At 61.1% G+C, this 111,187-nt stretch carries 111 protein-coding genes (1 of these 111 cut by a window edge); 62 read left to right on the top strand and 49 right to left on the bottom strand.

The features are described from left to right. From lysS to B348_RS01000000130245, 6 genes are all read left to right on the top strand, one after another. Window positions 1-1,466, top strand: partial view of a lysine--tRNA ligase gene (gene lysS, locus B348_RS0122680; protein ID WP_017738328.1) — the 3' portion only. Its footprint begins 37 nt before the window's first position; 1,466 of the gene's 1,503 nt are visible here — the last part of the coding sequence; its start codon lies off the left edge, out of view; it ends in the stop codon at window positions 1,464-1,466. Between the two features lie 178 nt (window positions 1,467-1,644). After that, window positions 1,645-2,361 (top strand): TetR/AcrR family transcriptional regulator, encoded by a 717-nt coding sequence (locus B348_RS0122675; RefSeq protein ID WP_026136994.1) that lies wholly within the window; start codon window positions 1,645-1,647, stop codon window positions 2,359-2,361. A 43-nt stretch (window positions 2,362-2,404) separates the two neighbouring features. Further along, window positions 2,405-3,682, top strand: coding sequence for a flavohemoglobin expression-modulating QEGLA motif protein (locus tag B348_RS0122670; RefSeq protein ID WP_017738326.1), 1,278 nt, complete (start codon window positions 2,405-2,407; stop codon window positions 3,680-3,682). Between the two features lie 213 nt (window positions 3,683-3,895). After that, a complete protein-coding gene (locus B348_RS0122665) occupies window positions 3,896-4,801 on the top strand; it encodes an alpha/beta hydrolase (RefSeq protein ID WP_017738325.1) in 906 nt (301 codons plus the stop codon). Next, entirely contained in the window at window positions 4,798-5,124 is a 327-nt protein-coding gene (locus B348_RS0122660) for a hypothetical protein (protein ID WP_017738324.1), read from the top strand. The genes B348_RS0122665 and B348_RS0122660 overlap by 4 nt, the downstream gene beginning before the upstream one ends. 99 nt (window positions 5,125-5,223) lie before the next feature. After that, window positions 5,224-5,481, top strand: coding sequence for a hypothetical protein (locus B348_RS01000000130245; protein WP_017738323.1), 258 nt, complete (start codon window positions 5,224-5,226; stop codon window positions 5,479-5,481). Between the two features lie 47 nt (window positions 5,482-5,528). Here the strand turns inward: B348_RS01000000130245 and B348_RS0122650 are convergent, their stop codons facing one another. The 3 genes from B348_RS0122650 to B348_RS0122640 all read right to left on the bottom strand — a co-directional run bounded on the left by B348_RS0122650 (window position 5,529) and on the right by B348_RS0122640 (window position 7,411). After that, window positions 5,529-6,314, bottom strand: coding sequence for an OmpA family protein (locus B348_RS0122650; RefSeq protein ID WP_017738322.1), 786 nt, complete (start codon window positions 6,312-6,314; stop codon window positions 5,529-5,531). Between the two features lie 56 nt (window positions 6,315-6,370). After that, entirely contained in the window at window positions 6,371-6,796 is a 426-nt protein-coding gene (locus B348_RS0122645; RefSeq protein ID WP_017738321.1) for a DUF4398 domain-containing protein, read from the bottom strand. 270 nt (window positions 6,797-7,066) lie between these two features. After that, window positions 7,067-7,411: a hypothetical protein gene (locus B348_RS0122640; protein WP_017738320.1), complete on the bottom strand. Its 345-nt coding sequence runs from the start codon at window positions 7,409-7,411 to the stop codon at window positions 7,067-7,069. Between the two features lie 183 nt (window positions 7,412-7,594). Between B348_RS0122640 and ppc the strand changes: the two genes are divergently transcribed. The 6 genes from ppc to B348_RS0122610 all read left to right on the top strand — a co-directional run bounded on the left by ppc (window position 7,595) and on the right by B348_RS0122610 (window position 14,092). Next, entirely contained in the window at window positions 7,595-10,222 is a 2,628-nt protein-coding gene (gene ppc / locus B348_RS0122635) for a phosphoenolpyruvate carboxylase (RefSeq protein ID WP_017738319.1), read from the top strand. A 279-nt stretch (window positions 10,223-10,501) separates the two neighbouring features. Then, window positions 10,502-11,149 (top strand): adenylate kinase, encoded by a 648-nt coding sequence (gene adk / locus B348_RS0122630; protein ID WP_017738318.1) that lies wholly within the window; start codon window positions 10,502-10,504, stop codon window positions 11,147-11,149. Window positions 11,150-11,239: 90 nt separating this feature from the next. Further along, window positions 11,240-11,926, top strand: a complete 687-nt coding sequence (gene tsaB, locus B348_RS0122625) for a tRNA (adenosine(37)-N6)-threonylcarbamoyltransferase complex dimerization subunit type 1 TsaB (protein WP_017738317.1) — start codon at window positions 11,240-11,242, stop codon at window positions 11,924-11,926. A gap of 160 nt (window positions 11,927-12,086) precedes the next feature. Then, a complete protein-coding gene (locus B348_RS0122620; protein ID WP_017738316.1) occupies window positions 12,087-12,377 on the top strand; it encodes a hypothetical protein in 291 nt (96 codons plus the stop codon). Further along, window positions 12,377-13,237, top strand: a complete 861-nt coding sequence (locus B348_RS0122615; protein WP_017738315.1) for a DUF72 domain-containing protein — start codon at window positions 12,377-12,379, stop codon at window positions 13,235-13,237. The genes B348_RS0122620 and B348_RS0122615 overlap by 1 nt, the downstream gene beginning before the upstream one ends. Before the next feature lie 27 nt (window positions 13,238-13,264). Beyond that, window positions 13,265-14,092 (top strand): isocitrate lyase/phosphoenolpyruvate mutase family protein, encoded by an 828-nt coding sequence (locus B348_RS0122610; protein WP_017738314.1) that lies wholly within the window; start codon window positions 13,265-13,267, stop codon window positions 14,090-14,092. A 1-nt stretch (window position 14,093) separates the two neighbouring features. Here B348_RS0122610 and B348_RS0122605 read toward each other — a convergent pair whose 3' ends face one another. After that, window positions 14,094-14,714 (bottom strand): hypothetical protein, encoded by a 621-nt coding sequence (locus B348_RS0122605; RefSeq protein WP_017738313.1) that lies wholly within the window; start codon window positions 14,712-14,714, stop codon window positions 14,094-14,096. 96 nt (window positions 14,715-14,810) lie between these two features. On the opposite strand from B348_RS0122605, the gene B348_RS0122600 reads away from it, so the two are divergent. After that, the gene (locus B348_RS0122600) at window positions 14,811-15,593 is read left to right on the top strand and encodes a class I SAM-dependent methyltransferase (protein ID WP_017738312.1); all 783 of its coding nucleotides are present in this window, start codon (window positions 14,811-14,813) and stop codon (window positions 15,591-15,593) included. Between the two features lie 123 nt (window positions 15,594-15,716). Here the strand turns inward: B348_RS0122600 and B348_RS0122595 are convergent, their stop codons facing one another. Continuing rightward, window positions 15,717-16,352 (bottom strand): TetR/AcrR family transcriptional regulator, encoded by a 636-nt coding sequence (locus B348_RS0122595; protein ID WP_026136993.1) that lies wholly within the window; start codon window positions 16,350-16,352, stop codon window positions 15,717-15,719. A gap of 93 nt (window positions 16,353-16,445) precedes the next feature. On the opposite strand from B348_RS0122595, the gene B348_RS0122585 reads away from it, so the two are divergent. The 4 genes from B348_RS0122585 to B348_RS0122565 all read left to right on the top strand — a co-directional run bounded on the left by B348_RS0122585 (window position 16,446) and on the right by B348_RS0122565 (window position 21,589). Beyond that, window positions 16,446-17,546 carry an efflux RND transporter periplasmic adaptor subunit gene (locus B348_RS0122585; RefSeq protein ID WP_017738310.1) on the top strand — a complete coding sequence of 367 codons (1,101 nt, stop codon included), beginning with the start codon at window positions 16,446-16,448 and terminating at the stop codon, window positions 17,544-17,546. Window positions 17,547-17,552: 6 nt separating this feature from the next. After that, window positions 17,553-20,618, top strand: coding sequence for an efflux RND transporter permease subunit (locus B348_RS0122580; protein ID WP_017738309.1), 3,066 nt, complete (start codon window positions 17,553-17,555; stop codon window positions 20,616-20,618). 2 nt (window positions 20,619-20,620) lie between these two features. Beyond that, window positions 20,621-21,214 carry a LysE family translocator gene (locus tag B348_RS0122575; RefSeq protein ID WP_017738308.1) on the top strand — a complete coding sequence of 198 codons (594 nt, stop codon included), beginning with the start codon at window positions 20,621-20,623 and terminating at the stop codon, window positions 21,212-21,214. A gap of 171 nt (window positions 21,215-21,385) precedes the next feature. Then, window positions 21,386-21,589 carry a hypothetical protein gene (locus B348_RS0122565; protein ID WP_017738306.1) on the top strand — a complete coding sequence of 68 codons (204 nt, stop codon included), beginning with the start codon at window positions 21,386-21,388 and terminating at the stop codon, window positions 21,587-21,589. A gap of 80 nt (window positions 21,590-21,669) precedes the next feature. On the opposite strand, the gene B348_RS0122560 is transcribed toward B348_RS0122565, so the two are convergent. The 3 genes from B348_RS0122560 to plsB are packed head-to-tail and all read right to left on the bottom strand — an operon-like array spanning window position 21,670 to window position 25,345. After that, window positions 21,670-22,359: a DUF4197 domain-containing protein gene (locus B348_RS0122560; RefSeq protein ID WP_017738305.1), complete on the bottom strand. Its 690-nt coding sequence runs from the start codon at window positions 22,357-22,359 to the stop codon at window positions 21,670-21,672. A gap of 22 nt (window positions 22,360-22,381) precedes the next feature. Beyond that, window positions 22,382-22,783 carry a YbaY family lipoprotein gene (locus B348_RS0122555; RefSeq protein ID WP_017738304.1) on the bottom strand — a complete coding sequence of 134 codons (402 nt, stop codon included), beginning with the start codon at window positions 22,781-22,783 and terminating at the stop codon, window positions 22,382-22,384. A gap of 51 nt (window positions 22,784-22,834) precedes the next feature. Beyond that, window positions 22,835-25,345, bottom strand: coding sequence for a glycerol-3-phosphate 1-O-acyltransferase PlsB (gene plsB, locus B348_RS0122550; protein WP_017738303.1), 2,511 nt, complete (start codon window positions 25,343-25,345; stop codon window positions 22,835-22,837). Between the two features lie 181 nt (window positions 25,346-25,526). On the opposite strand from plsB, the gene B348_RS0122545 reads away from it, so the two are divergent. Further along, window positions 25,527-25,736, top strand: coding sequence for a cold-shock protein (locus tag B348_RS0122545; RefSeq protein WP_017738302.1), 210 nt, complete (start codon window positions 25,527-25,529; stop codon window positions 25,734-25,736). Between the two features lie 157 nt (window positions 25,737-25,893). Here the strand turns inward: B348_RS0122545 and B348_RS0122540 are convergent, their stop codons facing one another. From B348_RS0122540 to B348_RS0122505, 8 genes are all read right to left on the bottom strand, one after another. Beyond that, window positions 25,894-26,628 carry an amino acid ABC transporter ATP-binding protein gene (locus B348_RS0122540; RefSeq protein WP_017738301.1) on the bottom strand — a complete coding sequence of 245 codons (735 nt, stop codon included), beginning with the start codon at window positions 26,626-26,628 and terminating at the stop codon, window positions 25,894-25,896. After that, window positions 26,625-27,296, bottom strand: a complete 672-nt coding sequence (locus B348_RS0122535; RefSeq protein WP_017738300.1) for an amino acid ABC transporter permease — start codon at window positions 27,294-27,296, stop codon at window positions 26,625-26,627. The genes B348_RS0122540 and B348_RS0122535 overlap by 4 nt, the downstream gene beginning before the upstream one ends. Further along, window positions 27,296-28,042, bottom strand: coding sequence for an amino acid ABC transporter permease (locus B348_RS0122530; RefSeq protein WP_017738299.1), 747 nt, complete (start codon window positions 28,040-28,042; stop codon window positions 27,296-27,298). The genes B348_RS0122535 and B348_RS0122530 overlap by 1 nt, the downstream gene beginning before the upstream one ends. Window positions 28,043-28,235: 193 nt before the next feature. Continuing rightward, window positions 28,236-29,162, bottom strand: a complete 927-nt coding sequence (locus tag B348_RS0122525; RefSeq protein WP_010212760.1) for a glutamate/aspartate ABC transporter substrate-binding protein — start codon at window positions 29,160-29,162, stop codon at window positions 28,236-28,238. Between the two features lie 311 nt (window positions 29,163-29,473). Then, the gene (glpD, locus tag B348_RS0122520) at window positions 29,474-31,012 is read right to left on the bottom strand and encodes a glycerol-3-phosphate dehydrogenase (protein WP_017738298.1); all 1,539 of its coding nucleotides are present in this window, start codon (window positions 31,010-31,012) and stop codon (window positions 29,474-29,476) included. Between the two features lie 303 nt (window positions 31,013-31,315). Continuing rightward, window positions 31,316-32,071: a DeoR/GlpR family transcriptional regulator gene (locus B348_RS0122515; RefSeq protein ID WP_017738297.1), complete on the bottom strand. Its 756-nt coding sequence runs from the start codon at window positions 32,069-32,071 to the stop codon at window positions 31,316-31,318. An 83-nt stretch (window positions 32,072-32,154) separates the two neighbouring features. Next, window positions 32,155-33,660, bottom strand: a complete 1,506-nt coding sequence (gene glpK, locus B348_RS0122510) for a glycerol kinase GlpK (RefSeq protein ID WP_017738296.1) — start codon at window positions 33,658-33,660, stop codon at window positions 32,155-32,157. A gap of 78 nt (window positions 33,661-33,738) precedes the next feature. Then, complete coding sequence (locus B348_RS0122505) at window positions 33,739-34,593, bottom strand: MIP/aquaporin family protein (RefSeq protein ID WP_026136992.1); 855 nt, start codon at window positions 34,591-34,593, stop codon at window positions 33,739-33,741. A gap of 326 nt (window positions 34,594-34,919) precedes the next feature. On the opposite strand from B348_RS0122505, the gene ybaK reads away from it, so the two are divergent. Next, window positions 34,920-35,390, top strand: coding sequence for a Cys-tRNA(Pro) deacylase (gene ybaK / locus B348_RS0122500; RefSeq protein WP_017738294.1), 471 nt, complete (start codon window positions 34,920-34,922; stop codon window positions 35,388-35,390). A 137-nt stretch (window positions 35,391-35,527) separates the two neighbouring features. On the opposite strand, the gene B348_RS0122495 is transcribed toward ybaK, so the two are convergent. After that, on the bottom strand, window positions 35,528-36,637 hold the full coding sequence (locus tag B348_RS0122495) for an ABC transporter ATP-binding protein (protein ID WP_017738293.1): 1,110 nt from the start codon (window positions 36,635-36,637) through the stop codon (window positions 35,528-35,530). Beyond that, window positions 36,634-37,554 (bottom strand): ornithine carbamoyltransferase, encoded by a 921-nt coding sequence (gene argF / locus B348_RS0122490; RefSeq protein WP_026136991.1) that lies wholly within the window; start codon window positions 37,552-37,554, stop codon window positions 36,634-36,636. The genes B348_RS0122495 and argF overlap by 4 nt, the downstream gene beginning before the upstream one ends. 435 nt (window positions 37,555-37,989) lie before the next feature. Between argF and B348_RS0122480 the strand changes: the two genes are divergently transcribed. Beyond that, window positions 37,990-40,098: a molybdopterin oxidoreductase family protein gene (locus tag B348_RS0122480; RefSeq protein WP_017738290.1), complete on the top strand. Its 2,109-nt coding sequence runs from the start codon at window positions 37,990-37,992 to the stop codon at window positions 40,096-40,098. 77 nt (window positions 40,099-40,175) lie between these two features. Next, window positions 40,176-40,514, top strand: a complete 339-nt coding sequence (gene grxD / locus B348_RS0122475; RefSeq protein ID WP_017738289.1) for a Grx4 family monothiol glutaredoxin — start codon at window positions 40,176-40,178, stop codon at window positions 40,512-40,514. A 69-nt stretch (window positions 40,515-40,583) separates the two neighbouring features. Here grxD and bfr read toward each other — a convergent pair whose 3' ends face one another. Together bfr and B348_RS0122465 are read right to left on the bottom strand one after the other, a co-directional pair. Then, complete coding sequence (bfr, locus tag B348_RS0122470) at window positions 40,584-41,054, bottom strand: bacterioferritin (RefSeq protein WP_017738288.1); 471 nt, start codon at window positions 41,052-41,054, stop codon at window positions 40,584-40,586. 201 nt (window positions 41,055-41,255) lie between these two features. Next, window positions 41,256-41,474, bottom strand: a complete 219-nt coding sequence (locus tag B348_RS0122465; RefSeq protein WP_003208706.1) for a bacterioferritin-associated ferredoxin — start codon at window positions 41,472-41,474, stop codon at window positions 41,256-41,258. Window positions 41,475-41,716: 242 nt separating this feature from the next. Between B348_RS0122465 and B348_RS0122460 the strand changes: the two genes are divergently transcribed. After that, window positions 41,717-42,319, top strand: coding sequence for a peroxiredoxin (locus B348_RS0122460; protein ID WP_003172097.1), 603 nt, complete (start codon window positions 41,717-41,719; stop codon window positions 42,317-42,319). Between the two features lie 65 nt (window positions 42,320-42,384). On the opposite strand, the gene rnt is transcribed toward B348_RS0122460, so the two are convergent. Then, a complete protein-coding gene (gene rnt / locus B348_RS0122455; protein ID WP_017738287.1) occupies window positions 42,385-43,056 on the bottom strand; it encodes a ribonuclease T in 672 nt (223 codons plus the stop codon). Beyond that, window positions 43,053-44,099, bottom strand: a complete 1,047-nt coding sequence (gene pyrC, locus B348_RS0122450) for a dihydroorotase (RefSeq protein ID WP_017738286.1) — start codon at window positions 44,097-44,099, stop codon at window positions 43,053-43,055. Before pyrC ends, rnt begins: the two co-directional genes overlap by 4 nt. A gap of 156 nt (window positions 44,100-44,255) precedes the next feature. Between pyrC and B348_RS0122445 the strand changes: the two genes are divergently transcribed. The 3 genes from B348_RS0122445 to B348_RS0122435 all read left to right on the top strand — a co-directional run bounded on the left by B348_RS0122445 (window position 44,256) and on the right by B348_RS0122435 (window position 47,778). After that, entirely contained in the window at window positions 44,256-45,164 is a 909-nt protein-coding gene (locus B348_RS0122445) for an OmpA family protein (RefSeq protein ID WP_017738285.1), read from the top strand. Window positions 45,165-45,293: 129 nt separating this feature from the next. Continuing rightward, window positions 45,294-46,511, top strand: a complete 1,218-nt coding sequence (locus B348_RS0122440) for an argininosuccinate synthase (protein WP_017738284.1) — start codon at window positions 45,294-45,296, stop codon at window positions 46,509-46,511. A 634-nt stretch (window positions 46,512-47,145) separates the two neighbouring features. Beyond that, window positions 47,146-47,778 (top strand): response regulator transcription factor, encoded by a 633-nt coding sequence (locus B348_RS0122435; protein WP_017738283.1) that lies wholly within the window; start codon window positions 47,146-47,148, stop codon window positions 47,776-47,778. A gap of 92 nt (window positions 47,779-47,870) precedes the next feature. Here the strand turns inward: B348_RS0122435 and B348_RS0122430 are convergent, their stop codons facing one another. From B348_RS0122430 to metG, 4 genes are all read right to left on the bottom strand, one after another. Then, the gene (locus B348_RS0122430) at window positions 47,871-48,053 is read right to left on the bottom strand and encodes a PA3496 family putative envelope integrity protein (protein ID WP_017738282.1); all 183 of its coding nucleotides are present in this window, start codon (window positions 48,051-48,053) and stop codon (window positions 47,871-47,873) included. 106 nt (window positions 48,054-48,159) lie between these two features. Beyond that, window positions 48,160-48,798, bottom strand: coding sequence for an endonuclease III (gene nth, locus B348_RS0122425; RefSeq protein WP_017738281.1), 639 nt, complete (start codon window positions 48,796-48,798; stop codon window positions 48,160-48,162). Between the two features lie 93 nt (window positions 48,799-48,891). Further along, window positions 48,892-50,085 carry an electron transport complex subunit RsxB gene (rsxB, locus tag B348_RS0122420; RefSeq protein ID WP_256204492.1) on the bottom strand — a complete coding sequence of 398 codons (1,194 nt, stop codon included), beginning with the start codon at window positions 50,083-50,085 and terminating at the stop codon, window positions 48,892-48,894. An 83-nt stretch (window positions 50,086-50,168) separates the two neighbouring features. Next, entirely contained in the window at window positions 50,169-52,220 is a 2,052-nt protein-coding gene (gene metG, locus B348_RS0122415) for a methionine--tRNA ligase (protein WP_017738279.1), read from the bottom strand. Window positions 52,221-52,392: 172 nt separating this feature from the next. On the opposite strand from metG, the gene apbC reads away from it, so the two are divergent. Next, window positions 52,393-53,487, top strand: a complete 1,095-nt coding sequence (gene apbC / locus B348_RS0122405; protein ID WP_017738277.1) for an iron-sulfur cluster carrier protein ApbC — start codon at window positions 52,393-52,395, stop codon at window positions 53,485-53,487. Window positions 53,488-53,973: 486 nt separating this feature from the next. On the opposite strand, the gene fdxA is transcribed toward apbC, so the two are convergent. Together fdxA and mutS are read right to left on the bottom strand one after the other, a co-directional pair. Continuing rightward, window positions 53,974-54,297 carry a ferredoxin FdxA gene (fdxA, locus tag B348_RS0122400; RefSeq protein ID WP_017738276.1) on the bottom strand — a complete coding sequence of 108 codons (324 nt, stop codon included), beginning with the start codon at window positions 54,295-54,297 and terminating at the stop codon, window positions 53,974-53,976. A gap of 143 nt (window positions 54,298-54,440) precedes the next feature. After that, window positions 54,441-57,032 carry a DNA mismatch repair protein MutS gene (gene mutS / locus B348_RS0122395; RefSeq protein WP_026136990.1) on the bottom strand — a complete coding sequence of 864 codons (2,592 nt, stop codon included), beginning with the start codon at window positions 57,030-57,032 and terminating at the stop codon, window positions 54,441-54,443. A gap of 198 nt (window positions 57,033-57,230) precedes the next feature. Between mutS and B348_RS0122390 the strand changes: the two genes are divergently transcribed. The 21 genes from B348_RS0122390 to recX all read left to right on the top strand — a co-directional run bounded on the left by B348_RS0122390 (window position 57,231) and on the right by recX (window position 72,151). Continuing rightward, window positions 57,231-57,965 (top strand): XRE family transcriptional regulator, encoded by a 735-nt coding sequence (locus tag B348_RS0122390; protein ID WP_026136989.1) that lies wholly within the window; start codon window positions 57,231-57,233, stop codon window positions 57,963-57,965. A 595-nt stretch (window positions 57,966-58,560) separates the two neighbouring features. Then, on the top strand, window positions 58,561-58,890 hold the full coding sequence (locus B348_RS0122380) for a phage holin family protein (protein WP_017738272.1): 330 nt from the start codon (window positions 58,561-58,563) through the stop codon (window positions 58,888-58,890). 21 nt (window positions 58,891-58,911) lie between these two features. Then, the gene (locus B348_RS0122375; RefSeq protein ID WP_017738271.1) at window positions 58,912-59,427 is read left to right on the top strand and encodes a hypothetical protein; all 516 of its coding nucleotides are present in this window, start codon (window positions 58,912-58,914) and stop codon (window positions 59,425-59,427) included. A gap of 3 nt (window positions 59,428-59,430) precedes the next feature. Continuing rightward, entirely contained in the window at window positions 59,431-60,042 is a 612-nt protein-coding gene (locus B348_RS0122370) for a phage baseplate assembly protein V (protein WP_017738270.1), read from the top strand. A 9-nt stretch (window positions 60,043-60,051) separates the two neighbouring features. After that, window positions 60,052-60,384, top strand: a complete 333-nt coding sequence (locus B348_RS0122365; RefSeq protein WP_017738269.1) for a phage baseplate protein — start codon at window positions 60,052-60,054, stop codon at window positions 60,382-60,384. Next, a complete protein-coding gene (locus tag B348_RS0122360) occupies window positions 60,381-61,376 on the top strand; it encodes a baseplate J/gp47 family protein (RefSeq protein ID WP_017738268.1) in 996 nt (331 codons plus the stop codon). Before B348_RS0122365 ends, B348_RS0122360 begins: the two co-directional genes overlap by 4 nt. Further along, window positions 61,373-62,002, top strand: coding sequence for a phage tail protein I (locus B348_RS0122355; protein ID WP_017738267.1), 630 nt, complete (start codon window positions 61,373-61,375; stop codon window positions 62,000-62,002). Before B348_RS0122360 ends, B348_RS0122355 begins: the two co-directional genes overlap by 4 nt. Further along, on the top strand, window positions 62,003-63,445 hold the full coding sequence (locus tag B348_RS1000000130535; RefSeq protein ID WP_017738266.1) for a phage tail protein: 1,443 nt from the start codon (window positions 62,003-62,005) through the stop codon (window positions 63,443-63,445). It begins immediately after the preceding gene. A gap of 9 nt (window positions 63,446-63,454) precedes the next feature. Further along, window positions 63,455-63,847, top strand: coding sequence for a phage tail assembly chaperone (locus tag B348_RS1000000131205; protein ID WP_026136988.1), 393 nt, complete (start codon window positions 63,455-63,457; stop codon window positions 63,845-63,847). Window positions 63,848-63,928: 81 nt separating this feature from the next. Next, entirely contained in the window at window positions 63,929-64,120 is a 192-nt protein-coding gene (locus B348_RS0122340) for a hypothetical protein (RefSeq protein WP_017738263.1), read from the top strand. Between the two features lie 2 nt (window positions 64,121-64,122). After that, entirely contained in the window at window positions 64,123-65,289 is a 1,167-nt protein-coding gene (locus tag B348_RS0122335) for a tail protein (protein WP_017738262.1), read from the top strand. Beyond that, on the top strand, window positions 65,289-65,795 hold the full coding sequence (locus B348_RS0122330; protein WP_017738261.1) for a phage major tail tube protein: 507 nt from the start codon (window positions 65,289-65,291) through the stop codon (window positions 65,793-65,795). The genes B348_RS0122335 and B348_RS0122330 overlap by 1 nt, the downstream gene beginning before the upstream one ends. A 152-nt stretch (window positions 65,796-65,947) precedes the next feature. Then, a complete protein-coding gene (locus B348_RS0122325) occupies window positions 65,948-66,520 on the top strand; it encodes a phage tail assembly protein (protein WP_017738260.1) in 573 nt (190 codons plus the stop codon). A 128-nt stretch (window positions 66,521-66,648) separates the two neighbouring features. Further along, the gene (locus B348_RS0122315) at window positions 66,649-67,755 is read left to right on the top strand and encodes a hypothetical protein (protein ID WP_017738258.1); all 1,107 of its coding nucleotides are present in this window, start codon (window positions 66,649-66,651) and stop codon (window positions 67,753-67,755) included. Continuing rightward, window positions 67,755-68,138: a phage tail protein gene (locus tag B348_RS0122310; RefSeq protein WP_017738257.1), complete on the top strand. Its 384-nt coding sequence runs from the start codon at window positions 67,755-67,757 to the stop codon at window positions 68,136-68,138. The genes B348_RS0122315 and B348_RS0122310 overlap by 1 nt, the downstream gene beginning before the upstream one ends. Then, entirely contained in the window at window positions 68,131-68,343 is a 213-nt protein-coding gene (locus B348_RS0122305) for a tail protein X (protein ID WP_017738256.1), read from the top strand. The genes B348_RS0122310 and B348_RS0122305 overlap by 8 nt, the downstream gene beginning before the upstream one ends. Window positions 68,344-68,352: 9 nt before the next feature. Beyond that, on the top strand, window positions 68,353-69,363 hold the full coding sequence (locus B348_RS0122300) for a contractile injection system protein, VgrG/Pvc8 family (protein WP_017738255.1): 1,011 nt from the start codon (window positions 68,353-68,355) through the stop codon (window positions 69,361-69,363). 21 nt (window positions 69,364-69,384) lie between these two features. Further along, on the top strand, window positions 69,385-69,942 hold the full coding sequence (locus B348_RS0122295) for a glycoside hydrolase family 19 protein (protein WP_017738254.1): 558 nt from the start codon (window positions 69,385-69,387) through the stop codon (window positions 69,940-69,942). Between the two features lie 89 nt (window positions 69,943-70,031). Further along, entirely contained in the window at window positions 70,032-70,532 is a 501-nt protein-coding gene (locus tag B348_RS0122290; protein WP_017738253.1) for a CinA family protein, read from the top strand. An 84-nt stretch (window positions 70,533-70,616) separates the two neighbouring features. Further along, the gene (gene recA, locus B348_RS0122285; protein ID WP_017738252.1) at window positions 70,617-71,675 is read left to right on the top strand and encodes a recombinase RecA; all 1,059 of its coding nucleotides are present in this window, start codon (window positions 70,617-70,619) and stop codon (window positions 71,673-71,675) included. Window positions 71,676-71,683: 8 nt separating this feature from the next. After that, a complete protein-coding gene (recX, locus tag B348_RS0122280) occupies window positions 71,684-72,151 on the top strand; it encodes a recombination regulator RecX (RefSeq protein ID WP_026136987.1) in 468 nt (155 codons plus the stop codon). Between the two features lie 61 nt (window positions 72,152-72,212). Here the strand turns inward: recX and B348_RS0122275 are convergent, their stop codons facing one another. Together B348_RS0122275 and B348_RS0122270 are read right to left on the bottom strand one after the other, a co-directional pair. Next, entirely contained in the window at window positions 72,213-73,325 is a 1,113-nt protein-coding gene (locus B348_RS0122275) for a TIGR00730 family Rossman fold protein (RefSeq protein WP_017738250.1), read from the bottom strand. Window positions 73,326-73,615: 290 nt separating this feature from the next. Continuing rightward, window positions 73,616-74,053 carry a PA3611 family quorum-sensing-regulated virulence factor gene (locus B348_RS0122270; RefSeq protein WP_017738249.1) on the bottom strand — a complete coding sequence of 146 codons (438 nt, stop codon included), beginning with the start codon at window positions 74,051-74,053 and terminating at the stop codon, window positions 73,616-73,618. 180 nt (window positions 74,054-74,233) lie between these two features. On the opposite strand from B348_RS0122270, the gene B348_RS0122265 reads away from it, so the two are divergent. The 3 genes from B348_RS0122265 to B348_RS0122255 all read left to right on the top strand — a co-directional run bounded on the left by B348_RS0122265 (window position 74,234) and on the right by B348_RS0122255 (window position 76,293). Continuing rightward, window positions 74,234-74,953: a tRNA-uridine aminocarboxypropyltransferase gene (locus B348_RS0122265; protein ID WP_026136986.1), complete on the top strand. Its 720-nt coding sequence runs from the start codon at window positions 74,234-74,236 to the stop codon at window positions 74,951-74,953. Between the two features lie 251 nt (window positions 74,954-75,204). Then, on the top strand, window positions 75,205-75,855 hold the full coding sequence (gene erdR / locus B348_RS0122260; RefSeq protein ID WP_017738247.1) for a response regulator transcription factor ErdR: 651 nt from the start codon (window positions 75,205-75,207) through the stop codon (window positions 75,853-75,855). Window positions 75,856-75,930: 75 nt separating this feature from the next. Beyond that, the gene (locus tag B348_RS0122255; protein ID WP_003189051.1) at window positions 75,931-76,293 is read left to right on the top strand and encodes a diacylglycerol kinase; all 363 of its coding nucleotides are present in this window, start codon (window positions 75,931-75,933) and stop codon (window positions 76,291-76,293) included. A gap of 3 nt (window positions 76,294-76,296) precedes the next feature. On the opposite strand, the gene B348_RS0122250 is transcribed toward B348_RS0122255, so the two are convergent. Beyond that, window positions 76,297-77,223 (bottom strand): LysR family transcriptional regulator, encoded by a 927-nt coding sequence (locus B348_RS0122250; RefSeq protein WP_017738246.1) that lies wholly within the window; start codon window positions 77,221-77,223, stop codon window positions 76,297-76,299. A gap of 125 nt (window positions 77,224-77,348) precedes the next feature. On the opposite strand from B348_RS0122250, the gene fpr reads away from it, so the two are divergent. Further along, window positions 77,349-78,128, top strand: coding sequence for a ferredoxin-NADP reductase (gene fpr / locus B348_RS0122245; protein ID WP_003172178.1), 780 nt, complete (start codon window positions 77,349-77,351; stop codon window positions 78,126-78,128). 151 nt (window positions 78,129-78,279) lie between these two features. Here the strand turns inward: fpr and tsaA are convergent, their stop codons facing one another. The 7 genes from tsaA to B348_RS0122210 all read right to left on the bottom strand — a co-directional run bounded on the left by tsaA (window position 78,280) and on the right by B348_RS0122210 (window position 83,127). Continuing rightward, window positions 78,280-78,975, bottom strand: a complete 696-nt coding sequence (gene tsaA / locus B348_RS0122240; protein WP_017738245.1) for a tRNA (N6-threonylcarbamoyladenosine(37)-N6)-methyltransferase TrmO — start codon at window positions 78,973-78,975, stop codon at window positions 78,280-78,282. A gap of 69 nt (window positions 78,976-79,044) precedes the next feature. Next, the gene (locus B348_RS0122235) at window positions 79,045-79,506 is read right to left on the bottom strand and encodes a DUF1456 family protein (RefSeq protein WP_017529765.1); all 462 of its coding nucleotides are present in this window, start codon (window positions 79,504-79,506) and stop codon (window positions 79,045-79,047) included. A gap of 70 nt (window positions 79,507-79,576) precedes the next feature. Beyond that, window positions 79,577-80,287, bottom strand: coding sequence for an rRNA pseudouridine synthase (locus B348_RS0122230; protein WP_017738244.1), 711 nt, complete (start codon window positions 80,285-80,287; stop codon window positions 79,577-79,579). 156 nt (window positions 80,288-80,443) lie between these two features. Continuing rightward, entirely contained in the window at window positions 80,444-80,941 is a 498-nt protein-coding gene (locus tag B348_RS0122225; RefSeq protein ID WP_017738243.1) for a GNAT family N-acetyltransferase, read from the bottom strand. 107 nt (window positions 80,942-81,048) lie between these two features. Continuing rightward, window positions 81,049-82,389, bottom strand: a complete 1,341-nt coding sequence (rimO, locus tag B348_RS0122220; protein WP_003231334.1) for a 30S ribosomal protein S12 methylthiotransferase RimO — start codon at window positions 82,387-82,389, stop codon at window positions 81,049-81,051. Between the two features lie 167 nt (window positions 82,390-82,556). After that, window positions 82,557-82,871, bottom strand: a complete 315-nt coding sequence (locus B348_RS01000000130225; protein ID WP_032865070.1) for a type II toxin-antitoxin system YafQ family toxin — start codon at window positions 82,869-82,871, stop codon at window positions 82,557-82,559. After that, window positions 82,807-83,127 (bottom strand): type II toxin-antitoxin system RelB/DinJ family antitoxin, encoded by a 321-nt coding sequence (locus tag B348_RS0122210; protein ID WP_017738241.1) that lies wholly within the window; start codon window positions 83,125-83,127, stop codon window positions 82,807-82,809. Before B348_RS0122210 ends, B348_RS01000000130225 begins: the two co-directional genes overlap by 65 nt. 387 nt (window positions 83,128-83,514) lie before the next feature. On the opposite strand from B348_RS0122210, the gene B348_RS0122205 reads away from it, so the two are divergent. Together B348_RS0122205 and B348_RS0122200 are read left to right on the top strand one after the other, a co-directional pair. Then, complete coding sequence (locus tag B348_RS0122205; RefSeq protein ID WP_017738240.1) at window positions 83,515-85,416, top strand: potassium transporter Kup; 1,902 nt, start codon at window positions 83,515-83,517, stop codon at window positions 85,414-85,416. Between the two features lie 126 nt (window positions 85,417-85,542). Then, entirely contained in the window at window positions 85,543-86,649 is a 1,107-nt protein-coding gene (locus B348_RS0122200; RefSeq protein ID WP_017738239.1) for an NADH:flavin oxidoreductase/NADH oxidase, read from the top strand. 41 nt (window positions 86,650-86,690) lie between these two features. On the opposite strand, the gene B348_RS0122195 is transcribed toward B348_RS0122200, so the two are convergent. Together B348_RS0122195 and B348_RS0122190 are read right to left on the bottom strand one after the other, a co-directional pair. Beyond that, on the bottom strand, window positions 86,691-87,860 hold the full coding sequence (locus B348_RS0122195; RefSeq protein ID WP_017738238.1) for a DUF418 domain-containing protein: 1,170 nt from the start codon (window positions 87,858-87,860) through the stop codon (window positions 86,691-86,693). A gap of 2 nt (window positions 87,861-87,862) precedes the next feature. After that, the gene (locus tag B348_RS0122190; RefSeq protein WP_017738237.1) at window positions 87,863-88,474 is read right to left on the bottom strand and encodes a TetR/AcrR family transcriptional regulator; all 612 of its coding nucleotides are present in this window, start codon (window positions 88,472-88,474) and stop codon (window positions 87,863-87,865) included. 242 nt (window positions 88,475-88,716) lie between these two features. Between B348_RS0122190 and B348_RS0122185 the strand changes: the two genes are divergently transcribed. Beyond that, window positions 88,717-88,902 carry a hypothetical protein gene (locus B348_RS0122185; RefSeq protein ID WP_017738236.1) on the top strand — a complete coding sequence of 62 codons (186 nt, stop codon included), beginning with the start codon at window positions 88,717-88,719 and terminating at the stop codon, window positions 88,900-88,902. Between the two features lie 59 nt (window positions 88,903-88,961). Here B348_RS0122185 and B348_RS0122180 read toward each other — a convergent pair whose 3' ends face one another. The 9 genes from B348_RS0122180 to B348_RS0122140 all read right to left on the bottom strand — a co-directional run bounded on the left by B348_RS0122180 (window position 88,962) and on the right by B348_RS0122140 (window position 101,219). Continuing rightward, the gene (locus B348_RS0122180) at window positions 88,962-90,587 is read right to left on the bottom strand and encodes a glucan biosynthesis protein D (RefSeq protein WP_026136984.1); all 1,626 of its coding nucleotides are present in this window, start codon (window positions 90,585-90,587) and stop codon (window positions 88,962-88,964) included. Between the two features lie 284 nt (window positions 90,588-90,871). Further along, complete coding sequence (locus B348_RS0122175; RefSeq protein WP_017738234.1) at window positions 90,872-92,734, bottom strand: FAD/NAD(P)-binding protein; 1,863 nt, start codon at window positions 92,732-92,734, stop codon at window positions 90,872-90,874. Window positions 92,735-92,906: 172 nt separating this feature from the next. After that, complete coding sequence (locus B348_RS0122170) at window positions 92,907-94,331, bottom strand: gamma-aminobutyraldehyde dehydrogenase (protein WP_017738233.1); 1,425 nt, start codon at window positions 94,329-94,331, stop codon at window positions 92,907-92,909. A 149-nt stretch (window positions 94,332-94,480) separates the two neighbouring features. Continuing rightward, window positions 94,481-95,290, bottom strand: a complete 810-nt coding sequence (locus B348_RS0122165; RefSeq protein WP_025856826.1) for an ABC transporter permease — start codon at window positions 95,288-95,290, stop codon at window positions 94,481-94,483. Next, a complete protein-coding gene (locus B348_RS0122160) occupies window positions 95,280-96,209 on the bottom strand; it encodes an ABC transporter permease (protein WP_017738231.1) in 930 nt (309 codons plus the stop codon). The genes B348_RS0122165 and B348_RS0122160 overlap by 11 nt, the downstream gene beginning before the upstream one ends. Window position 96,210: 1 nt before the next feature. After that, entirely contained in the window at window positions 96,211-97,245 is a 1,035-nt protein-coding gene (locus B348_RS0122155; protein ID WP_017738230.1) for an ABC transporter ATP-binding protein, read from the bottom strand. Window positions 97,246-97,491: 246 nt separating this feature from the next. After that, a complete protein-coding gene (ydcS, locus tag B348_RS0122150) occupies window positions 97,492-98,643 on the bottom strand; it encodes a putative ABC transporter substrate-binding protein YdcS (RefSeq protein ID WP_017738229.1) in 1,152 nt (383 codons plus the stop codon). A 74-nt stretch (window positions 98,644-98,717) separates the two neighbouring features. Beyond that, entirely contained in the window at window positions 98,718-100,175 is a 1,458-nt protein-coding gene (locus tag B348_RS0122145) for a gamma-aminobutyraldehyde dehydrogenase (RefSeq protein WP_017738228.1), read from the bottom strand. 132 nt (window positions 100,176-100,307) lie between these two features. Beyond that, window positions 100,308-101,219 (bottom strand): LysR family transcriptional regulator, encoded by a 912-nt coding sequence (locus tag B348_RS0122140; protein WP_012722545.1) that lies wholly within the window; start codon window positions 101,217-101,219, stop codon window positions 100,308-100,310. A 168-nt stretch (window positions 101,220-101,387) separates the two neighbouring features. Between B348_RS0122140 and B348_RS0122135 the strand changes: the two genes are divergently transcribed. The 8 genes from B348_RS0122135 (at window position 101,388) to B348_RS0122100 (ending at window position 110,794) form a co-directional block, all read left to right on the top strand. Then, on the top strand, window positions 101,388-102,095 hold the full coding sequence (locus tag B348_RS0122135) for a tellurite resistance TerB family protein (RefSeq protein WP_017738227.1): 708 nt from the start codon (window positions 101,388-101,390) through the stop codon (window positions 102,093-102,095). Between the two features lie 265 nt (window positions 102,096-102,360). Further along, the gene (locus B348_RS0122130) at window positions 102,361-103,983 is read left to right on the top strand and encodes a methyl-accepting chemotaxis protein (RefSeq protein ID WP_017738226.1); all 1,623 of its coding nucleotides are present in this window, start codon (window positions 102,361-102,363) and stop codon (window positions 103,981-103,983) included. After that, window positions 103,983-104,495 carry a chemotaxis protein CheW gene (locus B348_RS0122125; RefSeq protein WP_017738225.1) on the top strand — a complete coding sequence of 171 codons (513 nt, stop codon included), beginning with the start codon at window positions 103,983-103,985 and terminating at the stop codon, window positions 104,493-104,495. The genes B348_RS0122130 and B348_RS0122125 overlap by 1 nt, the downstream gene beginning before the upstream one ends. After that, window positions 104,492-105,751, top strand: a complete 1,260-nt coding sequence (locus B348_RS0122120; RefSeq protein WP_017738224.1) for a protein-glutamate O-methyltransferase CheR — start codon at window positions 104,492-104,494, stop codon at window positions 105,749-105,751. Before B348_RS0122125 ends, B348_RS0122120 begins: the two co-directional genes overlap by 4 nt. Next, on the top strand, window positions 105,748-106,449 hold the full coding sequence (locus B348_RS0122115) for a chemotaxis protein CheW (RefSeq protein WP_017738223.1): 702 nt from the start codon (window positions 105,748-105,750) through the stop codon (window positions 106,447-106,449). Before B348_RS0122120 ends, B348_RS0122115 begins: the two co-directional genes overlap by 4 nt. Further along, on the top strand, window positions 106,446-108,734 hold the full coding sequence (locus B348_RS0122110) for a hybrid sensor histidine kinase/response regulator (RefSeq protein ID WP_017738222.1): 2,289 nt from the start codon (window positions 106,446-106,448) through the stop codon (window positions 108,732-108,734). The genes B348_RS0122115 and B348_RS0122110 overlap by 4 nt, the downstream gene beginning before the upstream one ends. Next, window positions 108,731-109,741 carry a chemotaxis response regulator protein-glutamate methylesterase gene (locus tag B348_RS0122105; protein WP_017738221.1) on the top strand — a complete coding sequence of 337 codons (1,011 nt, stop codon included), beginning with the start codon at window positions 108,731-108,733 and terminating at the stop codon, window positions 109,739-109,741. The genes B348_RS0122110 and B348_RS0122105 overlap by 4 nt, the downstream gene beginning before the upstream one ends. Before the next feature lie 51 nt (window positions 109,742-109,792). After that, a complete protein-coding gene (locus B348_RS0122100) occupies window positions 109,793-110,794 on the top strand; it encodes a diguanylate cyclase (protein WP_017738220.1) in 1,002 nt (333 codons plus the stop codon). Window positions 110,795-111,187: the final 393 nt, after the last annotated feature.

Genomic DNA, 111,187 nt, shown 5'->3' with positions numbered 1-111,187 from the left:
AGGAAGAAAACTCCCTGATCGCCCTGCGCAAGGAAAAGCTTGCTGCCGAGCGCGCCAAGGGCAATGCCTTCCCCAACGACTTCCGTCGCGAAAACTACTGCGATGCGTTGCAGAAGCAATACGCCGACAAGACCAAGGAAGAGCTGGCAGAGGCTGCAATCCCGGTCAAGGTGGCTGGTCGCATCATGCTCAACCGTGGCTCGTTCATGGTGATCCAGGACATGACCGGGCGCATCCAGGTCTACGTCAACCGTAAAACCCTGTCGGAAGAAACCCTGGCCGCGGTGAAAACCTGGGACATGGGCGACATCATTGCTGCCGAAGGCACCCTGGCCCGTTCGGGCAAGGGCGACCTGTACGTTGAAATGACCAACGTGCGCCTGCTGACCAAATCCCTGCGCCCACTGCCCGACAAGCACCACGGCCTGACTGACACAGAACAACGCTACCGCCAGCGCTACGTTGACCTGATCGTCAACGAAGACGTGCGCCACACCTTCCGTGTGCGTTCGCAAGTGATCGCGCACATCCGCAGCTTCCTGATGGCGCGTGACTTCCTCGAAGTCGAAACGCCGATGCTGCAAACCATCCCCGGCGGTGCCGCGGCCAAGCCGTTCGAAACCCACCACAACGCGCTGGACATGGAAATGTTCCTGCGTATCGCGCCGGAGCTGTACCTCAAGCGCCTCGTTGTCGGCGGCTTCGAGAAAGTGTTCGAGATCAACCGCAACTTCCGTAACGAAGGCGTTTCGACCCGTCACAACCCAGAATTCACCATGTTGGAGTTCTACCAGGCCTACGCCGACTACGAAGACAACATGGACCTCACCGAAGAACTGTTCCGCGAGCTGGCGCAGCTGGTCCTGGGCAGCACCGACGTGCCGTACGGCGACAAGGTGTTCCACTTCGGCGAGCCGTTCGTGCGCCTGTCGGTGTTCGATTCGATCCTCAAGTACAACCCTGAGCTGACCGCTGACGACCTGACCGACATCGACAAGGCCCGCGCCATCGCCAAGAAAGCCGGGGCCAAGGTGCTCGGCTTCGAAGGCCTGGGCAAGCTGCAGGTGATGATTTTCGAAGAGCTGGTGGAGCACAAGCTGGAACAGCCGCACTTCATTACCCAGTACCCGTTCGAAGTGTCGCCGCTGGCCCGTCGCAACGATGACAACCCGAACGTCACTGACCGTTTCGAACTGTTCATCGGCGGTCGCGAAATCGCCAACGCCTACTCCGAGTTGAACGACGCGGAAGACCAGGCCGAGCGCTTCATGGCCCAGGTGGCCGACAAGGACGCCGGCGACGACGAAGCCATGCACTACGACGCCGACTTCGTCCGCGCCCTGGAATACGGCATGCCGCCGACCGCGGGTGAAGGTATCGGCATCGACCGCCTGGTGATGTTGTTGACCAACTCGCCGTCGATCCGCGACGTGATCTTGTTCCCGCACATGCGGCCACAAGCGTAAGCGTAGCGAAATCCGAAGCCGCCTTTTATAAGGCGGCTTTTTTATGCGGCATAAATAAGCGTCAAGCAAACAGCGCCAAGGGATCGTTCCCACGCTCTGCATGGGATGATCGTTCCCACGCTCCGCGTGGGAATGCCTCCCCTGACGCTCCGCGTCACCTTTCAAAGGAAGATCTGTGGTGAACCGCGTTATGGCTCAAGAAGGCGCCGCCGGCATTGCTGCTGCCGTGGCGGAAAGTGTCCAGTACCAGGGCCGCAAGGCCAGTCGCCGGGGCAGCGAGCAGCGCCGGCAAGATATTCTCGATGCGGCCATGCGCATCGTCGTGCGGGACGGCGTACGTGGCGTACGCCATCGCGCGGTGGCAGCGGAGGCGGGCGTGCCGCTGTCGGCCACCACCTACTATTTCAAGGATATCGATGACCTGCTCACCGATACCTTCGCCCAATACGTCGAACGCAGTGCGGCGTTCATGGGCAAGCTGTGGGTGCGCAACGAAGGCTTGCTGCGGGAGATGGTCGCTTATGGCGATGGCAGCCCGCAGTCGCGCTCGCAACTGGCCGATGACATCGCCCGGCTGACGGCCGACTACGTGATGCGCCAACTGACCAACCGCCGTGAACACCTGATGGCCGAGCAGGCGTTTCGCCAGGAAGCCTTGTTGAACCCGCGTCTGGCCGAACTGGTGCGCTCCCACCAGCAGATCCTGTTGCAGGGCACCGGGCAGTTTTTCCAGGTGCTGGGTTCGCGCGAGCCGCAGCAGGACGCCAAGGTGTTGACGGCCATCATCGGTCGGATGGAGTATCAGGGCCTGCTCGGCAGCGCAGACAGCCTGACCGGTGAAGAGATGCTTGAAATCCTCAAGCGCTACATGCATTTGGTGTTGGCGTCGGTCTGACGTAGGCTGCTGGGGCACATAACGTTTAAAGAGGAAGTTCCAGGTGGACGATTACCAGCAGACGATACGCACCTTGTCTGATCGCATTGTGCTGGCGCAAACACCGATTCGCGTCCTCGACGCCGTGAAGTGGGACGACAGCATTCGCCAGGGTTTCCTCAAGGCCAAGGGCAAGGAAATGCCGGCCGTCAGCCGTGACTATTACCTCAACCGACCGCTGTCGTTCGATTCCAGCGCGGTCAAGCTGGAGTTCCAGAACATCGAGCGCGACATCACCCGGCGCCTCGGCCAGTTCAGCCCGGTGGGGCAGATCATGCGTCGCATGTGCCGCGAATACCGCATGGTGGTACGCATGCTCGAAGCGCGGGGCACCGAAGACTTCGGCCTGATCTCCCAGGAACTCTACGGCGCCGCCTCCGATGCGTTCCACGCCGGCGACCCGACCCTCGCCGACCTCGGCCTGATGCTCTCCGACTACCTGAACAATATCGACGGCCGTGGCGACCTGAAGGACGAGGCCAAGACCCTCACCGCCAAGGACGCCGTCGCCCTGCTGCAAACCCGCCTGAACAAGGTGTTTGGCGAGGCCGAGGAAACCATCCGCGTGTTCGAGTCCGACGGTATCGTCGCCGACGCGGCGGCGGGTGCCGACTACATCAAGATCCGCGCCGACGCGATGTTCAACGACCGCGACGTGCGCGCCCTGGAAGTCCATGAAGGCCTGGTGCACGTCGGCACCACCCTCAACGGCCAGAACCAGCCGATCTGCACCTTCCTGTCCAAGGGCCCGCCGTCGTCCACCGTGACCCAGGAAGGCCTGGCGATCCTGATGGAGATCATCACCTTCGCCTCCTACCCCAGCCGCTTGCGCAAGTTGACCAACCGCACCCGTGCCATCCATATGGTGGAGGAGGGCGCCGACTTCCTGCAGGTGTTCGAGTTCTTCCGTGAGCAAGGCTTTGAAATGGCCGAAAGCTACGGCAACGCCAGTCGCGTATTCCGTGGCTCGGTGCCGACGGGTCTGCCGTTTACCAAGGATCTGTCCTACCTCAAGGGCTTTATCATGGTCTACAACTATATCCAGCTGGCCGTGCGCAAAGGCAAGCTGGAACAAGTGCCGCTGCTGTTCTGCGGCAAGACCACCCTGGAAGACATGCGCACCCTGCGCCAATTGGTGGACGAAGGTTTGGTGGTGCCGCCGAAGTATTTGCCGGAGCAGTTCCGCGACATGAACGCGCTGGCGGCGTGGATGTGCTTCTCCAACTTCCTCAACCACTTGAGCCTGGATCGGATCGAGGCGGATTACTCGAATATCCTCTGACGGATGTTCCTGAAGAAACCGGATCAAAAAATGTGGGAGCTGGCTTGCCTGCGATAGCGGTGTATCAGTCACAGCTGTTTCAACTGAAGATTGCTATCGCAGGCAAGCCAACTCCCACAGTTGATCTCATTTGTTCTTGAGAGAACGATCGTTCCCACGCTCTGCGTGGGAATGCAGCCCTTGGCGCTCTGAGCCACCTGGAGGCTTCAACGGATGAGAATCCTCGGCATTCTGTGCCTGCTACTGACATTGAGCGGCTGCAGCTCCCTGCTGTTCTACCCCGAGCCCGGCCTGCCGTTCACGCCGGAAAAAGCCCGGCTGGCTTACCGTGACATCACCCTCACCACCGCCGACGGGGTAAAACTCCACGCCTGGTGGCTGCCCGCCAAACCCGGCGTGCCGGTCAAGGGCACCGTGCTGCATCTGCATGGCAACGGCGGCAACCTGGCCTGGCATCTGGGCGGTAGCTGGTGGTTGCCAGAGCAGGGTTATCAGGTGTTGCTGCTGGACTATCGCGGTTATGGCCTGTCCGAAGGCAAGCCGTCGCTGCCGGCGGTTTACCAAGACATCGACGCCGCCTTCAGCTGGCTCGACAAGGCGCCCGAAACCCAACACCAACCCTTGATCGTCCTCGGCCAAAGCCTCGGCGGTGCGCTGGCGGTGCATTACCTGGCGGCCCACCCGGAGCGTCAGCCGCAACTCAAGGCGCTGGTCCTGGATGGCGTGCCCGCCAGTTATCGTGACGTAGGACAATTCGCCCTGAGCACCTCCTGGTTAACATGGCCGTTGCAGGTGCCTTTGTCGTGGCTGGTGCCGGACGCCGACAGTGCAATCCAGGCCATGCCGAAGCTGACCGGCGTGCCGAAACTGCTGTTCCACAGCCTGGATGACCCGATTGTGCCGGTGGCCAACGTTTTGCGCCTGTATCAAGCGGCGCCACCGCCGAGGGTGTTGCAACTGACCCGTGGCGGCCACGTGCAGACCTTTGCCGACAAGACCTGGCAAACCGTGATGCTGCGCTATCTGGACGACCCCCAGCACTTCAACGGCCTGCGTCGCCTGGGCGAAATCCCGAATTATCCCCTTCCCAAAGTTGATTCATCAGAGAGCCCGCAATGAGCGAAGAACGCAACATGATCCCGCTGATCCTCACCGGCATCGGCACCATTATCGGCACCGTCGGCTGCCTGTGGTTCTACGGTTACCTGCACTTCGCCAAGCCCGAAGATGCGCTGCTGCTCAGCGACTTCACCATGCTCAAGACCGTGCCGGGGGAGGATTACAAGATTTCCCTGACGCCGGCCGCACAAGTGGCGCAGTGCGTGGATGGCGTGCTGGTGATGTTCGATACCGAGCAGAAAGGTCTCAGTGGCGTGCTGGTGAACAACAAGAAGCAGGCAGTGCGCTGCATGGGTCAGGAAACGCCGCAATTGCAGCAGTAACCCGACCGGAAGGAACCATATTCTGTACGAGACCACTGATGGGTGTGTCGGCAAAGTTGAGACACAACCTACCCAATTGTGAACGTATGGAGTGTGAATATGCTTTCAGGTATCAGCGGCATGGGCGGCAATATGGTCGGCAGCATGGACCAGATAGGTGGCCAGCAAGGGCAAGTGGACAAGGAGATGTTGAAAAAACTGCTGGAGGAGTTGATGGCCAGCGTAGGCGGCGCTCAAGGTGGCAGCGGTGCCGGTGGTGCGGGTGGTGGTACTTCTGGAGGCGACCCTCAAGCCCAGGCACAAGGCCCGCAAATCCAGATGCCTGAACCAAACCAGGGCGCTGTCAACTTTGGCTAAATAGAAAAAACCCGCCGGATCAGGCGGGTTTTTTTTACAGCGCTCGATCAGTTAGCGACGGCGGACCGTGGCTTGACCGGCTGGTTGTCGTTGGAAATGGTCACTTCAACCCGGCGATTCATGGCACGGCCCGACACGCTGCCATTGTCGGCCACCGGGTATTCCTTGCCGTAACCCTGGGTCACGATGCGCGAAATATCCACGCCCTGTTGTGCCAGTGCACGTTGTACCGAAGCCGCGCGGCGCTCGGACAGGCTCTGGTTGTACGCATCCGAACCGGTGCTGTCGGTGTAGCCTTCGACGATCACTTTACGGTCCGGGTTGTCGCGCAGGAACTGCGCCAGCTTGGTGATATTCACCAGGCCGCTGGATTTCAGGTCGGACTTGTTGGTGGCGAACAGCACGTCACCAAAGGTCACCAGCGTACCGCGATCGGTTTGCTTGGCGTTCAGGCTGTCTTGCAGTTGCTTGATCTGTGCGTCACGGGCTTCCAGCAGGGCGCGGGCACGGTCGTCGCCGGCGTTTTTCAGCTTGGCTTCGGATTCGCGCAGGACGATGGTGTCCTTGGCCACTTCAACGCGCTGGTTGGTCAGGTAGGCCAACTGGTCGACCTTCTTCTGGTCTTCCTTGTCGCGGTAGGCCTTGTCGGCCTTGTCCAGCCATTCGCTGGCGTCCTTGGTTTCCAGCGCCGCGAGCTTGGTGGCTTGCGGGTTGGTTTGCAGGGCCGAGAAGTTGGTCCGTGCGTTTTCCAGGTTCGCGTTCGGCGGGGTGGAGCAGGCCGCCAGGGCAACGCTCATCGCCAGCAGGGCAGGGATCATCAATTGTTTACGCATAGTCGTGTCGTCCTTTCAATTCGATATCGGGTGCAATGCAATCGGGTGGCGGCGGCTTATGGCTGTTTGATCACAGCCGGGCGCATGCCTTCCTGACGCAGCTCCTGAACAGCTTTCTGGGAGTCCTTCACAGCCTGCTCAGCCTTGGCGGCCTGGGCTTTGCGCTCGGCTACGCGAGCGTCCCATTCAGCTTGTTCGGCCAGGCGACGGGCTTCATCGTAGTTCTTGTCGTGCATGGCGATTTCGGCTTGCTTGAGCTTGTCCTGGGCCGACTTCATTTCCACGGCGGCGTACTCGGTACCGCCGGCGCTGACCGCGCTGTTCACGGCAGACTGGGTCACCGCATATTGCTCGGTCGGCGGGTTGCCGGCGCAGCCCGCAAGAACGAAGCTGGTACCGATTGCCAGCGCGGCCAATTTAAGCCCGCGCAGGTGGTTAAACGAGGATTTGGCAGTGCTGGTCTTCATCGTCTTCAACTCCATTGGATAACTCCTGAAAAACTTAAAATCCATCCTGGGAGGTCGGTTGCGGGCCCGGCGGGTAAGGCACGTGACGCCTGTTCAAACGGCCGTTCCAAGTGATGGCTTACTGGCTGTGACCGGAGGCTTTTTTGAATAGTTCAGAGAAGATGGCGATTTGCCTAAAAAAATATCTGACTGATCGGTCAGCGAAAAAACTTGGAACTTCTGCGTTGCGCAGGGGTACGCCGGGCCTGCGAGAGGCCCGGAATACAAGGGGTTTACCGCAAGGTGTCAGTGTTTCTGTTCGTCGGCACCCGCTGACAAATCATGCAGATAGCGGCGCGACAGCGTGAGGAAGCGCGGAGTAGGGCCGACGTCTTCGTACAACGGGTCGCCCTCTTCATCGGTGGCAATCACCTGCTGGCCCTTGATGTAGGGAAAGCTCGCTTCCAGCTCTTCAAGGGCGGCGCCGATCAGTTCGCCGAGCAGTTCTTCAGGGTGGCGCTTGGGGTACATCTCGGCGATGGCCGCCAGCCGTGCGGCGGCCTCCATATCCAGATGGATCGCATACTCGGTCTTGGTCAAACGACCCTTGGCGTTCTCTTCCCAATGCTGGGCCAGTTCTCGAATTTTCATGGCAACCTCAATAAAGCCCGCGATAGCAGGCGGTGATGAGCGACCAGCCGCGCGCGTGGATAAACGCGCCGACTCAATGTTGAGACTAGCTGCATCCCACAAGGTTTAAAGTCTTGTCAGAAACCGATGCTGGCGGCACTCTGGCAGACCTGCGCGTCCCGGATTCCTGCTGGAGATTGGCTGATGAGTGATATCGATGCACGCTTGCGTGAGGACGTTCACCTGCTGGGTGAACTGTTGGGCAACACCATTCGAGAGCAGTATGGCGACGGTTTTCTCGACAAGATCGAGCAGATCCGCAAAGGCGCCAAGGCCGACCGGCGTGGCGCCGGCGATGAGCTGAGTGCCAGCCTCAACCCGTTGCAGGAAGACGAGCTGCTGCCGGTGGCCCGTGCTTTCAACCAGTTCCTCAACCTGGCCAATATCGCCGAGCAGTACCAACTGATCCACCGGCGCGATGAGTCGCAGCCGGCGCCGTTCGAAGCCCGCGTGCTGCCCGAGCTGCTGGCGCGCCTGCAAAGCGAAGGCCATAGCAATGAATCCCTGGCCCGCCAGCTGGCGCGGCTGGAGATCGAGCTGGTGCTCACCGCCCACCCCACCGAGGTGGCGCGCCGCACCCTGATCCAGAAATACGATGCGATTGCCGCGCAACTGGCGCTGCAGGATCACCGCGACCTCACCACGGCCGAGCGCCAGCAGATCCGCGAGCGCCTGCAACGGCTGATCGCCGAGGCCTGGCACACCGAAGAAATTCGTCGTGTGCGCCCCACACCGGTCGACGAGGCCAAATGGGGCTTCGCGGTGATCGAACATTCGCTGTGGCATGCCATCCCCAATTACCTGCGCAAGGCCGACCAGGCGCTGCACGCCGCCACCGGCCTGCGCCTGCCCCTGGAAGCCGCGCCGATTCACTTTGCGTCCTGGATGGGCGGCGACCGCGACGGCAACCCGAATGTCACCGCGCCGGTGACCCGCGAAGTGCTGCTGCTGGCACGCTGGATGGCGGCCGACCTGTACCTGCGCGACATCGACCACCTGGCCTCGGAGCTGTCGATGCAGCAGGCCAGCCCGGCGTTGCAGGCCAAGGTCAGTGACAGTGTCGAACCTTATCGCGCGTTGCTTAAACAGCTGCGCGAACGCCTGCGTGCGACGCGGCAATGGGCCCACACGTCGCTGACTGCGCCGACCCCCGCACCGGTCGAGGTCCTGCAAAACAACCGTGACCTGCTCGACCCGCTGGAGCTGTGCTACCAGTCGCTGCACGAATGCGGCATGGGCGTGATCGCCGACGGCCCGCTGCTCGATTGCCTGCGTCGCGCCGTTACCTTTGGCTTGTTCCTGGTGCGCCTGGATGTGCGCCAGGACTCCAGTCGCCATTCGGCGGCCATGACCGAAATCACCGATTACCTTGGCCTGGGCCGTTATGAGGACTGGGACGAAGACGCGCGCATCAGCTTCCTGACAGAGGAGCTGAGTAACCGTCGACCGTTGCTGCCGGGCTATTTCAAACCGTCGGCGGACACCGCCGAAGTCTTGAATACCTGTAAGGAAATTGCCGCCGCGCCTGCTGCTTCGTTGGGCTCCTATGTCATCTCCATGGCCGGCGCTGCGTCGGACGTGCTCGCCGTGCAACTGCTGCTCAAGGAGTCGGGCGTGCAGCGGCCGATGCGTGTGGTGCCGCTGTTCGAAACCCTGGCCGACCTGGATAACGCCGGCCCGGTGATCGAGCGGCTGTTGCTGCTGCCGGGCTATCGCGCGCGGCTGCAAGGCCCGCAGGAAGTGATGATCGGCTACTCCGACTCGGCCAAGGACGCCGGCACCACCGCCGCCGCCTGGGCGCAATACCGCGCCCAGGAGCGCCTGGTGGACATCTGCCGCGAGCAGCAGGTGGAACTGCTGTTGTTCCACGGTCGCGGTGGCACCGTGGGGCGTGGCGGCGGCCCGGCCCACGCGGCGATCCTGTCACAGCCGCCGGGCTCGGTGGCGGGGCGCTTCCGCACCACCGAACAAGGCGAGATGATCCGCTTCAAGTTCGGCCTGCCGGACATCGCCGAGCAAAACCTCAATCTCTACCTGGCGGCGGTGCTGGAGGCGACGTTGCTGCCACCGCCGCCACCGGAACCGGCGTGGCGCCATTTGATGGACGAATTGGCGGCAGACGGCGTCAGCGCCTACCGCGCCGTGGTGCGGGAAAATCCGCAGTTCGTCGAGTACTTCCGCCAGTCCACCCCGGAGCAGGAGCTGGGTCGTTTGCCCCTGGGCAGTCGCCCGGCCAAGCGCCGTGCGGGGGGCATTGAAAGCCTGCGCGCGATCCCGTGGATCTTCGGCTGGACCCAGACCCGCCTGATGCTGCCCGCCTGGCTCGGCTGGGAAGCCGCGTTGAGCAAGGCGCTGGAGCGTGGCGAAGGTGAGTTGCTGGGGCAGATGCGCGAGCAGTGGCCGTTCTTCCGCACCCGCATCGACATGCTGGAAATGGTGTTGGCCAAGGCCGATGCGGACATCGCCCGGCTGTATGACGAGCGCCTGGTGCAGCCTGACCTGCTGCCATTGGGTGCGCACTTACGCGACCTATTGTCGCAGGCGTGCAGCGTGGTGCTTGGCCTGACTGGCCAGTCGCAACTGCTGGCCCACAGTCCCGACACCCTGGAGTTTATCCGCCTGCGCAACACCTACCTCGACCCCTTGCACCTGTTGCAGGCCGAGTTGCTGGCGCGTTCGCGCCAGCGGGAAGCGGCACAGGACAGCCCTCTGGAACAGGCGCTGCTGGTGTCCGTGGCCGGTATTGCCGCCGGTTTGCGCAACACCGGCTGAGGTTTTCCAAGTGTTCTCAACGGCTTGCAGATAAACCACGACGGCCGCCCGCAAATGGGCGGTCGGCGTTTGTGGCGGCAGGTTGCACTCAGGCACACCCTACCTATGACGCATGCCCTGCGCGGGTTCCTGCGACTTTTGGCGGCTTGTATGGTGACGGCGCGCTGTGTATCTTGATCAGCCTTTGGCCGTTTGGGCGGCCCGAATCCTATTTTTACGCGATTGGCCCCACGCGGCGAATCCGAGCATCATCTCTATAAAAAATTGAGGAGCACATCAATGCGCGTCATTCTGCTGGGAGCTCCCGGGGCCGGTAAAGGTACTCAGGCAAAGTTCATCACTGAAAAATTCGGCATTCCACAAATCTCCACCGGCGACATGCTGCGTGCAGCGGTCAAGGCCGGCACCGAGCTGGGCCTGATCGCCAAGAGCGTGATGGACAGCGGTGGCCTGGTATCCGATGACTTGATCATCAACCTGGTCAAGGAACGCATCAGCCAGGAAGACTGCAAGAACGGCTTCCTGTTCGACGGCTTCCCACGCACCATTCCCCAGGCTGAAGCCCTGGTGAAGGCGGGCGTCGAGCTGGACGCAGTGGTTGAAATCGCGGTTGAAGACGAAGAAATCGTCCAGCGTATTGCCGGCCGTCGCGTTCACGAAGCCTCGGGCCGCGTGTACCACACGATCTACAACCCGCCAAAGGTTGAAGGCAAGGACGATGTGACCGGCGAAGAGCTGGTGCAGCGCAAAGACGACACCGAAGAAACCGTGCGTCATCGCCTGTCGGTCTACCACTCCCAGACCAAGCCGCTGGTGGATTTCTACCAGAAGCTGTCGGCTGCCCAAGGCAAGCCGAAGTACAGCCACATCCCAGGTGTTGGCTCGGTCGAGGCGATCACGGCCAAAGTGCTGCAAGCACTGAGCTGATCCCTCGATTTGCTTCACCTATAACGGCCCGCTTGCGGGCCGTTGTTGTTTATACTGGCGCACTTTTTTTCGACTTGGACACCCACACCGATGAGCACCCTGCTGGCCCTGGACACCGCGACTGAAGCTTGCTCCGTTGCCCTGCTGCACGATGGCAAGGTTACGAGCCACTACGAGGTGATCCCGCGCCTGCATGCGCAGAAGCTGTTGCCGATGATCAAGCAACTGCTGGAAGACGCCGGCACCACCCTGTCTGCCGTCGATGCCATCGCCTTCGGCCGTGGCCCCGGCGCGTTTACCGGTGTGCGCATTGCCATTGGCGTGGTGCAGGGCCTGGCGTTTGCCCTGGAGCGCCCGGTGTTGCCGGTGTCCAACCTCGCCGTGCTGGCCCAGCGCGCCTTGCGCGAGCATGGTGCCCGGCAGGTGGCCGCGGCCATCGATGCGCGCATGGACGAAGTCTATTGGGGCTGCTACCGCGAGACAGCGGGGGAGATGCGCCTGGTGGGCGTTGAAGCCGTGCAGCCACCAGAGGCGTCGGTATTGCCGCAGGATGCCAGCGGTGACTGGTTCGGTGCGGGCACCGGCTGGGGTTATGGCGAGCGCATCGGTGTGCAGTTGGTGGGCCAGGATGCGGCCATGTTGCCTCACGCCGAAGACCTGCTGACCTTGGCACGCTTTGCTTTCGAGCGTGGCGAAGGGATTCCCGCCGACCAGGCGGCGCCGGTTTACCTGCGCGATAAGGTTGCGCAGACCAAGGCCGAACGCGGGATTATTTGACGTCAAAAGTGTGGGCATTTTCCGGCGAAAATCGCCAATCGTCAGAATTTTCCCCGGCTTTTAAACCTTTTTCAAATTATGTGTTCTAGTTATCACCAGAGCATTTGCGCGCTACGGATTGCGCCACTAAAATGCCATTACTGATAGCGAGTTCGCGCCCATGCGTATTGATGGCTTTTCCTCACAGTCCTACCCAATCAAGCGCAAGCCGCGTAAGGCCAATGCGACGGTGGACGACGCTGTCGAGGATTCGCCGGACTTCATCGAAGTCCAGGCCGATGCGCAGGCCAACGCCCAAGCCCGCATCAGCGGTCTTCCCGCCCGTCAGCAAGACATGGTCTTCCCCCGCTCCATGAGCAAAAGCGTTGCCACCGCCCTGGCCAGCTACCTGACCACCGCCGGCTTTGTCGAATGGGATATGGAAGTGCTGGGTCTCGACATCCACATCTGATGCGCCTGCCTTATTTCATCGGTTGCCCGTCCTGGAGTGAAAACGCCTGGCGCGAGTACCTGTACCCGGCCGATGCGCGTTCCAGCGATTACCTTGCCCTCTATTCCCAGGTCTTCAACGCCGTTGAAGGCAACACCACGTTTTATGCGCGACCCTCAGCCGCGACGGTGCAGCGCTGGGCCGAGGTCATGCCCGAGGATTTTCGCTTCACGGCGAAATTCCCGGGTGATATCAGCCATGGCGGCGACTTGCGTGAGCAATTGCCGGCCGCGGAAAGCTTTGTCGGCTTGATGAGCCCGCTGGGTGAGCGTGTGTCGCCGATGTGGCTGCAATTGTCGGCGACTTTCTCACCGCAGCGGCTCGCCGAGTTGGCCGGGTTTATCGACGGCCTGGAGCGCCCGCTGGCGGTGGAAGTGCGCCATCCCGAGTTCTTCGCCAAGGGCGACGCCGAGCGCATGCTCAACCGGCTATTGCGTGATCGGGGCGTTGAGCGCATCTGCCTGGACCCGCGGGCGCTGTTCAGTTGCACGTCGACCTCGGCAGCAGTGCTGCATGCCCAGGCGAAAAAACCCAAGGTGCCGCCACGTCCGGCCGCGCTGACGCTGTTTCCCCAGGTGCGATTTATCGGCCATCCCGAGCTGGAAGCCAACGATCCGTTCCTGGTCCCGTGGGTCGCCAAAGTCGCCGACTGGATCGAAGAGGGCCGCACGCCCTACGTGTTCCTGCACACCTCGGACAATCGCCTGGCAGCGCAACTGGCCCTGCGCTTCCATGATCAACTGATGGCACGCCTGCCCGGATTACCGCCGCTGCCGACCCTGAATCGAGCGCCCGCTGTGGAACAACTGGGGTTACTCTAAGGCTCCTTTTTTCGCCAGGAGCCAGACATGGATGCCCAAACCCTTCGCGCCGAAACCTTCAAGGCCCTGCATGAGCGTAATCGTGCCTTCGTGATGCCCAACCCGTGGGATGCCGGCTCCGCGATCATGCTCGCCAGCCTCGGCTTTGAAGCCCTGGCCACCACCAGTGCCGGCTATGCATTCAGCCTTGGTCGGCCGGATGCGGAAGGCGCGTTGTCCCTGGACGACACCTTGAGCAATGCCAGCGCCATCGTGCAGGCGACCGCGTTACCGGTGGCGGCGGACCTGGAAAACGGTTTCAGCGACACCCCCGAAGGCTGCGCCCAGACCATCCTGCGCGCGGCGGCCAGCGGTATCGTCGGTGGCTCCATCGAAGATGCCACGGGCATCGCGGTTGACCCGATCTATCCCTTCGACTTGTCAGTAGAGCGCGTGGAAGCCGCCGTTGCCGCTGCCCGCAGCCTGCCGTTCCCCTTCACCCTGACCGCCCGCGCAGAAAACCTCCTGCATGGCCGCCTGGATTTGCCTGACACCATCCGCCGCCTGCAAGCCTACGCCGAAGCCGGCGCCGACGTGCTCTACGCGCCGGCCTTGCGCAGTGCCGAGGAAGTGCTGGCGGTGGTCAAGGCCGTCGCGCCCAAGCCGGTGAATGTGTTGATGTCCGGCGGTTTGAACCTGAGCGTCGCGCAGTTGAGCGAGATGGGCGTGCGACGCATCAGCGTCGGCTCAGCCATGGCCTTGGCGGCGTATGGCGAGTTCTATCGGGCTGCGCAGGAGGTGTATGAGTTGGGCACGTTTACCTTCACCGAACGCAAGATGCCGTTCAGCCAGGCCAACGCCTTCTTCAAAGGCTGAATCAGGCGGCCAGGCGCAGGTTCTGCGTGACCAGCGGGCGCGCCCAGTAGTAGTCGAAGTCCAGGGCCTTCTGTTGCGCCACCAGCTCGTCGTCCGGGTACGGCGTGGCGGCAGGTGGCAGCAGGTCCAGTTCGAACTCGGCGATAGGCAGGTGCAGCGGGCGCGGTGCGGGCGCCGGGCCGGGCTCTGGCAACGGTTGGCCGGCCGTCAGTACGAGGGGGCGGACCCAGCCGCTGTCGAAATTCTGCTCGCGCTGTTGGGCGACGATTTCGTCGTCCGGGAACGGTGTGGCGGCCGGCGGCAGCAATTCGGTCTCGAACTCGGCAATCGGCAGGAACAGCGGTTCAGGTGGGGCGATCTCGGTGTCTTTCACGTCGCACTCACGCTGGGTGAGGATCTGTGACAGCAGGTCGGCGCCAGCGCGCGGTTCAACTTCCGGGTCCAGCGGCTCCGGCGCCTGGGCGGCGAGCGCGTCCGGCGTGGCGCCGAGCTGCTCGGCCAACGCCCGGGCGAAGAAGTCCTGCCACACATGACTCACCCCGGCCAGCGCTTGGGTGTTGCGCAGGCCGTAGTGGTTGTGGGTCGGCAGTACACCGATGGTTTGGGGAAGAATGTCTGACATTTTTCTCGGTCGACGCTCAGCTCTGGCAAAATACCTGACTGTTGGTTTTATCGGCCGTTGTTTGCCGATCCTTAATATTTTTGAGCGTAGCGATTGATGAGCGAACAACCAGCGGCCAGCCGCATCCGGGTCGAGGCGTTGGCCGAGGGTTTCCAGGCCCTGGCCGAACAGTGGGCGGCCCGGCTTGACCTGCCTTTGCAACTGGCCGATGCGGATTTTTCCCTGCAAGTCGGCGAGCAAGGCCTACAGCTGCAACAGCTCGGGCCCGACGCGCCGGGGGCGGTGCGCGTGGACTTCGTCGAAGGCGGCGCCGCGCACCGGCGTTTATACGGCGGCGGCAGCGGGCAGATGATTGCCAAGGCCGTGGGCATCGCCCAAGGCGTGCGGCCACGGGTGCTGGACGCCACGGCGGGGCTGGGCAAGGACGCGTTCGTGCTGGCCAGCCTGGGCTGCGAAATGAGCCTGATCGAGCGCCAGCCGCTGATCGGCGCCTTGCTCGAAGACGGCCTGGCCCGCGGTGCGGATGATTTTGAAGTGGCGCCGATCGTGGCGCGCATGAAACTGCTCAAGGGCAATTCCATCGACGTGATGCGCAACTGGGAGGGCGAGCCGCCGCAGGTGATCTACCTCGATCCGATGTTTCCGCACCGTGAGAAAACGGCCCTGGTGAAGAAGGAAATGCGCCTGTTCCGGCCGTTGGTCGGGGATGACCCGGATGCCCCGGCCCTGCTCGCTGCGGCGTTGGCCCTGGCCAGCCACCGGGTGGTGGTGAAGCGGCCGCGCAAGGCGCCGTGCATCGAGGGGCCCAAGCCGAGCCATGCGTTGGATGGTAAATCCAGCCGGTATGACATTTATCCGAAGAAGGCGCTCAAGGGCTGAGTTTTTCAGTGGCCTTCAGGGCCTCATCGCAGGCAAGCCAGCTCCCACACTTGAAAGTATTCACAAATCAACATGTGGGAGCTGGCTTGCCTGCGATAGCGCCAGCCCAGACAACACAAGGCCTCAGGCCCGATAAGCGCGCATAAACAACCCCACCACATCCTGCACATGCGCCTCGGCGGCTTCCTCGCTCAACGGCCCGCCACAGCCATACAGCAAGCAGAAATTCGCCGTGCCCTTGAGCAGGCAAAAGAAGTGCTCGGCCGCCGTAAACGGTTTGTCGATGCTCAGCGCACCGCTCTGGTCGATCTTGCTCAACAGGCGCTCCATGCCTTGCAGCATGCGCATCGGCCCCGCCTCGAAAAAGATCTGCGAGAGTTTCACGTCCTGATTGCCGGTGGTCATCATCAGGCGATGCAGGTTCACCGATTCCTCGCTGTTGATCAGCCGATGGAACCCCCGCGCGATATTCAGCAACACCGTCTCCACGGGCATGTCGGCGGGCAGCTCGAAGTACATCACCGGCAGTTGTTCCTCGCACGTCGCCACCACGGCGGCGGTGAACAAGGTCTCTTTGTCGGTGAAGTGGCTGTAGACGGTCAGCTTCGACACGCCGGCTTCCAGTGCTACCGCGTCCATGCTGGTACTGGCGTAGCCATTGCTCAAAAACAGGATTTTCGCGGCTTCGAGGATAGCCTGGCGTTTTGCCATGTCCTTGGGACGCCCGGGGCTATTGGTGTTGAGAGGATTGTCGGACATTTTCACCTTTAATACTGGACTGGTGAGTTTGGTATTAATAACATACCGGCCAGTATAATTATTCCTAGCTCCATTTGCGAAAGGTCCTTCAGCATGCGCAGTACTTTCCTGCCCCTTGCGTTGCCTGTCAGCTTGGCTTTCCTGCTGGCCGCCTGCGGTCACGAGGAAGCCCCCCAGACCGTTATCCGCCCGGCCATGGTGGTGCAACCGCAGCCTTCGGCGCAGGCGAGTGACAGCTACCCCGGCGAAGTACGTGCGCGCTATGAGCCGGACCTGGCCTTTCGCATTGGCGGCAAAGTCAGCAAGCGCCTGGTGGAGGAGGGCGAGCGGGTCAAGGCCAACCAGCCTTTGGCCGAGCTAGACCCGCAAGACGTGCGCCTGCAACTGGAGGCCACCCGCGCGCAAGTGGCCGCCGCCGAGGCCAACCTGAGCCTGGTGCGCGCCGAGCGCGACCGCTACAAGACCCTGATGGACCGTCAGATGGTCAGCCGTTCGCAGTACGACAATTCGGAAAACCTCTACCGATCCGGCGAAGCACGCCTCAAGCAGATCAAGGCCGAGTTCGACGTGTCGAGCAACCAGGCCGGGTATGCCACGTTGCGCGCACCGCAGGACGGCGTCGTCGCCAAGCGTGCGGTGGAAGTGGGCCAAGTGGTGTCTGCCGGCCAGACCGTATTCACCCTGGCCACCGATGGCGAGCGCGAAGTGTTGATCAGCCTGCCGGAGCAAGGCTTCGGTCGGTTCAAGATCGGCCAGCCGGTGTCCGTCGAGTTGTGGAGCCAGCCTGACCAGCGTTTTGCCGGGCGTATTCGTGAACTGTCGCCGGCCGCCGATCCAAAATCCCGCACCTTTGCCGCACGCGTGGCGTTCACCGGTGGCAAGGTCCCCGCTGAACTGGGGCAAAGCGCTCGTGTTTTCATACAGGCCGACGGCGTGATTCCCCTGTCGGTGCCGCTGTCTGCCCTCAGTGCAGAAAATGGCGATTCCTACGTCTGGCGTGTACAGGCGGACAACACCCTTAAGCGCACGCCGGTACGCATCGGCGCCTTCGGCGAGAAAAGCGTGCCGGTGCTGGAAGGCCTGAGCCCCACGGACTGGGTGATCGCCGCGGGTGTGCATGTGCTCCATGAGGGCCAGCAAGTGCGCCCGGTGGATCGTTCCAACCGGGTGGTGAATCTGGCGGCCAAGGAGTAGTCCCCGATGGGTTTCAATCTTTCCGAATGGGCGTTGCGTAATCGCCAGATCGTACTGTTCCTGATGATCCTGCTGGCGGTGGTCGGCACCTTGTCCTACACCAAGCTGGGACAAAGCGAAGACCCGCCGTTCACCTTCAAGGCCATGGTGATCAAGACCAACTGGCCAGGCGCCACGGCCCAGGAAGTCTCGCGCCAGGTCACCGAGCGCATCGAGAAAAAGCTGATGGAGACCGGTGAGTACGAGCGCATCGTGTCGTTCTCGCGCCCCGGCGAATCCCAGGTCACCTTCATGGCCCGCGACTCCATGCACTCGGCGCAGATCCCCGAGCTGTGGTACCAGGTGCGCAAGAAGATCAGCGATATCCGCCACACCCTGCCACCGGATATCCAGGGGCCGTTTTTCAACGATGAATTCGGCACCACCTTTGGCAATATCTACGCCCTGACCGGCGACGGTTTTGACTACGCCGTGCTCAAGGACTACGCCGACCGCATCCAGATTCAACTGCAACGGGTGCCGGATGTGGGCAAGGTTGAGTTGCTTGGCCTACAGGACGAGAAGATCTGGATCGAACTGTCCAACCTCAAGCTGGCCACCCTTGGCTTGCCGTTGGCCGCCGTACAGCAGGCCTTGCAGGAGCAGAACGCAGTCTCCACCGCCGGTTTCTTCGAAACCCCGACCGAACGCGTGCAGCTGCGGGTGTCGGGCAACTTCAAGACGGTGGACGAGATCCGCAACTTCCCGATTCGCGTCGGTGACCGCACCTTCCGCATCGGCGACGTGGCGGATATCCACCGTGGCTTCAACGACCCACCGGCACCGCGCATGCGCTACATGGGCGCGGACGCCATCGGCCTGGCCGTGGCCATGCGCGACGGTGGCGACATCCTGGTACTGGGCAAGGCCCTGGAAGGCGAGTTCGCACGCCTGCAGAAGAATCTTCCGGCCGGTATGGAACTGCGCAAGGTGTCGGACCAACCGGCAGCGGTGAAAACCAGTGTCGGCGAATTCGTCCAGGTACTGGCCGAAGCCTTGGCCATCGTATTGCTGGTGAGCTTCTTCTCCCTCGGGGTACGTACCGGCATGGTGGTGGCCCTGGCGATTCCGCTGGTGCTGGCAATGACCTTTGCCAGCATGTATTACCTCGGCATCGGCTTGCACAAGATTTCCCTGGGTGCGCTGGTATTGGCGCTCGGCCTGCTGGTGGACGACGCGATCATCGCCGTGGAAATGATGGCGATCAAAATGGAACAGGGCTACGACCGGCTCAAGGCCGCGAGTTTCGCCTGGACCAGCACCGCGTTCCCGATGCTCACCGGCACGCTGATCACCGCCGCCGGCTTCCTGCCGATTGCCACCGCGCAATCGAGCACCGGCGAATACACCCGCTCGATCTTCCAGGTCGTCACCATTGCCTTGCTGGCCTCGTGGGTCGCCGCTGTAGTGTTCGTGCCGTACCTGGGGGAAAAACTCCTGCCGGACCTGGCGAAGATTCACGCGGCCAAGCACGGTACTGACGGGCCTGATCCCTACGGCACTCCCTTCTACCAGCGTGTAAGACGTTTGGTGGAATGGTGCGTGCGCCGACGCAAAACCGTGATTGTCCTGACCTTGCTGCTGTTTATCGGCTCGGTGGCGCTGTTTCGTTTTGTGCCGCAGCAGTTCTTCCCGGCTTCTGGTCGCCTGGAGCTGATGGTCGACCTGAAACTGGCCGAAGGTACGTCCCTGAGCAACACCGCCGATCAGGTCAAACGCCTGGAAGCGCTGCTCAAGGAGCATGCCGGCATCGACAACTACGTGGCCTATGTCGGCACTGGCTCGCCGCGCTTCTACCTGCCGCTGGACCAGCAATTACCCGCTGCGAGTTTTGCGCAGTTCGTGGTGTTGGCCAAAACCATCGAAGAGCGCGAAAGCCTGCGCACCTGGCTGATCGAAACCCTCAACGAACAGTTCCCGGCGCTGCGCTCGCGGGTCACGCGCCTGGAGAACGGCCCGCCCGTGGGTTACCCGGTGCAGTTCCGTGTAACGGGCGAGCACATCGAAGAAGTCCGCGCCCTGGCGCGGAAAGTGGCGGCCAAGGTTCGCGAAAATACCCACGTGGTCAACGTGCACCTGGACTGGGAAGAGCCGAGCAAGATCGTCTACCTCAATATCGACCAGGACCGCGCGCGCGCCCTTGGCGTGAGCACCGCCAACCTGTCGAAGTTCCTGCAAAGCTCGCTCACCGGTTCCAGCGTCAGCCAATACCGGGAGGACAACGAGTTGATCGAGATCCTCCTGCGCGGCACCGTGCATGAACGCACTGAGCTGTCGTTGCTGCCAAGCCTGGCGGTGCCGACCGACAACGGCAAAAGCGTGGCGCTGTCGCAGATCGCCACCCTGGAGTACGGCTTCGAAGAAGGCATCATCTGGCACCGCAACCGCCTGCCAACGGTGACCGTGCGCGCCGATATCTACGGCAAGGAACAACCGGCGACCCTGGTCCAGCAAATCCTGCCGACCCTGGCAGGCGTGCGCGCCGAACTGCCGGATGGCTACCTGCTGGACGTCGGCGGCACGGTGGAAGACTCCGCCCGTGGGCAGAACTCGGTGAAAGCCGGCGTGCCGTTGTTCATCGTGGTGGTGCTGACATTGCTGATGCTGCAACTGCGCAGTTTCTCACGCACGGCGATGGTGTTTCTGACGGCGCCGTTGGGTTTGATCGGTGTGACGCTGTTCCTGCTGGTATTCCGCCAGCCCTTTGGCTTTGTGGCCATGCTCGGCACCATCGCCTTGTCGGGGATGATCATGCGGAACTCGGTGATCCTGGTGGACCAGATCGAACAGGACATCAAGGCCGGCCTCGCGCCATGGCAAGCCATTATCGAAGCTACCGTCCGACGCTTCCGTCCGATTGTGCTGACAGCCCTCGCGGCGGTGCTGGCGATGATCCCACTGTCACGCAGTGTGTTCTTCGGGCCGATGGCGGTGGCGATCATGGGCGGCTTGATTGTGGCGACGGCATTGACCCTATTGTTCCTACCGGCCCTGTATGCTGCGTGGTTCCGAGTGAGGAAGGACGTCGCGTAATCATGTTGGCCACCGTTTCAGCCCTGATGTTGCTATTGCTTGCCCCTGGCCCGACCAACACCCTGCTGTTTCGCGCAGGTGTGTTGTTCGGCTACCGGGCCTCCTGGAAGCTCGCGTTCATCGAGTGCCTGGCCTACCTGCTGCAAGTTTCTGTGTGGGGTATGGCGCTGCTGTATCTGGCGGCCTACTCGCCATGGGCCTTGAAGGCCACGCAACTGGCGGCGGCCTGTTACCTGCTGTATGTCTCGTACAAGCTCTGGCAGCGCAAGAGCAGCACCATCGACGCGACCCGCGACCGTTTCTCCGGGCTGTATTTCTTCTGGCTGACGGTCATGAACCCCAAGGGCTTGTTGATCGCGTCGTTCATCGCCCCGGCCAGCGCGTTTGCCACGTTGCCCGGTTATGCCGGATTCATGAGCACGCTGGCGTTGGTGGTGGTTCCGGTGGGGGCGGCCTGGACTGTGTTGGGCAGTCATTTCGAAGGGATTCAGAAAGCCTGGCTGACACCGCTGAGAATCAATCGCGCAACGTCCGTAGCCATCTGCTGTTTTGCCACGATCATGATGGGGCGCCTGGCTGACTCACTCATCCATTGACGCTGGTTTACATTTCCATGCAAACGGACTTCGGGGCGGTGGAACCTTTGTTTGGGCTGACCGGGGAACTGTTGCGCCGCAAGTGCCACATAGAGTTACCTGTCGAGCAGGTAACTCTTCTGGCGGTCAAGCGCGCAGGACTGTTTCTACGGTGATGCTTAAGGAGTACGTATGTTGCTACCAATATTATTTCTTCCGCTGCAAATAGTGGGCGCGGCGATGGGGATGGGGAATGGCTTCGGCCAGTTCAACGGCAATCGTCAACCTGATGTGAATATCCATATTCACAACGAGAGCAACAATCAAAACAACAATACCAGTATCAGTAATGCGGCCTCGTCGGCATCCGCACGCAGCCCTTCCATTACCTGGTAGTTAAAACCAAAACGCCCTGAGTTGATCAGGGCGTTTTCGCCGGCAAGGATTTTCCCTGCTCGGTGACGTGCAGTGTGCTGTTACAGCGCGCCAAACACTTTTTTCGCCAGACTGGTGGCCGCAGCCGCCGGATTCTTGCGAATGGTCTCTTCCTGCTGCGCAATCATCTTGAACAGGCCGTCCAGCGCCTGCTCGGTCACGTAGTTCTCGACGTTGGCGCTCTTGGCGTCCACCGCACCAAACGCCGCCGCCTTGCCCGCCAGGGCGTTGTATTGCTGGGCGACGCCGACTTTGTCGGTGGCCGCTTTCACGATCGGCAGGAACTTGGCGCGGATCTGTTCACGGCTGCTTTTGTTCAGGTACTGGGTGGCCGAATCCTGGCCACCGCTGAGGATGCCCTTGGCGTCGGTCACGCTCATGTTTTTCACGGCATTCACCAGGATCGGCTGGGCCTGGGTCACGGCGGATTCAGCGGCCTTGTTCATGCTGGTTTCCAGTTGTGTGACCTGGTCGCCCATGCCGAACATTTTCAGCTTGTCGGCCACTTTGCCCAACTTGCCTGGCAAACCGATCTTCACTTCCGGGTTGTTGCTGAAACCACCCGGCACCCCAAGCTGTTTCACGGCGATTTGCGCGCCTTGGGTCAGTGCGTCCTTGAGGCCGCCGGAAGCGTCGCCCTGGGACAGACTGGAGAGGTCCAGCGCCATGGCGTTGGCCCCCAGCAGCAGGCCGGCGCACAGGGCAGTAAAGCGAAGGGAGTTACGGAGCATGGGCGCTTCCTTTTGATCGAGTTCAGTGGGCCACGGCGTCTACGCGCAGGCGCAGCGGTTGTGGATCCTGGCCGTTGAGCTGCACAGAGTGCCGTTCGGTGGTGATAAACATTAGCTTGCCGTCCACTTCGATGCGAGCGCTGACCGAGTAGCTGTGGCCGGGCTTGACCTGGGCCGGGTCGTAGCTCAGGTGAAACGGCAGCGGCACCTGGCCTTTGACCGGGCCTTTCTGTTCGGCGAGGGTCACCGCCGGTGCGTCGGCCAGGGACACGTCTTGCAGGCTGACGCTCAAGGTGGCGGTTGGCGGCAGGGCGATGCGTTGCAGGTAGAACACTTCGCCATCGAGGCTGGCCTCTGGTGCGGGCGTCATGGATTGGCAGGCTCCGAGCAGGGCGGTGAGGCCGAGGAGGATGATCTTTTTCATGGTGCAGCTCCTTGTCAGCGGCGCCGGAAACAGCCCGGCGCCTTATTCAATCTAGCGGCTTTCTTCGGGTTTGAGCGGCTCGGATTCGACCGGCGTGTCATCCACGCGGTGCAGCGCCACCTGGCGGATCGACAAACGGATCTCCGCCGGCAACACGCGCTTGGCGGCGCCTTCGGCCAGTTCGCCGAGCAGGTCGTGGTAACTCAACTTGCCCGCTTCATCGCGGCGCAGCACATCTTGCTCCAGCAACGACTGGATGAAATGTCGGAAAAGGCTCTTGTCGAAGAACTCCGGGGCGTTGAGGCCATGCAGGATCGACAGGCGCTGAGCCATCACCGTACACAGGTCTTCCAGCTCTTCGGCGCTGATGCTGTTCTGGCCGCTGTTGAGCAGCAGCGAGATCGCCATGTAGAAGCGTTGCAGGGTCTGGGCGATGCTCTTGGACAGCAGCGTCAGCAACACAAAGTGCCGCGAGCTGGGTGCCGGGCGCAGGAACACGTTGTTCTCGAAGCGCAGCAGGCCCTGTTCGACAAAAGCGTCCAGCCATTGATCGACCACGGTGTCCAACTCTTCCAGCGACCAACGGATAAACAGCTCCGATTGCAGGTACGGGTACAGCGCGTGGGTGTAGCGCAGGATCTGTTCGCGGCTCATCCGCGAGCTGCTCTGGAAGAAACTCGCGAGCAGCGCCGGCAACGCGAAGATGTGCAGCACGTTGTTGCGGTAGTAGGTCATCAGGACGGCGTTCTGCTCGTCCAGGTACAGGATCTTGCCGAGGGCGTCGCTCTGTTCCGACAGCAGGTCCATGTCCAACACGTGCTTGATCAGCGCCAGGCCATCCCCTTCGGGCAAGGTGGTGTGGGGCGAGTAGGGCACGCGGCGCAGCAGCGCCAGGTACAGGTCAAGCTGGCGCGCCATGGCCTGTTCATCCAGGGCCAGGCGGGTGGTGGAGAGCAGCGCCAGGGCCACCAGGTTCACCGGGTTTACCGCGGCGGCTTCGTTCAAGTGGCGGGCTACCTGTTCGCCAAGGCGGTTGGTGGTTTCGTTGAGCCAGGCCGGCTTGTAGTTCGGGCCCAGCTCCTGGCTGCGCCAGTCCGGTTGTTCAGTATCGAGGAACTCGGCCAGCTTGATCGGCTCGCCGAAGTTGACCGCGACTTGGCCGAAGCGCTGCTTGAGCGCGCCGACCACTTTGAAAATATCGAAGATCGATTCTTTCTTTTTCGTCGCGCCACGCAGTTCGCCGAGGTAGGTGCGGCCTTCGAGCACACGCTCATAGCCGATATACACCGGCACGAACACGATGGGCATGCGCGAGGAGCGCAGGAAACTGCGCAGGGTGATCGCCAGCATGCCGGTCTTCGGTTGCAGCATGCGCCCGGTGCGCGAGCGGCCGCCCTCGACGAAGTACTCCACCGGGAAGCCTTTGGTGAACAGGGTGTGCAGGTATTCGTTGAACACCGAGGTGTACAGCGGGTTGCCCTTGAAGGTGCGGCGCATGAAAAACGCACCGCCTCGGCGCAGCAGGCTGCCGATCACCGGCATGTTCAGGTTGATGCCCGCCGCGATGTGCGGCGGGGTCAGGCCGTTCTTGAACAGCAGGTAGGAGAGCAGCAGGTAGTCGATATGGCTGCGGTGGCAAGGCACGTAGATCACCTCGTAGCCCTGGGCAACCTTTTGCACACCTTCGATGTTGTTGACCTTGATGCCGTCGTAGATCTTGTTCCAGAACCAGCTCAGCACCACTTCGAGGAAGCGGATCGCGGTGTAGGTGTAGTCCGAGGCGATCTCGTTGCCATAGCGCAGGGCCTGGGCCTTGGCTTTTTCCGGGCTGATTTTTTCCCGTTCGGCCTCGTCCAGGATGGCCTGGCGCACCAGCGGCATGTTGACCAGGCCTTTGACCAGGTTGCGCCGGTGGGACAGGTCGGGGCCGATCACGGCGGTCTTCAGGTTGCGAAAGTGCACCCGCAGGATACGTTGGGCCATGCGCACCGTGCGTTCGTGGCCTTTATTGTGCTCGATCAATTCACGCAGGTTGATAGGCGCGGAGAATTGCACGCGAGTCTTGCGCCCCAGGATCAGGATGCTCAGAAAGCGCCGCAGGCGCCCGGTGACCGCCCAACTGTCGGCAAACAGCAGCTTCCACGGGCTGGACTCACTCTCGGGCGACTGCCCCCAGAACACGCTGACCGGAATGATTTGTGCATTCTCTTCGGCATGCTCGGTGAGGGTGTTGACCAGGCGGGTCAGGGTCGGCGGCGCGCCGCGCTTGTCCTGGCGGCCGAGCCAGTCCGGCTCGGGCGTGAGGTAGAAGAACGCCGCCGGTTCCATCAGCGGCCCCACTGCGACCGGCAGCACCGGGCGCGGCAGGCCGGCCTTGGTGCACTCGGCATCGACCACGGCCAATTCGGTGAGGGAGGGCGATTGCAGGACGTAGAACACCGGCCGGCTGCGGTCCAGGTTGAGGGTAAGGGACGACTGGTTGATCGTCTCTGAGCGAACCCAGAGGTACAACAGTCGGCGCAAGGTGCCAAACACCAGACGGCGGAACGGGGAGCGGGTCATAGGCGTGCTGCTTCAAGTGGGAAAAACCGAGCAGGCGCTCGGGCGGGTAGTGTGCCGTATTCGCCGAAAATCGGCAAAAAAGCAGCGATGTAAACTTGAGTTGATCGTTTTGGAGCCTGTCTTATACTCGGCAGTTCAATGCGAGCGACTCAACAATAAAAAGCATGTGGGAGTTAAACAGATGGCAACGCGCGAAACCGGCAATGTGAAGTGGTTCAACGATGCAAAGGGTTACGGCTTTATTCAGCGTGATGATGGCAAGGATGTGTTTGTGCACTACCGCGCCATTCGCGGTGACGGCCACCGCTCGTTGGCCGAAGGCCAGCAGGTTGAATACGCCGTGGTGACCGGCGAGAAGGGGTTGCAGGCGGAGGATGTGGTGGGGCTTTGAGGCCGGCCCCATCTTGATTTGGTAACCCAATCAAGTGTGGGAGCTGGCTTGCCTGCGATAGCATCACTGTGGTCTTACTGATAGACCGAGGTGTCTGCATCGCAGGCAAGCCAGCTCCCACACAAATCCGGTTCGCACAGGGAGCGCGAGCCCGGTTTTAGTGCTGCAGGATTTTCTCAAGGAAGTGCTGCGCGCGTTCGGAGCGGGCGCTGATGTCGCCGAAGAACTCTTCTTTCGGGCAGTCTTCGATGATCTTGCCGGCGTCCATGAAGATCACGCGGTCGGCCACTTTGCGGGCGAAGCCCATTTCGTGGGTCACGCACATCATGGTCATGCCTTCCTGGGCCAGTTGCACCATGACGTCGAGCACTTCGTTGACCATTTCCGGGTCGAGGGCCGAGGTCGGTTCGTCGAACAGCATGACGATCGGGTCCATGGCCAACGCGCGGGCAATCGCCACACGTTGTTGCTGGCCGCCGGAGAGCTGGCCGGGATGCTTGTGGGCATGCGCCGACAGGCCGACGCGCTCAAGCAGTTGCAGGCCTTTCTTGGTGGCTTCTTCCTTGCTGCGGCCGAGCACCTTGATCTGCGCGATGGTCAGGTTTTCGGTGATGGTCAGGTGCGGGAACAGTTCGAAGTGCTGGAACACCATGCCCACGCGCGAGCGCAGTTTCGGCAGGTTGGTCTTCGGGTCGGCGATGGAGGTGCCGTCCACGATGATGTCGCCCTTCTGGAACGGTTCCAGCGCGTTGACGCACTTGATCAGGGTGGACTTGCCCGAGCCGGACGGCCCGCACACCACGATCACTTCGCCTTTTTTGACATCAGTGCTGCAATCGGTCAGCACCTGGAAGTCGCCATACCACTTGTTGATGTTCTTGATAGAGATCATACGGCAAACCTTTTTTGCAGACGCTTGACCAGCAGCGAGGCGGAAAAGCTGATGATGAAGTAGACGACACCGGCAAAGATCAGGAACTCATTGGAGCGGCCGATGATGTCGCCGTTGGAGCGGGCGGAGTTGAGGAAGTCCACCAGGCCCACGGTGTAGACCAGCGAGGTGTCCTGGAACAGGATGATCGACTGTTGCAGCAGCAACGGGGTCATCTTGCGGAACGCCTGGGGCAGGATGATCAGGCGCATGGTCTGGCCATAGGTCATGCCCATCGCTTGCGCTGCGCCCATCTGGCCCTTGGGGATCGACTGCACGCCGGCCCGCACGATTTCACAGAAGTACGCGGCTTCGAACATCATGAAGGCCACGACGCAGGAGGCGAACGCGCCGATCGGGGTGTCTTCGCCCGTGATCCAGCGCAGCACGAACGGTACCGCCAGGTAGAACCAGGTGATCACCAGCAGCAACGGGATCGAGCGGAAGTAGTTCACATAGGCGCCAGCCACGCGCGACAACAGTTTGTTGGACGACAGGCGCATCAGCGCGAGGACCGTACCCAACGCGATGCCGCCGACCACGCCCATGACCATCAGCTGCAAGGTCATGACCATGCCGTTCCACAGGCCTGGGATAGCGGGGATGATACCGCTGAAATCAAGTTCCATTATTTACCCCCCACGGAGATCAGGCCGGGCACTGCGACTTTCTTCTCGACCAGGCGCATGAGCAGCATCAGGCTCATGTTCAGGGTGAAGTAGATCAGCGTGGCCAGGGTGAAGGCTTCAAACAGGTTGGCCGAGAACTCGGCGGTCTGCTTGGTTTGCGCCAGCAATTCCATCAGGCCGATCAAGGACGCCACGGAGGAGTTCTTGAACACGTTGAGGAATTCCGAGGTAAGCGGCGGAATGATGATCCGGTAGGCCTGGGGCAGCAGCACGTTCCAGTAGATCTGCGGCAGCTTGAAGCCCATGGCGCGCGCGGCGGATTCCTGGCCGCGCGGCAGCGCCTGGATGCCGGTACGCACTTGCTCACACACACGGGCGGCGGTGAACAGGCCCAGGCACACGACAACGCTCAGGTAGGCCGAGGTGGTCGGGTTGAGGTCTTGTTTGTACCAGTCCTGCAGGTTTTGCGGCAGCAGGTCGGGGATCAGGAAGTACCAGATGAACAGCTGCACCAGCAGCGGCACGTTACGAAACAGTTCCACGTAGCAGGTCGCGATGCCCGATACGAGGCGGTTTGGCACGGTGCGCATGACCCCCAGAATGGAGCCCAGCAGCAAGGCGATAATCCATGCCACGACAGCGATGGCAATGGTCCAGCCCAGGCCGGCGATGTACCAGTCGAGATAAGTCTCGCTGCCCACGCCGGTGGACTTGAAGAACACGCCCCAGTCCCAGTTGTAATTCATTAGGGTCTCCCCTCGAAGTCGATCAATGTACAAGCACCCGCTTGGGGAAAATCCATTCCCGCCCGACGGTGAACGCCAGGCACACAAGATCGGCTCGAAAACCGCCAGGTCGAGTGTTCCAAATAAAGCCAGCAGGTAGTAACAGACGCCTGAGGGAGGGTTGGCTCCCTCAGGAGATAAGCTTAGTCAGGTATCAGATTTTTACGTCAGGCGCTGGTTTGTCGCTTGGGTTGGCGATCAGCTCCTTCACCTTGTCGCTCATCGGGAAGTTCAGGTTCAGGCCTTTTGGTGGGATCGGGCTCTCGAACCACTTGCTGTAGATCTTGTTGATCTCGCCGGATTTGTACAGGGCGACGATGGCGTCATCCACGGCCTTTTTGAAGGCTGGGTCGTCTTTACGCACCATGCACGCGTAGGCTTCGAAGGACTGCGGAGTACCGGTGATGACCCAGTCGTCCGGCTTCTTGGCCTTGGCTTCTTCACCGGCCAGCAGGGCGTCGTCCATCATGAACGCTACGGCGCGGCCGCTTTCCAGCATCTGGAAGGATTCGCCGTGGTCTTTGGCGGAGATGACGTTCATGCCCATCTGCTTGTCGGCGTTCATCGCCTTGATGATGCGCTCGGACGTGGTGCCGGCGGTGGTCACGACGTTTTTGCCTTTGAGGTCGGCGAAGTCAGCGTAGGACGGCTTGCCATCCTTGTCTTTCTTGACCAGCAGGCGGGTGCCGATTTCGAAGATGTTGACGGTGAAATCAACCTGCTGGGCGCGTTCGGCGTTGTTGGTGGTGGAGCCGCACTCGAGGTCCGCGGTGCCGTTCTGGATCAGCGGAATACGAGTTTGCGAAGTGACCAGGTTGTACTTGGCCTTCAGGTCGGGTTTATTCAGGTCTTTTTTCAGTTGCTCGACGACGGCCAACTGAATGTCGTGGGAGTAGCCCACTGGCTTGCCCGAACCATCCGCGATGTAGGAAAACGGAATGGAGCTGTCGCGGTGCGCGAGGGTGATGGTGCCGGAGTCGTTGATTTTCTTCAGTGTGCCGGTGAGTTCGGCGGCGAAAACTGGAGTGCTGATCAGAGCAGCAGCGATAGCTGCGCCCAGGATATGGGGAACGATGCGCATCAATACTTCCTCGACATTTGTTTTTTTTATGAAGCCGGCTAAACGGCTCTCTTGTACAGCGAATGCCCGTGACGGCTCCTGAGGCGTCTCAGGCAATCGTCAGGGAGTGTAGAGCATGAGTCGTGCCAGACCCGAAACAAAAGTCTAACTCTATGATTTATATGATGATTAACTTTGTGTGACGGCGAATTTTCCTACATTTAATCCGGCAAACCGAATCGCCAGGGACGTTGCGTTCGGAAAACCGAATGGGGCGGACGTAAAAAAGCCCCCGGGCCTCGCGGCGCAGGGGCTTCTGTATGGAAGATCGATCAGGCCGCTTCGATCTTGCCGCGATTGCGCTCAACCTTGGACAGATAACGCTGCACGTTGTCCTGTTCTTCCGGGGTGGTGAACAGGCCGAGCTTGGTACGGCGCCACAGGACGTCCTGGGGCTGGGTCGCCCACTCTTCCGTGCACAGGTAGTCGACTTCGCGGGTGTACAGGCCGCCCCCGAGGTGCTCGCCCAGATCCGCCAGCGATTGCACGCCTTCCAGCAGGCGCCAGGTGCGGCTGCCGTAGGTGGTGGACCAGCGGCGCGCGATTTCGCTCGGTACCCAGTCGAACTTGTGGCGGATCGCTTCGGCCAGGGCTTCGGGCGTGGTCATGTCTTCGCCGCCGGGCAGGCTGGCCTTGGCGGTCCAGCTGGGGCGCATCTGCGTGAAGTACGGCGCCAGTTGCGCCATCGCCGACTCGGCGAGCTTGCGGTAGGTGGTCAGCTTGCCGCCGAACACCGACAGGATCGGCGCCTCGCCCGTGCCGCCGGAGAGCGCCAGGGTGTAGTCGCGGGTAATGGCCGACGGGTTATCGGACTCGTCGTTGCACAGCGGACGTACGCCGGAGTAGGTGTGCACGATGTCGTCGCGGCTCAACTGCTTCTTGAAGTGCGCGTTGACCACCTTGAGCATGTAGTCGGTTTCACCTTCGGTGATCGCCACCTTCGCCGGGTCGCCGGTGTATTCGCGGTCGGTGGTGCCGATGATGGTCAGGTGGTTCAGGTACGGAATGGTGAAGACGATGCGCTGGTCTTCGTTCTGCAGGATGTGGGCGTGGGCGCCTTCGTAGAGTTTCGGCACGATCAGGTGGCTGCCCTGGATCAAGCGGATGCCGTAGGGCGAATCCAGCTTGAGGTCATCCTTGATGAACTTGGCAACCCACGGGCCAGCGGCGTTGACCAGTGCGCGGGCACGGATCGAGAACAGGCTGCCATCGGCACGTTCCATGTTCATTTCCCACAGGCCCTTGCTGCGGTGCGCGCTGATGCAACGGGTCTGGGTGTGGATGTGCGCGCCTTTCTCGCGGGCGGCCATGGCGTTCAACACCACGAGGCGGGCGTCATCGACCCAGCAGTCGGAGTATTCGAAGCCTTTGGTGATTTCGCTTTTCAGCGGGCTGTCGGCGCCGAACTTGAGGCTTTTCGAACCGGCGAGCTTTTCGCGCTTGCCGAGGTTGTCGTACAGGAACAGGCCGGCACGAATCATCCACGCCGGGCGCAGGTGCGGGCGGTGCGGCAGGACGAAGCGCATCTGCTTGACGATGTGCGGGGCCTTGGCCAGCAGCACTTCACGTTCAGCGAGGGCTTCGCGCACCAGGCGGAATTCGTAATGTTCGAGGTAGCGCAGGCCGCCGTGGATCAGCTTGCTGCTGGCGGAAGAGGTGTGGCTGGCCAGGTCGTCCTTTTCACAAAGGAACACCGACAAACCGCGCCCGGCTGCGTCTGCTGCAATGCCGACGCCATTGATCCCGCCGCCGATTACGGCGACGTCATAGACTTCGGCAAGCGGTGGAGCAGGCAAGGTGGAAGGGTTCATCGGCTGGCCTCGCGATTTTTTCGTCTTGGAATTCGAACATTAATGTTCATTTGCGAAAATGGTAGCTGATAAATGCGCGCGCAGCCAGCCGAGTTCGATTGAAAAAATTCATCGAAGGGCTGGGGAAGGAAAATTTGTGAACAGGAGCCAGATGCAGGCTTGGGGAGGTCGGTGCTAGGTAGATCGCCATCGCGGGCAAGCCCGCTCCCACAGTTGACCGAGTTCCAGCATGGGAATGCGGTCGAATGTGGGAGCGGGCTTGCCCGCGATGGCGGCGGTCCAGTCACCCGAGAGTTCGAAGGTTTAAACGACTTCCAGCCGCACCTTATGCTCACTCAACAACTGCACCAACGCCGGCACCGGCTGTTGGTCGGTCACCAAGCAATCCACCAGGCTGATCGGCCCCAGGCGAATCATGGCATTGCGCCCGAACTTGCTCGAATCCGCCGCCAGAATCACCTGTCGTGCATTGGCAATGATCGCCTGGGACACCCGCACTTCCTGGTAATCAAAGTCCAGCAGGCTGCCATCTTCATCGATGCCGCTGATGCCAACCAAGGCAAAATCCACCTTGAACTGGTTGATGAAATCCACACTGGCCTGGCCCACCACACCGCCATCGCGGCGCACGTTGCCGCCGGTCAGCAGCACGTCGAAGTCGTCCTTGGCACTGAGCATGGTGGCGACGTTGAGGTTGTTGGTGATGATTTTCAGGTGGTTGTGGTTGAGCAACGCGCGGGCGATGGATTCGGTGGTGGTGCCGATATTGATGAACAGCGAGGCGTGGTCGGGGATCTGTGCGGCAATGGCTTCGCCGATGCGCTGTTTCTCGTCGCGCATCTGGTCGGCGCGCATGGCGTACGCGGTGTTCTCGACACTGGAGTCATAGGCCGCGCCGCCGTGGTAGCGGCGCAGCAGATTGGCGTCCGCCAGCTGGTTGATATCGCGGCGGATGGTTTGCGGGGTGACGACGAACAGCTGCGCCATTTCCTCGATACTGACGTAGCCGCGTTCGCGGACCAGTTCGAGGATTTGTTGTTGGCGGGGAGGCAGATTCATTGGGCGTCCTTTGGGCTGCCATACAAAAGTGGCCCATGATGACGCAGGAATCGGCTCCCGGCCAGTTACAACCTGACGTTGGCTTATTCGGCGCCTTCGTGGGGCTCCCAGTCACGGGTGCGGCTAACGGCTTTTTGCCAGCCGGCGTAGAGCTTCTCTTTGGCCGCTTCGTCCAGTTGTGGTTCGAATTCGCGCTCGATCACCGCCTTGCCGCGCAACTCGTCCAGGCTGCCCCAGAAACCGCACGCCAGGCCAGCCAGGTAGGCCGCGCCGAGTGCGGTGGTTTCGCGCATTTGCGGGCGCTCGACCTGGGTGCCGAGGATGTCGGCCTGGAATTGCATCAGGAAGTTGTTGGCCACGGCGCCGCCGTCCACGCGCAGGGCTTTGAGGCGTTCGCCGGAGTCCTGTTGCATGGCGTCGAGCACGTCGCGGGTCTGGTAGGCAATCGACTCCAGGGCTGCACGAATAATGTGATCCACGCGTACGCCACGGGTCAGGCCGAACAGCGCGCCACGGGCATACGGGTCCCAATAAGGAGCGCCCAGGCCGGTGAAGGCGGGCACCAGGTACACGCCGTTGCTGTCCTTGACCTTGCCGGCGAAGTATTCGGTGTCGTGGGCGTCGTTGATGATTTTCAGCTCGTCACGCAACCACTGCACAGTGGAGCCGCCGTTGAACACCGCGCCTTCCAGGGCGTAGGCCACTTCGCCACGGGGGCCGCACGCGATGGTGGTGAGCATGCCGTGCTTGGATTTCACCGCCTTGTCGCCGGTGTTCATCAGCAGGAAGCAGCCGGTGCCGTAGGTGTTCTTGGCCTGGCCGGCTTCGACGCACATTTGGCCGAACAGCGCGGCCTGTTGGTCGCCGGCGATACCGCCGATGGCGATGCCGCTTTTGGTGCGGCCGTAGATTTCCGACGACGACTTCACTTCCGGCAGCATTTCGCGGGGAATGTCGAGGATCTCCAGCATCTTCGCATCCCACTCCAGGGTGTGGATGTTGAAGAGCATGGTGCGCGAGGCGTTGGTGTAGTCGGTGACGTGGGTCTTGCCGCCGGTAAATTTCCAGATCAGCCAGCTGTCGACGGTGCCGAACAGCAGTTCGCCGTTGCGTGCACGCTCGCGGCTGCCTTCGACGTTGTCGAGGATCCACTTGAGCTTGGTGCCGGAGAAGTACGGGTCGGTGACCAGGCCGGTGGTGTCGCTGATGTACTGCTCGTGGCCGTCGCGCTTGAGCTGCTGGCAGATCTCGGTGCTGCGGCGGCACTGCCAGACGATGGCGTTGTAGATCGGGCGGCCGGTGATCTTGTCCCACACCACGGTGGTTTCACGCTGGTTGGTGATGCCGATCGCGGCGACCTGGTCATGGTGCAGGCCGGCCTGGGCCAGGGCCTCGACCATCACCGCGCTCTGGGTGGCGAAGATTTCCATCGGGTCATGCTCGACCCAGCCCGCTTGCGGGTAATGCTGGGCGAACTCGCGCTGGGCGGTGCACACCACGTTGGCGTCACGATCAAAGATGATCGCTCGCGAGCTGGTGGTGCCTTGGTCAAGGGCGATGATGTAGTTCTTATTCTGAATGTCGGTCATGTCGAATGCCTTGGGAAATAAGAAAGTCGGTAATCAGCCTGGGCCGCAAAAAGGGCAGGTGCGTCCAGGCTGGCGCTATCAGGAAATACGGGTCTTGCCGTTGACAGCCGTGTCAGGTGTTTCTTCAGCAGCAGGTGCGGCACTTGGCAGATGACGGGCAATCAGCCCGCGATAGGCCGCAGCACCCAGGCATGCGCCGACAATCGGCGCGAAAACAGGAATCAGGAAGTAAGGAATATCGCGACCGCCAGTAAAGGCTATTTCACCCCAGCCAGCGAAAAAGGTCATCAGCTTGGGTCCGAAATCCCGTGCCGGGTTCATCGCGAAGCCGGTCAACGGGCCCATGGCGCTACCGATCACGGCGATCAGCAGGCCGATCAGCAGCGGGGCCAACGGGCCGCGTGGCAGGCCGTTGTTGTCATCGGTGAGGGCCATGATCACGCCCATCAGGATCGCGGTGATCACCACTTCCACCAGGAACGCCTGGGCGGTGCTCAGCAGCGCATGGGGGTAGGTGGAGAACACCGACGCCAACTCCAGGCTGGCCTGGGAGCCGCGCACCATATGGTGGGTTTGTTCGTAATCGAAAAACAGATTGCTGTAGAGGGTGTACACCAGGGCGGCCGAGCAGAAGGCGCCAGCGACCTGGGCGAGAATGTAGAAGGGCAGTTTGCGCTTTTCGAAGTCGGCGAAAATGCACAGGGCGATACTCACCGCCGGGTTGAGGTGCGCCCCGGAAATACCGGCGCTCAGGTAGATCGCCATGCTGACGCCCACCCCCCAGATAATGCTGATTTCCCACAAACCAAAGCTGGCACCCGCGACCTTGAGCGCAGCGACGCATCCTGTACCGAAGAAGATCAGCAGCGCAGTCCCCAGGAATTCGGCCATGCATTGGCTCGAAAGTGAAGGCTGTTGAAGAGCAGTTGTCATGGAAAACCTCAGTTGTTGTTCTTGTCTGGCGCACGCTCTCAACGGAGCGTTGCGCGATTTTCACCGTGGCAAGGATCCCCATCCCGGACACGGCTTACTGCTCGAGTGCTGCAGGTGCATTCCTACAGTATTCGGAAACGAAAAAATATAGACAAGAATGACGGCTGTCAAAGGTCGAAAGTGAACCATTGGTCACTTTCAAACTATTGATCGGGTGAATGATCACGCTTGTAACATTGTGTGTGTACGGCGAAGCGTGCGCAGTAGAGCGTTTTACGCGGGCTTGGCCTAGAATTGGCCATCTGTTTGCCACGCCTGGAGCCAGCATGACCCCTGCATTGGACCTGTTGAAAAAAGTTCGCGCCGAACATCGTATTCACAGTTATGAACATGATCCCAAGGCGGCTTCGTATGGCCTGGAGGCCGCGGAGAAGTTGGCGCTGGATCCGGCGCAGGTGTTCAAGACCTTGCTGGCCAGCAGTGAAAAGGGCGAATTATTGGTGGCGGTGGTGCCGGTCGTCGGAAGCCTGGACCTGAAAGCCCTGGCTCACGCGGCGGGGGTTAAAAAAGTTGAAATGGCGGATCCAGCGGCGGCGCAGCGCTCTACCGGTTATTTGCTGGGAGGGATCAGCCCGTTGGGGCAGAAGAAGCGCTTGCGTACGTTTATCGATGAGACGGCGCAGCCGTTTGCGACGATTTTTGTGAGTGCGGGGAGAAGGGGGCTTGAGGTTGAGTTGCCGGCAGCGGTGTTGGCGGAGCATACCCATGCGAAATTTGCGCCGATTGGGCGGGCCTGATTACCTTTCTTAGAACCTATGCAAAACGAATGTGGGAGCTGGCTTGCCTGCGATAGCGGTGTGCCAGTCGATATGTTTTTGACTGATCCACCGCAATCGCGGGCAAGCCCGCTCCCACATTTTTTGATCCGGTTTTTTCAGTGGGCAGCGCTGTAACGGCGCACGCCGGAATCGGATTGCGGAATCTGCGCCGCCACACTTCCTGACGCCTGGAACAGTACGAGATGCTCCGCCGCCACCCGAATCCCCACATCCGCGCCCACCTGATGGTCGGCGTGGCTTGGAAAAATCGACTCCAACTGCGCACCCGTCGGCAGTTGCAGGCGATACAGGGTCGACGCGCCGAGGAAGGTCTTGCCCACGATCCGCGCTTTCAACGTGCTGTCTGGCGCGTAGACGATGTCGTCGGGGCGCAGCAATACATCCACGGCGCCACCGGTTGGCCAAGGGTAGGCGCGGTTTCCGCGCAGGTCGCCCAGTTCGGTGCTGACCGAGTCCGGCGAGCTCAATTGGCCACGGATGAAATAACCCTGGCCGATAAAGCTCGCGACATAGGTTGTCTGCGGTTCGTGATAGAGGTTGTAGGGCGTGTCCCATTGCTCCAGGCGGCCTTCCTTGAAGACGCCGACCTGATCGCTCACGGCGAACGCTTCTTCCTGGTCATGGGTCACCAGGATCGCACTGGTGCCGCGCGCCTTGAGGATGTCGCGCACTTCGTGGCTGAGCTTGCGCCGCAGTTCGCCGTCGAGGTTGGAGAACGGCTCATCCAGTAGCAGCAGTTGCGGTTCCGGCGCCAGGGCGCGGGCGAGGGCGACGCGTTGTTGCTGCCCGCCGGAAAGCTCGTGGGGGAAGCGCTTGCCCAGGTTCTTCAGGTTGACCAGTTCCAGCAACTCGGCGACCACGCGGTCTTTTTGCGGGTGCTTGCGAATGCCGAACGCAATGTTGTCCGCCACGCTGAGGTGGGGAAACAGCGCGTAGTCCTGGAACACCATGCCGATGCGACGTTTCTCCGGTGCCAGGGTGAAACCGGCGCTGGAGATCACTTCGCCGGCCAGGCTGATTTCCCCTTCGTGCACCGGCTCAAACCCGGCGATCGCGCGCAGGGTGGTGGTCTTGCCGCAACCCGAGGAGCCCAGCAGGCAGCCGATGTCGCCAGCGTTGAGGTGCAGATTGAGGTTCTGCACCACCCGTTGATCTTGATAGCCGCATGCCAGATTGCGCAGGTTCAGCAGGAATGGCTGGCTCATGCGTGGTGGTACGACGGCGGGACGAGGAATTCGAGCAGGGCCTTTTGTGCATGCAGGCGGTTTTCGGCCTGGTCCCAGGCGACCGAACGGCTGTCATCCAGCAGGTCGAGGCTGATTTCTTCACCACGGTGGGCCGGCAGGCAGTGCATGAACAGCACGTCCGGTGCGGCCAGGTCGAGCAGGGCACGGGTTACCTGGAACGGCGCGAAGAGCGCGAGGCGCTTGGCGGTTTCTTCTTCCTGGCCCATGGAGGTCCAGACGTCGGTGCTGACGAGGTGCGCGCCCATCACTGCTTCGCGTGGGTCACGCACAACGGTGACGCGCTCGCCGGCTTGTGCGAGGAAACGGGCGTCAGGCTCGTAGCCCTCCGGGCAGGCAACGCGCAGTTGGAAGTCGAACTGGATCGCCGCTTCTATATAGCTGTTGCACATGTTGTTGCCGTCGCCGATCCAGGCCACGGTCTTGCCCTGGATCGAACCACGGTGCTCAAGGAAGGTTTGCATGTCGGCCAGCAACTGGCACGGGTGCAGATCATCGGACAGGCCGTTGATCACTGGTACGCGGGAGTGGGCGGCAAATTCAGTGACGGTGCTGTGGGCGAAGGTGCGGATCATCACCGCATCGAGCATGCTCGACATCACGATGGCGCTGTCGGCGACGGTCTCGCCACGGCCCAGCTGGGTGTCGCGCGATGACAGGAAGATGGCTTGGCCGCCCAGCTGGATCATGCCGGCTTCAAAAGACACGCGGGTGCGGGTCGAGGATTTCTCGAAAATCATCCCGAGCACGCGGTTTTTCAAAGGCTCGAACAGTACGCCGCGGTTACGCAGGTCTTTTAGCTCAATGCCTCGACGGATCACGCTGACCAGCTCTTCGGGCGTGCAATCCATCAGGGAGAGAAAGTGCCTTGCGCTCATCATTAACTACCTTTTTGCAACAGACCGCAGATACTCAAAGCCTTGTTTATTGTGACAACGGGCGAGACCTGCGGCGAAAGCCGCACGGGGCGACGAAATAGGGGAAGGCGCGATATTGACATTAAATGTCGCGTCTTACCAATAGGGGCTACGTTTTTAGGGGTGTTCAAGAAGGGCGCCTGAGCGCTTTTGAAGACGAATTCCTGACAGCAGCGGGCCATTTGTACACTGGCCCTGCAACCTTTTGCAATCCGCCGGGGCGGGCCTGGGCTGGGTTGTGTCGGTTTCAGTGGCGATGTGGGAAGTTTCTGAAACATTTACTCATGCTTACCCATGGCTTGGCCTGATGTCCGTCGATTCACGGGGCGAACCTTGGTGGCGCCCTCATCGGTCGCGGCCCATAGTTGAGTCAAAGCCCTAATAAAGAGACTGGCCATGACCAAGACTCTCCATCACCGTGCCTGCCATCTGTGTGAAGCCATCTGCGGCCTGACCCTGGAAACCACGCGCGCCGACGACGGCAGCCTGGCGATCACCTCGATCAAGGGCGACGCGCTGGACACCTTCAGCCGTGGCCATATCTGCCCCAAGGCCGTGGCGTTGCAGGATATCCAGAATGACCCGGATCGCCTGCACCAACCGATGTTGCGCGTGGCAGGCGAATGGCAGCCGATCCCGTGGGACGATGCGTTCAAGCTTGTCGCCGAACGGCTGGCAGGCATCCAGGCCCGGCATGGGCAGAATGCGGTGGCGGTGTACCAGGGCAACCCCAGCGTGCACAACTACGGGCTGATGACCCACAGCAACTACTTCCTTGGCCAGCTCAAGACGCGCAACCGCTTTTCCGCGACCTCGGTGGACCAACTGCCCCATCACCTTACCAGCCACCTGATGTACGGTCATGGCCTGTTGCTGCCTATCCCGGATATCGATCACACCGACTTCATGCTGATCCTGGGTGGCAATCCGCTGGCGTCCAACGGCAGCATCATGACTGTGCCCGATGTGGAGAAACGCCTGAAAGCCATCCAGGCCCGGGGAGGCAAGGTGGTGGTGGTTGATCCTCGGCGCAGTGAGACGGCGGCGATGGCCGACCAGCATATATTTGTGCGCCCCGGTGGGGATGCGGCGTTGTTGTTCGCGGTGCTCAACACGTTGTTTAGCGAGAACCTGACCCGTGCCAGCCATTTGCCCGTCGAAGGCCTGGAGGATGTGCAGCGCGCCATTGCCGGGTTCACCGCCGAGGCCATGAGCCGCCAGTGTGCGGTGCCGGCCGAGCAGATTCGCCAGTTGGCGCGGGACTTTGCCGCGGCGGACAAGGCCGTGTGTTACGGGCGCATGGGGGTTTCGACCCAGGCCTTCGGCACGCTGTGCCATTGGCTGGTGCAGTTGATCAACCTGGTCACCGGTAACCTGGATCGGGTCGGCGGTGCGTTATGCACGTCGCCAGCAGTGGACCTGGTGGCGTCCACCGGCGGCGGGCATTTCAATCGCTGGCAGAGCCGGGTTTCCGGGCGCCCCGAGTATGGCGGCGAGTTACCGGTGTCGGCCTTGGCTGAAGAAATGCTGACGGAAGGCGAAGGACAAATCCGCGCGCTGGTGACCGTCGCCGGTAACCCCGTGTTGTCCACGCCCAACGGTCGTCAGTTGGAACAAGCCCTGGATGGCTTGGAGTTCATGGTCAGCATCGACCTCTATATCAACGAGACCACGCGTTATGCGGACTTGATCCTGCCGTCCACCTCGGCCCTGGAAAACGATCACTACGACACCACGTTCAATATGTTCGCCGTGCGTAACGTCACCCGCTTTAATCGCGCGATTTTGCCCAAGCCCGAAGGCGCGTTGCATGACTGGGAGATCTTTGTCGGTTTGGCCCAGGCGTTCGCCGCGCAGACGGGGGCTGCGCTCAAGCCGACCATGGCGCCGGCGCAGATGATCGACTTCGGGCTGCGGGCCGGAGCGTATGGTGATGGGTCCGAGCATAAGCTGTCCGTCGCGATGCTGGCAGATCACCCCCATGGCGTGGATCTGGGGCCGCTCAGGGCCAACCTCTCCCAGCGTCTGAAAACTGCGGATGGCAAGGTGCAAGCCGCGCCTGCGGTGATCCTTGCCGACCTGGCGCGGTTTGCCGCGCAGCCGCTGCCGGTGGCTGACGAACTGTTGTTGATCGGACGCCGGCATGTGCGCAGCAATAATTCCTGGATGCATAACTATCACCGGTTGGTGAAGGGCAAGCCGCGTCATCAGTTGCTGATGCATCCCGATGACCTGTCCAGCCGGCAGTTGAGTGATGGCCAGCGGGTGCGCGTGAGTTCACGCATCGGCATGATCGAGGTGGAAGTGCTGGCCAGCCTGGACATGATGCCCGGCGTGGTCAGCCTGCCCCACGGTTGGGGGCATGGCCGGCCGGGCGTGCAGATGAGCATCGCCAGCGGGCAGCCGGGGGCGAGTGCGAACGACTTGACCGACGAACGGCAATTGGACGAGTTGTCGGGCAACGCCGCGCTCAATGGCGTTCCGGTGCAGGTCGCAGCTGCCTGAGCACCCGGCTGGAATTTTGCGTTACAATGCGCCACCGTGCCGACCTGTGAGTCGCAAAGTTCCAGCCGAGGTGTTCCATGGATATCATCGAAACGATCAAAGAGCAGATTGCTGCCAACACCATTCTGCTTTACATGAAGGGCGCACCTAACGCTCCTCAGTGCGGTTTCTCCGCGAAGGCGTCCCAGGCCATCATGGCGTGCGGCGAGAAATTCGCTTACGTGGATATCCTGCAAAACCCTGAAATCCGCGCCAACCTGCCGAAGTACGCCAACTGGCCTACGTTCCCACAACTGTGGGTGGCCGGTGAGCTGGTCGGCGGTAGCGACATCATCGTCGAGATGGCGGCTGATGGTTCGCTGCAAGCCCTGATCAAGGAAGCGGCGGCGAACGCGGCGGCCAAGACCGACGCTTGATTCGTTTGCAATAAAAAGCCCCGCTTCTCGTGAGAGAGCGGGGCTTTTTTATACCTGCTTGCCGAGGGCTTATTCGCCCATCTGCGATTGCAGGTAGTTTTCCAGGCTGACTTTGTCGATCAGGCCCAGTTGGGTTTCCAGCCAGTCGATGTGTTCTTCCTGGTCTTCCAGGATATCTTCCAGCAGTTCGCGGCTGCCGAAGTCGCCTTTGGTTTCGCAGTGAGCGATGGCGGCCTTGAGGTCGCTGTGGCTCTTCTGTTCGAACTTGAGGTCGCTGCTGATCATTTCCTGAGTGTGCTCGCCGATGTTCAGCTTGCCCAGGTCCTGCACGTTCGGCAGGCCTTCCAGGAACAGGATGCGCTTGATCAGCGCGTCGGCGTCCTTCATGGCCTTGATGGACTCTTTGTATTCGCGCTTGCCGAGCTTTTCCAGGCCCCAATCGTCATACATGCGTGCATGCAGGAAGTACTGATTGATCGCGACCAGTTCATTGGCAAGGATTTTGTTGAGTTGCTGGATGACTGAGATGTCGCCTTTCATGACTGGGGTCCTGCCCTGTAATAGCTGTGTATAGGGCGGAGTTTGAGCGGCGAAAACCTTAGTGTCAAACCTAAGTTATTGAATAATAAATGAAAATTAATCGGAATAAGAATGTTTGTGTTCCGCGTCTTGGCGCTAACTAATTGAATTGCGGGCATAAAAAAACCGGACACTAAGTCCGGTTCTTTAAAACACGCCTATTTAGGCGTGTGTAAATTCTGCTGAATAGGGGATTGCGGCCTGGGCTGTTTGCAGCTGCGTCAGGGTTTCCCGTACCACTTGCTTGGCGAGGCAGGCACATTTCCCGCACTGGCTGGCAACGCCGGTGGTTTCACGCACTTCCTTGTAGCTGCAGCAACCTTCGTAGATTGCTTCGCGGATTTGTCCGTCGGTGACGCCAGTACAGAGGCAGACATACATAAGGGAGAACCGTCGCGGGTTTAAGGCTTAAGTGCGGTGGATCTTAATGTTAACGAGAATGATTGTCAAAGTAGATTCGTAGGGTATTCGCTGACAGCGTGCCCGCACTGACGAACGGTTTTTTCAGTGTATGATGGTCGGTCTTCACGAAGCGTGACTGCGTCACAGGGCTGTCGCTTAAGGGCGCCAGACTGGGCCGGTCCTTTTACTTCAATCGTCACCCTTACATCAGGAGATATCCAATGAGCGTACTCGTCGGCAAACAAGCCCCGGATTTCGACGTACCCGCCGTCCTCGGCAATGGCGAAATCGTTGACAGCTTCAAGCTGTCTGAAGCCATCAAAGGCAAATACGGCCTGGTGTTCTTCTACCCGCTGGACTTCACCTTCGTCTGCCCTTCGGAGCTGATCGCTCTGGACCACCGCATGGACGATTTCAAGGCGCGCAACGTTGAAGTGGTAGCCGTTTCCATCGACTCCCATTTCACCCACAACGCCTGGCGCAACACCGCCATCAATGATGGCGGCATCGGCAAAGTCAAATACACCATGGCTGCCGACATGAAGCACGACATTGCCAAGGCCTACGACGTTGAGTCCGAAGGCGGCGTGGCTTTCCGTGGCGCATTCCTGATCGATGACAAGGGCGTTGTACGCTCCCAGATCATCAACGACCTGCCACTGGGCCGTAACATGGAAGAGCTGATCCGCCTGGTCGACGCCCTGCAATTCCACGAAGAGCACGGCGAAGTCTGCCCGGCCAACTGGAAAAAAGGCGACAAAGGCATGAACGCTTCGCCAGAAGGCGTTGCGGCTTACCTGACCGAGAACGCTGGCAAGCTGTAAGCCTGCGTCGAGGTACAAAAAAACCGGCCTGAGAAGGCCGGTTTTTTTGTGCGCGGGAAATGGCTTCAGTCGCCGAAATCTTCCCAACCGCCCATCTGCTTCCAGCGATTGACGATGCCGCAGAACAGATCGGCCGTCTTCTCGGTGTCGTAGCGCGCCGAGTGGGCTTCACGACCGTCAAAGTCGATACCGGCTGCCTGACAGGCCTTGGCCAGTACGGTCTGGCCGTAAGCCAGACCCGCGAGGGTGGCGGTGTCGAAGCTGGAGAACGGGTGGAACGGATTGCGCTTCATGTCCAGCCGCGCCACGGCGGCGTTCAGGAAGCCCAGGTCGAAGCTGCTGTTGTGCCCGACCAGGATCGCGCGTTTGCAGCCATTGGCTTTCAATGCCTTGCGCACGCCACGGAAGATATCGGTCAGCGCTGCTTCTTCACTCACGGCCATGCGCAGTGGGTGATCGAGCTTGATACCGGTGAATTCCAAGGCGGCTGCTTCGATATTCGCGCCTTCAAACGGCTCGACGCGGAAGAAGTGGGTGTGTTCCGGGAACACAAAACCCTGTTCATCCATGCCGATGGTGGTCGCGGCAATTTCCAGCAACGCGTCGGTGGCGCAATTGAAACCACCGGTTTCTACGTCGATGACAACCGGCAGATAGCCGCGAAACCGCTCGGCCATCGGATGGCGGGAGCCGCCACCGCTGTGCTCGTGTTCGTCGTCGTAATGGTCTTCACTCACTTGCTTTCCTCCAGCAGGCGCCAGCGCAGTGTTTCACCGGCGCGCAGCGGGATAACGGTCAGCTCGCCAAACGGCAGGCTGGCAGGGGCGGTCCAGTCTTCACGGACCAGGGTGATGCGGTCGGTATTCGCCGGCAGGCCGTAGAAACGCGGGCCGTTGAGGCTGGCAAAACCTTCGAGCTTGTCCAGGGCATTGCGTGTTTCGAACGCTTCGGCGTACAGCTCGATGGCTGCATAAGCGGTGTAGCAACCGGCACAGCCGCACGCGGCTTCCTTGGCGTGCTGGGCGTGGGGCGCCGAGTCGGTGCCGAGGAAGAACTTCGGATTACCGCTGGTCGCCGCGTCCAGCAACGCCACCTGGTGGGTATTGCGCTTGAGGATCGGCAGGCAATAGAAGTGCGGCCGAATCCCGCCCACCAGCATGTGGTTGCGGTTGTACAACAGGTGATGGGCGGTGATGGTCGCGCCGACGTTGGCCGAAGCCTCGGTGACGAACTGCACGGCATCGGCGGTGGTGATGTGCTCGAACACCACCTTGAGGGTCGGGAACAGCTCGACCACGCGGCGCATATGCTCGTCGATGAAGATCTTCTCGCGGTCGAACACGTCCACGTCGCCACGGGTGACTTCACCGTGGATCAGCAGCGGCATGCCGACTTCGGCCATGGCTTCGATGGCCGGCAGGATCTTGTCGATACTGGTCACGCCGGAATCGGAGTTGGTGGTCGCGCCAGCCGGGTACAGCTTGGCGGCGTGCACGTAGCCGCTGGCCTTGGCTTCACGAATCTCTTCGGGCTGGGTACGGTCGGTGAGGTAGAGCACCATCAGCGGTTCGAAGCGGCTGCCGGCCGGCCGCGCAGCGAGGATACGCTGGCGATAGGCGTCGGCTTCAGCGGCATTACGCACCGGAGGTACCAGGTTAGGCATGATGATGGCGCGGCCAAACGTGCGCGCAACATCGGCCACGGTTTGGGGCAACGCAGCACCATCGCGAAGATGAATATGCCAGTCGTCGGGACGCAGCAGGGTCAGGCGGTCGGACATTGGGGATTCCAGGCGGGTCAATCTGGTGGGAATGCTACCGGAAAAGACTCTTGCAGGCACTCGCTATCAAGTTTTGCAGGATGCATCCGATAGCCTTTGGTATGCCTTATCGATGTATGACGCTTTGAAGTGTTGTAGAAACCAGTGGAGCCTCCCGTGCGCCAGCAATATCTAGCCCTGCTCAGTGTGTTCGCCAGCCTGCCTGCGATAGCCCTCACGTTCCAGACGCGTCTGGAGAATATTGAGTGGAAGGTGGAGGGCGACAAGTTCGAGTGCCGTCTGACCCAGCCGATCACCGACTTCGGTTCGGGTGAGTTCGTGCGCCGGGCGGGCGAGCAGGCGACGTTTCGTCTGAAAGCCTATGGCGGATCGCTGGGGGCGGGTTCTGCGACCTTGTTGGCTGCCGCTGCACCCTGGCAGCCTGGCCGGGGTGATATCAACCTGGGTGCGGTGCGTGCCGGCAGTGGCGATGTGTTGTTCAACAGTTCCCAGGCCCAGGCTGGAAGGCTGTTCAATGGCTTGCTGGAGGGGCGCTCGCCGACGGTCCGGCATTACGGGCGTGAAGGCGGCTACTCGGAAATCCGCTTGTTGCCGGTGCGCTTCAACAAGGCCTACAGCGACTACCAACTGTGTACCGCCAAGTTGCTGCCGATGAACTACGACCAGGTCAAGCAGACGGAAGTCGGTTTCCCCGGTGGTGGCATCGAGCTGGACGCTGCCGCCAAGCAAAAGCTGGCAGTGATTGTGGAGTTCATGAAGGCTGACCCCACCGTCAACCACATCGAGCTCAATGGCCACTCGGACAATAGCGGCAATCGTTTGACCAATCGCGATGTCTCGCGCCGGCGGGCCTTGGCGGTCATGGAGTACTTCAAGGCCAACGGCATCCAGGAGTCCCAGGTCACCCTGCGTTTCCACGGCGAAAGCTACCCGTTGGCGCCCAACACCAATGCCGCCAACCGGGCGCGCAACCGCCGCGTCAATATTCAACTGGAACGGGTGGCAGCCCCCGAGAAACCGGCGCCCACGGCCACTGCGTCAAGCAATCCGGCCGCCACCTCCTGACGTGCGACCATCGGTCGCTCGTTCGACATAATCTGTCGCTTTATCTTCATTTGCTGTCGCGCCCCTGTAATTTCACGGTTTTGATCGGTAGAATCGTCGCCTTTCCGTACAACCCCGTGGAGTGATGGCATGGCCGACGTAAACAAGGTCGTTCTCGCGTATTCCGGCGGCCTGGACACTTCGGTGATCCTCAAGTGGCTGCAGGATACTTATAACTGTGAAGTGGTGACCTTCACCGCTGACCTGGGTCAGGGCGAAGAGGTCGAACCTGCACGTGCCAAGGCGCAAGCCATGGGCGTGAAAGAGATCTACATTGACGACCTGCGCGAAGAATTCGTCCGCGATTTCGTTTTCCCGATGTTTCGCGCCAACACCGTCTACGAAGGCGAGTACCTGCTGGGTACTTCCATCGCACGTCCGCTGATCGCCAAGCGCCTGATCGAAATCGCCAACGAAACCGGCGCCGACGCCATTTCCCATGGCGCCACCGGCAAGGGCAACGACCAGGTGCGTTTCGAACTGGGCGCCTACGCCCTCAAGCCAGGCGTGAAAGTGATTGCGCCTTGGCGTGAATGGGACCTGCTGTCCCGTGAAAAGCTGATGGATTACGCTGAAAAGCACGCAATCCCGATCGAGCGTCACGGCAAGAAGAAGTCCCCGTACTCGATGGACGCCAACTTGCTGCACATCTCCTATGAAGGCGGCGTGCTGGAAGACACCTGGACCGAGCACGAAGAAGACATGTGGAAATGGACCGTCTCCCCGGAGAACGCGCCAGACAAGCCGCAGTACCTGGAACTGACCTACCGCAACGGCGACATCGTCGCACTGGACGGCGTCGAGATGACCCCGGCCACCGTGCTGGCGACCCTGAACCGCATCGGTGGCGAACACGGTATCGGCCGCCTCGACATCGTCGAGAACCGTTACGTGGGCATGAAGTCCCGTGGCTGCTACGAAACTCCGGGCGGCACCATCATGCTGCGTGCCCACCGTGCTATCGAGTCCATCACCCTGGACCGCGAAGTGGCTCACCTCAAAGACGAGTTGATGCCCAAGTACGCCAGCCTGATCTACACCGGCTACTGGTGGAGCCCTGAGCGTCTGATGCTGCAACAGATGATCGACGCCTCCCAGGCCCACGTGAACGGCGTTGTGCGCCTGAAACTGTACAAGGGCAACGTGATCGTCACCGGTCGCAAGTCCGATGAGTCGCTGTTCGACGCCAACATCGCCACCTTCGAAGAAGACGGCGGCGCCTACAACCAGGCGGACGCAGCGGGCTTTATCAAGTTGAACGCATTGCGCATGCGCATTGCGGCCAACAAAGGTCGCAAGTTGTTCTGAGTACGCCACCCGCTCCAAGAGAGGCCCCTTGTTCAAGGGGCCTTTTTTTTGTCTGTGAAAAAGCGCAGCGATAGTCAGTTCCGGCTCGCGGTGGTGAATGTTTAACATGTGTTGAAAGTTAGTCGCTCGAAAAGTTTGCCGTGCGGAAAAAAGTATTTGTTGGTGTATGTATGGTGGGGAAATGAATTATTTACACCTGGTAAGGAACTATGTCTTACAGAAAATTCACTCATACGGGCGTGGTATGGATGTTTCTAATTGAAAGATCTGTAGGAAATATTGGTGTAACTAGATATTTTGAAGGGAACTGGAATGACTGGTTTTTTTTTGCCGGCTTACCCGCGTGAAGGCAACAAGCAAGGGACATTTGCTGAAAACTGTGTGCGCTACCTTTACCGCTCACCCCTTATCCACTGGATAATTTTTTCAAAACATGTGGGAATCCAGAAAAGTCTGAAAGCTTCCATAAAACTCGATACACCCAAGTTGGTGTTTTTTTGTAGGCCGATTCCTATATCGTTGTGGGTTGGGTCTCTGCTTGCTGTTACTCGGGGGGGAGCGCTATGCCAACTAGGAAACGACTAGGCTATTGTGTTTGCTCTGAATAATTCGAACAGCGAAATTGGACTTTCTTATGAATAAAGTGCTGATCGTGGATGATCATCCCGTCATTCGTCTTGCTGTGCGTATGCTAATGGAGCGTCATGGTTATGAGGTCGTTGCCGAGACTGATAACGGTGTCGATGCGTTGCAACTTGCACGGGAGCATATGCCGGACATCGTCATACTGGATATTGGGATTCCGAAGCTCGATGGGCTGGAAGTTATTTGCCGGCTGTCCTCTCTCAAGCAGCCAGCCCCGTTCAAGGTGCTGGTGCTGACGTCCCAGGCACCGGGGCATTTCTCCATGCGTTGCATGCAGGCTGGCGCAGCGGGGTATGTCTGCAAGCAGCAGGACCTGACCGAGTTGCTGAGTGCTATCAAGGCGGTGCTTTCCGGCTACAGCTATTTCCCGAACCAGGCACTCAACTCAGTGCGCTCAACCATGGGCAACGCTACCGAGGCCGACATGGTCGAGCGCCTTTCGGGCCGGGAGATGATGGTGCTGCAGCAGCTGGCCCGGGGCAAAACCAACAAGGAGATCGCCGATGGCATGTTCCTCAGCAATAAAACGGTGAGCACCTACAAGACCCGCTTGTTGCTCAAGCTCAATGCACGTTCGCTGGTAGACCTGATTGAGTTGGCCCAGCGCAATGGGCTGGTATAGAGGAGTGCGCCGTCAATTCGCTTGATAGCCAGCCAGGGAGACAGGTAGAAAAAAGCCTCCGTCAGGGAGGCTTCTGCTCGCCAACGGGCAGGTCAGAGGTCGAAGTCGTAATCGGCCAGTTGTTTTTGCAAGCGTCGCTCTTCCAGCAGATTGTCGATAGTGCGGCGTTTGCTCAGATTGGTCTTGGCTACCTCCGCAACGGGGGCTTCGCCATCGTCTTCCGACTCTGCAACGAGGTCGTCTTCTACATCCAATTGTTCTTTGCCAGTGCTCATAAGGTTCACTCCGGGCTAAGACTGCCGTTGGCGCTCCTTATAACGATAATCCATGAATGGGTAAAAAAGATTTTTTCAATCGATTGATCGAAAAAAACAATGATGCTCAATCGTCGGACGTCTTGTCCTTGTACTCACACAGGTCTTCGATGCGACAGCTGCCGCAGCGTGGCTTGCGCGCCTGGCAAACGTAACGCCCGTGCAGAATCAACCAGTGATGGGAATCGAGTAGATATGGCTTGGGCACGAACTTCATTAATTGAGCCTCCACTTCCACCACATTCTTGCCGCGGGCGATGCCGGTTCGGTTGCTGACCCGGAAAATGTGCGTGTCCACCGCCATGGTCAACTGCCGAAATGCCGTGTTGAGCACGACATTGGCGGTTTTTCGGCCGACACCGGGAAGGGCTTCCAGGGCTTCGCGCGTTTGCGGCACTTCGCTGCCGTGCAACTCCACCAGCATTCGGCAGGTTTCAATGACATTTTTGGCCTTGCTGTTGTACAGGCCAATCGTCTTGATGTATTCGGACAACCCATCGACGCCCAGGGCGTGGATCGCTTCCGGTGTATTGGCCACCGGGTACAGCTTGGCCGTGGCCTTGTTGACGCCAACGTCAGTGGATTGCGCCGACAGGATCACCGCAATCAGCAACTCGAACGGTGACGAGTAGGCCAGTTCGGTTTTCGGTTCTGGATTGTCCTCGTGAAACCTGCGGAAAATTTCCAGGCGTTTTACGGCGTTCATGGGGCAGGCAATTCCTTGCAGACGGTCGGCGTAATGGTGAAAAGTGATCCCAGGCGCGGAGCCCTATAGGCAACAACCTCAATAGGATAGAGGTCAGGCGCTGACATGGGTATCGACCTGGCGCTGCACCTCTTCCAGTTTGTGTTGCGCCGCAGCCAGCACTACTGTGTCGACGCCCGGTTGGCGCTGTAGCTTGCTGACCTCCGCGCGGGCGTAGGCCAGGGCGGTTTTCAGCTGGCGCAGTCGGGCGTCTATGGGGCGTTTTTCCACGCGCTGCAAGTCGGGGCGGGGTTGCTCGGAGGTCGCCTCGACGTCATGCAGGGCTTGCTCGGCAGCGGTTAATGCCGCGCTGAGCGTTGCCAGCTGTTGCGCGTCGGCGCACTGCTCTTGAGCCTTCTTCAACTCGGCGCGCCGCATGGCCAGCTGGATTTTCGCGCGCTTGAGCTCAGGGTCTTTGTTGGCAGGGAGCGGCGGCGGACTGCTGGCTTCCAGCGCTGTGAGTGCTTGCTCCGCGGCTTCGAACTGGTGTTGCAGGATGATCAGTTGCGATTGTTGCTCAAACGTTGGCGGATGGCCGAAAGCTTTCAGGGATTTGTGCAGCTGCGCACGGCTCATGGCGACGCCGATCTTGGCTTTCTTGATCGCTGCATCCGAGGCGGCTTGCCCTGCATCTGCGGGTGCAGCTTGCGTCGGCACCACGCGCTTGGCCCGTGCCAGGCGTTCTGCCAGCTGGCGCTGTTCCTCCTGCTGCAAACGCGCGTTGCGCTGTTCATAACGCCGCCGCGCCCGGTCACGCTTGAGGCTGCGTTCGTGGTGCTCGTGTTCGCTGGCCGTCAATCCGCCCACCATTGGCACCAGGTCGACCAGCGGCCGCATATCGATGCAGTCGACCGGGCAAGGCGCCACGCACAGGTCACAGCCCGTGCACTCGTCGCTGATCACCGTGTGCATGAGCTTGGCAGCACCGACGATCGCATCCACCGGGCACGCCTGGATACATTTGGTGCAGCCGATGCACTCCGCTTCGCGGATGTAGGCAACCTGGGCTGGTGCTTCGCCACGGCTGGTGTCCAGCGTCAGCACGGGGACGCTCAGCAGGTGGGCCAGGCCGACGATCGTCTCCTGACCACCCGGCGGGCACTTGTTGATGTCCTCGCCTTTAGCGATGCCTTCGGCGTATGGCCTGCAGCCCGGGTGCCCGCATTTGCCGCATTGGGTCTGCGGCAGCAGCGCGTCGATACGTTGAATGAGGTTCATGCTGGGATCATTGGCATGCCGGCTAGACAAACAGAACTTGATTATCCGACAAGCGAGAAGAGGGGACTAGCTGAAAAGCCCCGTCGCCGAAGCGACAGGGCTGTTGTGCAGGCTTACTTGATGCGTTGGCCTGGCTTGGCGCCGCTGTCAGGGCTCAGCAGGTAGATTTCTTCACCGCCAGGGCCTGCCGCCATCACCATGCCTTCGGAAATACCGAATTTCATTTTCCGTGGCTTGAGGTTGGCAATCATCATGGTCAGGCGACCATCCAGCTTGGACGGGTCCGGATAGGCGCTCTTGATCCCGGAGAACACGTTGCGTTGCTCGTCACCGATATCCAGTGTCAGGCGCAGCAGCTTGTCGGCACCTTCCACGGCTTCGGCCTTGATGATCAGCGCGACACGCAGATCCACGGCGGCGAAAGCGTCAAAGTCGATTTCCGGGGAAAGCGGGTCTTTGGCCAGTTCACCATTGCCAGCGGGTGCAGTCGAACCAGTGTCGGTCTGGCTGGCGACCAGGTCTTCTTTCGAAGCGTCGGTCATGGCCTGGACTTTGACCGGGTCGATCCGGGTCATCAGCGGCTTGAACTCGTTCAGCTGGTGGTTGCTGAGCAGGCTGGCGTGGTCGTTCCAGGTCAGCGGCGCGACGTTGAGGAACGCTTCGGCGTCGGCGGCCAGCAATGGCAGCACCGGCTTGAGGAAGATCACCAGCTGGCGGAACAGGTTGACGCCCGTGGCGCAGATCGCCTGGACTTCAGCCTGCTTGCCTTCCTGTTTGTTCAACGACCACGGTGCCTTGTCGGCGATCCAGGCGTTGGCGCGGTCGGCCAGGCCCATGATTTCGCGCATGGCGCGGGCAAAGTCACGGGCCTCGTAGGCGTCGGCGATGCTTGGCGCGGCGGCCAGGAACGCGTCGGTCAGCTCTGGCGCAGCGTTCTCGGCCACCAGCACACCGGCGTTGCCCTTGTGGATGAACCCGGCGCAACGGCTGGCGATGTTGACGACTTTGCCCACGAGGTCCGAGTTGACCTTCTGTACGAAGTCTTCCAGGTTCAGGTCCAGGTCATCGACGCCACGGCCCAGCTTGGAGGCGTAGTAGTAGCGCAGGTATTCCGGCGACAGGTGGTCCAGGTAGGTGCGCGCCTTGATAAAGGTGCCACGGGACTTGGACATCTTCTGGCCGTTGACCGTCAGGTAGCCGTGCACCGCGATGCCGGTCGGCTTGCGGTAGCCCGAACCTTCCAGCATGGCTGGCCAGAACAGGGCGTGGAAGTTGACGATGTCCTTGCCGATGAAGTGGTAAAGCTCGGCCGTGGAGTCCTTGTTCCAGAACGCGTCGAAGTCCAGCTCAGGCGTGCGATCGCACAGGTTCTTGAAGCTGGCCATGTAGCCGATCGGCGCATCCAGCCACACATAGAAGTATTTGCCCGGCTCACCCGGGATCTCGAAGCCGAAGTACGGCGCATCGCGGGAGATATCCCACTGTTGCAGGCCGCTGTCGAGCCATTCGGCGAGTTTGTTGGCCACGGCATCCTGCAGGGTGCCGCTGCGGGTCCAGGTTTGCAGCATCTGCTGGAAATCCGGGAGCTTGAAGAAGAAGTGCTGGGAATCCCGGAGTACCGGAGTGGCACCGGAGATAGCCGACTTCGGATCCTTCAATTCAGTCGGCGCATAGGTTGCACCGCATTTTTCGCAGTTGTCGCCGTACTGGTCTTCGGTGCCGCATTTCGGGCAGGTGCCCTTGATGAAGCGGTCGGCCAGGAACATTTTCTTTTCCGGGTCGAAATACTGGGTGACCGACCGCTGGTCGATATGCCCGGCGTCCTTCAACCGCAGGTAGATCTGGCTCGACAGCTCGCGGTTTTCTTCGGAGTGGGTCGAGTGGAAGTTGTCGAAGTCCACCAGGAACTCGGCAAAGTCGGCGCTGTGTTCAGCCTGCACGTTGGCGATCAGTTGTTCCGGGGTGATGCCTTCCTTTTCGGCGCGCAACATGATGGCCGAACCGTGGGCGTCGTCCGCGCAGACATAGATGCATTGGTTGCCGCGATGCTTCTGGAAGCGCACCCACATATCGGTCTGGATGTACTCAAGCATATGGCCAAGATGGATGGAACCATTGGCATAGGGCAGGGCGCTGGTGACGAGGATCTTGCGTGGCTCGGACATGGGGCTCGGCTACTTGATGAAACGGAGGTCGGCCACTATAAAGCGCCGGGAAATATATTTCACCCCGTGGAGCTGTTTCAGCATCTTCCCGGCCTGCGAAAGCATGCCGCTGACCGGCGGGAACGGTTAGGATAGCCGCCTGTTTCAGTCAGTCTTTTTTCGGGAGTAGCCCATGAGCGCCGTCAATCGCGCAGCGGTGGAAGCCGTTCTTCGCCAGTACACCGACCCTTATTTGAACCAGGACCCGGTCAGTGCCGGCTGTGTACGTGCCATCGAGGTACAGGGCGACCACGTGTCGGTCCAGCTGGAGCTGGGCTATGCCGCAGGCCTGTTCAAGAACGGCTGGGCGCAGATGCTGCAAATGGCCATCGAAGGCCTCGACGGCGTGCGTTCGGCCAAGGTCGAGATCCAGTGCGTGATTGCGCCGCACAAGGCCCAGGCGCAGATCCCGGGGCTGGCCAACGTCAAGAACGTCGTCGCCGTCGCTTCCGGCAAGGGTGGCGTGGGCAAATCCACCACTGCGGCCAACCTGGCCTTGGCGCTGGCCCGTGAAGGTGCCCGCGTGGGCATTCTCGACGCCGACATCTACGGCCCGAGCCAGGGTGTGATGTTCGGCATCGCCGAAGGCACGCGGCCCAAGGTCAAGGATCAGAAGTGGTTCGTGCCGATCGAGTCCCACGGGGTGGAAGTCATGTCCATGGCCTTCCTCACCGACGACAACACGCCGATGGTCTGGCGCGGGCCGATGGTCTCCGGGGCCCTGCTGCAACTGGTCACCCAGACGGCCTGGGGCGATTTGGACTATCTGGTGATCGACATGCCGCCAGGCACCGGTGATATCCAGCTGACCCTGGCACAGAAAGTCCCGGTGGCCGGTTCGGTGATCGTCACGACGCCGCAGGACCTGGCCCTGCTCGATGCCAAGAAAGGCGTGGAGATGTTCCGCAAGGTCAATATCCCGGTGCTGGGTGTTGTCGAGAACATGGCGGTGCACATCTGCTCCAACTGCGGCCACGCCGAGCATCTGTTCGGTGAAGGTGGCGGTGAGAAACTGGCCACTCAATACGGTGTTGAACTGCTGGCCTCGCTGCCGCTGTCGATGCTGATTCGCGAGCAGGCTGACGGCGGCAAGCCCACTGTTGTGGCCGAGCCTGACAGCCAGATCGCCATGATCTATCAGGAACTCGCCCGTCACGTGGGCGCACGCATCGTCTTGCAGGAAGCCGCGGCGCCGGCAATGCCGACGATTACTGTCAGCGACGACTAAGGGATGTGAAGGGAAAAAGCCTCGACAGTGTCGGGGCTTTTTCATGCCCGCAAGATGCCCAGGACGTGGCCGTTACGCTTTTGCGCAATTGCTCGTGTAAGCATTTGCTTACTTTTTCGTAAGTGTTTGGTTTTTTTACCGGACATGTACGTCCCGAAACGCTGAAGGTTTTTTATAAAACGTTGAAAAATAACAATTAATTAAATCTTGTTGAGGGCCTTTGTGTGTCAGTCCATGGGTTGGATCCCGTTGAACTTCCCTTGGAAGTCTCTAAGATCAGCCCTGTGTCCACGGATTGACACAGCCATCAAGGAACGATGGTTTGAAGGAACGTCGCAGGATGCGATTCATCAGGATGATGAAAAGGAATACAGGGACTAGGGAAAAAATGTGGGCGGGTCATACCGCCCCTTTTTTTGCCTGCAAAAAAGTCCCCGGACGCAAAAAAGGCCCCTAAGGGCCTTTTTTTGTTTGGCGGCGGCGCTGTTAGCGCTCGAGGTCTTTGATCTTGCCTTTGACGCCATCCCACTCTGCTGCATCCGGCAGCGAGTCTTTCTTCTCAGTGATGTTTGGCCAGATTTCCGCCAGCTCGACGTTCAACTGAATAAATTCCTGCATCTCTGCCGGGACTTCGTCCTCGGAGAAAATCGCGACGGCCGGGCATTCTGGTTCACACAGGGCGCAGTCGATGCACTCATCCGGGTGGATGACCAGGAAGTTCGGGCCTTCGTAGAAGCAGTCCACCGGACATACTTCCACGCAGTCGGTGTACTTGCACTTGATGCAGTTGTCGGTGACGACGAAGGTCATTTCTAATTCTCTCCTCAGGCGGCGGCAGCGAAACCCTTTGTGGCAGGGCTCGCGAGGTTCGGGAGCGATAGTCTGCAGGCCAGGCTAAAAAGCCCGCAGCATCCCAAACCGCGCGAGAGTCTACCAGCTTGCAAGCGTCAGCGTTATATCCGAACCTTCAGTGCATATAACATTTCGAGCGCTTTACGCGGCGTCAAGTCATCCAGGTCAAGTTTTGCCAACTCTTCCAGCACCGGATGGGGCAGGGTGGCGAACATATCGCTCTGGTGAGGTGCTGCACTTTTGCTCGCGGCCTTGGCTGGGCTGGCGACCACGGTTTCATGGGGCAATGCCGTGGTTTCCAGGCGGCTGAGGTGCTCGCGGGCGCGGCTGATCACGATGTTCGGCACGCCGGCCAACTGCGCCACCGCCAAGCCGTAACTCTGGCTGGCCGGCCCTGGCAGCACATGGTGCAGGAACACGATGCGCTCGTTGTGCTCGGTGGCATTGAGATGCACGTTGGCTACCAGCGGTTCGCTTTCCGGCAACACGGTCAGTTCGAAATAGTGGGTAGCGAACAGCGTATAGGCACGCAGGTGCGCCAAACGCTCGGCCGCCGCCCAGGCCAGGGACAGGCCGTCGAAAGTGCTCGTGCCGCGACCGACTTCGTCCATCAGCACCAGGCTGCGCTCGGTGGCGTTGTGCAGGATGTTGGCGGTTTCGCTCATTTCCACCATAAAGGTCGAACGGCCGCCGGCCAGATCATCGCTGGAACCGATCCGCGTGAAAATCCGGTCCACCAGGGACAGCTCGCAACTGGCCGCCGGCACAAAGCTGCCGATATGCGCCAGCAGCACGATCAACGCGGTCTGACGCATGTAGGTGGATTTACCGCCCATGTTCGGACCGGTGATCACCAGCATGCGGGTGTCATCGTCCAGCGACAGGTCGTTGGCGACGAACGGCGTCGTCAGCACTTGCTCCACCACCGGGTGACGGCCCTGCACAATGCGCATGCACGGCTCGCTGACAAAACGCGGGCAGTTCAGGTCAAGGTTCAACGCACGCTCGGCGAGGTTGCTCAGTACATCCAGCTCGGCCAGGGCGGCGGCGGTGTCTTGCAACGGCGCCAGTTGGCCGATGAGGTCCTCGAGCAGGGCTTCATACAGCATCTTTTCCCGCGCCAGCGCACGGCTCTTGGCCGACAGCGCCTTGTCTTCGAACTCCTTGAGCTCCGGCGTGATAAAGCGCTCGGCACCTTTGAGGGTCTGGCGGCGTTGATAGTCGATAGGCGCCGACTCAGCCTGCTTGCTCGGCAATTCGATGAAGTAGCCGTGTACGCGGTTGTAGCCGACTTTCAAGTTGGCCAGGCCGGTACGGGCTTTTTCGCGGGCTTCCAGGTCAATCAGGAACTGCCCGGCGTTTTCGCTGAGGGATTGCAGTTCGTCCAGCTCGCTGTCGTAACCGGTCTTCAACACGCCACCGTCACGGATAATCGCCGGCGGGTTGTCGATGATGGCTTTTTCCAGGAGTGCCGCCAGTTCCGGGTAGGTGCTGGTGGTCACGGCCAACTGTTGCAGGTGCGGCGTGTCCAGTTCGGTCATCGCCGCTTGCAGTTGCGGCAGGACGCCGAGGGCATCGCGCAGCCGCGCCAGGTCGCGGGGCCGCGCATTGCGCAGGCCAATCCGCGCGAGGATGCGCTCGATATCGCCGATTTCCTTCAACTGCGGTTGCAGCTTCTCGAAGCGGTAGCCGTCCAGCAGGCAGGTAATAGAAGACTGGCGCGCTTGCAGCACGCTCAAGTCCCGTAGCGGACGGTTCAGCCAACGGGTCAGCAAGCGGCTGCCCATGGCGGTCTGGCAACGGTCGACGACCGATTGCAGGGTGTTGTCGCGCCCGCCGGACAGGTTGGTGTCCAGCTCCAGGTTGCGCCGGCTGGCGCCATCCAGCACCACGGTATCGTCCAGGCGCTCATGGCGCAGGGCGCGCAAATGCGGCAGGGCGGTGCGCTGGGTTTCCTTGGCATAACCGAGCAGGCAACCGGCGGCGCCGATGGCCAGGGTCAGGGTTTCGCAACCAAAGCCCTTCAAGTCCTGCACGGAGAACTGTTGGCACAGGCTTTTCAGCGCCGAGTCACGCTCAAAATCCCACGGCGCACGGCGCTTGGCCCCACGACGTTTTTCCGCAGGCAGGTCCTTTGGCCAATCGTCCGGAATCAACAACTCCACCGGGTTGATACGTTCCAGCTCGGCCAGCAGGTTTTCCCAACCCTTGATCTCCAGCACAGTGAAATTGCCGCTGGTGATGTCCAGCACCGACAGGCCGAACAAACGCTCATCGCCCAGCACCGCGGCAATCAGGTTGTCGCGACGCTCATCCAGCAACGCCTCATCACTCACCGTCCCCGGCGTAATGATGCGCACCACCTGGCGTTCTACCGGCCCCTTGCTGGTGGCCGGGTCGCCGATCTGCTCACAGATCACCACCGACTCGCCCAGCTTCACCAGCTTGACCAGATAACCTTCCAACGAGTGGTAAGGAATCCCACACATCGGAATCGACTGCCCGGCCGATTGCCCACGGGCGGTCAGAGTGATGTCCAGCAGCTTGGCGGCCTTCTTCGCGTCTTCGTAGAAGATCTCGTAGAAGTCGCCCATGCGATAGAACATCAACTGATCAGGGTGCTGGTTCTTGAGGCGCCAGTACTGCTGCATCATCGGGGTGTGGGAGGACAAGTCGGAAGTGTTTTTACTCATTGGGTAGTAGGCAAATTCGTTAAAAGGAGTGGGGCAAAGGGGGCGCTTGGCCCTGCTGATTTTGCGATGGCGGCAAGGTTAACACGCGAGGTCGGGGCTTCGCAGGTCGCAAGCGGATAGGTATACAGGTGCTAAGAATGCAAAAAATATGCGGATTAGCATTTGCCAACCCAAAAAACTCCCGTCACTATCCGCGCTATGCAAAAACGCAATGTTTCTATCGTCTTACGAGAACTGCTGGACCGCGACCGGATCTCCCCCATGGAGCTTCACCGGCGCACCGGCGTGCCTCAATCCACGCTGTCCCGGATCCTCAACGGCAAGATTGTCGACCCCTCGGACAAGCACATCTCCCGCATCGCCGAGTACTTTCGCGTCAGCACCGACCAACTGCGCGGACGCGTAGCCATCGGCGCCTTGCGCGAAGACCTGCGTGACCCGACCCATTCGGAACTCAAGGACATCAGCCTGTGGGACGATGACACCCCCGTGAATGATGACGAGGTGTCGATCCCTTTTCTGCGCGAGGTTGAATTGGCTGCTGGATCAGGAAGATTCGTCATCGAGGAAAGTGAAAAGGCCAGCCTGCGCTTTGGCAAGCGCAGTCTGCGGCATAACGGTGTGCAGTTTGACCAGGCCAAGTGCGTGACCGTGCGTGGCAACAGCATGCTGCCCGTGCTGCGTGATGGGGCGACGGTTGGGGTCAATGCGGGCAAGAGCGGGATTGGCGATATCGTCGATGGTGATTTGTACGCGATCAATCACAACGGCCAACTGCGGGTGAAACAGCTCTATCGCCTGCCTTCCGGGATTCGCCTGCGCAGTTTCAATCGTGATGAGCACCCGGACGAGGACTACAGTTTCCAGGACATCCAGGATGAGCAGATCAGCATCCTCGGCCATGTGTTCTGGTGGGGCATGTACGCCCGCTAACCACCTTAGGTAAGACAAAACCCGCCAATGCGCGGGTTTTTTTTCGCCTGGCAAAAAGCAGGCAGGCCCAGTGCCCGCAAGGGTTCTTATGCGATAGGGCATTAATCTCTACAAATAAATGCGTTAATGCATTGACTGTATATCCATACATGCATATTCTCCATCTCAAGCCAGCCAAGAAGGCCTGGTGGAGGCAGCAAGGATGCTGCCAAGGAAGACAAGGAAGGCACGCAACATCGGCATGGAAGCCATCACAGCGATGGCAAGGACGCCAGGCAACACCGGCAAGGATGCCGACGCTCTTTAGTTACACCGCATGACAAGAACAGGCAGCGATGAACCGGCCTCAACGGTTCAGAGGGTTGGCAACTGACCCGGGTGTGCAGCGTAAAGCACCAGAAGCAGTTATCCGGCGGACAGGGATCGTGGTCGGAAAAACATCGAGGGAAGAACCGTACCGCGCCAGTAGCGCCGACAGTTCGCGGGACGCATTACTGAAAAGCCTGGGCAGCCGGGCTTTTTGGAATGCCAACCGACACACGGAAGTATCCAAACCCCGGCACTGTGCCGGCATTGCTCAGCCAGGAGGCGTGACATGACAAACGAGCAGCAAGCGTTAGCGGAAATGCCGATCTGGCTGGTGATCGTACTGGCCCTGATCGGCGGGGTCAGCGGTGAAATGTGGCGCGCCGACAAGGAGGGCGCCCGGGGCTGGTCGCTGGTACGCCGCCTGGCCTTGCGGTCTGGGGCGTGCATGGTCTGCGGGGTCTCGGCCGTGATGCTGTTGTACGCCGCCGGCCTGTCGGTCTGGACCGCCGCCGCACTGGGGTGCCTGACCGCGATGGCCGGCGCAGACGTGGCCATCGGCCTTTATGAACGTTGGGCGGCCAAGCGTATCGGCGTCAACCGCCCGGATCAGCAGTAACCGCTGCAAGGACGCAACAAGATGACCTCTATCGAAAAAACCTCCCAACTGCCCATGGCGATTGAGGACGCGCTGAAGAGCGCTTTCCCACAATTGCGTGTAGGTAATCACCAGGACTTCAGCGCCGCCGGCGACATGACCGGCGTGCTGATCAGCATGGAGCGCAATGGCCCTGGCGTGCGCTCCCTTGAGGGGCGCAAGGCGCATGTGCTGGCGGTTTCACTCAAGGTCACTGTCGCCAGCGGGGCCGCAGCGTTTGATGCCTGCGACCTGGCCAGCCAGCTGATGGACCTGGCCCTCGACAACCGCTGGGGCCTGCCGCCGGATCAGTGCGATTTACCGGTCGCTATCGTCGCGGCCCCTTCCGTGCCAACCGGCACGGAAACGGACTACGACACCTGGACCGTGTCCTTCAGCCAAACCCTCTACCTCGGCCCGCGCCTCCTCGAAGATCCCACCGGCAAACCGTTATTTGCCCGCACCTGGGAAGTCTCCGACATCAACGACCCGGATCAATATCGTCCACTTCAGGAGTAGTCCATGTTCGACGCATTGCTGCGCATGCAACTCGGGCCGATTGTCGAGCGCCTGGTGGACATGGAAGCCCAGCTCGAAGACCTCTACCGACGTGCGGAAAGCTTCTGCCGGATTGGCGTGTGCCAGGAGGTCGACGCCGCCAGCAACACCTGCAAGGTCAGTCATGGCGATTTGTTCAGCCCGGCCATCCGTTTTTTCAACCCCAGCGCCGGTTCGCAGACTGAAACCCGCATTCCCTCGGTGGGTGAGCAGTGCCTGTTGCTCAACTACGGCGGTGGCGAAGGCGGAGCACAATCCGTGGCCTTGTTCGGCCTCAACAGTAGCCTGTTTCCGCCGGTGTCCGGCGTGGCCTCGCTGACCCGGCGTCGGTATCAGGACGGCACCCAAAGCGACTATGACGATGCCAGCCATACGTTCAATTGGAGCAACGGGCCGACCACCGTCAGCGGTTCCCGTGAACAGCTGAACGTGACTGTCGGCGCCGCCACGCTGACGCTGACCCAAGACAGCATCACCCTGCAACTCGGCGCCAGCGGCTTGCTGCTGGATGCCGCCGGCGTGCATTTGAGCGGCCCGGTGGTGGACCACCACGGCCGCGTGATCAGCAGCGCATAAGGATTTTCCATGATCGGAATCGATAGGAACAGCGGGGCAGCGGTCGACGACTGGCTGCAATTCGTCCAGCGTGCCACCCGAGCGCTGACCACCCCCGTGGGCACTCGCCAGAAGCGCCCGTTGTACGGCTCGAAGATCCCGCAATTGCTCGGCCAGAACCTCGGCGACGACCTGTTGATCCTCGCCCAGAGCCACGCCGCCGACGCGTTCTACAACGCGCAGAACGGCATCACCGACTTTCAACCCCAGGTCATCGTCGCGACCCGCCAGGGCGCCGGCTTGTTACTGCGTTTTGCCGGCACCTGGAAAAACCGCCAACAATCCTTCGAGGTCGTCACATGAGCATGCTGATCCCTGGCCAGAACCAACTGGCGGAACCGGCGATTATCGCGGTCGATGCGTTCGAGCCGTTGCTGGCTGAATTCAAGGCGTTCGTCGTCGACTATGTGGCCACCCGCGCGCCGCAGAGCGCGGCCAAGCTCCAACTCAGCCTCGACAATGAAAGCGAGCTGCTGACCCTGGCCCTGGAAGCGTTTTGCGTACGCCTGCAAACCCACGAACGCCAATACAATGCGCGCATCAAGCAGATGCTGGCGTGGTGGGCCACCGGCAGCAACCTGGATGCGCGCCTCGCGGACATGGGCCTGGAGCGCCAGGTGCTCGACCCCGGTGACCCGGCGGCTTTCCCGCCTGTGCCGCCGACGCTGGAAAGCGACGATGACGCTCGCCTGCGCTATTACCTGGCTCCCCACGCCCCAGCGGCGGGCTCGCGCATGCAATATCGCCGCGAAGTGTTTACGTTGGGCGAACGGCCAGCGGTCAAGGTACAAAGCGCCGCGCCGGGCGTGGTGACGGTCAGCTACACCTTCAAGCCAGACGGCTATGCCGCGCGGATCAAGGATGGCAACGGTCGGCGTACCGCGCCTGGCGAGGTGATGGTCACCGTGCTCTCCCGGGACGGCGATGGCAGCGCCTCCGCCGATTTGCTTGACGGCGTGCGGCGACATTTCGCACGGCCCGATGTACGGCCGGAAACCGATCTGGTTACGGTCCAGGGCGCGCAGATCCAACGCTACAAGATCCGTGTGGTCGCCAAGATCAACGCGGGCCCCGATTCGGGGTTGACCCAGGTTGCCGCGCAACAGCTGCTGCAAACCTACGCCGATTCCTGTCATCGCCTGGAAGGTCGGGTCGATCCTAGCTGGATCGACTACGCCATCCACAGCGCCGGCGCTGCGCAACTGCAGATCCTTGAACCGCTGGCGCCGATCATCAGTTCGGCGTTCCAGGCCCCGTACTGCACGGGTGTCGAGGTGGAGGTGCGCACGCTATGAGTGAGCCCAAGACGAGCCTGTTGCCCGCCAACAGTTCACCACTGGAAAAGGCCTTGGACCTGGGCTTCGGCTACTTGCTGGAACGGGTCACGCCGCCGTTTCCCCAACTGATGGACCCGGATCGTACACCGGCGGCGTTTTTGCCCTACTTGGCAGCGGACCGTGCGGTGAACGAATGGAGCACCACCGCCCCCGAGGCGGAAAAGCGCCTGACCGTCAAACTCGCCTGGCCCACCGCTCGCCAGGCCGGCACTCGCCAAGCCCTGGAAAACGCCGTCAAAGGCCTGCGACTACGCCCCGAAGTGCGTGCCTGGTACGAGCAGAAACCGCGAGGTGTGCCCTACAGCTTTGCCGTCCGAGTCTGGACCGAATTGCCCTACAGCGAAGCCACTGACCTGCGACTCGATCGACGCTTGGCCGATGCCAAAAGTGAGCGCGACATCTTCTCGGTCTCTATCGGTTTGAGCGCTTCGGGTCGCCACAGCATCGGCGGTGCCACGCTGTGCGGCGAACTCACCACGATCTATCCAAACGTGCTGGCCGGCGTTGAGGCCACGGGCCGCGCCTGTCTGGCGGCCGGGCTCTACACCGTCGAAACCACCACCCTTTATCCACAGGAGCACTAAATGGCTGACTATTACACCCTGCTCACCAACGCGGGGATCGCCTACGAAACCGCCTGCAAGGCTGCTGGCGTGCCGATCAAACTGGCGCAGATCTCCGTCGGCGACGGCAACGGCGCTGTCTATAACCCTGATGCCAGCGCAAAAGCGCTGAAACGCGAAGTCTGGCGCGGGCCGTTGAACGCGCTGTTTCAAGATGAAAAAAACGCCAACTGGCTGATGGCTGAGGTCACCATCCCGTCAAATGTCGGCGGCTGGTATGTGCGGGAAGCCGGGCTGTGGACGGACAGCGGGATCTTGTATGCCATCGTCAAATACCCGGAGTCGTATAAACCGGTGTTGACGACGTCGGGGGCGGGCAAAGAGTTTTACATTCGCTCGATTTTCGAGACGACCAATGCCGCCAATGTGACGTTGTTGATTGATGACACGGTGGTGAAGGCGACTCGGGCGTGGGTGGTCGATTACCTGGCGCAGCAGTTGGCGAAGGGGTCGTATACCAAGGCGGAGATTGAGGCGTTGATCGCTAAGGCTTCAGCGTTGCCGGTCGGGGCGATGGTACCGTTTCCGCTTGGAATCGTGCCGTCGGGGTATCTGGAGGTGGATAACAGCCTGTTCAAGGATTCTGTTTATCCAGACTTGGCTGCGTATCTGGCGAAGAAATTCAACGTTGCGGGTGATGCAGCTGGGTTCACCCGGTTGCCGGAGTCGCGAGGGGAGTTTTTTCGGGGTTGGGATCATGGGCGGGGCGTGGATGCTGGGCGTGCAATTGCCAGTTTCCAGGCGGATGCGTTCAAGAACCACACCCATACGCCGCCCAATCAAACTGGCATCAGTTCTGCGGTTGGCGTCGCTGGCGTTAAGGCTCTCGGCGGTTCCGTTTTTGATTTCCTTCAGGACGTCGGGTACACCGGCGGTAATGAAACCCGTCCGCGCAACCTGGCGGTGATGTGGTGTATCAAGGCCTGGAGCGCGCCGATCAATCAGGGAACTATTAATGTTTCGGCGTTGGCGCCTTTGGCGGTTCAGGCGACGGAAATCAATCAAGGCACTGTGAAAGTTGCAACTCAGGCACAAGTGAATGCCGGGGTGGACGATGCAGTCGTTGTAACCCCCAAAAAACTGCGCGCCGGGTTTTCCATTTCACTCGGCATGCCTGGGCATATCGCATTTCCTTCTTGGCTGGGCGGGTTGGTTATCCAGTGGTTTAAAGGGCCCGTCAGCGGTCTTGAATCAGTCGCATATCCCGCGGTCAGTTTTCCTCTCGCATTTCCCAATGCATGTCTGATCTCTTCTGTCTCGACCATGGGTAATGACACGGTATTTTCTGACCAGATGTTCCAGGTAAGTAGCTGGAACAAAGAGACCGTCAAACTATTTCCTCAGTGGTTCGGTACCGCGAACCAAGGGCTTGTCTTTCCGCTGGTCATTGCAATCGGTTATTGAGGAGGTTTCATGTTTTATTCACCGTCCACCCACGGGCTTTACTCGTTGTCGCTGCATGGCAAAAACATGCCGGCCGATGTGATTGAAATGTCGGAGAAGGAGTATGCGGATCTTGGCGAACGGGGTTTCGCAATTTCGGATCCTGGTGTTTCTCCAACCCCTGAAGATGTTGTCGCTCGGGAACGAGCCTGGCGCGGTTATGAATTGTCGTCAGTGAAGTGGCTGCGGGAACGCCATCGCGATCAGCTTGAAATTGAAGTTGCTCCAACGCTCTCCGAGGGGCAGTTCAAAGAGCTGCTGGTTTATATGCAGGCGTTGCGTGACTGGCCTCAGTCGCCCGACTTTCCGAACAGTGAACATCGGCCTGTTGCACCGTCGTGGCTCGCCAGCCAAACCGAATAAACGCCCCGCACTGACGGGGCGTTTTCTTTCCTGATCCAGAACCCCGCCGCCTCGAGCGGCTTTTTTGTGCATGGAGTGCATATGCCCACCCGCCAAACCTACACCGTCCTCATCCCATTCCCCACCCACGCCGGCCACTGGTCTGTCGTCGGCGAGGAACTCGACCTGCTGGACGTCGAAGCAACCGCCTTGCGCACCGCTGGCCGTCTGGAACTGACCAGCGTCCTCAACGCCACCCCGGCCCCAAAGGCCACCACCGAGAAGGCTGACTAATCATGGCTGAGGTTTTGAACTTCGAGCACAACGGCATCACCGTCAACGCGACCGAATCCCCCGAGGCCATGGGTGGCCTGGGCGATAACGTGATCGGCCTGGTTGGCACTGCGCCAAAGGCCCACGCGTCGATCCCGAAAAATTCGCCGTTTCGTATCAACAGTTTCACCGCCCAGGCGTTGCTGGATCCTACCGGCAGCGAGTCTGGCACGTTGTTTCATGCGGTGTACCAGATCCTCAAGGTGGTGAAGGTGCCGGTCTACGTGGTGATCGTGGAGGAGGGCGCAACGGCGGCCGATACCCAGAATAACGTGATCGGCGGCGACGAGCCGGTCACCGGGCGCAAGCTGGGCCTGGCGGCACTGGCCAGCGTGCCGGAAGACCTGACCATCATCGGCGCCCCGGGCTTCACCGGCGTCAAGGCGGTGGCCGGTGAGTTCGCCGCCTTCGGCAAGCGCATCAAGGCCCGTGTGGTGCTGGATGGCAAGGACGTGGCGGTCGCCGGCCAAGTGACCTACAGCGGCGAACTGGGCGGTGCCGACCTTGGCTTCGACCGTTGCCTGCTGGTGCACAACATGCCGTCGGTGTACTCCAAGGCGGCGAAGAAGAATGTGTTCCTGGCGCCGTCGTCCCTGGCTATCGCCGCATTGGCCAAGGTCAAGCAGTGGGAAAGCCCGGGCAATCAGGTGACGTTCGCTGAGGATGTTTCCCGCGTGGTCGAGTACAACATCCTCGACACCTCCACCGAAGGCGACCTGCTCAACCGCTACGGCGTCAGCTACTACGCCCGCACCATCCTCGGCGGTTTCTCGCTGCTGGGTAACCGTTCCATCACCGGCAAGTTCATCAGCTATGTCGGCCTGGAAGATGCCATCAGCCGCAAGCTGGTCAAGGCCGGCCAGAAAGCCATGGCGAAGAACCTCACCAAGTCCTTCATGGACCAGGAGGTCAAGCGCATCAACGACTGGCTGCAAACCCTGGTCGCCGACGAAACCATCCCCGGCGGCAGCGTGTACCTGCACCCGGAATTGAACAGTGTCGAGAAGTACAAGAACGGCACCTGGTTCATCGTCATCGACTACGGCCGCTACGCGCCGAACGAACACATGATTTATCAACTCAACGCCCGCGATGAAATCATCGAGCAGTTCCTGGAGGACGTTCTCTAATGTTTACCAACCGAGTCAGACAGGCCATTGCGGCCACCCTTCAAGGCCTGCCGTTGTCCGCGACGGTGGAGGAATTCACCCCGCCGACGATCGAGTTCGAGATGGAGCCCATGTCCGGCGGGCGTTTTATCGCCGAGGAAATGGCCAAGAGCGGCAAGGTGCTCAATGCCACATTGATGCTGCAAGGCGCCGGCCCGGAAATCATGCTGGCCCTGGGTGTGCGCCTGGGTGACGACATCCTGCTGAACGTGCGCGAAGCCGGCCAGGACCAGGACGGCAAGACCTATTTCACCTACCACACGGTCGGCGGCAAGCTCAAATCCCTGGCGGAAGCCAAGCTGAAAATGGGCGACAAGGCCACCACCACCCTGGAGTTGTCCTGCCGCACCTACAACCGCCTGGAAAACGGCATCCCGGTGATCGACATCGACGTACGCACCCAGAAGTTCGTGCTCAACGGCGTCGATATCCTCGGCGATGCACGCCGCGCCGTGCTGATGCCTTAAGGCCGATCGAGTTCCCTGTGGGAGCCGGGCTTGCCCGCGATAGCATCACCTCGGTCTAGCTGAATGACCGAGTCGCCTGCATCGCAGGCAAGCCAGCTCCCACAGGGACCGGCGCTCGCCCTTTTTTACAACGTTACCCAAGGAATTGCCCCATGGCCTGGATGCCACCGCTGCACCGCCTGCTCTCGCCGATCACCGCCGACACTGGCGCGACGATCGAGCAGGTTCAACTCAAACCGCTGTACTACGCCGCGCAAAAAGACGCGCTGGCCCGGGCCGGTGATGATGAGGACGATCAGTTCTTCGAACTGGCGAAACTCGCCACCGGCTTGTCGGAAAAAGAGCTCGACCAACTCAAGCGCCCGGACTACGTGACCATCGCCCAATTCGTGCATGAGATGTCGACCCGTCCTGCGTCGTTCTTCCTCGGCGAGCCGGCGCCATCGAGCCACGAACAACCGGTCCAACTGCTGCTGCCGGTGGATGCCGCCGGTCGCACCCATACCGCACTCGACCTGGAAATGCCCGCCCTGCGCGCGACCAAGGTGATGAAAAAACTCGCCACCGCCAAGGACCGCGCCGAATTCATTACCGCCCATTGCACCGGGCTGATGATCCCCGATCTCGCCGGCCTGACCGTGCCCGACTGGACGGGGTTGCAGGAGCGCATTGACGATTTTTTAAATCAACCGGCGGCCTTCTTTCGCAACGGGACATTGACGTAATCCTCGATGTGGTGCCGCTGGTTTACTCGGTCAATGAAGCGGAGATCCTGGAATGGGACGCCGCCAAAGCCATGCGCCGCTACGACATCGCGATCACTCGCCTTGGCGTCAAACAGGAGTAGAGCGGGATGCAAGACACGAAATATGGGATGAGGCTCGCCCAGGAGGACTTGCGCTGGATGATCGGCGACGCCGACCTTGGCAATGTGCTGGCGCCGTTTTCCGCCAGTGCGGCGGCCCCCGTAAGCCTGGATGGGGTCGCGCAGCCGCAGGTGGAACTGCGCTCTGCGCTGGTCACGCTCAGTGTGGACATCAACGCCTTGGCCCAGGAAAACGTGCGGCTGCGCGAGACGTTGGAGACGCTCAACAGCACGCTGTTCATCAACGGCGATGCGCTGCTGCCCAAGGCTGCCGATGTGGCCGCGAGCGCGCCGAAGGACCAGCCTGAGGCTGCCGGTGCAGGCTTGTTGGACACGATCAAAGACAAGTTCATAGAAAAAGCGGTTGATCTGGTCATGGACGCGGCCGTCAATCAATTCAAAGAGCGCAAAAAAAACGCTGGGCGCAGCGCAGGGAGGCGCAGTCCGTCCAAGCGAAATCGCCAGGCCGTGGGGGGCTTGTCAAACAGCTTTCAGCCGGGGCCGAACTCGCAACGTTTTCAGTCCTTTGCCGGGGCTAGCGTTGCCACTAGCGCACCCAACCTAAGCGCAGGCGCCTTGGCCGATGCTGTCGGCACACTGCAATCCGTCGGCATTCGCCGGCTTGGGCCATTGAGAACCGCCGCAGCTGCCGTGGATGTGATCCAGGGCGTACGCAACGGCGACGCCAACGCCATCGGCTCCGGCCTGAGCACGGCGGGTGGCGCGTGGGCGGGCGCCTCTGCGGGGGCAGCCATCGGGACCCTGGTCTTTCCCGGGATCGGTACGGCTGTCGGCGGCGCCATCGGTGGTTTGCTGGGCAGCGAAGCGGGCGGCTGGCTGGGCGAGAAACTGTTCGGCCCCAGTGATCGCCTGCCGGCGCCCGATGCCGTGAGCAAAGAGCTCAACAGTACCCGCGCGGATAACGTGCAGGTGTCCATCGCGCCAAGTATCCAGATCACCGGTGTGAACCCTGCCGATGCCCAACAGGTGGTCAGCCAGGTGATCCACGCCCTGCAATTTCAATGCATGCCGATGGTCACGGACGTGCTGGGGGTTCGCCGCAATGCGGCTCTCGCCGACCCAGGAGGTGATTGATGCGACAACAGATGGTTTTGGGCGATTTCATTTTTGGTTTGTCCCGAGGTTTTGCCTATGCCTCGCTGATCCGCAACAGCGACGGTGGCTGGAGCGACCTGGCGATTATTGCCAGCAAGCCGCAGTCGCGGCAGAGCGGCCAGAAGCTGGAAAAACTCACGTTCAATGGCAAGGCCATGTACGGCATTGGTATGCAGCGCCTGGATGAGCTGCGTGCCTTGCAAGGCTTGCGCACACCGTTGCCGCTGGTGGATGGCATCGGCCGCAACTGGGGCCTGTGGCGTATCAATTCGGTTAAGGAGACCCAGAGCAACGTGATCGATGACGGTACGGCGATGCTGATGACCTGGACCCTCGAACTGGAGGAATTCGTCAATGCGTAGAGTGCGAAGTATCGCCGGTGACTCGGTCAACCTGCTGCTCTACCGCGAGCTGGGGCGTTGCGATGATGCGGCCGAAGAAACCCTGTGGCGCCTGAACCCCACGCTTGCCGAGTACGGCCCGGTGCTGCCGGCGGGTGTGTGGGTGATCGTGCCGGAAATACAAGCGCGGCCGGCGGCGTTGCGCCCCGTTCTGGCGTGGGATTAAGGAGGCGGCATGACACAGGGATTTACACCTATCGTGGAGTTTTACGGCGCCAATGCGGCGTTGCTCAACCAACGCATCATGCGCTGGAGCCATACCGATGGGGCTGGCATCCAGTCCGACCGGCTGGAATTGACCCTCAATATCGAGGGGCTGGAAGGCCTGCCGAGCATGAGCGGCAAGATTGGCTTGCGCGTGGGTTACAAAGAGACGGGGTTGGTGGAAAAAGGCCAGTTTCTGATCAGCCAGCGCACCCCCGTGCTGTTTCCCATGCGCTTGCTGATTGTCGCGACAGCGGCGCCTTTCAGCGAAAAGGACGCGAGCGGCTATCGCCAGCGTCGATCGGCCAGCTACGGGCCCATCACGCTGGGCGCGCTGTTTCGCCAGCTGGTCAGCCGGCATGGGTTTTCGCCGCGTGTGGCGCCGTCGCTGGAAAGCGTTCCGGTGCCGCATATCGATCAGTCCAATGAAAGCGACATGGCATTCATTACCCGGCTGGCCAAGCGCTATTGCGCGATCACCAAGCCGTTCAACGAACTGTATGTACTCGCCGAAGCCGGCAAAACCCGGACATTGACCCTGCAACAATTGCCGGAGGTGAAATTGTCCGTGACCCAGGACAATCGCCCCGGTGATCCAGCCTTTATCACCGCCACGCTCAACGACAAGACCCGCGCGAAATACCAGGGCAGCCGTGTCACCTGGTGGGATGCGGCGGGGGGCAAGCAGCATGTGGTTGAAGTGGGCATTGCGCCGTTCAAGGCCGTGCGCCAGCGCTGTCAAAACGCGGCGGAAGCCCGTGCCGTCGCTGAAGCCGAGCTGCGCCGGGCCGGGCGCGAGGGGTTGGAGTTGGTGATTGATTGCCCGGGCAATCCGTTACTGGCCGCCGAAGGGCTGTTGCGGCTCGATGAGAGCTGGCCGGGTTACATGCAGGGGCGGTGGTCGATTACCCAGGTGGTGAATTCGAGCGACCCGGTGGCGGGGTATCGCAGTTCGATCACCGCCGGTGGTTTGTCGGAATAGTCACTTTTCAGGGAGCGATTGATGCAGATCACACTGGCGCAACTGATTCAAATCCTGCCGGGAGCCCGCCTTGGCGCGGGTGTTTTTTTGCCTGGGTTCAATGCTGCGTTTGCCCGGTATGGGCTCGACAGTGCCCGACGCGTCGCTGCGTTTATCGCCCAAATCGGCCATGAGTCTGGCGAGTTGCGTTACGTACGTGAACTCGGGAGCGAGCAGTACCTGGGCAAGTACGACACGGGGCTATTGGCCGCGCGCCTGGGCAATACGCCAGAACAGGACGGTGATGGCCAGCGGTACCGTGGCCGTGGCCTGATCCAGATCACCGGCCGGCGCAACTATCTGGCGTGCAGCCAGGCACTGTTCGGCGATGATCGTTTGTTGTGGGAACCTGCGTTGCTGGAGCAGCCGCAATGGGCCGTCGCCTCGGCTGCCTGGTTCTGGCAGAGCAATGGCCTGAATGAGCTGGCCGACAAGGATCAGTTCACCACGATTACGCGGCGTATCAATGGCGGGCTCAACGGGCTGGAGGATCGCTTGCGGCTGTGGACGCGGGCGAAGACGGTGCTGTGGGTTTCTTAGGCGCGTGGTCTCTTGAGACAGTCCGTCACTTGCACGCGCGATTGGCTCCTGTAGGGTAGGCGAACCCCCGCCCAAGACTGGAGACGACCGTGAAGGAAATCACTCAACTGGCTGCTGAACTGGGTCGCCGTTTGCAGGTGCTCAATGCCCACGTCACCACCGCCGAATCCTGCACCGGCGGCGGTATTGCCGAAGCGATCACGCGGATTCCGGGGAGTTCGGCCTGGTTCGAGGCGGGCTATGTCACTTATTCCAATCGGCAGAAGACCCGGCAACTGAATGTGCCGGAAACGTTGTTTCCCAAAGTGGGCGCCGTCAGCCAGGAAGTGGTGGAAGCGATGGTCCGCGGCGCCCAGGAAAAAAGCCTGGCGCGCTTTGGCGTGGCGGTCAGCGGTGTCGCGGGGCCGGATGGCGGTTCGCCGGACAAGCCGGTGGGCACGGTGTGGCTCGCCTTTGGTGTCGGCGATGACGTCACCGCCGAGCTTGAGCACTTCACCGGCAACCGCGATGAGGTCCGCCGACAAACGGTAAAGGCCGCGCTAGAGGGCTTGTTGCGACGAGCTGCAGCAGAAATAGAAAATCAGGGGTAGGCGATCCCCGATCTTTGTGGAACAATACTGTCTACTTATACAGGTGTTGGCCGTTCCGGCCTTATTGATTACGTGAGGACTTTAATGGACGACAACAAGAAGAAAGCCTTGGCTGCGGCCCTGGGTCAGATCGAACGTCAATTCGGCAAGGGTGCCGTAATGCGTATGGGCGATCACGACCGTCAGGCGATCCCAGCTATTTCCACTGGCTCTCTGGGTCTGGACATCGCGCTCGGCATTGGCGGGTTGCCAAAAGGCCGTATCGTTGAAATCTACGGTCCTGAATCTTCCGGTAAAACCACCCTGACCCTGTCGGTGATTGCCCAGGCACAGAAAATGGGCGCCACCTGCGCGTTCGTCGATGCCGAGCACGCCCTCGACCCTGAATACGCCGGCAAGCTGGGTGTCAACGTTGACGACCTGCTGGTTTCCCAACCGGATACCGGTGAGCAAGCCCTGGAAATCACCGACATGCTGGTGCGTTCCAACGCCATCGACGTGATCGTGGTCGACTCCGTGGCCGCTTTGGTACCCAAGGCTGAAATCGAAGGCGAGATGGGTGACATGCACGTGGGCCTGCAAGCCCGTCTGATGTCCCAGGCGCTGCGTAAAATCACCGGTAACATCAAGAACGCCAACTGCCTGGTGATCTTTATCAACCAGATCCGTATGAAGATCGGCGTGATGTTCGGCAGCCCGGAAACCACCACCGGTGGTAATGCACTGAAGTTCTACGCTTCGGTCCGTCTGGACATCCGCCGTACTGGCGCGGTGAAAGAAGGTGACGAGGTTGTCGGTAGCGAAACCCGCGTCAAAGTCGTGAAGAACAAAGTGGCCCCGCCTTTCCGTCAGGCTGAGTTCCAGATTCTCTACGGCAAGGGTATCTACCTGAACGGCGAGATGATCGACCTGGGCGTACTGCACGGTTTTGTTGAGAAGTCCGGCGCCTGGTATGCCTACAACGGCAGCAAGATCGGCCAGGGCAAGGCCAACTCGGCCAAGTTCCTTGCGGAAAACCCGGACATCGCCGCCACGCTTGAGAAGCAGATCCGCGACAAACTGCTGACTGCAGCGCCAGATGTGAAGGCTGCCGCCAACCGCGAACCGGTTGCAGAAGTCGAAGAAGCCGACACTGATATCTGAAGCAAACGATGACAGTTGTACTGGATACACTCGTCGCCGTTCGGCGCACTGCAATGGACCTGCTCGCTCGCCGCGAGCATGGTCGAGTCGAGCTGACGCGTAAGCTGCGTCAGCGCGGCGCGGAGCCCGAGATGATCGACACCGCTCTCGACCGTTTGACGGAAGAAGGGCTGCTGTCGGAAGCCCGTTACCTCGAAAGTTTTGTGTCTTATCGAGCCCGCTCTGGCTACGGCCCGGCGCGGATTCGTGAAGAGTTGAGCCAGCGGGGCCTGCAACGTGCTGATATCGACCTTGCCCTGCGTGAGTGCGGAATCAGCTGGCAGTCGCAGTTGGAAGAGACCTGGCGGCGCAAGTTTTCTGGTCATCTGCCTATCGATGCCAGGGAACGTGCGAAACAAGGCCGCTTCCTGAGTTATCGCGGGTTCTCGATGGAAATGATCAGCCGCCTACTCAGCGGTCGAGACATGGACGACTGAGTTGTTATCTTGCAAAAAGGCCCACTATGAAAATAGTGGGCCTTTTTTTTTGCTCAAAAAATCACGCCGGCTCCGGCGCCACTCGCTGCTGCACCTTGCCCTGAGCCTGCGCCCAGTTCTCCGGCAAGTTGATGAAATCCACCAGCTCCCGCAAGCGACCCTGGTCGCGACCATTAAAGTTGAACACCAACCGCGTCAGATGGCTGAACCTCGGCTCATCATGTTCCTCGCCCGTGTAAGCGAGTTGCTGGAACTCCCCGCTCAACCGCAAGCTGGCAAATTCGCTCTGCAAATGGGCCAGTGCTCGATCGCTCAGAGGATGATGCATGCGCATCACGAATTCGCGTTTCAACCAGCGCGTAGAGTGGAAGTTGGCATAGAACTGATTGATCTCCGCCACCGCTTCCTCTGCGCTGTACACCAGGCGTACCAGCTTGAGGTCAGTGGGCAGGATATAGCGGTTGGCTTCCAGTTGGCTGCGGATAAAGTCCAGCGCGCCTTGCCAGAAGCTGCCACCGGGAGCGTCCAGCAACACGACGGGCACCAACGGGCTTTTGCCGGTCTGGATCAGTGTCAGCACTTCCAAGGCTTCATCCAGGGTGCCGAAACCGCCCGGGCACAACACCAGGGCGTCGGCTTCCTTGACGAAGAACAGCTTGCGGGTGAAGAAGAAGTGAAACGACAGCAGGTTGTCGGTGCCGTCGATAGTCGGGTTGGCATGCTGTTCAAACGGCAGGGTGATGTTGAAGCCCAGGCTATGCTCCAGGCCCGCGCCTTCATGGGCAGCAGCCATGATGCCACCGCCGCCACCGGTGATCACCATCAGGTCCGATTTCGCGAGCATTGCCCCGACTTCACGGGCCAAGGCATACAAAGGGCTTTCGACGGGCGTGCGTGCCGAGCCAAACACCGTGACTTTGCGCCGCCCCTTGAACTGTTCCAGCACGCGGAAGGCGTTGTCCAGTTCGCGGATGGCTTGCAAGGTGATTTTCGCGTTCCAGCGGTCGCCGTTGTCCTGGGCCATGCGCAGTACGGTGAGGATCATGTCGCGATAAAGGGGAATATTCGGGCTGTTGGGCGCAATCAGCTGGAGTTGCGCTTCGACCTGCTGCGTGAGGTCGGCTCCGTTCTCTTCAAAATGGCGGAGCAGGCGGTCATTCGGTTCGTAAGGCATTCAACTTCTCCTTCTTGCAGGGCCCGGGTGGCCGACGAGCCATTCGCCGGAGGCGACGACACTGCATGTGTCGCTGCTTGCCGCTGGGGGCAACCTTCTTTTGCCCTGAAAATGTTACAGAACAGCAGGGGAAATGCTGTGATTGAAGGGTAGGGATGGCTTGATCATGAGCCGGAAAACCCTTGGCTGGCAACCACTTATTGGTTGCGCGAGAGAGAGTCTAGCTGCCCGAAAGGACTTGAAGCGGGGGAGTGCGCACCACCGGACGGCGGTGCGCGAAGGTCATGCCGTTACTTTTTCTTCTTCGCCACCGGGGCCGGGCAATCGGCTTCGACGAACTTCACCGACGCGACAGGACGGTTGGTCTTGTTCTCGGTAATCTCATAACGCATCACAGCGCCCTTGGCCATCAACTCGCGGTAACCCTTGTTCAGGCACACGCTCTGGCCGAGCTGGAAATACACCGCCTTGGGGTTGGCGCGCATCTGTTCGGCACGGTCGGGCAGCACGCTGAGGTGATCGATCAGTTGCATGCCTTCAACGGTGTAGGCCACTTCCAGGGTCTTTTCGTCGATTTCCCGGGGCAGGTCCTTGTTGCTTTCAGCTGCGACGCTTTGCAGCTTGCGGTTCATTTGGGCCTCCAGCAGCGAGGCCGCCTGGGCGCCCACAGGCAATACCAGCGCGAGAGCGATGGACGGGGCGGCAAGGCGCAGCATGGAACGCAACATGAAACTCTCCTGATTCGGGTACTGGTGCATAGACCAGCCACTGCGCTGTGCGTTCAGTGGCGCGCAATTATAGGTGAGCCGTTGCCACTACAGCCAGGCGTATCGCTGGTAAACTGCCGCCACTTCAAGCCTTCCACGAGTTTTCACCGTGTCGATCTACCCGTCCCAACGGCGCATCCGATGAGCCACGCCGTCTCCCGCCTGCGCACCCAGCGTCTGGCCCGTGCCGTGAGGCCGTTCCTCAATCGCGGTTCCCGCGCCGAGCGCTGCCCCGGCTGTCGGGTCATCCCTGAGTACTGCCTGTGCGCCTGGCGGCCTAAAGTGGCGGCCAGGTCTGCGATGTGCCTGCTGATGCATGACGTTGAGCCGATGAAGCCCAGCAACACCGGCTGGCTGATCGCCGATGTGATCGACGACACCACCGCGTTTGCCTGGTCGCGCACCGAAGTTGACCCCGACTTGCTGACCTTGCTGGGCGACCCGCAATGGCAGCCCTATATCGTCTTTCCCGGTGAATTCGTGGTGCCCGAGCGGGTGGTCAGCCAGGTGCAGGTCGAAGAGGGCAAGCGCCCGCTGTTCATCCTGCTGGACGGCACCTGGAGCGAAGCGCGCAAGATGTTCCGCAAAAGCCCGTACCTGGAGCATTTGCCGGTACTGAGCCTGGCGCCTGAGCAACTGTCGCGCTACAAGCTGCGCCGTTCCAAGCGCGATGATCATTTCTGCACGGCCGAGGTCGCGGCGCTGTGCCTGGAACTGGCCGACGACGGCGCCGCCAGTGAAGTGCTGGACGCCTATCTCGACGTCTTCAGCACCCATTACCTGGCGGCAAAATTCCAGTTACCCCTGGACCCCACCGACATCGTCCATACTCGTCTTGCACCCTATATCCCAGCGGTATAGCCAGACGACGTTTGCATGATGGCACCGTAAACCCGGCGCCGCTAAAATGCCCAAGGGCGTAGTGCTTGACCCCCCAGGCTACGCTGGGCATGCTGAGCGCCGATTGGGGCGCAACCGTGAATTTTCGACGTCGTTGCACGTGCTTTTGACGTCGAACTTGCCCTGTGGCGATGGCTGCCTGGCCGTCGCCTTGTGTATTGGCGAACCCTGAACCCATCAGGGCTCCCATAAAAAACAGGATCATTTAATCAATGGCCACATACGAAATCCTGATAGCCGATGACCATCCGCTGTTTCGCAGCGCCCTGCACCAGGCAGTGACCCTTGGCCTTGGCCCGGACGTGCGTTTGGTTGAAGTGGCCAGCATTGCCGAGCTGGAAGCCCGCCTCACCGAAAAATCCGACTGGGACCTGGTGCTGCTCGACCTGAACATGCCCGGCGCCTACGGGTTCTCGGGGTTGGTGCTGTTGCGTGGGCAATACCCGCAGATCCCCGTGGTGATGGTCTCGGCCCAGGAAGAAGCCGATGTCGTGGTGCGCTCCAAGGAGTTTGGTGCCAGCGGCTTCATTCCAAAATCCAGCGCCATGGAAGACATTCAGAACGCCGTGCGCAGCGTGCTGGATGGCGACGTGTCCTGGCCGCCGCAGGCGTTTGAAGAAATCAATGTGTCCGACGAAGCCAAGGCCGCCCGTGATGGCCTGGCCAGCCTGACACCCCAGCAGTTCCGCGTGCTGACCATGGTCTGCGAAGGCTTGCTCAACAAGCAGATTGCCTACGAACTGAGCGTGTCGGAAGCGACCATCAAGGCCCATGTCACGGCGATTTTCCGCAAACTGGGGGTGCGCACGCGGACCCAGGCGGCGTTGCTCTTGCAACAACTTGAGTCAATTTCGCAGCATTAAGTTGTTACCGATTCACGCTTTTTTGACTTGGCGTGATCTAGTTTCCCCACTTCTTTGGTTCAGTTGCCTACGTCTATGTCGCCTTTCAAGGGTCAAACCGGTATCAAACGTATCTTCAATGCAGGGGGCTATTCCCTGGATGGCCTGCGTGCGGCTTTCACCGGCGAGGCGGCTTTCCGCCAACTGGTGTTGCTCAACGTGATCCTGATCCCATTGAGCTTCTTCCTGCAGGTCAGCCGGGTCGAGCGCGCCTTGCTCATCGCCGTGTGCCTGCTGGCCTTGATCGTCGAGTTGCTCAACTCGGCGGTGGAAGCGGCGATCGACCGGATCTCCCTGGACCGCCACCCCTTGTCGAAAAACGCCAAGGACATGGGCAGCGCCGCGCAATTCGTCGCGCTGACCATGATCACCCTGGTGTGGGCCGTGATCCTGATCTAACCGTCAGGCAATGCTCGGCAGCACGATCTCGTCGCTGCGCTGAACCCCGGCGGTGAAGGCGCGGCACAGTTCCAGAAATTCGCGCATGGCCGAGGTCTGGTACTTCTGTTTATGCCAGATGAAGTAGAACTGCCTGGCCAGGTCCAGGTCCGGGGTTTCCACTGGCACCAGGCTGCCACGGCGGAATGCATCACGTAGCGCCAGCCGCGAAATACAGCCAATGCCCAACCCTGACTCCACGGCGCGCTTGATCGCCTCGGTGTGCTCCAGCTCCAGGCGGATGTTCAGTGCGCTGCGGTGATGGCGCATGGCTTGGTCAAACGTCAGGCGCGTGCCCGAACCTTGTTCCCGCAGAATCCACGCCTCACGAGTCAGTTCATCCATGCTCGCCACGCCACGCTTGGCCAGGTGATGTTGCGGCGCGCAGAACACCACCAGTTCATCCTCGACCCAGGTTTGCACCTCGATATCCGGGTGGCTGCAGTCGCCTTCGATTAGACCCAGGTCAATTTCGTAGTGCGCGACCTGGTGCACGATATGCGCAGTGTTCTGCACATGCAGCTTCACCTGGCTCTCGGGGTGTTGCTGCATGAAGCTGCCGATCAGCAGGGTGGCCAGGTAATTGCCGATGGTCAGCGTGGCGCCGACCGCCAGGGAACCGAAGCCGGACTTGCCGTTGAGCAGGTCCTCGATCTCCTTGGCCTGGTCCAGCAGGGCCACGGCCTGGGGCAATAGCTGATGACCGAGGGCGTTCAAGCTCAGCCGCTTGCCCGCGCGGTCGAATAATTGGCAGCTGGATTGGCGCTCCAGCTCGGTGATCGAGGTGCTGGCGGCGGATTGAGATAAGGCCAGAAGGCCAGCAGCGCGGGAGACGCTTTCCTGCTGGGCGACGGCGACGAAGACTTGCAGTTGACGGAGAGTAAATCGCATATCGATATAACCGATAACCCTTATCTTAATAATCCAGTTAACAGATATTGTCGCCGCCATTAGAATGCTGTGCAATTGCGCATCTATCTCTTTGGCGCAGACCCATTTCCAGGAGTTCCCCGTACATGAGCAACATGAACCACGAACGTGTCCTCAGTGTTCATCACTGGAACGACACGCTGTTCAGCTTCAAGTGCACCCGCGACCCGGGCCTGCGCTTCGAGAACGGTCAGTTCGTGATGATCGGCCTGCAACAACCCAACGGCCGCCCGCTCATGCGCGCTTACTCCATTGCCAGCCCGAACTGGGAAGAGCATCTGGAGTTCTTCAGCATCAAGGTGCCGGATGGCCCGCTGACTTCCCAATTGCAGCACTTGAAGGAAGGCGACGAGATCATCATCAGCAAAAAACCGACAGGCACCCTGGTGCTTGACGATTTGAAGCCGGGCAAACACCTGTACCTGCTGAGCACCGGCACTGGCCTGGCTCCATTCATGAGCGTGATCCAGGACCCGGAAACCTACGAGCGCTTTGAAAAAGTGATCCTGTGCCACGGCGTGCGTTACGTCAACGAAGTCGCCTACCGCGAGTTCATCACCGAGCACCTGCCGCAGAACGAATTCTTCGGCGAGGCCCTGCGTGAGAAGTTGATCTACTACCCAACCGTGACCCGCGAGCCGTTCGAAAACGAAGGCCGCCTGACCGACCTGATGCGCAGCGGCAAGCTGTTCAGCGACATCGGCCTGCCGCCGATCAACCCCGAGGACGACCGCGCCATGCTGTGCGGCAGCCCAAGCATGTTGGACGAGACCAGCGAAGTGTTGAACAGCTTCGGCCTGAAAGTTTCGCCACGCATGCGTGAGCCGGGTGATTACTTGATCGAGCGTGCGTTCGTCGAGAAGTAAACAGCGCTCAAAAAAATGTGGGAGCCGGCTTGTGTGGGAGCTGGCTTGCCTGCGATGCGGACACCTCGGTCATTCAGTTGAATCGAGGTGATGCTATCGCAGGCAAGCCAGCTCCCACATAAGCGGCTCCCACATTTTGTTTCCGGTTTCTTCAACTGGCTGGGAGTACTTCCAGCACACATATCGTCCCAGCCTCGGGATAGTGCCACCGCACATCCACATCCCAGAGCTGCGCACCGTACTCGCGCTCAGGCCCAGGCGTCTGATACGCCGGCCGCGGATCTTGCGCCAAACACTGCTCAATCAGCGCCACCAACGGCTCATCCAGCCGCTGGGCGTGGTTTTGTGCCTGGTGCAGCGCGGTCTTCAGCCATTGCACGGGAATCAACGTGGGCGCACCGCTGGCCATGTCATTGGTGGCTGTGTCGATGATGTCCGCATAGGGCACGTACGGCTTGATATCCAGCACCGGCGTGCCGTCCAGCAGGTCGATCCCGGAGATCCACAGCCGTCCCGGCTCTACCTTGTCCAGCTTCACCACCGACTGGCCGATGCCATTGGGCCGGTGCGTCGCGCGGGTGGCAAACACGCCCATGGAGGTGTTGCCGCCCAGACGGGGCGGGCGCACTTTCAGGCGTGGCTTGTCTTCCAGGGCCTGGTGGAACAGAAACAGCAGCCACACATGGCTCACCTGTTCCAGCCCCTGCACCGCCTCGCCGCCGTCGAACGGCGCCACCAGCTCCAGCACGCCACGGGCGGCAGGCGCCAGTTGGGGTTGGCGCGGGATGGCGAACTTCTCCTTGAAACAGGAGCGCACGAAGCCAACGGGCGAGACTTTGTAGGGCATTTTTGGGGCCTCAAGTTGCAAGCTGCAAGCCACAAGCTTTTCACTTGGGGCTTGAAGCTTGTGGCTGCTTTAAGCTCTGACGCGCAGGGTCAGGCCCTTGAGGAAGTTGCGCAGCAACTGGTCGCCGCAGGTGCGGTAGTTGGTGTGGCCGAATTTGCGGAACAGCGCGCTCAACTCAGGCTTGGATACCGGGAACTCGGCGGCCTTGAGGATGGCGTGCATGTCGTCTTCCTTCAGTTCGAAGGCCACGCGCAGCTTCTTGAGGATGATGTTGTTGGTCACCGGGGTCTCGATCGGCTGCGGCGGACGGCTTTCGTCCTTGCCACGCTTGAAGATCACCAGGCCATCGAGGAAGTGCGCCATGACGTCGTCCGGGCAGAACACGAAGCCTTCTTCCTCGTCTTTCTTGAGGTAGGTCAGCAGGTCGTCCTTGGTCACGTCCATGCCGCCGAGCTTGATGATCTCGACCATCTTGTTGTCGCTGATGTCGAGCATGTAGCGCACGCTACGCAGTACGTCGTTGTGAATCATGGTGGGTAATCCTGGTATTCAACTGAGGACACCGCGCAAATCCGGCGGTGTCGAGAAAAAGGGCAGCGGCTTAGAACTTCTCTTTGGCCGACAGGTAGCGCCACTGGCCGACCGGCACCTTGCCGATGGACACGCCGCCGATGCGGATGCGACGGATGGCGATGACCTTGAGGCCAACCGCTTCGCAAAACAGCGCGATCACGCCTGGCTGCGGGTTCTTCATCGCAAAACGCAGGCGGTTTTCATTCTGCCAGCTGGCTTTGACCGCCGGCAGCTCCTTGCCTTTGTAGGTCAGGCCGTGGTTCAGGCGGTTGAGGCCGTGGGCAACCATGTCGCCTTCGACTTCGACCACGTATTCCTGCTCGATCTTGGCGGCATCGGCGGTCAACTTGCGCAGAATCTTCCAGTCCTGGGTAAACACCAGCAGGCCGCTGGCCTTGGCTTGCAGGTCGGCGCTGGCCGTCAGGCGCAGGAAATGGCCCTTGAGCGGGCGCTTGCTGAAGCGGTGCTCTTCGGACAGGGTGTCGGCGCTGATCGAGGCCATCGCCGTTTCTGCATCCACGCCAACCGGCGCGTGCAGCAGGATGGTCACCGGCTCTGGCACGGTGGCCTTGGCGTCCGGGTCGAGCTCGACCTTCTGGGTGGTGACCTTGAACTGCGGCTCGTCGATCACTTCACCGTCCACCGAGACCCAGCCGCCTTCGATAAACAGCTCAGCCTCCCGACGGGAGCAACCGACCAGTTCGATAAGGCGTTTGGAGAGGCGTATGGGGTCAGTCATGACAAGGGCCGTAACAAAAGGGGGCGGCTATTGTACCTGCCTGGCGCCGGTTAATCCCGGCCCCATTTCAGTGCCGGTGTTTTTTGTGGGAGCTCTGGCTTTGCTGGGACCTGGCTTGTGTGGGAGCTGGCTTGCCTGCGATGCAGGCAACTCGGTTCAACAGGCAGACCGAGTGGATGCAATCGCAGGCAAGCCAGCTCCCATAGAAGAGCGCAAGCGCAGGTGCAGCAAAGGGTACGGCTGCCCGAGGCCATCATGCTCCGTCCGTCCGATCACCTCGAAACCCTGCTTGAAGTAGAAACCCAACGCCTGCGGATTCTGTTCATTGACGTCCAGCTCATCGGCATTCATGTGCTCAATGGCATAACGCAGCAACTGCCGGCCAAGGCCCTGGCCCCGATGCTGCGGGTCGATAAACAGCATCTCCACCTTACCCGCTGCCACGCCGGCAAACCCGGTGATGCGTTGGCGCAGGTCCTTGGTGCAGATCAGCATCACGGCGTCGAGGTAACGGCTCAGCACCAGGTCCTTGAGCAACACAATGTAACTGTCCGGCAAAAAGTCATGGGTGGCCCGCACCGACGCCTCCCAAATCCGCGCCAACTCCACGTAGTCGCTGGTTTTAGGTGTATGGATAACCGAATGCTGCCGCATGCCCGCTGCCCCTTGCCAGAGATGATTGGCGCCGATGGGCAAAACGATAGACGTAAAAAAGCCCCGCATCTTGTCCAGAGGCAGGGCTTTTTCAAATCTTTACAGCATTAGTCGCGCTTTTCGGCCCACAGGTCGTACTCGTCGGCGTCGGTCACGGTGCACCAGACCTTGTCGCCCGGCTTCAACCCGCTGGCGTCGTCGATAAACACGTTACCGTCGATCTCCGGCGCGTCGAAGAAGCAGCGGCCTACGGCGCCTTGCTCATCGACTTCGTCGATCAACACTTCGATTTCCTTGCCGATGCGCAGTTGCAGGCGCGCCGAGCTGATGGCCTGCTGGTGCGCCATGAAACGCTCCCAACGGTCTTGCTTGACGTCGTCCGGCACCACGGCCAGGTCCAGCAGGTTCGCTGGTGCGCCTTCCACCGGCGAGTACTGGAAGCAACCCACGCGGTCCAGCTGCGCTTCGGTCAGCCAGTCCAGCAGGTACTGGAAGTCTTCTTCGGTTTCGCCGGGGAAGCCGACGATGAAGGTCGAACGGATGATCAGCTCCGGGCAGATCTCGCGCCAGTTCTTGATACGCGCCAGGGTCTTGTCTTCGAAGGCCGGGCGTTTCATGGCTTTCAGGACTTTCGGGCTGGCGTGCTGGAACGGGATGTCCAGGTACGGCAGGATCTTGCCGGCGGCCATCAGCGGGATCAGCTCGTCAACGTGCGGGTACGGGTAAACGTAGTGCAGGCGCACCCACACACCCAGGCTGCTCAAGGCTTCGCAGAGTTCGGTCATGCGGGTTTTCACCGGCGCGCCGTTCCAGAAACCGGTGCGGTATTTCACATCGACGCCGTAGGCGCTGGTGTCCTGGGAGATCACCAACAGCTCTTTCACGCCGGATTTGACCAGGCGCTGGGCTTCGTCCAGCACATCACCGACCGGACGGCTGACCAGCTTGCCGCGCATCGACGGGATGATGCAGAAACTGCAACTGTGGTTGCAGCCTTCGGAAATCTTCAGGTACGCGTAGTGACGCGGGGTCAGCTTGATGCCTTGCGGCGGCACCAGGTCGATCAGCGGGTTGTGATCCTGGCGCGGCGGCACGACTTCGTGCACGGCGTTGACCACCTGCTCGTACTGCTGCGGGCCGGTCACCGCCAACACGCTCGGGTGCACGTTGCGGATATTGCCTTCTTCCACGCCCATGCAGCCGGTCACGATGACCTTGCCGTTTTCCTTGATCGCTTCGCCGATCACTTCCAGGGACTCAGCCTTGGCCGAATCGATGAAACCGCAGGTGTTGACCACCACCACATCGGCGTCCTGGTAAGTGGACACGACGTCATAGCCTTCCATACGCAGTTGCGTAAGGATGCGCTCGGAATCGACAAGCGCCTTCGGGCAACCCAGGGAAACAAAGCCAACCTTGGGGTTGGCTTTTGCGATGGTGGTGGACATGTCTAACCTCGGTATTGAATGACGCCGCCGCCGTGAAGGGCAGGCAGCGGACGGGCACTTGGTGTGCCTCTGATCAAAAAGTGCGCAATTCTATCGATGGGCAACGCGCTTGACCAGCTTTATGCGGGGAAATGCGACGAGTGCGGCGCTATAGGATTCGCCAACGACTACGCGAACAATTCGGCATGGCTCCCCAAGTCCACAAAGGTGATCAGGTCAGCCCGCGAGTTTTCGTAGATCATCAGAAAGTCGCCACCGATATGGCACTCCCTGAAGCCGCCCCAATTGCCGGTAAGTGCATGGTCGCGGTATTCGGCGGGAAGCTGCTCGCCCAGGAACAGCAGCACCATCACTGTCCGTACTTCATTCATATCTCGGCGCCCAGCCCGCTTGTAGCGTTCCCAGGACTTTTTGAATTCAGGTGTCTGCGCGCATTGTTTTGGCAGGTCGGCGCGTTTTTGCTTCTTTTGCGGTTTCGCCATCAGCGTCCCCTAGCATTTCGTCGATTGAGTCGAACTGGCGACGAATCTCACGCGCTTGTGCCATGGCACGAGCGGTTTTCTCCGAAGGGACGCGCACCTCAAAGGGCAGCCCCTGCGTTGTCACGACCTGATGGAGGAAGAGGCGCAAGGCTTCACTGAGGCTAAGCCCGCACGCGCTGAGCACAGCAGTGGCACGCTCTTTCAAATCCTCGTCTATGCGGCAACGCACGTCAGTGGTTTTCAGTAATGCGGACATATCAAGACTCCTTTACAAAAAAATGTAGCTACATCGTGGCTACGTTTTTAGTATGGGGTCACCCAACGAACTTGATCAAACGCTTTTTCTGTTGAATACGAGTTCAAGCAATCCGCGCGTCGGAAACCGCAGAAGTAGGCAAAAGTAGTCTTGTCGATAAGAGAGTTCAATGCAGGCAAATAGCGCTCAAATGGCCTCCATGTCTTTAGGCCAACACACGCGAACCGCGAAATCCCCCAACCGCTGCGCTATGCTTCGCGCCGTTGCCCACAGGTAAAACGCCAAGGTCAATAAAACGTCTGTTACGAGAAGTAAAACAGCGCATGCTACGGTCAGCTGAGACGCGCTGTTTATAAAAGACCTCAGGTCAAAGGGCAGGAGTGGTTGATGGGTCAGGCAAGTAGTCCGGCGGCAGGCGCCGCGCATTCCACCACGAAGCCGATTGGCATGCTGGTGGCAGCGGTCGGGGTGGTTTACGGCGATATCGGGACCAGCCCGCTCTACACCCTTAAAGAGGTGTTCAACGGCGGTTATGGGGTGCAGGTCAACCATGACGGCGTGCTGGGGATCCTGGCGCTGATCTTCTGGTCACTGATCTGGGTGGTGTCGATCAAGTACATGCTGTTTGTGCTGCGCGCCGATAACCAGGGCGAGGGCGGCATCATGGCCCTGACTGCGCTGGCGCGGCGGGCGGCGGGTGAGCGCAAGAAACTGCGCAGTTTCCTCGTGGTGTGTGGCCTGTGCGGCGCGGCACTGTTCTATGGCGACAGCATGATCACCCCGGCGATTTCCGTGTTGTCGGCCGTGGAAGGCCTGGAACTGGCGTTCGACGGCCTGGAGAAATGGGTCGTGCCCATCGCCCTGGTGGTGCTGGTGGCGCTGTTCCTGATCCAGAAGCACGGCACCGACCACATCGGCAAGCTGTTCGGCCCGGTGATGGTGACCTGGTTCCTGGTGCTGGGCGGCCTTGGTGTGTATGGCATCACCCTGCACCCGGAAGTGCTTAGCGCGATGAACCCGATGTGGGCCGTGCGCTTCTTCGAGGCGCACCCCGGCATCGGCGTGGCGATTCTCGGCGCGGTGGTGCTGGCACTGACCGGCGCCGAGGCGCTGTACGCCGACATGGGCCACTTCGGCCGCAAGCCCATTGCCCGCGCCTGGTTCATCCTGGTGTTGCCGGCGCTGGTGCTCAACTATTTCGGCCAGGGCGCGATGCTGCTGGGCGACCCGGAAGCCGCGCGCAACCCGTTTTACTTGCTGGCGCCGAGCTGGGCGCTGATCCCGCTGGTGGTGTTGTCCACCCTGGCCACGGTGATCGCGTCCCAGGCGGTGATCTCCGGCGCGTTCTCCCTGACCCGCCAGGCGATCCAGTTGGGTTACATTCCGCGCATGCACATCCAGCACACCTCCAGCGCTGAACAGGGCCAGATCTACATCGGCGCGGTGAACTGGTCGCTGATGGTCGGCGTGATCCTGCTGGTGCTGGGCTTCGAGTCTTCCAACGCCCTGGCCTCGGCCTACGGCGTGGCGGTGACCGGGACCATGCTGATGACCACCATCCTGGTGTCGGCGGTGATGTTGCTGCTGTGGAAGTGGCCACCGATCCTGGCGGTGCCGGTGTTGGTTTGCTGCCTGTTGGTGGATGGGCTGTACTTTGCCGCCAACGTGCCGAAGATCATCCAGGGCGGTGCTTTCCCGGTGCTGGCGGGGATTGTGCTGTTCGTGCTGATGACCACCTGGAAGCGCGGCAAGCAATTGCTGGTGGAACGCCTCGACGAAGGCGGCCTGCCGCTGCCGATCTTCATCAGCAGCATCCGCGTGCAGCCGCCCCATCGCGTGCAGGGCACGGCGGTGTTCCTCACCGCGCGGCCAGACGCGGTGCCCCACGCGCTGTTGCACAACCTGCTGCATAACCAGGTGTTGCATGAACAAGTGGTGTTGCTGACCGTGGTCTACGAAGACATTCCACGGGTGCCGGTAGAGCGGCGCTTCGAGGTGGACGCGTTTGGCGACGGCTTCTTCCGCGTGATCCTGCACTTCGGCTTTACCGATGAGCCGGATGTGCCCGAGGCGCTGAAGCTGTGCCATCTGGATAACCTGGATTTCAGCCCGATGCGCACCACCTACTTCCTCAGCCGTGAGACGGTGATCGCGTCGAAGATCGAAGGCATGGCGCGCTGGCGCGAAAGCCTGTTCGCCTTCATGTTGAAGAACGCCAACGGCAACCTGCGCTTCTTCAAGCTCCCGGTAAACCGGGTGATCGAACTGGGCACCCAGGTCGAAATGTAGTTTTTTGCAACACAGGGGCCGGCAATCGGCCCCTGCTTTCCTTTCTGAACCCTGTGCAATCCACCGTTGTCGACTAGGCTCTAAGCACTGTTGAACAGTGCCCATAGAACCCAGAAGAGGTGCGCCATGAGCCAGCTGCTCGAACCCTATACCCTGCGTCAATTGACCCTGCTCAACCGCATCGCGGTGTCGCCGATGTGCCAATACTCCGCTGAGGAAGGGCTGGCCAATGACTGGCACCTCGTGCACCTCGGCAGCCGCGCCGTGGGAGGCGCCGGGCTGATTTTCACCGAAGCTACCGCTGTGACCGCCGACGGTCGCATCACTGCCCAGGACCTGGGCTTGTGGAACGATGCGCAGATCGAACCGCTGCAACGCATCACGCGTTTTATCGCCGCCCAAGGCGCGGTGGCCGGGATTCAATTGGCCCACGCAGGGCGCAAGGCCAGCACCCACCGGCCATGGATCGGCAAGCACGGCAGCGTCAAGCCGGACGACGGCGGCTGGGTGCCGGTAGGCCCCTCGCCGATTGCCTTCGACCCCCAGCACACCCAGCCCAGACAGCTGGATGAAGGGCAGATCCAGCAAGTGATCGCCGATTTTGTCGCTGCCGCCAAGCGCGCACTGACTGCGGGGTTTGAGGTGGTGGAAATTCACGCCGCCCACGGTTACCTGTTGCATCAGTTTCTCTCGCCGATCAGCAATCAGCGCCAGGACCAGTACGGCGGATCATTTGAAAACCGCATTCGCCTGGTGTTGCAGGTGACAACAGCGGTGCGCGAGGTCTGGCCTCAAGAATTGCCGCTGTTTGTGCGGGTATCGGCCACTGACTGGGTAGAAGACGGCTGGAACCCCGATGAAACCGTGGAACTGGCGCGCCGCCTCAAAGCCCTCGGCGTGGACCTGATCGACGTGTCCTCCGGTGGCACCGCCGCCAACGCCGAGATCCCCATCGGCCCCGGTTACCAGACGCGCTTCGCCGAACGGGTACGCAAGGAAGCGGGCATCGCCACTGGCACCGTCGGCATGATCACCGAGCCGGCCCAGGCCGAGCACATCCTGCGTACGTGCCAGGCCGATATCATCTTTCTCGCCCGCGAACTGCTGCGCGATCCCTACTGGCCGTTGCATGCCGACGATGATCTGGGCGGACGCAAGGCCATCTGGCCGGCGCAGTACCAGCGGGCGACCCATCGGGACCAGCCGATCCACGAGTCCGATCTGCGCGACTGACCTGCGCGCCTTGGCAGAACCCACCGATGACGGTGGGTTTTTTATGGGCTGCGCCGCCAGCTTGGCCACGCCCATAACGTGGCTGCCCGCAGCAGCCACTCCATCGGCCCATAGGGATGAGTGCGCAGCCAGCGCGCGCTCAGCCACAGCTGCAAGACAAAGATCCCAAGTACCAGGGGCAACATCAGCCAGGGTTGCAGCTGGTTGATCAAACCTGCGCCGTAGCCGCTGAACAGCAGCCCCAACAGGGCCGATTGCAACAGGTAGTTACTCAGGGCCGTCTTGCCCACGGGCGCCAGCCACTGACACAGCCAGGGCCCGGCGGCAGAGCTGAACAGTGCCAGCATCAACAGGGCATACGCCGCGCTCAACAACGGTGCCGTGAGTTGCCCGACGCCAAAGGCGAAGGTTTCCAGGCCTCCGCCAGGCGCGTAGGCAGCGCTCAACGCATAGATCAGCGCGCCCAGCAGGCCGATGGGAAGGGTGAGGCACAGCAGGCGACGCAAGTGGGGGTCCCAGGGATACGGCGCCACCAGCCATTGGCGCCGCCCGGCGGCATAGCCGAAGAAGAACATCGCCAGGGCGCTCGGCCCTTGCAGCAGCCAAAGCGCCTGCACGGTGCGCCACAGGTGGCCGCTGTGAAAGCGCAAGGTGTCCAGGGCACTGCCGCTGAATGCTGCGAGTTTGGTCGCGGGTTCGCTGCTGGCGCCGCCGCTGGTGTCGCCCTCGAGGAGTTGCAGCACGCCGAGCACCATCCACCCCGTGCAGGCAACGACGACAAGGCCGATTCCCCACCGACACGCCTTGGTTGGCGACAGGCTGCGCGCAGCCAGCAGCACCAGGCCAAGCAAGGCGTAGGTAGACAGGATTTCGCCGTAGTACAGCAAGGCGCCGTGGGCCAGCCCTACAATCAGCAAGGCCAATTGCCTACGAACCATGCGTGGTGCAAACGCCGCGTCGGCGCGTTCGGCGGCGGCCATCTGCAAGGTAAAGCTGTAGCCGAACAAAAAGGAAAACAGCAGGTAGAACTTGGTTTCGAACAGCAGCGAAATCACCAGGCGCATCAGGTGGTCGGCGGTGCCAGCGTAGTCGGGGTTGCTCAGGGGCGACGCGTAGTAGGGGTCGGCGAATGCACAGATGTTCACCACCAGAATGCCCAGCAGGGCAAAGCCGCGCAGCGCGTCCACGTGGACCAGGCGTGTCGGCGTCATGTTCAGTGGCCTTGCAGCAGGTGGGTCACCAGACCGCGCAGCACTTCGATCTGCTGGTTCGGGTGGAAGTCTGCATCGGCCGCCACTCGGGCGAACATGCCGTCGATCAGGGTGGCCAGCCAATTGGCCGCCTCGGGCACGGTCAAGCGCGTGTGCAATTGCCCGGCCTTGCCGGCCGCCTCGATCAGCGCCTCCAGGCCTTCGCGCAAGTAGCGGTCGTTGGCTTTCATCAGGCAAGCGACGGCTTCATCACGGTGGCCCAAGGCGGAAATTTCCAATGCCAGGCCCGCGTAGTGGCGGTCACACGCCAATTCACAGGTGTGGTCCACGAACGTCAGCAGCGCGGCCATCGGGTCTTCGGCTGCGGCCAATGGCGCCATGGCTTGTTGGATCTGTTCACCTTCGCGGGCCACCAGCGCCAGTAGTACTTCATGTTTGCTGGCGAAGTAGTGGAACAGGTTGCCGGCGCTCATCCCGGCGGCTGTGCAGATGTCGGCCGTGCGGGTGGCGATGAACCCCGCTTCGGCAAAACACCGGGCAGCGGCGTCGAGCAGGGCCATGCGTTTGCTTTCACGTTGCTGCGGATCAACGGTGCGCGTCGTCGTCTCATTCATTAATTGAGTGGTCACTCAATTAAAGGCCAGGTAAGAAACTTCTGCAAGGCTTTTGCTCAATGCCAATTATTTAAGTGATTACTCTAAAAAAATCGCACGGTTGGCAAGATCGTTTCTACGCTTAGGGGAAGTCTGATTTCTGGCCCGGGGAGTCAGTCTGTTTGTCCGCTGAGGCATTGCGCTTCACGGGAGGCGGTTGATGGGCATAAGGAACAGTTGATTGAAATCAGGAGTAGTAGTCCATGGCCAAGTCCTATGGTGTTGTGGGTGCAGTGGCGTTTTTTCTGACCCGCAGAATGTCTTTGTGGGGTCGAAGATTGAGTTCGGATGAGGCCGAATTGCTGGCGCAGTATCGCGCCCTGACCGAGAACGATCAGGTGGCGATGCGCTATCTGATTGGGGCGATGAAGAGTGTGTCGCGGTTCTGAATACACAGCTGAACCCAGTGGGAGCTGGCTCCCATACAAGCCAGCTCCCACAGTTGGTATCAGGTGTACTTGCGCTGGTCCGGCGCCGGCGGGAAGTACTGGTACAGCCAGGTTTCGCTCAAGGTGCGGTCCTGGGTACGGATAAACAGGCGCAGCTCCACCGGCTCCACGCTGTCGCTGGTGGGGTACCAGTCGAACAGGATGCGGTAGCCCTTGATGTTGTCGAGCACCAGGATGCTGAAATCCTTCACCTCGCCATGGGAGCAGGTCACCACCGGTTCGATCCCGGTGCCGGCCGGCAGGCGGTCCAGGCCGCCGCCCTTGAAGTCCACGGCAAAACGACGGGCCCACACGGGTGGGTAGTGTTCGCCCGGTGCCCAGCCTTCGGTGAAACCGCCCATGCCGGAGCGGGTGGCGTCGACTTGTGCCAACGGCGTGCTCACCGGCGGCAAGGCGCTCCAGTACAGCTTGTAGCCGTAGTTGAGGGAGTCGCCGGCAGCGACGGGTTTTTTCGGCGTCCAGAAGGCCACGATGTTGTCCATGGTCTCGCCGGTGGTAGGGATTTCCAGCAGGTCGATGGAGCCTTCGCCCCACGCCGTGGTGGGTTCGACCCACAGGCTTGGGCGCTTGCTGTACCAGTCCACGGTGTCCTGGTAGCTGGCGAATTCATGGTCGGTCTGTACCAGGCCGAACCCTTTCGGGTCTTTGTCGGCGAACGCATTGAACTGCAGCTTGGCCGGGTTGTTCAGCGGGCGGCAGATCCACTCGCCGTTGCCGCGCCACATCGCCAGACGGTCCGAATCGTGGATCTGCGGGTGGATGGTGTCGCACATGCGGCGTTCATGGGTGCCGCAGCTGAACATGCTGGTCATCGGCGCAATGCCCAGTTGGTCGATGGCGGTGCGCGCATTGATGTGGGCGTCGATGGCCATCACCACCTGGGTGGCCTGGCAGTCGATGTCAAAGCGATAGGCACCGGTGGCGCTCGGCGAGTCGAGCAAGGCGTAGACCACAAAACGCGTGGCGTCCTTGTCTGGGGTTTCGAACCAGAACTGCGTGAAATCCGGGAATTCTTCGCGCTTTTTCGCGTAGGTATCAATCGCCAGGCCGCGTGCGGAAAGTCCGTATTGGCCGGTATTGTCCACCGCACGGAAGTAGCTGGCGCCAAGGAACGACAGCACGTCATGGCGATCCAGTTCCGGTGCCTTGAACAGCTTGAAGCCGGAGAAGCCCAGGTCGCCTTTCAGTTGCTTTGTATCGACGGTGGTTTTTTCGTAGTTGAACAGCGAAGGGCGGAAATGCACCTCGCGGGCCTCACGGGTCTTGGGATCGACACTGTGCATGCGCACGGGCGTCTTGAAGCCCATGCCGACGTGGAAGAACTGCACGTCCAGTTGGCCGTTCAAGTCCTTCCACAGCGAATGGTTGCCGTCGTAACCGATGGCGTTGAAATTCTGCGGGGTCATGGTCGCCAGGGTCGGCGGCAGCACCTGCCTGGTGTCTTTATACGCAGTGCCAGCGAGTTGCTTGGCCTGGTCCTTGAGTGTTTCAAAATCGAATGTCACAGCCTTGCCGTCGGCGGCACGGTTCCCGGCCCAGGCCTGCGCGGCGAGCAGGCCGCTGGCCGACAAGCCGGTGTAGGCCGCAATGGCCATGGACGCTTTGAGCAAATTCCTGCGGTGCATAGAGACAACCTGTCGTGAGCAAATCCCGCGCCGTTCCTGGCACGTAGCGGATCAGAAATTACGGTTCGGACATGCCTTCGGCCAAACGCAACGGACAATAAACAGACGCCGGATAGCTTAAGCGGTTCGGTGGTGTAGGAAAAATGATTGATAGCGGGGTGATGGCATTGCAAGTGCGACAAGACATTTCCGGGACTATGGCCGGACACATTACTCAAGAAAGATGAAGATCCAATGTGAAAGCCAGCTCCCACACAAGCCAGCTCCCCCATTTAGAATGTATTTCAGCCCACTTCACCGACGGCCCTGTAAGCCTCGTCAATCGCCGCATGAGCATACGCACTCCACGCCGCATCCGAATTGGCGATGCTCACATGCCCCACCGGCTTGCGCGCCAGGTTCATCCACGCTTCGCTCTCATCGGCGTCGTCAAACAGACTGTTGGAGAAGCTCGCATACCCATGTGACCAGCGGTTGACAGTGATCGCCAGGATATCCGTTTCATGCTTGAAACCACCCGGCCCGAGCATGCGTTGCAGCTGGTCACGCAACTGCGCCTCCAGTTGCTCGAACGTCTGCCCATACAACCGGCCGCGCCCGGCGCGCGCCTGGTCGCGGGCGTTCATGCCACTGTTTGGGCTGGTGGGCACGTAGACCATGTGCAAGCCAATCGGCTGCGTCGGGTCGCGCGGGTGGTCGTAGCCGCCCATGCTCACCGGGTAGTCCAGCTTGATCCGGCTGTAAGGCTGGGTCGCCGCATAGATCTCATGCACCCCCAGCTTCTGGAACGACTGCCAATTGCGGATCACCACCTTGGTGTACACCAGCGGGTATTTCACGTTCTGGCTCAAGGCGTGGGCTTGGGTTGCCGGCAGGTCTTTCAGCAGGTACGGAATCATCATGTTGTAGCAGGCCAGGATGCAGCGCTTGCCACGTACCTGTGCGAGTTGTCCGCCACGGCTGTAGCCGATATGCACGCTGTCGCCGACATTACGCACGCTGACCGCCGTGCTGTTCAGGCGCAGCCGCACGGCGGACGTCGGCTGGTCGAGCCGGGCGTAGTCAAACGGCGCCAGCACGATATCGTCCATGGTGTGCCCCGGCGCCACGCCCGGGATCAGGCTGCGCACCAGCAGGCGCGCCACCGACGCATTGCCATCGGGGAAGTGGTAGATGTAAGGCTCTTCCATTTCGGCGGCGGCTTCTTCGCTGATCGGCGCCAGGTTCATTCCGGCAAAGCCTGGGAAACCCACGCTGTAGGCGTCGGCAGCAGCCACGGCATCAATGCTCAACGCCATGAAGTCATTGGTGCGGCTTTGGAAGTACTTCACCGCACCTTGCGATAAACCTACGCTCTTCAGGAGGAAATCGCGGTAGCTGGTGGCCGCCAGGTAGTCGGCCTTTTCTTCGGCGGTCTTGCCTGGCAGGTAATCCTTGGGGGCGGTGTGCAAGTCGATCAAGGCCAGACGATCCGCCTCGGGCAGCGGGAAGTCGTGGATGAAGTCGCTGATGGACCGCGCATTCAGTTGGTCCGGCGCAATATCGTCCGCCACCATGGGCGTCGGGTCGCCGGTCACCAGTTTGTCTTCGCCGAAGTTTTCCTTGTCGAAAAATACCCCGCGCGACAGGCCCAGGCCTGGGTAGAACTGGCGGTCGAAGGCGGTTTCGAAGCGCTTGATGTTCACCCCGAGTTTCTTCAACAGCCCGTTTACCTCGTTGCTATAGAGGTGGTTGGGCGACTGGAACGCCTCGCTGCCGCCATAACCGATGATCATGCGGCCGCCGGCCTGGAACTCATTGCGCTTGGCGTGGCCGCCGAAGTCGTCGTGGTTTTCCAGGATCAGGATCTTCGCCTTGGGATGCTTCTCGCGGTAGAACCACGCCGCCGACAAACCGCTCAAGCCGCCGCCGACCACCACCAGGTCATAGGTCTCGTTGATCGGCAGCTTTTCGGTGTCGAACACCTTCTTTTCCCAGCCCATCTGGTGCGCCACTTCGAACGAGCCGACATGGCTGCCGCGCAGGCCGGTGAGGGCGGGCGGGTAGTAGCGACCGTCGGGGGCGGCTTGCAGGATTTGCAGCGGGGTCATGCCAGCGGCCAGGGTGATGGCGACGCCGTTGAGGAAGTCGCGGCGGGTGATGTCCATGGGGTAAACCTACGATTATTTATTGTTATGGGGAGGCCCATGTGGGAGCCGCTTTATGTGGGAGCGGGCTTGCCCGCGATAGCGGTGGATCAGTCATAGCCTCTGCGACTGACACGCCGTCATCGCGGGCAAGCCCGCTCCCACACAAGCCTGCATGCACAAGGATTACGCGTCAGTGCTTGAACATCACATGCCGAACAGTGGTGTAGTCCTCCAGCCCGTACATGGACATGTCCTTGCCATACCCCGACAGTTTCTGACCGCCATGGGGCATTTCGCTGACCAACATGAAGTGGGTATTCACCCAGGTGCAGCCGTACTGCAAGCGCGCGGCCAAACGGTGGGCGCGTCCTACATCGGCGGTCCACACGGATGACGCCAGGCCGTAGTCCGAATCGTTGGCCCAGCCCAGCACCTGGGCTTCATCGCTGAACTTGGTCACCGACACCACCGGGCCGAACACCTCGCGGCGCACGATTTCATCGTCCTGTTGTGCGTCGGCCAGCACGGTCGGTTCGAAGAAGAAACCATTGCCTTCCACGGCCTTGCCGCCGGTGATCAGGCGGATATGCGGCTGCGCCACGGCACGTTCGACAAACCCGGCCACGCGGTCACGGTGTTGCGCGGTGATCAGCGGCCCCAGTTCGGTGGCCGGATCATCCTGCAAACCATGCTTGATGCTGGCGACTGCCGCGCCGAGCTTCTCGACAAACGCGTCGTAGATATCCGCCTGGGCGTAGATCCGACATGCCGCGGTGCAATCCTGGCCGGCGTTGTAGAAACCGAAGGTACGTATGCCTTCCACGGCGGCATCGATATCCGCATCGTTGAAGATGATCACCGGCGCCTTGCCGCCCAGTTCCATGTGCATGCGCTTCACGCTGTCGGCGGTGCTGGAGATGATGTTCGCGCCGGTGGCGATGGAGCCGGTCAGCGACACCATGCGCACTTTCGGGTGGTTCACCAGCGGGCTGCCCACGGTTGGCCCACGGCCGAATACCAGGTTGAGCACACCTGCCGGGAAAATGTCCGCGGCCAGTTCGACCATGCGCAACGCCGTCAGCGGGGTTTGTTCCGACGGCTTGAGCACCACGGTATTACCGGCGGCGAGGGCGGGGGCGATTTTCCACGCGACCATCATCAGCGGGTAGTTCCACGGTGCGATGGAGGCGATCACGCCCACCGGGTCGCGACGGATCATCGAGGTGTGGCCGGGCAGGTATTCGCCACCGGCCGAACCGCTCATGCAACGGCTGGCGCCGGCGAAGAAACGGAACACGTCGGCAATCGCCGGGATCTCGTCGTTCAGCGCCGCGCTGTAGGGTTTGCCGCAGTTGTCCGATTCCAGCTTGGCCAGTTCTTCGCCGTGGGCTTCGATGGCGTCCGCCAGTTTCAGCAGCAGCAGGGAACGGTCTTTCGGCGGGGTTTGCGACCAGCTTTCGAACGCGGCATCAGCAGCACGCACGGCGGCGTCGACCTGGGCTTCGCTGGCTTCGTTGATTTCCACCAGCACACGGCCGAGTGCCGGGTTGAAGATGGCTTGGGCCGGGCCTTCGCCGGCGACCAGGTGGCCGTTGATCAGTAATTTGGTTTGCATGATTCAGCTCTCCACAAACTATTGTTATTTCCCTGAAGAAACCCGATTCAACTGTGGGAGCTGGCTTGCCTGCGATAGCGGTATCGACTGCACCACCGCTATCGCAGGCAAGCCAGCTCCCACATCGATCGTGTTTCAACAGTGGCAATTTATTTACCGCCACTCCCCGCCACGCTTTCACCGCCGCGCGTCAGGTAATAGGCACCGAGAATCGGGAACATCGTCACCAGCATCACCAGCATCGCCACCACGTTGGTCACCGGCACATCCCGTGGGCGGCTCAACTGGTTGAGCAGCCACAACGGCAAGGTGCGCTCGTGGCCAGCGGTAAACGTGGTGACGATGATTTCGTCGAACGACAGCGCAAACGCGAGCATGCCGCCGGCCAGCAGCGCCGAGCCGAGGTTGGGCATGATGATGTAGCGGAAGGTCTGCCAGCCGTCGGCGCCGAGGTCCATCGAGGCTTCGATCAGGCTGTGGGAAGTGCGGCGCAAACGGGCGATCACGTTGTTGTAGACGATCACCACGCAGAAGGTCGCGTGGCCGACGATGATGGTGAACATCCCCGGCTCGATGCCCAGGGTCTTGAACGTCGCCAGCAAGGCGATACCGGTGATGATCCCCGGCAGCGCAATCGGCAGGATCAACATCAGCGACACACCCTGCTTGCCGAAGAACTCGCGGCGATACAAGGCCGCCGAGGCCAACGTGCCGAGCACCATGGCAATCAGCGTGGCGATGGCCGCGATCTGCAATGACAGCTTGATCGCTTCCAGTACGTCCGGCCGGGCGAAGGCCACGCTGAACCACTTCAAGGTAAAACCCTGGGGTGGAAAGCTGAACGCGGCTTCTTCGGTGTTGAAGGCGTAGAGGAAGATGATCAGGATCGGGAAGTGCAAAAACACCAGGCCGCCCCAGGCTGCGATCTTCAAGCCTAATGAGGATTTTTCAGAGTGCATCGAAGGCCCCCAGGCGTTTGACGATGGACAGGTAAACCGCGATCAGCACGATCGGCACCAGGGTGAACGCCGCCGCCATGGGCATATTGCCGATGGCGCCTTGCTGGGCGTAGACCATGCCGCCGACGAAGTAACCCGGCGGCCCCACCAGCTGCGGCACGATGAAGTCGCCCAAGGTCAGCGAGAAGGTGAAGATCGAACCGGCGGCAATCCCCGGGATCGACAGCGGCAGAATCACCTGCATGAATGTCTGGCGCGGCTTGGCGCCGAGGTCGGCCGAGGCTTGCAGCAACGACGGCGGCAAACGCTCCAGCGAGGCCTGGATCGGCAGGATCATGAACGGCAGCCAGATATAGACGAACACCATGAAGCGTCCCAGGTGCGAAGTGCTCAAGGTGCTGCCGCCCACGCCGGGAATGCCCAGCACGAACTGCAACACCGGCTCCAGGCCCAGGTGCTGCACAAACCACTGCGCCACGCCGCCCTTGGCCAGCAGCAGGGTCCAGGCATAGGCCTTGACGATGTAGCTGGCCCACATCGGCATCATCACCGCGATGTAGAAAAACGCCTTGGTCTTGCCCGTGGTGTAGCGCGCCATGTAGTAGGCGATGGGGAAGGCCACCACGGCGCTGGCGATGGACACCACGATCGCCATGCTCAGGGTGCGCAGGATGATGTCGAAGTTCGACGGCTGGAACAGCGCGGCGAAGTTGGCCAGGGTCAGGTCCGGCGTGACCGCCATGGTGAAGTCGTCAAAGGTGTAGAACCCTTGCCAGAGCAAGGTCAGCAGCGAGCCGAGGTAGATCGCGCCGAACCAGATCAACGGCGGTATCAGCAGCATCGCCAGGTACAGGTTGGGCTTGCGGTACAGCAGGTTGGAAAACCTGCGCATCGGCGGTTGGGAAAGGGCCAGGTTCATGTCACACCTCGCCTGCGATGTCGGTCAGTGGCGTCATCGCTTCACGGGCCCAGCGCGCGGTGATCGACTGGCCGACCTGATGGCCGCTGCTGATGTCCAGCCACTGGTTGTTGGCCTGGCTGATGTTCAAGGCCTGGCCGTTGTCCAGTTTCAGTTCGTAGCGCGTGGCGCTGCCCTGGTATTGGATGTCGTGCAGCAGGCCGCTGACTTCCACTTCTCCGGCCGCCAGCGGGCCTTCGGCAAAACGCACGTGTTCCGGGCGGATCGAAAACGGCTGAGGGTTGCCGCTGAGGCGCTGGGCCAGCTCGCCGCGAATCACGTTGGAGGTGCCGACGAACTCGGCGACAAAGGTGGTGGCCGGCTTCATGTACAGGTTGCGTGGGGTATCGACCTGCTCGATGCGGCCTTTGTTGAACACCGCCACCCGGTCGGACATCGACAGCGCTTCAGTCTGGTCGTGGGTTACAAAGATAAAGGTGATGCCCAGCTGGCGTTGCAGCTTTTTCAGCTCGCTTTGCATCTGCTCGCGCAGCTTGAGGTCGAGGGCGCCCAGCGGCTCATCCAGCAGCAATACCCGTGGGCGATTGACCAGGGCGCGGGCCAGGGCCACACGCTGGCGCTGGCCGCCGGACAGTTGCACCGGCTTGCGCTCGCCGTAGCCGCCGAGGGCGACCATCCCCAGGGCTTCCTCGGCACGGTTGAGGCGCTCGGTCTTGCCGACGCCCTTGACCTTGAGGCCATAGGCCACGTTGTCGCGCACATTCATATGGGGGAACAGCGCGTAATCCTGGAACACGGTGTTCACGTCGCGCTGATACGGCGGCAAGCCTGCGGCTTCCTCGCCATGGATGCGGATCGAGCCTGCGCTCGGTTGCTCGAACCCGGCGATCAGGCGCAGGCAGGTGGTCTTGCCCGAGCCGGAAGGGCCGAGCATGGAAAAGAACTCGCCGTCCTGGATATCGATGGAAACCCGGTCAACGGCTTTCACTTCGCCGAACTGACGGGAAACGTGGGTGAATTGGACTGCAAGCGTCATGGTGCGGTGCTCCGAAAAGGCGCGGGTCGTCGCAGCGGCCCGGCCTGGACTTCTGAAAAAACGGATATCGGTGAAGGCGGTCAGCAATGTGGGCGCTGGCTTCTGTGGGAGCTGGCTTGCCTGCGATGGCATCACCTCGGTGTAACAGACACACCGAGGCGCCTGCATCGCGGGCAAGTCGAGGCGTCGAACCGCCGGCTCCCACAGAAGCCAGCTCCCAACAAGCTAGCTCCTTGTGTTCAGGAACTAGCGGCCGCCCATGATCGCAATGTAATCCTGGGTCCAGCGGCTATACGGCACGAACTTGCCGCCCTCAGCCTGCGGGGTTTTCCAGAAGGCGATCTTGTCGAACTGGTCGAAACCATTGGTCTTGCAACCCTCGGCGCCGAGCAGTTCGCTTTCCTTGCACGCCGCAGGCACCGCCGGCAGCGAGCCGAACCAGGCCGCCACATCGCCCTGTACCTTCGGTTGCAGCGACCAGTCCATCCACTTGTAGGCACAGTTCGGGTGCTTGGCCTCGCTGTGCAACATGGTGGTGTCGGCCCAGCCGGTGGCGCCTTCCTTGGGGATGGTCGAGGCAATCGGCTGCTTCTCGTTGACCAGGCCGTTGACCTGATACGGCCACGCGCTGGAGGCCACCACGCCTTCGTTCTTGAAGTCACTCATTTGCACGGTGGTGTCGTGCCAGTAGCGGTGGATCAACGGTTGCTGGGCGCGCAACAGGTCGAGCACGGCCTTGTACTGGGTTTCGGTCAGTTCATAGGGGTTCTGGATACCCAGTTCCGGCTGGGTCGACTTGAGGTACAGCGCCGCGTCGGCGATGTAGATCGGGCCGTCATACGCCTGCACGCGGCCCTTGTTCGGCTTGCCGTCCGGCAGGTTCTGCGCCTCGAACAGCACGTTCCAGCTGGTGGGCGCGGTCTTGAACACGTTTGTGTTGTACATCAACACGTTCGGGCCCCACTGGTACGGGGTGCCATAAGTTTGCTGGCCGACCACATACCACGGCGCATCCTTGAGGCGCGGGTCGATGTTCTTCCAGTTCGGGATCAACGCTGTGTTGATTGGCTGCACGCGCTTGCCACCGATCAAACGCAGCGAAGCGTCGCCCGAGGCGGTGACCAGGTCATAACCGCCCTTGGCCATCAGGCTGACCATTTCGTCAGAGGTGGCGGCGGTTTTCACATTGACCTTGCAGCCGGTTTCCTTCTCGAAACCGCTGACCCAGTCGTAGGCCTTGTCGCTTTCGCCACGTTCGATATAGCCGGGCCAGGCGACGATATCCAGCTGGCCTTCACCAGCGCCAACGGCCTTGAGCGGTTCGGCGGCCTGCAGGCTGGCGCTGGCCAGCAGCGCGGTGGCCAGGGCACTGAGCAGTGCGGTCTTGTGCGCGGACATGGGGGTTCCCTCTTCTTTAATTATGGTCGGGGCAGTTTTTCGCAAACCGGTGACGCATGAGCTTAGTTGTTGTTTTAGAGATGCTGGCCGTGGCGCGCCATGATGTGGCGCACCACGCTGTAGTCCTGTAGCGAATCGCTGGACAGATCTTTGCCATACCCCGAGCGCTTCAAGCCGCCGTGGGGCATTTCGCTGACCAGCATGAAGTGGCTGTTGATCCAGGTGCAGCCGTATTGCAGGCGGGCCGCGACCTGCATGGCCTTGTCCAGGTTCTGGGTCCACACCGAGGAAGCCAGGCCGTATTCGGAGTCGTTGGCCCAGTCCACCGCCTGTTCCAGTTCGTCGAAGCGGGTCACGGTGACCACTGGGCCGAACACCTCGCGCTGGACGATTTCATCATTCTGTTTACAGCCGGCCAGCAGGGTCGGTTGGTAATAGAAGCCCGCGCCGGAGTGCACGGCGGCGCCGGTCACGCGTTCGATATGCGGCTGGCCGAGGGCGCGTTCGACAAAACTGGCCACACGGTCGCGCTGGCGCGTGCTGATCAGCGGGCCGAGTTCGTTGTCGGCGTCGCGTTTGCCGGCAAAGCGCAGGCTGCTGACCGCTGCGCCCAGCTCGGCGACCAATTTGTCGTGAATCCCGGCCTGGGCGTAGATGCGGCAGGCGGCGGTGCAATCCTGGCCGGCGTTGTAGTAGCCATAGGCGCGCACGCCCTCGACCACGGCTTGCAGGTCGGCGTCGTTGCACACGATCACCGGGGCTTTGCCGCCGAGTTCCAGGTGCGTGCGTTTCAGGGTTTTCGACGCGGCTTGCAGGATCTTTTGCCCGGTGACGATATCGCCGGTCAGCGAGACCATGCGCACTTTCCCGTGGCTGACCAAATGGCTGCCGACGCCTTCGCCGCCGCCACACAGAATGTTGATCACCCCGCGCGGCAGCAGTTGGCTGAGGGCCGGTGCCAGGGCGAGGATCGACAGCGGCGTGTGCTCGGAAGGTTTGAACACCAGGGTATTGCCGGCCGCCAGGGCGGGCGCGATTTTCCACGCGGCCATCATCAGCGGGTAGTTCCACGGCGCAATCGAGGCGACCACGCCAATCGGGTCGCGGCGCACCATGCTGGTGTAGCCCGGCAGGTACTCGCCGCTGAGCTGGCCGGTCTGGCAACGCACGGCGCCGGCGAAGAAGCGGAACACATCGACGGTGGCGCTCAGGTCATCCTGGCGCGCCAGGTGCAACGGCTTGCCGCAGTTCAGGGCTTCCAGGCGGGCGAGGTAATCGGCTTGTTTTTCGATGGCATCGGCGATGCCGAGCAAGATGTTCGAGCGTTGTTGCGGCGTGGTCCGCGACCAACCGGCAAAGGCGCGGTGGGCGGCGAGGATCGCGCTTTCGACTTGCTCGGTGCTGGCTTCGGCAATCTGGGTGAGGACTTCACCGGTGGCCGGGTTGAGGATCGGCTCGGCAAACCCCTGGCCCTGGACCAGTTCGCCGTCGATCAGCAACGCAGTGAGCAGCGGGGTGGGCGCGCCGGACATTTTTCGCGATCTCTTTTCTTGTGTGGCCATGGGCGTTCTCTTACGAGGGCCTGACCTTTCTCTTATGGATGCACAGAGACTAGAGGTCAGGCGCGAGGTCAACAAATACTAAATACTGAATGCAGCATTCGATTAAATAGATGGCTTGCGTGGGTGCGGCTGTTCGCGCGCGACCGTCAGGAACGGGTCGACCAAGGCCGGCCGCGCGGTGCCACGGCGCCAGGCCAGGCCGACGTCGAGGGTCTGGCTGAGGTCGGCAATCGGCCGCGCTTCAATAATGTCGCCCTCCAGTGACCAGGGGCGGTAGGTCATGTCGGGCTGGATCGACACGCCCAGGCCCGCTGCCACCAGGCTTCGGACGGCTTCGGTGGAAGCTGTGCGCAAAGTGACGCGTGGCTGTAGGCCGGCGCCGGCCCACAGGCGCTGGGCGTTGTGGCCCATTTCATCGACGTTCAACTGGATCAGCGGCTCGCGCGCCACATCGGCGAGGTTGATGCTGTCGTGCTCCAGCAGCGGGTGTTGCGCCGGCAGCCACAGGCGGTGCGGCGAGTGGGTGAGCACTTCGGTTTGCAGGGCGTGGCGGTCTTCGAGGTTGGAGAGGATCAGCACGCCGACGTCGATTTCGCCGCTGACCAGCAAATGTTCGATGTACGGGCGCTCGTCCTCCATCACACGGATTTCCACATTGGGGTAGGCGCGCTGGAAGCGGGTGAGCAGATCCGCCAGGTAATAACCGGCCACCAGGCTGGTCACGCCGATGATCAACTGCCCGGCCACTTGGTCGGTGCTCTGTTGCAGGCTGCGCTTGGCGTTATCGACGGTGGCGAGAATCAGGTGGGCCTGGCGCAGGAATTGATGACCCTGGTGGGTCAGGGTCATGCCCTTGGCGTGGCGGTTGAACAGGTTGACGCCGATTTCCTGCTCCAGTTGCTGGATCGCCAGGGTCAGTGTGGACTGGGAAATAAAGGCGGTCTGCGCAGCGGCCGAGATCGATCCGGTCTCGGCCACGGCGATAAAGTGCCGGATTTGACGCAAGGTCATCATGCTGGAATTACCAGTGGGGTGTTTTTATAGATTTGTTCGAGTGTATATCGGTTTTAGCGAAGGGTCGTCGCGTTACATCTGGAAGCACTCTAGATCGGGGCTTTTTGGCACTTAGTTTTACGCTGGGGGCCTATTGGTCCTATGAACCCAAGTGTCTGGAGGCTACGAATGAATACCCGTGGATTGCTCGATCAGTTGCTCAAATCTGGCCAGGACATGTTGCAAAACAAGGCTGGCGGCCAGCGTAAACAGGACGACAAAGGCGCGCTTGGCGGGCTCTTGGGCGGCGGCGGCCTGGGCAGCCTCCTCGGCGGCGCGGGCGGTGGCGCCCTGGCGGCGGGGGCCATGGGCCTGCTGCTGGGCAATAAAAAGGCGCGCAAGTTCGGCGGCAAGGCCCTGACCTACGGCGGCCTGGCCGCGCTGGGCGTGATTGCCTACAAGGCCTACGGCAACTGGCAGGCGCAACAGGCCACTGCGCCCAAGGGCGAGCCGCAAACTATCGACCGTCTGCCACCGGCCCAGGTCGAGCAACACAGCCAGGCCATCCTCAAGGCCCTGGTCGCCGCCGCCAAGGCTGACGGCCATGTCGACGAGCGCGAGCGCACGCTGATCGAAGGCGAATTCACCAAGCTGGACAACGACCGCGAGCTGCAAAGCTGGCTCCATGCCGAACTCAACAAACCCCTGGACCCGGCCGACGTGGCCCGCGCGGCAGGCACTCCGGAAATGGCCGCCGAGATGTACATCGCCAGCGTGATGCTGGTGGACGAGGAAAACTTTATGGAAAAGGCCTACCTCGATGAGTTGGCGCGCCAGCTCAAGCTAGAGCCGGGCCTGAAGGCCGAACTGGAAAAACAGGTGCGCCTGAACTCGTAATCACTGACACAACAGGGATCAAAATGTGGGAGCGGGCTTGCCCGCGAATGCGGTGTTTCAGTCACTGAATGTGCTGGCTGACCCACCGCCTTCGCGAGCAAGCCCGCTCCCCCAGTTTTTTACCCAGTCAGGCTTTGTTCCGTAGGAGGGCAGCTCCCCGGGTTGTTTTTGGATTATGTGAGCATTCCATCAAAACCCGTTGATTAATGAGGGCTTCTGCTCAGCTATACTCCCCTCCATTTGAATGGCCCTCCGAGGAATTACTGTGAAGAACTGGACCCTGCGCCAACGGATCTTGGCAAGTTTTGCGGTCATTATCGCCATCATGCTGTTAATGGTTGTGGTCTCTTATTCACGGTTGTTGAAGATCGAAGACAGTGAAGTCGCCGTGCGCGACGACGCGGTGCCGGGGGTTTACCTCAGTTCGATGATCCGCAGCGCCTGGGTCGACAGCTACCTGCAAACCCTCGAATTGCTGGGCCTGCGCGAAGACAAGAAGCTCAGCGACGCCGACAAGGCCGAGTTCAAGTCCTTCGAGGCGCGCATCCAGCAGCAGATGAGCAACTACGCCCAAACCATCGCCGGCAGCGAGGACCGTTCCGAGTTCGACCGCTTCGAAGGCCTGCACCAGGCCTACAACAAGAGCCTGTCCACGGTACTCGACAGCCTGCAACGCGGCGACCTGGTGGCCGCGCGCAAGGAGTTCGACAGCCAGCTCACGCCGACCTGGACCGCAGGCCGCATGAAGCTCAATGACATCATTACCGAAAACAAGAACGTCGCCGATCGTGCGACCAACGCCATCGACGATGCGGTCTCTGCCGCCAAACTGAGCATGTTCCTGTCCCTCGCGGTGGCGATCCTGGCGGCTGGCCTGTGCGGCCTGCTGCTGATGCGCGCGATCATGGCGCCGATGCAGCGCATCGTCGAAATCCTCGGCACCATGCGCGACGGCGACCTGAGCAAGCGCTTGAACCTGGAGCGCAAGGACGAATTCAACGCGGTCGAGACCGGCTTCAACGACATGATGACCGAGCTGACGGCCCTGGTGTCCCAGGCCCAGCGCTCGTCGGTGCAGGTGACCACCTCGGTCACCGAGATTGCCGCCACCTCCAAGCAGCAACAGGCCACCGCCACTGAAACAGCGGCCACCACCACCGAGATCGGCGCAACATCGCGTGAAATCGCCGCCACTTCCAAGGATCTGGTCCGCACCATGACCGAAGTTTCCACCGCTGCCGACCAGGCGTCGGTGGCTGCGGGCTCCGGCCAGCAAGGGCTGGCGCGCATGGAAGAAACCATGCACTCGGTGATGGGCGCCGCCGACCTGGTCAACGCCAAGCTGGCGATCCTCAATGAGAAGGCCGGCAACATCAACCAGGTGGTGGTGACCATCGTCAAGGTCGCCGACCAGACCAACCTGCTGTCCCTCAACGCCGCCATCGAGGCCGAGAAGGCCGGTGAATACGGGCGCGGTTTCGCCGTGGTCGCCACCGAGGTGCGCCGCCTGGCCGACCAGACCGCCGTGGCTACTTACGACATCGAGCAGATGGTGCGCGAGATCCAGTCGGCGGTGTCCGCCGGCGTGATGGGCATGGACAAATTCTCCGAAGAAGTACGCCGCGGCATGTTTGAAGTGCAGCAGGTCGGCGAGCAGCTGTCGCAGATCATCCATCAGGTACAGGCCCTGGCGCCGCGGGTGCTGATGGTCAACGAAGGCATGCAGGCCCAGGCCACCGGCGCCGAGCAGATCAACCATGCGTTGGTGCAGTTGGGCGATGCCAGCAGCCAGACCGTCGAGTCCCTGCGCCAGGCCAGCTTTACGATCGATGAACTGAGCCAGGTTGCGGTCGGTCTGCGCAGCGGCGTGTCGCGTTTCAAAGTCTGATGAGCGACCTCGCGGCTAAACGCGGCGCCGTCCCGGCAGCGAAAAAGGCGTTGTTCCTGGTGTTCCATATCGGCAGCGAACGCTACGCCCTCAAGGCCACGGAAGTGGCCGAGGTGTTGCCGCGCCTGCCACTCAAGCCCATCGCCCATGCGCCGGCGTGGGTCGCCGGCATTTTTGCCCATCGCGGCGCGCTGGTGCCGGTGATCGACCTCAGCGCGCTGACCTTTGGCGCCACGGCCCAGGCGCGCACCAGCACGCGGCTGGTGCTGGTCAATTACCAGCCGAACGACGAGGTTGAACCGCGCTGGCTGGGGCTGATCCTCGAACAGGCCACCGACACCCTGCGCTGCGACCCCGCGGAGTTCCAGCCCTATGGCCTGGACAACCGCCAGGCGCCGTACCTGGGGCCGGTGCGTGAAGATGCACTGGGCCTGATGCAATGGATTGGCGTCAGCGACTTGCTCACCGACGATGTGCGCGCCTTGCTGTTCTCTGCCGAGTTGAGCGTATGAGCAGCGACCCGCGCGTCTTCAACTTCCTCAAGGAACGCATCGGCCTCGACGTCGCCTCCGTCGGCGAGGCGATCATCGAGCGCGCCGTGCGCCAGCGCAGCCAGGCCGTGCAGGCGCAGACGGCCGATGAATACTGGCAGCAACTGCAACGCTCCCATGACGAGCAACAGGCGCTGATCGAAGCGGTGATCGTCCCCGAGACCTGGTTTTTCCGTTATCCCGAATCCTTTGCGACGCTGGCCCGCCTGGCCAAGGCGCGCCTGGCCGAGATCAAGCAGATGCGTGCGCTGCGCATCCTCAGCTTGCCGTGTTCCACCGGCGAAGAACCCTATTCGATTGCCATGGCCTTGCTCGATGCCGGCCTGGCGCCGCACCAGTTCAAAGTGCTGGGCCTGGATGTCAGCCCGTTGTCGGTGGAGCGTGCGCGGCGCGGGGTGTATGGCAAGAACTCGTTTCGCGGCGCCGACATCGAGTTTCGCGACCGCCATTTCAACGAGTCCGCCGACGGCTTCCACATCAGCGAGCGCGTGCGTGAGCAAGTGCGCCTGCAAGTCGGCAACCTGCTTGACCCGACGCTGCTGGCGAACGAGGCGAGCTACGACTTTGTGTTCTGTCGCAACCTGCTGATCTACTTCGACCAGCCGACCCAGAAGCAAGTGTTCGATGTGCTCAAGGGCCTGACCCACGAGGACGGCGTGCTGTTTATCGGCCCGGCCGAGGGCAGCCTGCTGGGGCGCCATGGCATGAAGTCGATTGGCGTGCCGCAGTCGTTTGCGTTCAGCCGGCATGTCGAGCCGGTCAAGCCGGAGCCGGTGTTTGCGCCGATTCCCGCGCCGCCGCCGCTGCGCAGTGCGGCGGCGTTGCCGGTCAAGCCACGTCCGTTCAGCTCGTTCAGTGCCCAGGTGGTGCCGATCAAGGCGCCGCCGTCCGACGCGGCGGATCTGCTCAGCCAGATCGCCACCCTGGCCAACGAAGGCAAAAGCGCCGAGGCCCGAGCCGCGTGTGAACGCTATTTGAGCAACCATCCGCCGGCCGCCCAGGTGTTTTACTGGCTGGGACTGCTCAGCGACGTGGCCGGCAGTGCCCTGGAAGCCCAGGGGTTTTACCGCAAAGCCTTGTACCTGGAACCCCAGCACCCGCAGGCCCTGATGCACCTGGCCGCGTTGCTTGAATCCCAGGGCGACAGTGCGGGGGCGCGCCGTTTGCAGGCGCGTGCCGCGCGTAGCGAGCGAGCTGACAGTGAGTCCAAACGATGAGTAGCCCACACGCGCTCGACACCGCTGGCCTGGACCTGACCCTGGCCGACACCCAAGCCATCGACGACTGCTGGAACCGCATCGGCATCCATGGCGACAAATCCTGCCCCTTGCTGGCGGACCATATCCACTGCCGCAACTGCGCGGTGTACTCCGCCGCTGCCACGCGGCTGCTGGACCGCTACGCGTTGCAGCAGGACGACCATCGCCCGCACGCCGCCGTGGAAATCGGCGAAGACGTGGTCACGCGTTCCCTGCTGATGTTCCGTCTCGGCGAGGAATGGCTGGGCATCGCCACCCGTTGCCTGGTGGAAGTGGCGCCGCTGCAACCGATTCATTCCCTGCCGCACCAGCGCTCCCGCGCCTTGCTTGGCGTGGCGAATGTGCGCGGCGCGCTGGTGGCCTGCCTGTCGCTGGTGGAACTGCTGGGCCTGGACGCCACCAGCAATGGCGCCAGCGGCGGGCGGGTCATGCCGCGCATGTTGATCATCGCCGCGCAGGACGGCCCGGTGGTGGTGCCGGTGGATGAAGTGGACGGCATCCATGCCATCGACGAACGCACCTTGAAAGCCGCGTCGGCCTCCGGCACCCAGGCCAGCGCGCGCTTCACCCAGGGTGTGTTGCAGTGGAAAGGCCGCAGCCTGCGTTGGCTGGACGAGGCGCAATTGTTGTCTGCCGTGACCCGGAGCCTCACATGACCCCCGACCAGATGCGCGACGCCTCGCTGCTGGAACTGTTCAGCCTGGAAGCCGACGCCCAGACCCAGGTGCTCAGCGCCGGCCTGCTGGCCCTGGAACGCAACCCGACCCAGGCCGACCAGCTCGAAGCCTGCATGCGCGCGGCCCACTCGCTCAAGGGCGCGGCGCGGATTGTCGGGGTGGATGCCGGGGTCAGCGTGTCCCACGTGATGGAGGATTGTCTGGTCAGCGCCCAGGAAAGCCGGCTGTACCTGCAACCCGAACATATCGACGCGTTGCTGCAGGGCACCGACCTGCTGATGCGCATCGCCACGCCGGGCAACACCGTGGGCCCGGCGGATATCGAAGCCTATGTGGCGTTGATGGAGCGCTTGCTCGATCCGTCCCAGGCGCCGGTCAAGGCCGTGTCGCCGCCAGTGCCGCCTGTGCCCGAACCCGAACCCGCACCCATCGTTGAAGAGCTGCCATCCGAGCCCGAACCCGCGCCGCCGGTCACCGCTGAGCCGCCACGCTTGAATCGACGCATGACCGAAGGCGGCGAGCGCGTCTTGCGCGTGACCGCCGAGCGCTTGAACAGCCTGCTGGACCTGTCCAGCAAGTCCCTGGTGGAAACCCAGCGGCTCAAGCCTTACCTCTCCAGCATGCAACGCCTCAAGCGCATCCAAAGCCAGAGCGCCCGCGCCCTTGACACCCTGGACGGGCAACTGAAGACCCTGGACCTGAACCTCGAAGCCCAGGAAGCCCTGGCCGATACCCGCCGCTTGTTGAGCGAAGCCCAGGCCCTGCTGGCGGAAAAGACCGCCGAGCTGGACGAGTTCGGCTGGCAGGCCGGGCAGCGCGCCCAAGTGCTCTACGACACGGCGCTGGCCTGCCGTATGCGCCCGTTTGCCGACGTGTTGGCCGGGCAAGTGCGCATGGTCCGCGACCTTGGCCGCAGCCTGGGCAAGCAGGTGCGCCTGGAAATCGAGGGCGAAAAGACCCAGGTCGACCGCGACGTGTTGGAAAAGCTCGAAGCGCCGCTGACCCATTTATTGCGCAATGCCGTCGATCACGGCATTGAAATGCCCGAGCAGCGCCTGCTGGCGGGCAAGCCGGCGGAAGGTCTGATTCGTCTGCGCGCGTCCCACCAGGCCGGTCTGCTGGTGCTGGAATTGAGCGACGACGGCAACGGCGTGGACCTGGAGCGCCTGCGCGGCACCATCGTCGATCGGCACTTGTCGCCGCTGGAAACGGCGCTGCGCCTGAGCGAAGAGGAGCTGCTGACCTTCCTGTTCCTGCCGGGTTTCAGCCTGCGCGACAAGGTGACCGAGGTGTCCGGGCGCGGCGTCGGCCTGGATGCGGTGCAACATATGGTGCGCCAACTGCGCGGCGCGGTGGTGCTGGAGCAGACGGCGGGGCAGGGCAGCCGTTTCCATCTGGAGGTGCCGCTGACCTTGTCGGTAGTGCGCAGCCTGGTGGTGGAAGTTGGCGAAGAAGCCTACGCGTTCCCGCTGGCGCATATCGAACGCATGTGCGACCTGGCGCCCGACGACATCGTGCAACTGGAAGGCCGCCAGCATTTCTGGCACGAGGGCCGGCATGTCGGCCTGGTCGCCGCCAGCCAGTTGTTGCAGCGCCCGGCTGGCCAGAGCCCGTCGGACACGTTGAAGGTGGTGGTGATCCGCGAGCGCGATGCGGTGTACGGGATTGCCGTGGAACGTTTTATCGGCGAGCGCACCTTGGTGGTGTTGCCGTTGGATGATCGCCTGGGCAAGGTCCAGGATATCTCTGCCGGCGCCTTGCTGGACGACGGCTCGGTGGTGTTGATCGTCGATGTCGAAGACATGCTGCGCTCGGTGGACAAACTGCTCAACACCGGCCGCCTGGAGCGGATCGCCCGGCGCAGCCAGCAGGCCACCGAAGCGCCGCGCAAACGCGTGCTGGTGGTGGATGACTCGCTCACGGTGCGGGAACTGCAACGCAAATTGCTGCTCAATCGTGGCTATGAAGTCGCGGTGGCGGTGGATGGCATGGATGGTTGGAATGCCTTGCGCTCCGAGGATTTCGACCTGTTGATCACTGATATTGATATGCCTCGCATGGACGGTATTGAATTGGTCACACTGTTGCGTCGTGATAGTCGCCTGCAATCGCTGCCGGTGATGGTGGTGTCGTACAAGGATCGCGAAGAAGACCGCCGTCGTGGCCTCGACGCCGGCGCCGACTATTATTTAGCCAAGGCCAGTTTCCACGACGACGCCTTGCTCGACGCGGTGATGGAGCTGATCGGAGGGGCACGGGGATGAGGATTGCGATCGTCAATGACATGCCCCTGGCCGTCGAAGCCCTGCGCCGTGCCTTGAGTTTCGAGCCTGCGCATCAGGTTGTGTGGGTGGCGAGCAATGGGTTGGAAGCGGTGCAGCGTTGCGCTGAAGTGACCCCGGACCTGATCCTGATGGACCTGATCATGCCGGTGATGGACGGCGTGGAGGCGACTCGCCAGATCATGGCCGAGACGCCATGCGCTATCGTGATTGTCACGGTCGACCGTCAGGCTAACGTCAGCCGTGTCTTCGAAGCCATGGGTCACGGCGCCCTGGATGTGGTGGACACGCCGGCGCTTGGCGTGGGCAACCCGAAGGACGCGGCGGCGCCGTTGCTGCGCAAGATCCTCAATATTGGCTGGCTGATCGGCCAGCGCGGCAGCCGCGTGCGGGCGGAAACAACGCCGCAACGGGCGACCGGCAAACGCGAGAGCCTGGTGGCGATCGGTTCGTCGGCGGGCGGCCCGGCCGCCCTGGAAATCCTGCTCAAGGGCTTGCCCCGGGACTTTTCCGCGGCCATCGTACTGGTGCAGCATGTGGATCAGGTGTTTGCCGCCGGCATGGCCGAATGGCTGAGCAGCGCCTCCGGCCTGCCGGTACGCCTGGCCCGCGAAGGCGAGCCGCCGCAAAGTGGCGTGGTGTTGCTGGCCGGCACCAACCACCATATCCGGCTCCTGAAAAATGGCACCCTGGCCTACACCGCCGAGCCGGTGAACGAGATTTACCGGCCGTCCATCGACGTGTTTTTCGAGAGCGTCGCCAGCCACTGGAACGGCGACGCGGTCGGCGTATTGCTGACCGGCATGGGGCGCGACGGCGCCCAGGGGCTCAAGCTCATGCGTGAACAAGGATATTTGACCATCGCCCAGGATCAGCAGAGCTGCGCGGTGTATGGCATGCCCAAAGCGGCGGCGGCGATAGATGCCGCTGTTGAAATTCGCCCATTGGATAGAATTGCGCCCCGATTGCTGGAGGTCTTTGCAAAATGATCAAGACCCCCGGCGGTGCTGGCTTGCAGGTAGTAATTCAGGTGACTGCACATGAATGATTTACAGATCGACGACATCAAGACCGACGAAAACGCCGCCATGGTGTTGCTGGTCGATGACCAGGCCATGATCGGTGAAGCCGTACGGCGTGGCTTGTCCCATGAAGAAAACATCGACTTCCATTTCTGCGCCGACCCGCACCAGGCGATTGCCCAGGCGATCCGTATCAAGCCGACGGTGATCCTGCAAGACCTGGTGATGCCCGGCCTTGACGGCCTGACCCTGGTGCGTGAGTACCGCAACCACCCGGCTACGGCGAATATCCCGATCATCGTGCTTTCCACCAAGGAGGACCCGCTGATCAAGAGCGCGGCGTTCTCTGCGGGGGCCAACGATTACCTGGTCAAGCTGCCGGACAATATCGAGCTGGTGGCGCGTATCCGCTATCACTCGCGCTCCTATATGACCCTGTTGCAGCGGGATGCGGCGTATCGCGCGCTGCGGGTCAGCCAGCAGCAACTGCTCGACACCAATCTGGTGCTGCAACGGCTGATGAACTCCGATGGGCTGACCGGGCTGTCCAATCGACGGCACTTCGACGAATACCTGGAGCTGGAATGGCGCCGGGCTATGCGTGATCAGACGCAGTTGTCGTTGTTGATGATTGATGTGGATTTCTTCAAGACCTACAACGATAGCTTTGGTCATGTTGAAGGGGATGAAGCTCTGCGCAAAGTGGCGGCGACTATCCGTGATGCCAGCAGCCGGCCTTCGGATTTGCCGGCGCGTTATGGCGGTGAGGAGTTTGCGCTGGTGTTGCCGAATACTTCGCCGGGTGGGGCGCGGTTGGTGGCGGAGAAGCTGCGCATGGCGGTGGCGGCGTTGAAGATTCCGCATATTGCGCCGGCTGAGGGGGCTAGCCTGACGATCAGTATCGGTTTGTCTACGGTGACGCCGCAGCAGGGGACGGATTGTCGGCAGCTGATATTGGCGGCGGATAAGGGGCTTTACACCGCCAAGCATAATGGGCGGAATCAAGTTGGGATTGAGTAGGGTTGGGTACATATCCGTTATTTAGGTAACGGCTACTTATGGTTCCGCTCTTACAGCGGCTCACTTTTGGAAAGGCCCAAAAGTAAGCAAAAGGCCTTGCCCCACCACTCGGCACCTCGCCTAGGCTCGGTGTGCCCGAACGCAGGCTTGAATCCGTGGGCCGCCGCAATGGGCCATCCATGGCCCAGTGCGGCTAACCCGGCGTCCTGCCGGGTTGCCCACGGATTCAAGCCTGCGTTCGGCCAGCGTGTTTGACGGGGCGACCCCAGATCAAAAGCAAGAGCGCGGCGGCCTTAGAGCCGACCGGTATTTTTCCTGGTGTTCACTCTTCAACTGTGGGAACCGGCACCTGTGGGAGCTGGCTTGCCTGCGATGCAGACACCTCGGTACATC

The organism is Pseudomonas sp. CBZ-4, assembly GCF_000346755.1.
Lineage (GTDB): Bacteria > Pseudomonadota > Gammaproteobacteria > Pseudomonadales > Pseudomonadaceae > Aquipseudomonas.
Note: the sequence above shows the minus strand (reverse complement) of the source record. Positions and strands in the feature narration are given on the sequence as shown.

What these genes read in the sequence shown, in the direction of transcription:
- B348_RS0122665 (WP_017738325.1), top strand. Translation starts at nt 3,896, where the DNA reads ATGAGAATCCTCGGCATTCTGTGCCTGCTACTGACATTGAGCGGCTGC.
- B348_RS0122660 (WP_017738324.1), top strand. Translation starts at nt 4,798, where the DNA reads ATGAGCGAAGAACGCAACATGATCCCGCTGATCCTCACCGGCATCGGC.
- B348_RS01000000130245 (WP_017738323.1), top strand. Translation starts at nt 5,224, where the DNA reads ATGCTTTCAGGTATCAGCGGCATGGGCGGCAATATGGTCGGCAGCATG.
- B348_RS0122650 (WP_017738322.1), bottom strand. Translation starts at nt 6,314, where the DNA reads ATGCGTAAACAATTGATGATCCCTGCCCTGCTGGCGATGAGCGTTGCC.
- B348_RS0122645 (WP_017738321.1), bottom strand. Translation starts at nt 6,796, where the DNA reads ATGGAGTTGAAGACGATGAAGACCAGCACTGCCAAATCCTCGTTTAAC.
- B348_RS0122640 (WP_017738320.1), bottom strand. Translation starts at nt 7,411, where the DNA reads ATGAAAATTCGAGAACTGGCCCAGCATTGGGAAGAGAACGCCAAGGGT.
- ppc (WP_017738319.1), top strand. Translation starts at nt 7,595, where the DNA reads ATGAGTGATATCGATGCACGCTTGCGTGAGGACGTTCACCTGCTGGGT.
- adk (WP_017738318.1), top strand. Translation starts at nt 10,502, where the DNA reads ATGCGCGTCATTCTGCTGGGAGCTCCCGGGGCCGGTAAAGGTACTCAG.
- tsaB (WP_017738317.1), top strand. Translation starts at nt 11,240, where the DNA reads ATGAGCACCCTGCTGGCCCTGGACACCGCGACTGAAGCTTGCTCCGTT.
- B348_RS0122620 (WP_017738316.1), top strand. Translation starts at nt 12,087, where the DNA reads ATGCGTATTGATGGCTTTTCCTCACAGTCCTACCCAATCAAGCGCAAG.
- B348_RS0122615 (WP_017738315.1), top strand. Translation starts at nt 12,377, where the DNA reads ATGCGCCTGCCTTATTTCATCGGTTGCCCGTCCTGGAGTGAAAACGCC.
- B348_RS0122610 (WP_017738314.1), top strand. Translation starts at nt 13,265, where the DNA reads ATGGATGCCCAAACCCTTCGCGCCGAAACCTTCAAGGCCCTGCATGAG.
- B348_RS0122605 (WP_017738313.1), bottom strand. Translation starts at nt 14,714, where the DNA reads ATGTCAGACATTCTTCCCCAAACCATCGGTGTACTGCCGACCCACAAC.
- B348_RS0122600 (WP_017738312.1), top strand. Translation starts at nt 14,811, where the DNA reads ATGAGCGAACAACCAGCGGCCAGCCGCATCCGGGTCGAGGCGTTGGCC.
- B348_RS0122595 (WP_026136993.1), bottom strand. Translation starts at nt 16,352, where the DNA reads ATGTCCGACAATCCTCTCAACACCAATAGCCCCGGGCGTCCCAAGGAC.
- B348_RS0122585 (WP_017738310.1), top strand. Translation starts at nt 16,446, where the DNA reads ATGCGCAGTACTTTCCTGCCCCTTGCGTTGCCTGTCAGCTTGGCTTTC.
- B348_RS0122580 (WP_017738309.1), top strand. Translation starts at nt 17,553, where the DNA reads ATGGGTTTCAATCTTTCCGAATGGGCGTTGCGTAATCGCCAGATCGTA.
- B348_RS0122575 (WP_017738308.1), top strand. Translation starts at nt 20,621, where the DNA reads ATGTTGGCCACCGTTTCAGCCCTGATGTTGCTATTGCTTGCCCCTGGC.
- B348_RS0122565 (WP_017738306.1), top strand. Translation starts at nt 21,386, where the DNA reads ATGTTGCTACCAATATTATTTCTTCCGCTGCAAATAGTGGGCGCGGCG.
- B348_RS0122560 (WP_017738305.1), bottom strand. Translation starts at nt 22,359, where the DNA reads ATGCTCCGTAACTCCCTTCGCTTTACTGCCCTGTGCGCCGGCCTGCTG.
- B348_RS0122555 (WP_017738304.1), bottom strand. Translation starts at nt 22,783, where the DNA reads ATGAAAAAGATCATCCTCCTCGGCCTCACCGCCCTGCTCGGAGCCTGC.
- plsB (WP_017738303.1), bottom strand. Translation starts at nt 25,345, where the DNA reads ATGACCCGCTCCCCGTTCCGCCGTCTGGTGTTTGGCACCTTGCGCCGA.
- B348_RS0122545 (WP_017738302.1), top strand. Translation starts at nt 25,527, where the DNA reads ATGGCAACGCGCGAAACCGGCAATGTGAAGTGGTTCAACGATGCAAAG.
- B348_RS0122540 (WP_017738301.1), bottom strand. Translation starts at nt 26,628, where the DNA reads ATGATCTCTATCAAGAACATCAACAAGTGGTATGGCGACTTCCAGGTG.
- B348_RS0122535 (WP_017738300.1), bottom strand. Translation starts at nt 27,296, where the DNA reads ATGGAACTTGATTTCAGCGGTATCATCCCCGCTATCCCAGGCCTGTGG.
- B348_RS0122530 (WP_017738299.1), bottom strand. Translation starts at nt 28,042, where the DNA reads ATGAATTACAACTGGGACTGGGGCGTGTTCTTCAAGTCCACCGGCGTG.
- B348_RS0122525 (WP_010212760.1), bottom strand. Translation starts at nt 29,162, where the DNA reads ATGCGCATCGTTCCCCATATCCTGGGCGCAGCTATCGCTGCTGCTCTG.
- glpD (WP_017738298.1), bottom strand. Translation starts at nt 31,012, where the DNA reads ATGAACCCTTCCACCTTGCCTGCTCCACCGCTTGCCGAAGTCTATGAC.
- B348_RS0122515 (WP_017738297.1), bottom strand. Translation starts at nt 32,071, where the DNA reads ATGAATCTGCCTCCCCGCCAACAACAAATCCTCGAACTGGTCCGCGAA.
- glpK (WP_017738296.1), bottom strand. Translation starts at nt 33,660, where the DNA reads ATGACCGACATTCAGAATAAGAACTACATCATCGCCCTTGACCAAGGC.
- B348_RS0122505 (WP_026136992.1), bottom strand. Translation starts at nt 34,593, where the DNA reads ATGACAACTGCTCTTCAACAGCCTTCACTTTCGAGCCAATGCATGGCC.
- ybaK (WP_017738294.1), top strand. Translation starts at nt 34,920, where the DNA reads ATGACCCCTGCATTGGACCTGTTGAAAAAAGTTCGCGCCGAACATCGT.
- B348_RS0122495 (WP_017738293.1), bottom strand. Translation starts at nt 36,637, where the DNA reads ATGAGCCAGCCATTCCTGCTGAACCTGCGCAATCTGGCATGCGGCTAT.
- argF (WP_026136991.1), bottom strand. Translation starts at nt 37,554, where the DNA reads ATGAGCGCAAGGCACTTTCTCTCCCTGATGGATTGCACGCCCGAAGAG.
- B348_RS0122480 (WP_017738290.1), top strand. Translation starts at nt 37,990, where the DNA reads ATGACCAAGACTCTCCATCACCGTGCCTGCCATCTGTGTGAAGCCATC.
- grxD (WP_017738289.1), top strand. Translation starts at nt 40,176, where the DNA reads ATGGATATCATCGAAACGATCAAAGAGCAGATTGCTGCCAACACCATT.
- bfr (WP_017738288.1), bottom strand. Translation starts at nt 41,054, where the DNA reads ATGAAAGGCGACATCTCAGTCATCCAGCAACTCAACAAAATCCTTGCC.
- B348_RS0122465 (WP_003208706.1), bottom strand. Translation starts at nt 41,474, where the DNA reads ATGTATGTCTGCCTCTGTACTGGCGTCACCGACGGACAAATCCGCGAA.
- B348_RS0122460 (WP_003172097.1), top strand. Translation starts at nt 41,717, where the DNA reads ATGAGCGTACTCGTCGGCAAACAAGCCCCGGATTTCGACGTACCCGCC.
- pyrC (WP_017738286.1), bottom strand. Translation starts at nt 44,099, where the DNA reads ATGTCCGACCGCCTGACCCTGCTGCGTCCCGACGACTGGCATATTCAT.
- B348_RS0122440 (WP_017738284.1), top strand. Translation starts at nt 45,294, where the DNA reads ATGGCCGACGTAAACAAGGTCGTTCTCGCGTATTCCGGCGGCCTGGAC.
- B348_RS0122435 (WP_017738283.1), top strand. Translation starts at nt 47,146, where the DNA reads ATGAATAAAGTGCTGATCGTGGATGATCATCCCGTCATTCGTCTTGCT.
- B348_RS0122430 (WP_017738282.1), bottom strand. Translation starts at nt 48,053, where the DNA reads ATGAGCACTGGCAAAGAACAATTGGATGTAGAAGACGACCTCGTTGCA.
- nth (WP_017738281.1), bottom strand. Translation starts at nt 48,798, where the DNA reads ATGAACGCCGTAAAACGCCTGGAAATTTTCCGCAGGTTTCACGAGGAC.
- metG (WP_017738279.1), bottom strand. Translation starts at nt 52,220, where the DNA reads ATGTCCGAGCCACGCAAGATCCTCGTCACCAGCGCCCTGCCCTATGCC.
- apbC (WP_017738277.1), top strand. Translation starts at nt 52,393, where the DNA reads ATGAGCGCCGTCAATCGCGCAGCGGTGGAAGCCGTTCTTCGCCAGTAC.
- fdxA (WP_017738276.1), bottom strand. Translation starts at nt 54,297, where the DNA reads ATGACCTTCGTCGTCACCGACAACTGCATCAAGTGCAAGTACACCGAC.
- mutS (WP_026136990.1), bottom strand. Translation starts at nt 57,032, where the DNA reads ATGAGTAAAAACACTTCCGACTTGTCCTCCCACACCCCGATGATGCAG.
- B348_RS0122390 (WP_026136989.1), top strand. Translation starts at nt 57,231, where the DNA reads ATGCAAAAACGCAATGTTTCTATCGTCTTACGAGAACTGCTGGACCGC.
- B348_RS0122380 (WP_017738272.1), top strand. Translation starts at nt 58,561, where the DNA reads ATGACAAACGAGCAGCAAGCGTTAGCGGAAATGCCGATCTGGCTGGTG.
- B348_RS0122375 (WP_017738271.1), top strand. Translation starts at nt 58,912, where the DNA reads ATGACCTCTATCGAAAAAACCTCCCAACTGCCCATGGCGATTGAGGAC.
- B348_RS0122370 (WP_017738270.1), top strand. Translation starts at nt 59,431, where the DNA reads ATGTTCGACGCATTGCTGCGCATGCAACTCGGGCCGATTGTCGAGCGC.
- B348_RS0122365 (WP_017738269.1), top strand. Translation starts at nt 60,052, where the DNA reads ATGATCGGAATCGATAGGAACAGCGGGGCAGCGGTCGACGACTGGCTG.
- B348_RS0122360 (WP_017738268.1), top strand. Translation starts at nt 60,381, where the DNA reads ATGAGCATGCTGATCCCTGGCCAGAACCAACTGGCGGAACCGGCGATT.
- B348_RS0122355 (WP_017738267.1), top strand. Translation starts at nt 61,373, where the DNA reads ATGAGTGAGCCCAAGACGAGCCTGTTGCCCGCCAACAGTTCACCACTG.
- B348_RS1000000130535 (WP_017738266.1), top strand. Translation starts at nt 62,003, where the DNA reads ATGGCTGACTATTACACCCTGCTCACCAACGCGGGGATCGCCTACGAA.
- B348_RS1000000131205 (WP_026136988.1), top strand. Translation starts at nt 63,455, where the DNA reads ATGTTTTATTCACCGTCCACCCACGGGCTTTACTCGTTGTCGCTGCAT.
- B348_RS0122340 (WP_017738263.1), top strand. Translation starts at nt 63,929, where the DNA reads ATGCCCACCCGCCAAACCTACACCGTCCTCATCCCATTCCCCACCCAC.
- B348_RS0122335 (WP_017738262.1), top strand. Translation starts at nt 64,123, where the DNA reads ATGGCTGAGGTTTTGAACTTCGAGCACAACGGCATCACCGTCAACGCG.
- B348_RS0122330 (WP_017738261.1), top strand. Translation starts at nt 65,289, where the DNA reads ATGTTTACCAACCGAGTCAGACAGGCCATTGCGGCCACCCTTCAAGGC.
- B348_RS0122325 (WP_017738260.1), top strand. Translation starts at nt 65,948, where the DNA reads ATGGCCTGGATGCCACCGCTGCACCGCCTGCTCTCGCCGATCACCGCC.
- B348_RS0122315 (WP_017738258.1), top strand. Translation starts at nt 66,649, where the DNA reads ATGCAAGACACGAAATATGGGATGAGGCTCGCCCAGGAGGACTTGCGC.
- B348_RS0122310 (WP_017738257.1), top strand. Translation starts at nt 67,755, where the DNA reads ATGCGACAACAGATGGTTTTGGGCGATTTCATTTTTGGTTTGTCCCGA.
- B348_RS0122305 (WP_017738256.1), top strand. Translation starts at nt 68,131, where the DNA reads ATGCGTAGAGTGCGAAGTATCGCCGGTGACTCGGTCAACCTGCTGCTC.
- B348_RS0122300 (WP_017738255.1), top strand. Translation starts at nt 68,353, where the DNA reads ATGACACAGGGATTTACACCTATCGTGGAGTTTTACGGCGCCAATGCG.
- B348_RS0122295 (WP_017738254.1), top strand. Translation starts at nt 69,385, where the DNA reads ATGCAGATCACACTGGCGCAACTGATTCAAATCCTGCCGGGAGCCCGC.
- recA (WP_017738252.1), top strand. Translation starts at nt 70,617, where the DNA reads ATGGACGACAACAAGAAGAAAGCCTTGGCTGCGGCCCTGGGTCAGATC.
- recX (WP_026136987.1), top strand. Translation starts at nt 71,684, where the DNA reads ATGACAGTTGTACTGGATACACTCGTCGCCGTTCGGCGCACTGCAATG.
- B348_RS0122275 (WP_017738250.1), bottom strand. Translation starts at nt 73,325, where the DNA reads ATGCCTTACGAACCGAATGACCGCCTGCTCCGCCATTTTGAAGAGAAC.
- B348_RS0122270 (WP_017738249.1), bottom strand. Translation starts at nt 74,053, where the DNA reads ATGTTGCGTTCCATGCTGCGCCTTGCCGCCCCGTCCATCGCTCTCGCG.
- B348_RS0122265 (WP_026136986.1), top strand. Translation starts at nt 74,234, where the DNA reads ATGAGCCACGCCGTCTCCCGCCTGCGCACCCAGCGTCTGGCCCGTGCC.
- erdR (WP_017738247.1), top strand. Translation starts at nt 75,205, where the DNA reads ATGGCCACATACGAAATCCTGATAGCCGATGACCATCCGCTGTTTCGC.
- B348_RS0122255 (WP_003189051.1), top strand. Translation starts at nt 75,931, where the DNA reads ATGTCGCCTTTCAAGGGTCAAACCGGTATCAAACGTATCTTCAATGCA.
- B348_RS0122250 (WP_017738246.1), bottom strand. Translation starts at nt 77,223, where the DNA reads ATGCGATTTACTCTCCGTCAACTGCAAGTCTTCGTCGCCGTCGCCCAG.
- fpr (WP_003172178.1), top strand. Translation starts at nt 77,349, where the DNA reads ATGAGCAACATGAACCACGAACGTGTCCTCAGTGTTCATCACTGGAAC.
- tsaA (WP_017738245.1), bottom strand. Translation starts at nt 78,975, where the DNA reads ATGCCCTACAAAGTCTCGCCCGTTGGCTTCGTGCGCTCCTGTTTCAAG.
- B348_RS0122235 (WP_017529765.1), bottom strand. Translation starts at nt 79,506, where the DNA reads ATGATTCACAACGACGTACTGCGTAGCGTGCGCTACATGCTCGACATC.
- B348_RS0122230 (WP_017738244.1), bottom strand. Translation starts at nt 80,287, where the DNA reads ATGACTGACCCCATACGCCTCTCCAAACGCCTTATCGAACTGGTCGGT.
- B348_RS0122225 (WP_017738243.1), bottom strand. Translation starts at nt 80,941, where the DNA reads ATGCGGCAGCATTCGGTTATCCATACACCTAAAACCAGCGACTACGTG.
- rimO (WP_003231334.1), bottom strand. Translation starts at nt 82,389, where the DNA reads ATGTCCACCACCATCGCAAAAGCCAACCCCAAGGTTGGCTTTGTTTCC.
- B348_RS01000000130225 (WP_032865070.1), bottom strand. Translation starts at nt 82,871, where the DNA reads ATGGCGAAACCGCAAAAGAAGCAAAAACGCGCCGACCTGCCAAAACAA.
- B348_RS0122210 (WP_017738241.1), bottom strand. Translation starts at nt 83,127, where the DNA reads ATGTCCGCATTACTGAAAACCACTGACGTGCGTTGCCGCATAGACGAG.
- B348_RS0122205 (WP_017738240.1), top strand. Translation starts at nt 83,515, where the DNA reads ATGGGTCAGGCAAGTAGTCCGGCGGCAGGCGCCGCGCATTCCACCACG.
- B348_RS0122200 (WP_017738239.1), top strand. Translation starts at nt 85,543, where the DNA reads ATGAGCCAGCTGCTCGAACCCTATACCCTGCGTCAATTGACCCTGCTC.
- B348_RS0122195 (WP_017738238.1), bottom strand. Translation starts at nt 87,860, where the DNA reads ATGACGCCGACACGCCTGGTCCACGTGGACGCGCTGCGCGGCTTTGCC.
- B348_RS0122190 (WP_017738237.1), bottom strand. Translation starts at nt 88,474, where the DNA reads ATGAATGAGACGACGACGCGCACCGTTGATCCGCAGCAACGTGAAAGC.
- B348_RS0122185 (WP_017738236.1), top strand. Translation starts at nt 88,717, where the DNA reads ATGGCCAAGTCCTATGGTGTTGTGGGTGCAGTGGCGTTTTTTCTGACC.
- B348_RS0122180 (WP_026136984.1), bottom strand. Translation starts at nt 90,587, where the DNA reads ATGCACCGCAGGAATTTGCTCAAAGCGTCCATGGCCATTGCGGCCTAC.
- B348_RS0122175 (WP_017738234.1), bottom strand. Translation starts at nt 92,734, where the DNA reads ATGGACATCACCCGCCGCGACTTCCTCAACGGCGTCGCCATCACCCTG.
- B348_RS0122170 (WP_017738233.1), bottom strand. Translation starts at nt 94,331, where the DNA reads ATGCAAACCAAATTACTGATCAACGGCCACCTGGTCGCCGGCGAAGGC.
- B348_RS0122165 (WP_025856826.1), bottom strand. Translation starts at nt 95,290, where the DNA reads ATGCACTCTGAAAAATCCTCATTAGGCTTGAAGATCGCAGCCTGGGGC.
- B348_RS0122160 (WP_017738231.1), bottom strand. Translation starts at nt 96,209, where the DNA reads ATGAACCTGGCCCTTTCCCAACCGCCGATGCGCAGGTTTTCCAACCTG.
- B348_RS0122155 (WP_017738230.1), bottom strand. Translation starts at nt 97,245, where the DNA reads ATGACGCTTGCAGTCCAATTCACCCACGTTTCCCGTCAGTTCGGCGAA.
- ydcS (WP_017738229.1), bottom strand. Translation starts at nt 98,643, where the DNA reads ATGTCCGCGCACAAGACCGCACTGCTCAGTGCCCTGGCCACCGCGCTG.
- B348_RS0122145 (WP_017738228.1), bottom strand. Translation starts at nt 100,175, where the DNA reads ATGTCCGGCGCGCCCACCCCGCTGCTCACTGCGTTGCTGATCGACGGC.
- B348_RS0122140 (WP_012722545.1), bottom strand. Translation starts at nt 101,219, where the DNA reads ATGATGACCTTGCGTCAAATCCGGCACTTTATCGCCGTGGCCGAGACC.
- B348_RS0122135 (WP_017738227.1), top strand. Translation starts at nt 101,388, where the DNA reads ATGAATACCCGTGGATTGCTCGATCAGTTGCTCAAATCTGGCCAGGAC.
- B348_RS0122125 (WP_017738225.1), top strand. Translation starts at nt 103,983, where the DNA reads ATGAGCGACCTCGCGGCTAAACGCGGCGCCGTCCCGGCAGCGAAAAAG.
- B348_RS0122120 (WP_017738224.1), top strand. Translation starts at nt 104,492, where the DNA reads ATGAGCAGCGACCCGCGCGTCTTCAACTTCCTCAAGGAACGCATCGGC.
- B348_RS0122115 (WP_017738223.1), top strand. Translation starts at nt 105,748, where the DNA reads ATGAGTAGCCCACACGCGCTCGACACCGCTGGCCTGGACCTGACCCTG.
- B348_RS0122110 (WP_017738222.1), top strand. Translation starts at nt 106,446, where the DNA reads ATGACCCCCGACCAGATGCGCGACGCCTCGCTGCTGGAACTGTTCAGC.
- B348_RS0122105 (WP_017738221.1), top strand. Translation starts at nt 108,731, where the DNA reads ATGAGGATTGCGATCGTCAATGACATGCCCCTGGCCGTCGAAGCCCTG.
- B348_RS0122100 (WP_017738220.1), top strand. Translation starts at nt 109,793, where the DNA reads ATGAATGATTTACAGATCGACGACATCAAGACCGACGAAAACGCCGCC.